96 protein-coding genes, 6 tRNA genes, 1 pseudogene and 1 riboswitch (1 of these 104 only partly in view) are annotated in these 112,969 nt (G+C 71.4%); of the genes and pseudogenes, 62 read left to right on the forward strand and 41 right to left on the reverse strand.

What is annotated here, in order from left to right:
* Nucleotides 1–999 (forward strand): inositol monophosphatase family protein (locus ABD331_RS02675; protein ID WP_344470567.1); only part of this gene is annotated, 999 nt, incomplete at its 5' end.
* Here ABD331_RS02675 and ABD331_RS02680 read toward each other — a convergent pair.
* From ABD331_RS02680 to ABD331_RS02690, 3 genes are all read right to left on the reverse strand, one after another.
* Nucleotides 996–1,253, reverse strand: coding sequence for a hypothetical protein (locus tag ABD331_RS02680; RefSeq protein ID WP_344470568.1), 258 nt, complete (start codon nt 1,251–1,253; stop codon nt 996–998). The two genes, ABD331_RS02675 and ABD331_RS02680, sit on opposite strands and share 4 nt — an antisense overlap.
* An 8-nt stretch (nt 1,254–1,261) precedes the next feature.
* The gene (locus ABD331_RS02685) at nt 1,262–2,149 is read right to left on the reverse strand and encodes a TrbL/VirB6 family protein (protein WP_344470569.1); all 888 of its coding nucleotides are present in this window, start codon (nt 2,147–2,149) and stop codon (nt 1,262–1,264) included.
* Nucleotides 2,150–2,218: 69 nt separating this feature from the next.
* Entirely contained in the window at nt 2,219–3,211 is a 993-nt protein-coding gene (locus tag ABD331_RS02690) for a LacI family DNA-binding transcriptional regulator (protein WP_344470570.1), read from the reverse strand.
* An 11-nt stretch (nt 3,212–3,222) separates the two neighbouring features.
* On the opposite strand from ABD331_RS02690, the gene ABD331_RS02695 reads away from it, so the two are divergent.
* The 11 genes from ABD331_RS02695 to ABD331_RS02745 all read left to right on the forward strand — a co-directional run bounded on the left by ABD331_RS02695 (nt 3,223) and on the right by ABD331_RS02745 (nt 16,192).
* A complete protein-coding gene (locus ABD331_RS02695) occupies nt 3,223–4,380 on the forward strand; it encodes a trans-sulfuration enzyme family protein (protein ID WP_344470571.1) in 1,158 nt (385 codons plus the stop codon).
* A gap of 40 nt (nt 4,381–4,420) precedes the next feature.
* A complete protein-coding gene (locus ABD331_RS02700; RefSeq protein ID WP_344470572.1) occupies nt 4,421–5,683 on the forward strand; it encodes an ABC transporter substrate-binding protein in 1,263 nt (420 codons plus the stop codon).
* Entirely contained in the window at nt 5,680–6,564 is an 885-nt protein-coding gene (locus ABD331_RS02705; RefSeq protein ID WP_344470573.1) for a carbohydrate ABC transporter permease, read from the forward strand. The genes ABD331_RS02700 and ABD331_RS02705 overlap by 4 nt, the downstream gene beginning before the upstream one ends.
* Complete coding sequence (locus ABD331_RS02710) at nt 6,561–7,385, forward strand: carbohydrate ABC transporter permease (RefSeq protein WP_344470574.1); 825 nt, start codon at nt 6,561–6,563, stop codon at nt 7,383–7,385. The genes ABD331_RS02705 and ABD331_RS02710 overlap by 4 nt, the downstream gene beginning before the upstream one ends.
* Nucleotides 7,386–7,550: 165 nt before the next feature.
* Nucleotides 7,551–7,880: a DUF485 domain-containing protein gene (locus ABD331_RS02715; RefSeq protein WP_344470575.1), complete on the forward strand. Its 330-nt coding sequence runs from the start codon at nt 7,551–7,553 to the stop codon at nt 7,878–7,880.
* A 17-nt stretch (nt 7,881–7,897) separates the two neighbouring features.
* Nucleotides 7,898–9,496, forward strand: a complete 1,599-nt coding sequence (locus tag ABD331_RS02720; protein ID WP_344470745.1) for a solute symporter family protein — start codon at nt 7,898–7,900, stop codon at nt 9,494–9,496.
* 341 nt (nt 9,497–9,837) lie between these two features.
* The gene (locus tag ABD331_RS02725) at nt 9,838–11,229 is read left to right on the forward strand and encodes an ABC transporter substrate-binding protein (protein WP_344470576.1); all 1,392 of its coding nucleotides are present in this window, start codon (nt 9,838–9,840) and stop codon (nt 11,227–11,229) included.
* A gap of 28 nt (nt 11,230–11,257) precedes the next feature.
* Complete coding sequence (locus ABD331_RS02730) at nt 11,258–12,151, forward strand: carbohydrate ABC transporter permease (RefSeq protein ID WP_344470577.1); 894 nt, start codon at nt 11,258–11,260, stop codon at nt 12,149–12,151.
* Nucleotides 12,148–12,975 carry a carbohydrate ABC transporter permease gene (locus tag ABD331_RS02735; protein WP_344470579.1) on the forward strand — a complete coding sequence of 276 codons (828 nt, stop codon included), beginning with the start codon at nt 12,148–12,150 and terminating at the stop codon, nt 12,973–12,975. The genes ABD331_RS02730 and ABD331_RS02735 overlap by 4 nt, the downstream gene beginning before the upstream one ends.
* Entirely contained in the window at nt 12,972–14,693 is a 1,722-nt protein-coding gene (locus tag ABD331_RS02740; RefSeq protein ID WP_344470580.1) for an alpha-amylase family protein, read from the forward strand. The genes ABD331_RS02735 and ABD331_RS02740 overlap by 4 nt, the downstream gene beginning before the upstream one ends.
* The gene (locus tag ABD331_RS02745; protein ID WP_344470581.1) at nt 14,690–16,192 is read left to right on the forward strand and encodes an FAD-dependent oxidoreductase; all 1,503 of its coding nucleotides are present in this window, start codon (nt 14,690–14,692) and stop codon (nt 16,190–16,192) included. Before ABD331_RS02740 ends, ABD331_RS02745 begins: the two co-directional genes overlap by 4 nt.
* A gap of 157 nt (nt 16,193–16,349) precedes the next feature.
* Here ABD331_RS02745 and ABD331_RS02750 read toward each other — a convergent pair whose 3' ends face one another.
* On the reverse strand, nt 16,350–18,368 hold the full coding sequence (locus tag ABD331_RS02750; RefSeq protein WP_344470583.1) for a protein O-GlcNAcase: 2,019 nt from the start codon (nt 18,366–18,368) through the stop codon (nt 16,350–16,352).
* 38 nt (nt 18,369–18,406) lie between these two features.
* Here ABD331_RS02750 and ABD331_RS02755 point away from each other — a divergent pair, with 38 nt between their 5' ends.
* The 6 genes from ABD331_RS02755 to ABD331_RS02780 all read left to right on the forward strand — a co-directional run bounded on the left by ABD331_RS02755 (nt 18,407) and on the right by ABD331_RS02780 (nt 27,545).
* Nucleotides 18,407–20,248 (forward strand): MBL fold metallo-hydrolase, encoded by a 1,842-nt coding sequence (locus ABD331_RS02755; protein WP_344470746.1) that lies wholly within the window; start codon nt 18,407–18,409, stop codon nt 20,246–20,248.
* A gap of 56 nt (nt 20,249–20,304) precedes the next feature.
* The gene (locus ABD331_RS02760) at nt 20,305–21,288 is read left to right on the forward strand and encodes a LacI family DNA-binding transcriptional regulator (RefSeq protein WP_344470585.1); all 984 of its coding nucleotides are present in this window, start codon (nt 20,305–20,307) and stop codon (nt 21,286–21,288) included.
* A 107-nt stretch (nt 21,289–21,395) separates the two neighbouring features.
* Nucleotides 21,396–22,361: an ROK family protein gene (locus ABD331_RS02765; protein ID WP_344470587.1), complete on the forward strand. Its 966-nt coding sequence runs from the start codon at nt 21,396–21,398 to the stop codon at nt 22,359–22,361.
* A 62-nt stretch (nt 22,362–22,423) separates the two neighbouring features.
* The gene (locus tag ABD331_RS02770) at nt 22,424–23,017 is read left to right on the forward strand and encodes a D-sedoheptulose-7-phosphate isomerase (RefSeq protein ID WP_344470588.1); all 594 of its coding nucleotides are present in this window, start codon (nt 22,424–22,426) and stop codon (nt 23,015–23,017) included.
* Complete coding sequence (locus ABD331_RS02775) at nt 23,002–25,644, forward strand: alpha-mannosidase (protein WP_344470589.1); 2,643 nt, start codon at nt 23,002–23,004, stop codon at nt 25,642–25,644. Before ABD331_RS02770 ends, ABD331_RS02775 begins: the two co-directional genes overlap by 16 nt.
* On the forward strand, nt 25,641–27,545 hold the full coding sequence (locus ABD331_RS02780) for a hypothetical protein (RefSeq protein ID WP_344470590.1): 1,905 nt from the start codon (nt 25,641–25,643) through the stop codon (nt 27,543–27,545). Before ABD331_RS02775 ends, ABD331_RS02780 begins: the two co-directional genes overlap by 4 nt.
* On the opposite strand, the gene ABD331_RS02785 is transcribed toward ABD331_RS02780, so the two are convergent.
* A complete protein-coding gene (locus ABD331_RS02785) occupies nt 27,488–28,747 on the reverse strand; it encodes an erythromycin esterase family protein (protein WP_344470591.1) in 1,260 nt (419 codons plus the stop codon). The genes ABD331_RS02780 and ABD331_RS02785 overlap by 58 nt on opposite strands.
* 120 nt (nt 28,748–28,867) lie before the next feature.
* Between ABD331_RS02785 and ABD331_RS02790 the strand changes: the two genes are divergently transcribed.
* Together ABD331_RS02790 and ABD331_RS02795 are read left to right on the forward strand one after the other, a co-directional pair.
* Nucleotides 28,868–29,566: a TioE family transcriptional regulator gene (locus ABD331_RS02790; protein ID WP_344470747.1), complete on the forward strand. Its 699-nt coding sequence runs from the start codon at nt 28,868–28,870 to the stop codon at nt 29,564–29,566.
* A gap of 50 nt (nt 29,567–29,616) precedes the next feature.
* The gene (locus tag ABD331_RS02795) at nt 29,617–30,141 is read left to right on the forward strand and encodes a DUF4240 domain-containing protein (protein WP_344470592.1); all 525 of its coding nucleotides are present in this window, start codon (nt 29,617–29,619) and stop codon (nt 30,139–30,141) included.
* Here the strand turns inward: ABD331_RS02795 and ABD331_RS02800 are convergent.
* The gene (locus ABD331_RS02800) at nt 30,129–30,659 is read right to left on the reverse strand and encodes a 2'-5' RNA ligase family protein (protein WP_344470594.1); all 531 of its coding nucleotides are present in this window, start codon (nt 30,657–30,659) and stop codon (nt 30,129–30,131) included. The two genes, ABD331_RS02795 and ABD331_RS02800, sit on opposite strands and share 13 nt — an antisense overlap.
* A 130-nt stretch (nt 30,660–30,789) precedes the next feature.
* On the opposite strand from ABD331_RS02800, the gene ABD331_RS02805 reads away from it, so the two are divergent.
* On the forward strand, nt 30,790–31,338 hold the full coding sequence (locus ABD331_RS02805; RefSeq protein ID WP_344470595.1) for a histidine phosphatase family protein: 549 nt from the start codon (nt 30,790–30,792) through the stop codon (nt 31,336–31,338).
* Between the two features lie 40 nt (nt 31,339–31,378).
* Here the strand turns inward: ABD331_RS02805 and ABD331_RS02810 are convergent, their stop codons facing one another.
* From ABD331_RS02810 to ABD331_RS02825, 4 genes are read right to left on the reverse strand one after another with little or no spacing between them, the layout of a single operon-like run.
* The gene (locus ABD331_RS02810; protein WP_185102894.1) at nt 31,379–31,966 is read right to left on the reverse strand and encodes a GTP-binding protein; all 588 of its coding nucleotides are present in this window, start codon (nt 31,964–31,966) and stop codon (nt 31,379–31,381) included.
* Nucleotides 31,947–32,324: a DUF742 domain-containing protein gene (locus ABD331_RS02815; protein WP_148433919.1), complete on the reverse strand. Its 378-nt coding sequence runs from the start codon at nt 32,322–32,324 to the stop codon at nt 31,947–31,949. The genes ABD331_RS02810 and ABD331_RS02815 overlap by 20 nt, the downstream gene beginning before the upstream one ends.
* Nucleotides 32,321–32,740: a roadblock/LC7 domain-containing protein gene (locus ABD331_RS02820; protein ID WP_344470596.1), complete on the reverse strand. Its 420-nt coding sequence runs from the start codon at nt 32,738–32,740 to the stop codon at nt 32,321–32,323. Before ABD331_RS02820 ends, ABD331_RS02815 begins: the two co-directional genes overlap by 4 nt.
* Nucleotides 32,737–35,175 (reverse strand): sensor histidine kinase, encoded by a 2,439-nt coding sequence (locus ABD331_RS02825; protein WP_344470597.1) that lies wholly within the window; start codon nt 35,173–35,175, stop codon nt 32,737–32,739. Before ABD331_RS02825 ends, ABD331_RS02820 begins: the two co-directional genes overlap by 4 nt.
* Nucleotides 35,176–35,369: 194 nt before the next feature.
* Between ABD331_RS02825 and ABD331_RS02830 the strand changes: the two genes are divergently transcribed.
* Nucleotides 35,370–36,395, forward strand: a complete 1,026-nt coding sequence (locus ABD331_RS02830) for a terpene synthase family protein (protein WP_344470598.1) — start codon at nt 35,370–35,372, stop codon at nt 36,393–36,395.
* On the opposite strand, the gene ABD331_RS02835 is transcribed toward ABD331_RS02830, so the two are convergent.
* Together ABD331_RS02835 and ABD331_RS02840 are read right to left on the reverse strand one after the other, a co-directional pair.
* The gene (locus ABD331_RS02835; protein WP_344470599.1) at nt 36,392–37,930 is read right to left on the reverse strand and encodes a prenyltransferase/squalene oxidase repeat-containing protein; all 1,539 of its coding nucleotides are present in this window, start codon (nt 37,928–37,930) and stop codon (nt 36,392–36,394) included. The two genes, ABD331_RS02830 and ABD331_RS02835, sit on opposite strands and share 4 nt — an antisense overlap.
* Complete coding sequence (locus ABD331_RS02840) at nt 37,927–39,231, reverse strand: cytochrome P450 (protein WP_344470600.1); 1,305 nt, start codon at nt 39,229–39,231, stop codon at nt 37,927–37,929. Before ABD331_RS02840 ends, ABD331_RS02835 begins: the two co-directional genes overlap by 4 nt.
* Nucleotides 39,232–39,619: 388 nt before the next feature.
* Between ABD331_RS02840 and ABD331_RS02845 the strand changes: the two genes are divergently transcribed.
* Nucleotides 39,620–40,630 (forward strand): polyprenyl synthetase family protein, encoded by a 1,011-nt coding sequence (locus ABD331_RS02845; protein WP_344470601.1) that lies wholly within the window; start codon nt 39,620–39,622, stop codon nt 40,628–40,630.
* A gap of 6 nt (nt 40,631–40,636) precedes the next feature.
* Here the strand turns inward: ABD331_RS02845 and ABD331_RS02850 are convergent, their stop codons facing one another.
* The gene (locus tag ABD331_RS02850; RefSeq protein WP_344470602.1) at nt 40,637–41,593 is read right to left on the reverse strand and encodes an alpha/beta hydrolase; all 957 of its coding nucleotides are present in this window, start codon (nt 41,591–41,593) and stop codon (nt 40,637–40,639) included.
* Nucleotides 41,594–41,629: 36 nt separating this feature from the next.
* Between ABD331_RS02850 and ABD331_RS02855 the strand changes: the two genes are divergently transcribed.
* Nucleotides 41,630–42,559 (forward strand): aldo/keto reductase, encoded by a 930-nt coding sequence (locus ABD331_RS02855; protein ID WP_344470603.1) that lies wholly within the window; start codon nt 41,630–41,632, stop codon nt 42,557–42,559.
* A 153-nt stretch (nt 42,560–42,712) separates the two neighbouring features.
* On the opposite strand, the pseudogene ABD331_RS02860 reads toward ABD331_RS02855, so the two are convergent.
* Nucleotides 42,713–43,045: pseudogene (locus tag ABD331_RS02860) on the reverse strand (STAS domain-containing protein); the annotation flags it as partial.
* Nucleotides 43,046–43,191: 146 nt separating this feature from the next.
* Between ABD331_RS02860 and ABD331_RS02865 the strand changes: the two are divergent.
* Nucleotides 43,192–43,626 (forward strand): helix-turn-helix domain-containing protein, encoded by a 435-nt coding sequence (locus ABD331_RS02865; RefSeq protein WP_148433911.1) that lies wholly within the window; start codon nt 43,192–43,194, stop codon nt 43,624–43,626.
* 562 nt (nt 43,627–44,188) lie between these two features.
* Here ABD331_RS02865 and ABD331_RS02870 read toward each other — a convergent pair.
* A complete protein-coding gene (locus tag ABD331_RS02870; RefSeq protein WP_344470604.1) occupies nt 44,189–45,706 on the reverse strand; it encodes an MFS transporter in 1,518 nt (505 codons plus the stop codon).
* Complete coding sequence (locus tag ABD331_RS02875) at nt 45,703–46,434, reverse strand: TetR/AcrR family transcriptional regulator (protein WP_344470605.1); 732 nt, start codon at nt 46,432–46,434, stop codon at nt 45,703–45,705. Before ABD331_RS02875 ends, ABD331_RS02870 begins: the two co-directional genes overlap by 4 nt.
* 212 nt (nt 46,435–46,646) lie before the next feature.
* On the opposite strand from ABD331_RS02875, the gene ABD331_RS02880 reads away from it, so the two are divergent.
* The gene (locus tag ABD331_RS02880) at nt 46,647–47,195 is read left to right on the forward strand and encodes a TetR/AcrR family transcriptional regulator (RefSeq protein WP_344470606.1); all 549 of its coding nucleotides are present in this window, start codon (nt 46,647–46,649) and stop codon (nt 47,193–47,195) included.
* On the opposite strand, the gene ABD331_RS02885 is transcribed toward ABD331_RS02880, so the two are convergent.
* Nucleotides 47,133–48,845 carry a wax ester/triacylglycerol synthase domain-containing protein gene (locus tag ABD331_RS02885; protein WP_344470607.1) on the reverse strand — a complete coding sequence of 571 codons (1,713 nt, stop codon included), beginning with the start codon at nt 48,843–48,845 and terminating at the stop codon, nt 47,133–47,135. The genes ABD331_RS02880 and ABD331_RS02885 overlap by 63 nt on opposite strands.
* Nucleotides 48,846–48,987: 142 nt before the next feature.
* Nucleotides 48,988–50,034: a sulfite oxidase gene (locus tag ABD331_RS02890; RefSeq protein WP_344470608.1), complete on the reverse strand. Its 1,047-nt coding sequence runs from the start codon at nt 50,032–50,034 to the stop codon at nt 48,988–48,990.
* A gap of 281 nt (nt 50,035–50,315) precedes the next feature.
* On the opposite strand from ABD331_RS02890, the gene ABD331_RS02895 reads away from it, so the two are divergent.
* Nucleotides 50,316–50,639: a hypothetical protein gene (locus ABD331_RS02895; protein ID WP_344470609.1), complete on the forward strand. Its 324-nt coding sequence runs from the start codon at nt 50,316–50,318 to the stop codon at nt 50,637–50,639.
* On the opposite strand, the gene polX is transcribed toward ABD331_RS02895, so the two are convergent.
* Together polX and ABD331_RS02905 are read right to left on the reverse strand one after the other, a co-directional pair.
* Nucleotides 50,640–52,319 carry a DNA polymerase/3'-5' exonuclease PolX gene (gene polX / locus ABD331_RS02900; RefSeq protein WP_344470610.1) on the reverse strand — a complete coding sequence of 560 codons (1,680 nt, stop codon included), beginning with the start codon at nt 52,317–52,319 and terminating at the stop codon, nt 50,640–50,642.
* A gap of 66 nt (nt 52,320–52,385) precedes the next feature.
* On the reverse strand, nt 52,386–53,354 hold the full coding sequence (locus tag ABD331_RS02905; protein ID WP_344470611.1) for an aldo/keto reductase: 969 nt from the start codon (nt 53,352–53,354) through the stop codon (nt 52,386–52,388).
* Nucleotides 53,355–53,531: 177 nt separating this feature from the next.
* On the opposite strand from ABD331_RS02905, the gene ABD331_RS02910 reads away from it, so the two are divergent.
* The 6 genes from ABD331_RS02910 (at nt 53,532) to ABD331_RS02935 (ending at nt 63,028) form a co-directional block, all read left to right on the forward strand.
* Nucleotides 53,532–54,743 (forward strand): sensor histidine kinase, encoded by a 1,212-nt coding sequence (locus ABD331_RS02910; protein WP_344470612.1) that lies wholly within the window; start codon nt 53,532–53,534, stop codon nt 54,741–54,743.
* A 128-nt stretch (nt 54,744–54,871) separates the two neighbouring features.
* Complete coding sequence (gene lanKC, locus ABD331_RS02915; protein ID WP_344470614.1) at nt 54,872–57,436, forward strand: class III lanthionine synthetase LanKC; 2,565 nt, start codon at nt 54,872–54,874, stop codon at nt 57,434–57,436.
* Complete coding sequence (locus ABD331_RS02920; protein ID WP_148433900.1) at nt 57,408–57,539, forward strand: SapB/AmfS family lanthipeptide; 132 nt, start codon at nt 57,408–57,410, stop codon at nt 57,537–57,539. The genes lanKC and ABD331_RS02920 overlap by 29 nt, the downstream gene beginning before the upstream one ends.
* Nucleotides 57,540–57,606: 67 nt before the next feature.
* Nucleotides 57,607–59,358: an ABC transporter ATP-binding protein gene (locus ABD331_RS02925; RefSeq protein ID WP_344470615.1), complete on the forward strand. Its 1,752-nt coding sequence runs from the start codon at nt 57,607–57,609 to the stop codon at nt 59,356–59,358.
* Nucleotides 59,355–61,046, forward strand: coding sequence for an ATP-binding cassette domain-containing protein (locus ABD331_RS02930; protein ID WP_344470617.1), 1,692 nt, complete (start codon nt 59,355–59,357; stop codon nt 61,044–61,046). Before ABD331_RS02925 ends, ABD331_RS02930 begins: the two co-directional genes overlap by 4 nt.
* Nucleotides 61,043–63,028: a prolyl oligopeptidase family serine peptidase gene (locus ABD331_RS02935; protein WP_344470618.1), complete on the forward strand. Its 1,986-nt coding sequence runs from the start codon at nt 61,043–61,045 to the stop codon at nt 63,026–63,028. The genes ABD331_RS02930 and ABD331_RS02935 overlap by 4 nt, the downstream gene beginning before the upstream one ends.
* Nucleotides 63,029–63,065: 37 nt before the next feature.
* Here the strand turns inward: ABD331_RS02935 and ABD331_RS02940 are convergent, their stop codons facing one another.
* Complete coding sequence (locus tag ABD331_RS02940; RefSeq protein ID WP_344470619.1) at nt 63,066–63,674, reverse strand: response regulator transcription factor; 609 nt, start codon at nt 63,672–63,674, stop codon at nt 63,066–63,068.
* A gap of 171 nt (nt 63,675–63,845) precedes the next feature.
* On the opposite strand from ABD331_RS02940, the gene ABD331_RS02945 reads away from it, so the two are divergent.
* Nucleotides 63,846–64,334 carry a carboxymuconolactone decarboxylase family protein gene (locus tag ABD331_RS02945; protein ID WP_344470620.1) on the forward strand — a complete coding sequence of 163 codons (489 nt, stop codon included), beginning with the start codon at nt 63,846–63,848 and terminating at the stop codon, nt 64,332–64,334.
* Here the strand turns inward: ABD331_RS02945 and ABD331_RS02950 are convergent, their stop codons facing one another.
* Together ABD331_RS02950 and ABD331_RS02955 are read right to left on the reverse strand one after the other, a co-directional pair.
* Entirely contained in the window at nt 64,335–65,363 is a 1,029-nt protein-coding gene (locus tag ABD331_RS02950) for a zinc-dependent alcohol dehydrogenase family protein (protein WP_344470621.1), read from the reverse strand.
* Between the two features lies 1 nt (nt 65,364).
* Complete coding sequence (locus tag ABD331_RS02955; protein WP_344470622.1) at nt 65,365–66,195, reverse strand: helix-turn-helix transcriptional regulator; 831 nt, start codon at nt 66,193–66,195, stop codon at nt 65,365–65,367.
* Between the two features lie 103 nt (nt 66,196–66,298).
* Between ABD331_RS02955 and ABD331_RS02960 the strand changes: the two genes are divergently transcribed.
* The 3 genes from ABD331_RS02960 to ABD331_RS02970 all read left to right on the forward strand — a co-directional run bounded on the left by ABD331_RS02960 (nt 66,299) and on the right by ABD331_RS02970 (nt 69,536).
* Entirely contained in the window at nt 66,299–67,009 is a 711-nt protein-coding gene (locus tag ABD331_RS02960) for an SDR family oxidoreductase (protein WP_344470623.1), read from the forward strand.
* Nucleotides 67,010–67,045: 36 nt separating this feature from the next.
* Entirely contained in the window at nt 67,046–68,443 is a 1,398-nt protein-coding gene (locus ABD331_RS02965; protein WP_344470624.1) for a glutamate-cysteine ligase family protein, read from the forward strand.
* Between the two features lie 79 nt (nt 68,444–68,522).
* Entirely contained in the window at nt 68,523–69,536 is a 1,014-nt protein-coding gene (locus ABD331_RS02970; protein WP_344470625.1) for a hypothetical protein, read from the forward strand.
* Here the strand turns inward: ABD331_RS02970 and ABD331_RS02975 are convergent.
* The gene (locus tag ABD331_RS02975) at nt 69,526–70,248 is read right to left on the reverse strand and encodes a PaaX family transcriptional regulator C-terminal domain-containing protein (protein WP_344470626.1); all 723 of its coding nucleotides are present in this window, start codon (nt 70,246–70,248) and stop codon (nt 69,526–69,528) included. The two genes, ABD331_RS02970 and ABD331_RS02975, sit on opposite strands and share 11 nt — an antisense overlap.
* A gap of 31 nt (nt 70,249–70,279) precedes the next feature.
* On the opposite strand from ABD331_RS02975, the gene ABD331_RS02980 reads away from it, so the two are divergent.
* Nucleotides 70,280–71,944, forward strand: a complete 1,665-nt coding sequence (locus tag ABD331_RS02980; protein WP_344470627.1) for an acyl-CoA dehydrogenase family protein — start codon at nt 70,280–70,282, stop codon at nt 71,942–71,944.
* Here the strand turns inward: ABD331_RS02980 and ABD331_RS02985 are convergent.
* From ABD331_RS02985 to ABD331_RS02995, 3 genes are all read right to left on the reverse strand, one after another.
* A complete protein-coding gene (locus tag ABD331_RS02985; protein ID WP_344470628.1) occupies nt 71,925–74,243 on the reverse strand; it encodes a DUF4132 domain-containing protein in 2,319 nt (772 codons plus the stop codon). The genes ABD331_RS02980 and ABD331_RS02985 overlap by 20 nt on opposite strands.
* 102 nt (nt 74,244–74,345) lie before the next feature.
* The gene (locus ABD331_RS02990; RefSeq protein ID WP_344470629.1) at nt 74,346–74,567 is read right to left on the reverse strand and encodes a DUF397 domain-containing protein; all 222 of its coding nucleotides are present in this window, start codon (nt 74,565–74,567) and stop codon (nt 74,346–74,348) included.
* Nucleotides 74,558–75,379: a helix-turn-helix domain-containing protein gene (locus ABD331_RS02995; protein WP_344470630.1), complete on the reverse strand. Its 822-nt coding sequence runs from the start codon at nt 75,377–75,379 to the stop codon at nt 74,558–74,560. The genes ABD331_RS02990 and ABD331_RS02995 overlap by 10 nt, the downstream gene beginning before the upstream one ends.
* Before the next feature lie 241 nt (nt 75,380–75,620).
* Here ABD331_RS02995 and ABD331_RS60875 point away from each other — a divergent pair, with 241 nt between their 5' ends.
* The 5 genes from ABD331_RS60875 (at nt 75,621) to ABD331_RS03015 (ending at nt 79,132) form a co-directional block, all read left to right on the forward strand.
* Nucleotides 75,621–76,040, forward strand: a complete 420-nt coding sequence (locus ABD331_RS60875) for an ATP-binding protein (protein WP_425565931.1) — start codon at nt 75,621–75,623, stop codon at nt 76,038–76,040.
* A gap of 418 nt (nt 76,041–76,458) precedes the next feature.
* A complete protein-coding gene (locus ABD331_RS03000; protein ID WP_344470631.1) occupies nt 76,459–77,211 on the forward strand; it encodes a crotonase/enoyl-CoA hydratase family protein in 753 nt (250 codons plus the stop codon).
* 46 nt (nt 77,212–77,257) lie between these two features.
* Entirely contained in the window at nt 77,258–78,454 is a 1,197-nt protein-coding gene (gene ligD / locus ABD331_RS03005) for a non-homologous end-joining DNA ligase (protein ID WP_344470632.1), read from the forward strand.
* A 121-nt stretch (nt 78,455–78,575) separates the two neighbouring features.
* Complete coding sequence (locus ABD331_RS03010; protein ID WP_344470633.1) at nt 78,576–78,800, forward strand: hypothetical protein; 225 nt, start codon at nt 78,576–78,578, stop codon at nt 78,798–78,800.
* Nucleotides 78,797–79,132, forward strand: a complete 336-nt coding sequence (locus ABD331_RS03015; RefSeq protein ID WP_344470635.1) for a hypothetical protein — start codon at nt 78,797–78,799, stop codon at nt 79,130–79,132. The genes ABD331_RS03010 and ABD331_RS03015 overlap by 4 nt, the downstream gene beginning before the upstream one ends.
* Before the next feature lie 13 nt (nt 79,133–79,145).
* Here the strand turns inward: ABD331_RS03015 and ABD331_RS03020 are convergent, their stop codons facing one another.
* Complete coding sequence (locus ABD331_RS03020) at nt 79,146–80,561, reverse strand: NAD(P)/FAD-dependent oxidoreductase (RefSeq protein WP_344470636.1); 1,416 nt, start codon at nt 80,559–80,561, stop codon at nt 79,146–79,148.
* A gap of 71 nt (nt 80,562–80,632) precedes the next feature.
* Nucleotides 80,633–81,526, reverse strand: a complete 894-nt coding sequence (locus ABD331_RS03025; protein ID WP_344470638.1) for an SDR family oxidoreductase — start codon at nt 81,524–81,526, stop codon at nt 80,633–80,635.
* An 88-nt stretch (nt 81,527–81,614) separates the two neighbouring features.
* On the opposite strand from ABD331_RS03025, the gene ABD331_RS03030 reads away from it, so the two are divergent.
* Complete coding sequence (locus ABD331_RS03030) at nt 81,615–83,381, forward strand: thiamine pyrophosphate-dependent enzyme (RefSeq protein WP_344470639.1); 1,767 nt, start codon at nt 81,615–81,617, stop codon at nt 83,379–83,381.
* Here the strand turns inward: ABD331_RS03030 and ABD331_RS03035 are convergent.
* The gene (locus tag ABD331_RS03035) at nt 83,378–84,127 is read right to left on the reverse strand and encodes an IclR family transcriptional regulator (RefSeq protein WP_344470641.1); all 750 of its coding nucleotides are present in this window, start codon (nt 84,125–84,127) and stop codon (nt 83,378–83,380) included. The genes ABD331_RS03030 and ABD331_RS03035 overlap by 4 nt on opposite strands.
* Nucleotides 84,128–84,206: 79 nt before the next feature.
* Between ABD331_RS03035 and pobA the strand changes: the two genes are divergently transcribed.
* Together pobA and ABD331_RS03045 are read left to right on the forward strand one after the other, a co-directional pair.
* Nucleotides 84,207–85,376 carry a 4-hydroxybenzoate 3-monooxygenase gene (gene pobA, locus ABD331_RS03040; RefSeq protein WP_344470643.1) on the forward strand — a complete coding sequence of 390 codons (1,170 nt, stop codon included), beginning with the start codon at nt 84,207–84,209 and terminating at the stop codon, nt 85,374–85,376.
* A 27-nt stretch (nt 85,377–85,403) separates the two neighbouring features.
* Nucleotides 85,404–85,715, forward strand: coding sequence for a DUF6401 family natural product biosynthesis protein (locus ABD331_RS03045; protein WP_344470645.1), 312 nt, complete (start codon nt 85,404–85,406; stop codon nt 85,713–85,715).
* A 147-nt stretch (nt 85,716–85,862) separates the two neighbouring features.
* Here ABD331_RS03045 and ABD331_RS03050 read toward each other — a convergent pair whose 3' ends face one another.
* A complete protein-coding gene (locus ABD331_RS03050) occupies nt 85,863–86,654 on the reverse strand; it encodes a mechanosensitive ion channel family protein (protein ID WP_344470647.1) in 792 nt (263 codons plus the stop codon).
* Between the two features lie 197 nt (nt 86,655–86,851).
* On the opposite strand from ABD331_RS03050, the gene ABD331_RS03055 reads away from it, so the two are divergent.
* From ABD331_RS03055 to ABD331_RS03065, 3 genes are read left to right on the forward strand one after another with little or no spacing between them, the layout of a single operon-like run.
* A complete protein-coding gene (locus ABD331_RS03055) occupies nt 86,852–87,079 on the forward strand; it encodes a DUF6229 family protein (protein WP_344470649.1) in 228 nt (75 codons plus the stop codon).
* A 6-nt stretch (nt 87,080–87,085) separates the two neighbouring features.
* Entirely contained in the window at nt 87,086–89,998 is a 2,913-nt protein-coding gene (locus tag ABD331_RS03060) for a type 2 lanthipeptide synthetase LanM family protein (protein ID WP_344470651.1), read from the forward strand.
* 19 nt (nt 89,999–90,017) lie between these two features.
* Nucleotides 90,018–90,401: a VOC family protein gene (locus ABD331_RS03065; protein WP_344470653.1), complete on the forward strand. Its 384-nt coding sequence runs from the start codon at nt 90,018–90,020 to the stop codon at nt 90,399–90,401.
* Here the strand turns inward: ABD331_RS03065 and ABD331_RS03070 are convergent.
* Together ABD331_RS03070 and ABD331_RS03075 are read right to left on the reverse strand one after the other, a co-directional pair.
* Nucleotides 90,329–92,632 carry an ATP-binding protein gene (locus ABD331_RS03070; RefSeq protein ID WP_344470655.1) on the reverse strand — a complete coding sequence of 768 codons (2,304 nt, stop codon included), beginning with the start codon at nt 92,630–92,632 and terminating at the stop codon, nt 90,329–90,331. The two genes, ABD331_RS03065 and ABD331_RS03070, sit on opposite strands and share 73 nt — an antisense overlap.
* A gap of 125 nt (nt 92,633–92,757) precedes the next feature.
* Nucleotides 92,758–93,918, reverse strand: coding sequence for a serine hydrolase domain-containing protein (locus ABD331_RS03075; protein WP_344470657.1), 1,161 nt, complete (start codon nt 93,916–93,918; stop codon nt 92,758–92,760).
* A gap of 194 nt (nt 93,919–94,112) precedes the next feature.
* On the opposite strand from ABD331_RS03075, the gene ABD331_RS03080 reads away from it, so the two are divergent.
* Together ABD331_RS03080 and ABD331_RS03085 are read left to right on the forward strand one after the other, a co-directional pair.
* Nucleotides 94,113–94,862: a GbsR/MarR family transcriptional regulator gene (locus ABD331_RS03080; protein WP_344470659.1), complete on the forward strand. Its 750-nt coding sequence runs from the start codon at nt 94,113–94,115 to the stop codon at nt 94,860–94,862.
* Between the two features lie 119 nt (nt 94,863–94,981).
* A complete protein-coding gene (locus ABD331_RS03085) occupies nt 94,982–95,635 on the forward strand; it encodes a GNAT family N-acetyltransferase (RefSeq protein WP_344470661.1) in 654 nt (217 codons plus the stop codon).
* Nucleotides 95,636–95,846: 211 nt separating this feature from the next.
* Here the strand turns inward: ABD331_RS03085 and ABD331_RS03090 are convergent.
* The 6 genes from ABD331_RS03090 to ABD331_RS03115 form a co-directional block, all read right to left on the reverse strand.
* A tRNA-Val gene (locus ABD331_RS03090) sits at nt 95,847–95,918 on the reverse strand.
* A 21-nt stretch (nt 95,919–95,939) separates the two neighbouring features.
* Nucleotides 95,940–96,011, reverse strand: a tRNA-Gly gene (locus tag ABD331_RS03095).
* A gap of 49 nt (nt 96,012–96,060) precedes the next feature.
* Nucleotides 96,061–96,131: transfer RNA gene (locus ABD331_RS03100), tRNA-Cys, on the reverse strand.
* Nucleotides 96,132–96,146: 15 nt separating this feature from the next.
* Nucleotides 96,147–96,218 (reverse strand) — tRNA-Gly (locus ABD331_RS03105).
* A 91-nt stretch (nt 96,219–96,309) separates the two neighbouring features.
* Nucleotides 96,310–98,940 (reverse strand): N-acetylmuramoyl-L-alanine amidase, encoded by a 2,631-nt coding sequence (locus tag ABD331_RS03110; RefSeq protein ID WP_344470663.1) that lies wholly within the window; start codon nt 98,938–98,940, stop codon nt 96,310–96,312.
* A gap of 65 nt (nt 98,941–99,005) precedes the next feature.
* Nucleotides 99,006–99,617 (reverse strand): TetR/AcrR family transcriptional regulator, encoded by a 612-nt coding sequence (locus tag ABD331_RS03115; protein ID WP_344470665.1) that lies wholly within the window; start codon nt 99,615–99,617, stop codon nt 99,006–99,008.
* 52 nt (nt 99,618–99,669) lie between these two features.
* On the opposite strand from ABD331_RS03115, the gene ABD331_RS03120 reads away from it, so the two are divergent.
* From ABD331_RS03120 to ABD331_RS03170, 11 genes are all read left to right on the forward strand, one after another.
* Nucleotides 99,670–100,488 carry an ABC transporter ATP-binding protein gene (locus ABD331_RS03120; RefSeq protein WP_344470669.1) on the forward strand — a complete coding sequence of 273 codons (819 nt, stop codon included), beginning with the start codon at nt 99,670–99,672 and terminating at the stop codon, nt 100,486–100,488.
* Nucleotides 100,472–101,290 carry an ABC transporter permease gene (locus ABD331_RS03125; RefSeq protein ID WP_344470671.1) on the forward strand — a complete coding sequence of 273 codons (819 nt, stop codon included), beginning with the start codon at nt 100,472–100,474 and terminating at the stop codon, nt 101,288–101,290. Before ABD331_RS03120 ends, ABD331_RS03125 begins: the two co-directional genes overlap by 17 nt.
* A 148-nt stretch (nt 101,291–101,438) precedes the next feature.
* Nucleotides 101,439–101,714, forward strand: coding sequence for a hypothetical protein (locus tag ABD331_RS03130; RefSeq protein ID WP_148433875.1), 276 nt, complete (start codon nt 101,439–101,441; stop codon nt 101,712–101,714).
* 12 nt (nt 101,715–101,726) lie between these two features.
* A complete protein-coding gene (glmS, locus tag ABD331_RS03135) occupies nt 101,727–103,547 on the forward strand; it encodes a glutamine--fructose-6-phosphate transaminase (isomerizing) (RefSeq protein ID WP_344470672.1) in 1,821 nt (606 codons plus the stop codon).
* A 70-nt stretch (nt 103,548–103,617) separates the two neighbouring features.
* Complete coding sequence (locus ABD331_RS03140; RefSeq protein ID WP_344470673.1) at nt 103,618–104,388, forward strand: SAM-dependent methyltransferase; 771 nt, start codon at nt 103,618–103,620, stop codon at nt 104,386–104,388.
* A gap of 88 nt (nt 104,389–104,476) precedes the next feature.
* Nucleotides 104,477–105,508: a Bug family tripartite tricarboxylate transporter substrate binding protein gene (locus tag ABD331_RS03145; protein ID WP_344470674.1), complete on the forward strand. Its 1,032-nt coding sequence runs from the start codon at nt 104,477–104,479 to the stop codon at nt 105,506–105,508.
* 4 nt (nt 105,509–105,512) lie between these two features.
* Nucleotides 105,513–105,708, forward strand: a riboswitch (cobalamin riboswitch).
* Between the two features lie 104 nt (nt 105,709–105,812).
* Nucleotides 105,813–107,963, forward strand: coding sequence for a ribonucleoside-diphosphate reductase subunit alpha (locus ABD331_RS03150; RefSeq protein WP_344470675.1), 2,151 nt, complete (start codon nt 105,813–105,815; stop codon nt 107,961–107,963).
* Between the two features lie 14 nt (nt 107,964–107,977).
* Nucleotides 107,978–108,973 (forward strand): ribonucleotide-diphosphate reductase subunit beta, encoded by a 996-nt coding sequence (locus tag ABD331_RS03155; RefSeq protein WP_344470676.1) that lies wholly within the window; start codon nt 107,978–107,980, stop codon nt 108,971–108,973.
* A gap of 20 nt (nt 108,974–108,993) precedes the next feature.
* Nucleotides 108,994–110,055, forward strand: coding sequence for a mechanosensitive ion channel family protein (locus ABD331_RS03160; RefSeq protein ID WP_344470677.1), 1,062 nt, complete (start codon nt 108,994–108,996; stop codon nt 110,053–110,055).
* 209 nt (nt 110,056–110,264) lie between these two features.
* Nucleotides 110,265–110,340 (forward strand) — tRNA-Pro (locus tag ABD331_RS03165).
* 117 nt (nt 110,341–110,457) lie between these two features.
* Nucleotides 110,458–110,531 (forward strand) — tRNA-Leu (locus ABD331_RS03170).
* A gap of 216 nt (nt 110,532–110,747) precedes the next feature.
* Here ABD331_RS03170 and ABD331_RS03175 read toward each other — a convergent pair.
* Both ABD331_RS03175 and ABD331_RS03180 read right to left on the reverse strand, forming a co-directional pair.
* Nucleotides 110,748–111,776, reverse strand: coding sequence for an LLM class flavin-dependent oxidoreductase (locus tag ABD331_RS03175; RefSeq protein ID WP_344470678.1), 1,029 nt, complete (start codon nt 111,774–111,776; stop codon nt 110,748–110,750).
* Nucleotides 111,773–112,969: the 3' portion of a condensation domain-containing protein gene (locus ABD331_RS03180; RefSeq protein WP_344470679.1), read on the reverse strand. It continues 249 nt past the right edge of the window; only the last 1,197 of its 1,446 coding nucleotides appear in the window; its start codon lies off the right edge, out of view; the stop codon is at nt 111,773–111,775. Before ABD331_RS03180 ends, ABD331_RS03175 begins: the two co-directional genes overlap by 4 nt.

A 112,969-nucleotide genomic window follows, 5' to 3' on the forward strand; every position in this document is an offset into this window, starting at 1 on the left:
GCGGCGCAGGGTCCTGGCGCGGTGGCGCGGGGCCGTGGGGTGGTGGCGTCGGAAGGACGGGAGCCACCGGCGGCGGCGCGGGGCCGTGGGGTGGTGGCGTCAGAAGGGCGCGAGCCGTCGGCGGCGGTGCAGGCGCGTAGGGTGGGCGGGGTCAGCGAGCCGGGTGGGCGTGGGTGGGGGGTCGGGGTGCCCGTGGAGGCGCATCGCGCGCTGGCCGCCGCAGCCTCCGCCGCCCTGGACGCCTACACCACCGCTACCACCGAGCACGACCGCGCCACCCTGGCCGCCGTCGTGGCGGACGGCGCGGACGGCACCCCCACCATGCGCATCGACGTCCTGGTCGAGGACGCCATCCTCACCGCCCTGTCCCGGCACCCCGTCAACATCCTCACCGAGGAGACCGGCTGGGTGGACAACGGCTCGGCGCTCACCCTCGTCATGGACCCGGTGGACGGCTCGGCCAACGCCGCCGCCGGCGTCCCCCTGTCGGCCTTCTCCGCGGCCGTCGCCGAGGACGGCGTCTTCACCGAGGCGCTGACCGTGTGGCTGGACACCGGGCGGAGCTGGTGGGCGCGGGCGGGCGTGCCGTCCCCGCTGCGCACGACCGGCCGCCGCGCGCTGGCGGGCGCCGCCGTCTCGCTCCTGCGCCCGCACCCGGCCAACGCCGCCGCCAGTGCCGCCTGGTGGGAGGTGGTGCGGCGGGCGGCGCGCGTGCGCATCCTCAGCACGAGCTGCCTGGAGGGCGCGCTCGTGGCGCAGGGGGCGACGGACGCCTTCGCCGACGCCGCCACGGACACGCACCGGCTGGTGGACATCGCCGCCTCCGTGGTGCTGGCCGAGGCGGCGGGCGGGGCGGTCAGGGACGTGTTCGGGCGGGCGGTGGAGCTGGACACCGACCTGACCAGGCGGTGGAGCGGGGTGGTGGGGGCCAGCCCGGAGCTGGCGGACGAACTGGCCTCGGTCCTGCGCACCGCCTACGAGGCCGGACGGGACGGTTAGGGAGACGACGGGTCCTGTGTGGGGTCGGTGAGTGCGGCTGCCACGCGGAAGTCGATGCGGATGTCGCGGTAGGTGACGTTCGGCTCCACCTGGTCGGGCAGGTTCGTACGGTCGCTGCCCCACGCGCACTCGCCGCCGGGCTCCGCCTCCGCGTGCACCGTCACCTCCGGTCGCGCGTGGAAGCGGAGCTCCCTGGCGGTGGCGGAGGCGCTGATCTCGACGTCAGGGTCGGTGGGGTGCTCTGGTTTCGGCATGGTGCTGCTCACTCGTGGTCCTGGCGGCGCTTGAAACGGTAGTGGTGGTGCTGCCGCCGGGGTGGGTTTCCGCCGGCGCCGGTACGTGCGGCTTTTGGGGCGGCTGGGCTCACGGGTTTGTCGGCGGCCAGGCTCGCGGGTTTGTCGGCGGCCGGGCCCGCTTGGGTGTCGGCGGCTGGGGCGACGTCCCGCACGAGACCCGTGGTGTCCTGCACCGCGCCGCCGGTGGCGGCCCCGACGTCACGGACGGTCTCCCCGGCCCCGGCGCCCACGTCACGAACCGCCCCGCCGACGTCCTGAACGGCTTCCCCGGCTCCCGTCCCGACATCACGGACGGCTCCACCGGTGGCGGCTCCGACGTCACGGACGGCTCCACCGGCCCCGGCGCCGACGTCGCGGACGGCCGCACCGGCCCCCGTCCCCACGTCACGGACAGCGCCACCGGCTCCCGCCCCGACGTCGCGGACGGCCTCCCCGGCCCCCGCACCGACATCGCGCACCGCATACCCGGCCCCGGCCCCCACGTCCCGGACGGCGTACCCCGCGCCGCTCCCGATGTCCCGCACGGCCGTGCCGAGCCCGCGTGTCAGGTTCTCCAGGATCTGCGGGTTGTCGTCGATGGTCTGCAGCACCCGGTCGATGATCCGCGCCACGTTGTCCAGCCGCACCTTCAGCAGCGCCTGCGCCTCGACGCCTTTGATGGTGAGGTTGACGGACCCGAGGAACACGTCCGCGCCGACGCTCAGCTTGAGCAGGTCGAGCACCTCGGCCTGGAGCGACACCTTGGCCCGTAGGTCCTGCACGTCCAGGGTGATCTCCTCCACCTGGACCACGGGCACGTCGAGGTAGACGTCCGGGTCGATGGCCTCGGTGGATTCCTCCGCGTCCTCGGGCATGGCCGATCCGTACCCAGGCCGGGGGACGGTCAGGCGCGGGCATGGGGAGACGTGACCACGTTTTGGGGGTCAGGCGGGCGGGAGTTCGCCGGAGCCGCGCGGCACCAGCTCGACGGGCACCTTGATGCGGCGCGCGGCGGGTGACGGGTCGAGCAGGAGGTCCACGGCGGCGCGGGCCAGGCGGGCGGTGTCGTAGCGGACGACGGTCACGCCCGGGTTGAAGACGTCGGCCAGCGCGAAGTCGTCGAACCCCACGTACGCGGGCCGTTCCGGCCGCTCGCGCAGCGCCTGGAGGATGCCGATGGCGGCCCGGTTGTTGGTGGCGAAGAACGCGGTGGGCGGCGAGGCAAGGTCGAGCAGCCGGGCGACCTCGCCGGACACCCGGCCGGGGTCGTACACCTCGCGGACGACCAGCTCCTCGTCGGCGGGCACGCCCGCGTCGGCGAGGGCGGCGCGGTAGCCGGTGGCGCGGTCGTGCACGGAGCTGATGGCGTCGTCGTCGGAGATCAGCGCGATGCGGCGGTGGCCGTGGGAGAGCAGGTGCCGGGTCGCGGTTCGGCCGCCCCACACGTCGTCGAGCAGGACGACGTCGGCCCCGTCGAGGCCGAGCGGCACCCGGTCGACGAACACGGTGGTGAGGCTGGCGTGCTCGGCCAGCCAGGAGTGGTCGGCCGCGGAGGGGACGACGATGAGGGAGTCGACGCCTCTGGCGTACATGGACTCGATGAGCATGCGTTCCTTGTCGGCGCTCTCCTCGTACGAGCCGAACACGACCAGCGCCTCGTGGCCGGCGGCGGCGGCCTCGACGGCGGCGGCCAGCCGCGAGTAGAACTCGTTGGAGATGTTCTCCATCACCAGCCCGAGCGTCAGCATGGTGGCGCCCCTGGCCAGCCGGGCGGCGGCCTCGTTGCGGCGGTAGCCGAGGGCGCTGATCGCGGCCTGCACGCGTTGCTGCAGCGACGCCCGGACGTGGGGCTCCTGGTTGACCACGCGGGAGACGGTCTTGAGGCTCACACCCGCCTGCCGGGCGACGTCCGCCATGGTCGGCTTGCGTGCTGTCATAGTGTGCCCCCATGGATGATGAATGGATCTGTGGCCGGTTGGGTGAGGACGAGCCTTGGATGCTGGGCGCGGTCAACCCGCCGGTGTTCGAGAACTCGGTGTTCACGTTCGCGACGGCGGAGGAGCTCGGCGAGGCCGTCAGGAACGAGGACGAGCGCTACGTCTACTGGCGGGGGACCAACCCGACGGTGGATCTCGCCCAGCGTAAGCTTGCCGCGCTGGAGCGGGGAGAGCGGGCGAAGTGTTTCGCCTCGGGGATGGGCGCGATCTCGGCGACGATCTCGTCGCTCGTGTCGGCCGGTGATCACGTGCTGGTGCTCGGCGCGGTCTACGGGCCGACGACCCAGTTCCTGCGTTACCTGGAGAAGTTCGGGGTGACGCATACGCATGTCAGGGACCTCGGGGAAGGTGACAGCGCTATCACGGCGAGCACCCGCCTACTGTACTTCGAGTCCCCGTCCTACATGGCGTACGCGGTGGTGGACATCGCGGAGGTGACGGGGTGGGCGCGGGAGCGCGGGCTGGTGACGGTGATGGACAACACGTGGTCCACGCCGCTGTTCCAGAAGCCGCTGACGATGGGGGTGGACCTGGTGGTGCACTCGCTGTCGAAGTACGTCGGCGGGCACAGCGACCTGGTGGGCGGAGTGGTGATCGGGCCGGAGCGGCTGATCAGGCCGCTGGCGCTGACGGAGTACCAGCTCTACGGGGCCGCCATGTCGCCGCACGACGCGGCCAAGGTGATCAAGGGGCTGCGGACGCTGCCGGTGCGGATGGCCGCGCACCAGGAGCGCGGGCTGGCGGTGGCGGCGTTCCTCCAGGATCATCCGGCCGTGCGGTCGGTGAACCATCCGGGGTTGCCGTCGCATCCGGGCCACGCGATCGCGCTGCGGCAGATGTCCGGCTTCTCCAGCCTGTTCAGTCTGGAGCTGGACACGGAGTCGCGGCCGGAGGTCGGGGCCTTCCTCGCCAGGTTGCGACATTTCCGGATCGGGGTGTCGTGGGGTGGGTTCGAGAGCCTGGTGAACGCGCCCGCGCTGTCCACCGAGGAGAGCGTACGGGCCACCATGGGGATCCCGGTGGGCCTGGTGCGGCTCTCGGTCGGCCTGGAGCCCGCGGAGATCTTGATCAAGGATCTCGGTCTGGCCCTGGAGGGAATGTCCGCCTAACGTGATTGACAGCGCTGTCTGACCTCGCGGGAGGCTCGTCATGAGAAACCCCGTCCTGGTGGCCACGGCCGCCGTCGTCACGCTGACACTCACGGGCTGCGGCTCGGGCTCCTCCGGCGCACCGGGGGAGATCCGGCTGAGAATGATCGAAAGCCTGACCGGCCCCGAGCGCACGAAGCTCATCAAGACCCTCATCGCCGACTTCGAGCAGGCCAACCCGGGCGTCACCGTCGAGCTCATCTCCCCGCCGCTCGACAGCGCCGACCAGAAGATCACCCAGATCCTGCAGACCAAGAAGGGCTTGGACGTGCTGGAGGTGCGCGACCACACGGCCAAGTCCTTCTCCAACAACGGCTGGCTGGCCGAGCTGCCCACCACGGACTGGCCCGGCTGGGCGGACCTGACCGAGCTGGCCCGGAAGAAGGCGGTGGAGGTCGGGGGCAAGGCGTACCTGATCCCGTACGGGTTCTACCAGCGCACGCTGTTCTACCGTACGGACTTCGGCATGACGCAACCCCCGGCCACCTGGCAGGAGCTGTACGAGGCCGGCAAGCGGATGACCACCGGCGACCGGTACGGCTACTCCTTCAGGGGCGGCAAGGGCGGCGCCGACTACGCGGTGATGATGATCAGCGCCTACAACGGCGACGCACTAAATCCGGAAAAATCCTTCTACCTGAAGGACAAGCGGACGATCTTCTCCACTCCGGAGGCCGCGCAGGCCCTCGACCTCTTCGTCAAGATCTTCAAGGAGGCGTCGCCGCCCGACTCCGTCTCCTGGGGCTACCCCGAGATGGTCCAGGGCTTCACCTCGGGCGTCACCGGCATGCTCATCCAGGACCCCGAGGTGATCAAGACGGTCGAGGAGAGCGGCGTCACGGCCTGGTCCACCGCCCCCATCCCCAAAGGCCCCACCGGGTACGCCTACCAGCCCGTCGGCTACGCCGGCTGGGGCGTCACCTCCTTCAGCGAGCACGCGAAGGAGGCGGTGAAGCTGGTGCAGTTCCTGTCGGAGTCCGAGCAGAGCATCGCCTTCGCCAAGGGCAACTCGCTCATCCCGATCTCCCGGCAGGCCCAGAACGACCCGCAGTTCTCGCAGGGCGCGTGGAAGGCCTACCTTCAAGCCCAGCAGGACCCCAAGCAGGTGATCACGATCAGGCCGGTCGACTACCCGGGCTGGAGCCAGTTCCTGGTGGACTCCGACCGCGACATCCAGTCCCTGATCACGGGCAGGACGAGCACGGCCGAGGTGCTCAAGGCGTGGGACGCCTTCTGGGTGGACCAGGCCAAGAAGGTCTCATGAGGACGTTCACCGTCCGCAGGGCCCGTTTCATCGCGCTGTGCCTGCTGCCCGGCGTGGTGTTCGTGGCGCTGTTCACGTACTACCCGATGATCCGCGGCGCGGTGATCGCCTTCCAGCGTTACAACCTGTTCGACCTCACCTCCACCCCGTTCACGGGGCTGGAGAACTTCCGCGCCGTGCTGGCCGAGGACCGCTTCTGGACGGCGCTGCGCAACACCGGCACGTGGGTGGCGGTTTCGCTGTTCTTCCAGTTCTTCCTCGGCTTCGGGCTGGCGCTGCTGCTGCGCGGGCAGTTCAGGGGCCGGGGGCTCTATCAGGCCTGGGTGTTCTTCCCCTGGGCCATGTCGGGGTTCCTGATCGGGCTGCTGTGGCGGTGGATGTTCAACGGGCAGTTCGGCGTGGTCAACGACCTGCTGCTGAAGGCGGGCCTGATCGAGGAGCGGATCGGCTTCCTGGCCACGCCGGGCTGGGCGATGACCTCGGTGATCGTGGCCAACATCTGGTACGGCGTCACGTTCTTCGCCATCATGATCATGGCCGCGCTGCAGTCGGTGCCCGGTGAGCTGTACGAGGCGGCGGCCGTGGACGGGGCGTCCAGGGCACGCCGGTTCTGGCACGTGACGCTGCCGCACATCCGGCCGACCCTGGCCCTGATCGTGCTGCTGCGGATCATCTGGATCCTGAACTTCCCCGACCTCATCTACGCGATGACCGGCGGCGGCCCGGCCGGCAGCACCGACATCGTCACCACGTTCCTCATCCAGCAGGTCATCGGCGGCGACTACGGCCGGGCGGGCGCGGTCGGCCTGCTCGTCCTGGCGCTCCTGCTCGCGTTCAGCGTCTTCTACCTGAACGCCACCCGATTCGAGCGGGCCCGATGAGGCGGCTGGCGGGCGCCGCCAAGGCCGTCGTGCTGGCCGGCTGGCTGCTGATCACCCTGTTCCCGCTGTACTGGATCGTCGTCACCTCGCTCAAGCCCAAGCCCGAGATCTTCTCGGTGCCGCTGCGCTACTGGCCGGCGAACGTCACCTTCGAGCACTACGCCGAGCTGTTCGAGTTCGCCGACTTCGGCGCGTACCTGCTGAACTCACTGCTCGTCTCGCTGGTGGCCGCGGCGGCGGTCACGGCGATCGGCGTGCTGGGCGGCTACACGCTGGCCCGCTTCGCCTTCCCCGGCAGGGCCGCGCTGATGCTGGCCTTCCTGGTCACCCAGATGATCCCGCTGTTCATCGCGCTCGGCCCGCTCTACCTGCTGATGTCCGACCTCGACCTGCTCAACAGGCTGGCGGGGCTGATGCTGGTGTACGTGGCGATGCTGGTGCCGTTCTCGACGATCATCATGCGCGGCTTCTACGAGCGGGTGCCGGTGGCGCTGGAGGAGGCGGCGCAGGTGGACGGGGCCTCGCGGCTGGTGGCCATGGTGCGGGTGGTGATCCCGGTCATGCTGCCGGGCATCGCGGCCACGTTCATCTTCGCGTTCGTGCAGTGCTGGAACGAGCTGTTCCTGGCGATCACGTTCATCGACAGCGAGGACGCCAAGACCGTCCCGGTGGCGATGAACTCCTTCATCACCCAGTACGACATCGACTGGGGCTCGATGGCGGCGGCCACGGTCGTCTCGGTGGTGCCCACGCTCATCCTGTTCGCCGCCATCCGCCGCTGGATCGTGGAGGGTCTGACGGCGGGAGCCGTAAAGGGGTGAAAGGGATGGCCGACCGCTCATCGCGCTAGAAGGACCTTTCACCGCACGCCATCCCCAACTAATCGCCGGACGGCACCGCCTCACCGAACAACCCTCCTGGAGATCTCCACGGCGGGTAGGTTGCCCTCTTACGTTGGGCGTGATCCGCATCACAGTGGAGGTCTCGTGACGACTAGAGAACATGACGCGTCGGTCTATGAACAAGTGCAGGAGAGCAGTGAGTTCCAGGAGCTGAAAAGGGCGTTCCGGCGCTGGACGTTCCCCATGACCGTGGCGTTCCTCGCGTGGTACCTGCTCTACGTGGTGCTGTCCGGATGGGCGCGCGACTTCATGGCGGCCAAGATCGTCGGTGAGATCAACGTCGGTCTGGTCCTCGGCTTGCTGCAGTTCGTGTCCACCTTCCTCATCGCGTGGGCGTACGCCAGGCACGCGGAGCGCAAGCTCGACCCGATCGCCGACAAGCTGCGCCACGAGGTGGAGGAGAAGACTCAGTGAGCTCCACGACCCTGGGGATGATCCTCTTCCTCGCCTTCGTGGCCGCCACCCTGGCGATCACCTTCTGGGCGAGCCGTCAGACCAAGACGGCCGCCGACTACTACGCGGGCGGCCGGTCGTTCAGCGGCGTGCAGAACGGCCTGGCGATCGGCGGCGACTACATGTCGGCCGCCTCCTTCCTCGGCATCGCCGGCATCATCGCGCTGTCCGGCTACGACGGGTTCCTGTACTCGATCGGCTTCCTGGTCGCCTGGCTGGTGGCGCTGCTGCTGGTGGCCGAGCTGATGCGGAACTCCGGCAAGTTCACCATGGCCGACGTGCTGGCGTTCAGGATGAGCCCGCGCCCGGTCCGCACGGCGGCGGGCGTGTCCACGATCGTCGTCAGCATCTTCTACCTGCTGGCGCAGATGGTGGGCGCGGGCGCGCTGGTCGGCCTGCTGCTCGGCATCACCAGCGACGCGGGCAAGGCGTGGACGATCGTCGGCGTGGGCGCGCTGATGATCATCTACGTGGTGTTCGGCGGCATGAAGGGCACCACCTGGGTGCAGATCGTCAAGGCCGTGCTGCTGATGAGCGGCGCCGCGCTGGTGACGGTGCTGGTGCTGGCCAAGTTCGGCTTCAACCTGTCGAGCCTGCTCGGCCAGGCCGCCGTCAAGAGCGGCCCCCCGGCCAACCCGGAGAGCTTCCTCAGCCCCGGCCTGAAGTACGGCACCGAGGCGCAGGGCCTGGCCGGCAAGATCGACCTGATCAGCCTGGGCCTGGCGCTGGTGCTGGGCACGGCGGGCCTGCCGCACATCCTCATCCGCTTCTACACCGTCCCCACCGCCAAGGACGCCCGCAAGTCGGTCCTGTGGGGCATCGGCATCATCGGCGCCTTCTACCTGCTGACCCTGGTCCTCGGCTTCGGCGCGGCGGCCCTGGTCGGCAAGACGGCGATCGTCGCGGGTGACAAGGCGGGCAACACGGCCGCGCCACTGCTGGCCCAGCAGATCGGCGCGGACATCTTCGGCCCGGTCGGCGGCACGATCCTGCTGGCGCTGATCGGCGCGGTGGCCTTCGCCACGATCCTGGCCGTGGTCGCGGGCCTGACCCTCGCCTCCTCCTCCAGCTTCTCGCACGACCTGTACGCGCACGTCTTCAAGCGCGGCCAGGCCAGCGAGCGCCAGGAGGTCGTGGTGGCCCGCATCTCCGCCCTGGTCATCGGCGCCGTCGCGATCGGCCTGGGCATCCTGGCCCAGGGGCAGAACGTGGCGTTCCTGGTGGCCCTGGCGTTCGCCGTGGCGGCCTCGGGCAACCTGCCCGCGATCCTCTACAGCCTGTTCTGGAAGAGGTTCAACACCACCGGCGCGGTCGCGGCCATCTACGGCGGCCTGGTCTCCGCCCTGGTGCTGGTGGTCTTCTCGCCGGTCGTGTCCGGCGGCGAGACGGCGCTGTTCAAGACGGCCGACTTCGTGCTGTTCCCGCTGAGCAACCCCGGCATCGTCTCGATCCCGATCGGCTTCCTGTGCGGCTGGCTCGGCACGATCCTCAGCAAGGAGTACAACGCGGGCAAGTGGGCCGAGATGGAGGTCCGCTCGCTCACCGGCGTGGGGGCCGAGAAGGCCTCGGAGCACTGACCAACTCGGGACAGCACTGACGCTGCCCACCGCACACAAGGCGCCCGACCCCCTGCCCCGGGGCGCCTTGTCCCCTGAGGGCCCGGCCGCCGACAACGGCCGGGCCCTCTCGCGTGTACGGCATCCCCGGCGGGGCAGGAGGTGCGGGCGTCCCAGTGGGGCGTCCCACACCGCTGGAGTTGTTAACAGGACAGAAACGCAGTGAAGTGAGTGGTTGACGGGATTTCAGCGGTATGGGTACGTTCTCAGATGTGTGAACGTTGCCACACTGGCCTGGCGCCACGTGGCCGTCATCAGCATGCCTGATGCCCCGCTTGTTCAGTGTGGAGGCGAAACCCCCAATGAGATCCCCGCTCGTCCGCTGGTCCGTCCTTTCCGTGTCGCTCGCGCTGGCACTCACCTCGTGTGCCAAGGGCACCGGTGGCGCCGCGGCCCCGGCACCGTCGGCGAGTCAGTTCAACCCCGGCGCCTCCTACCAGGGCACCATCTCGGTCATGGGCTTCGGCGCCACCGACGAGATCGGCGAGACCCGTGTCGAGCTGGCCAAGAAGTCGCTCAAGGGCGCGGACGTGAAGCTCATCGAAGGCGACCTGGACATCCAGCAGTTCCTCTCCGCGGTGGCCGCCGGCGACCCGCCGGACCTCATCTACGCCAACCGCGACCAGATCGGCACCTTCGCCTCGCGCGGCGCGATCATCCCCTTGACGTCGTGCGTCCAGGGCGAGCAGATCGACACCTCCATGTACAACAAGAACGCGCTCGGCCAGGTGACGTTCGGCGACGAGGTGTACGCGATCCCCGAGTTCAACCAGGTCCAGATCACCATGGCCAACGCCGGCCTGCTCAAGCAGGCCGGCCTGACGATCGAGGACGTCAACGGCTCCGACTGGGACAAGGTCACCGCCGCGACCAAGAAGCTGGTGAAGGCGCCCGGCGGCAAGCTCCAGGTGATCGGCTTCGACAGCAAGCTGCCGGAGTTCCTGCCGCTGTGGGCCAAGTCCCTCGGCGCCGACCTGCTCTCGGCCGACGGGAAGACCGCCCGGCTCAACACCCCCGAGGTGGTCAAGGCGCTGCAGTTCGCCGTCGCGATCTACGACGCGCAGGGCGGCTTCGCCAAGGTCAAGGCCGTGCGCGACTCCGCCGACTTCTTCGGCAAGGGCAACCAGTACGCCGAGAACGCCCTCGGCGCGATGCCGATGGAGCAGTGGTACGTCAACGTGCTCAACGACGTCTCGCCCAAGGCCCCCATGGCCTTCGACACCTTCCGCACCCCCGAGGGCAAGGCGCTGGCCTACTCCTCCGGCTCGTCGTGGGCCATCCCCAAGGGCGCCAAGAATCCAGGCGCCGCCTGCCGCTTCGCCAAGACGATGACGCTGGTGGAGTCGTGGAAGGCCGCCGCCCAGGCCCGCGTGGACAAGCGCAAGGCCGACGGCAAGCCCTTCACCGGCATCCTCACCGGCAACGTCAAGGCCGACGAGGAGATCCAGAAGATGCTCACCTCCGGCGGCGAGCCCTGGGACTCCGGCGTCAAGGCCGTCTACGAGGCCAACCAGAACACCTTCAGCCTGCCGGCCAACCCGGCCGACAAGGAGTTCAAGGACGCCTGGCAGGGCGCGGTGAACCGGGTGCTCAACGGCCAGGAGGAGCCGCAGGCCGCCCTCGACAAGGCACAGAAGGACGCCCAGACGGCGCTCGACAAGGCATGGGCCGACTGGACGAAGCGTACGAACTGAGATGTCCCGCACACCGCGCATGAGGTCCATGCGCTTCATCGAGACCAGGGCCGCGCTCCTGTTCATCTGTCCCTGGATCATCGGTTTCCTGATCTTCACCGCCTGGCCCGTGATCAACAGCGCCTACCTGTCGCTGACCGACTACGACGTCATCAACGACCCGTCGTTCATCGGCTTCGACAACTACGTGACCCTCTTCGAGGACCCGAAGGTCGGCCTGGCGCTGCGCAACACGTTCCTGTTCACCGTGATGTCGGTGCCGACGCAGCTCGTCGTCTCCCTCGGGCTGGCGCTGCTGCTCAACACCGCGACCAGGGCCAGCGGCTTCTTCCGCACGGCCTTCTTCCTGCCCAAGATGACGCCGCCCGTCGCGATCGGCATCCTGCTGCTGATGCTGTTCAACGGCCAGAACGGCCTGATCAACAGCTTCCTCGGCGTCTTCGGCATCGACGGCCCCGCCTGGACCACCGATCCCGTCTGGGTCAAGCCCGGCCTGGTGCTGATGAGCCTGTGGACCGTCGGCGCGTCGGTGGTCATCATCCTGGCGGCGCTGCGCGGCGTCCCCCAGGAGCTGTACGACTCCGCGCTCGTGGACGGGGCCGGCTGGTGGAAGCGCACGCTGCGGATCACCGTGCCGATGATCAGCCCCACCCTGTTCTTCCTGTTCATCGTGGACAGCATCAACGCCCTGCAGTCCTTCACCGAGGCGTACACCGCCTTCTTCGGCGCGGGCAACACCACCTACAGCAACGACGCCGCGCTGTTCTACGCGATCTACCTGTTCCAGCAGGCCTTCGAGTTCCTGCACATGGGGTACGCCTCCGCGCTGGCCTGGCTGCTGTTCATCGTGATCATGGTGATCACCGGCGTGCAGTTCCTGGTGACCAGGCGGTTCGTGCACTACGAAGGAGGAAACCCGTGAGGCGGCTGCGGCGGATCCTGACGTGGACCGCGCTGAGCGCGTTCGCCGTCGCGTTCATCTACCCGTTCATCTGGCTGCTCAGCGCCTCGTTCAAGCCGCGCAGCGAGGTGTTCGACCACCGGATCCTGCCCGAGACGTTCACCTTCGACAACTACATCCAGGTGTGGCAGGAGGCGCCGCTGGCGCTGTGGATGGCCAACACGCTGCTGGTGACGGTGCTGGCCGCGGCGACCGTGACCATCACCAGCGCGATGGTGGCGTGGGGCTTCGCCTACTTCCGCTTCCCCGGCAGGAACGCGCTGTTCGGCGTGCTGCTGGCCACCATGATGCTGCCGGGCGCGGTCACCATGGTCCCGGTGTTCCTCATCTGGAACTCCCTCGGCATGGTCGGCACGCTGACCCCGCTGTGGGCGCAGAACCTGTTCGGCAGCGCGTTCTACATCTTCCTGCTGCGGCAGTTCTTCATGGGCCTGCCGCGCGAGCCGTTCGAGGCGGCGAAGATCGACGGGGCGAACAACTGGACGATCTTCACCAGGATGGCGCTGCCGCTGTGCAAGCCGGCGGTCGTCGTGACGCTGCTGTTCGAGTTCCAGGCGGCGTGGACGGACCTCATGCGGCCGCTCATCTACCTGCGTGACTCCAGCACGTTCACCGTGCCGCGCGGGCTGAAGGCGCTGCTCGACCAGTTCGGGTTCGGCGGCGAGTGGCACTGGGAGATCGTGATGACCGCCAGCGTGATCACCACGATCCCGATGATCATCCTGTTCTTCCTCGGCCAGAAGCACTTCATCAAGGGCATCGCCACGACCGGAAGCAAGGGATGAGCCAGGTGCGGATCACCACCACGGACACGGCCTACCACCTGGACAGCGGCCACTACCACCTGACCGTCTCCCGCACCGACCCGAGCGCCGAGCTGGTGGGCTGGATGACGCTCAACCTGCTCGCCTCCGTCAACACCAGGGGCGGGCGCGACGAGACGTACGAGACGCTGCCGCCCGTGCTGGTCGAGCGCGGGAACGTGGCCGTCTTCGACTTCCCGCAGCGCACCACCGAGTGGGACGCCAAGACGGTCCGGCTCACCTGCACCCCCGAGACGATCGCGCTGGAGGTGCGGGTCGAGGGTCACGGCGTGCTCGGCGACGTGACGCTGATGGGCGGCAGGGCCGTGCTCAACACCCGCGCCGCCGGCACGTTCCGCTCGGGGGTGCACGCGCGCGGCGTCTTCAGCCCCACGCCCGCGCACCCCGTGCGGGCGGTGCGGCCGGTCTCCGCGCCGGTCGCGCTGACCGTCATCGGCGACGCCTCGCCCGGCCGGCTGCACGCCGTCTTCTCCCCGCCGCCGCTGGTGCTGGCCTTCTGCAAGGACGAGCCGGCCGGCGCCACCGACATCCCGGACGGCGCCTGGCTGGCCGCCTCCGTGCGCGCCGGGATCGCCGATCTGACCTTCACCGAGCTGACCTACGAGCCGCTGGACGGCGGCGCGCTGCTGCGCTTCGACTACGAGTGCCACACCGAGGTGCGCGGCTCGTGGACCTCGCCCGCCGTGGTGTTCCGCGCCGCGTCCTCGCCCTGGGAGGCCATCACCCAGCACCGCGCCGATTTGATCGAGCACGGCCTGGCCCCGTCCGCCGTCCCCGAGCGGGCCGGGTGGTGGAGCCGGCCGATCTTCTGCGGCTGGGGCGCCCAGTGCGCCAGGGCCGCCGGGTCGGTCTCCCCGGTGGAGCTGTCGCGGCGCGACCTGTACGACGAGTGGCTGGACAGGCTCGCCGGGCACGGCATCGTGCCCGGCACCATCGTCATCGACGACCGGTGGCAGCTCACGTACGGCGACTGCGAGCCCGACGAGGCCAAGTGGCCCGCGCTGCGCGAGTGGATCGCCGACCGGCACGCGCGCGGCCAGCGCGTGCTGCTGTGGTGGCGCGCCTGGTCGGCCGACGGGCTGCCGCCCGAGGAGTGCGTGACGGACGCCGGCGGACGCCCCGTGGCCGCCGACCCGTCGAACCCCGCCTACCGCCTGCGCGTCCGGGCCATCATGGAACGCCTCCTGGGCGACCTCGGCGCCGACGGCTTCAAGATCGACTTCACCCAGTGGTTCCCCAGCGGCGCACACCTGAAGACGCACGGCGCCACCTGGGGCATCGCCCTCCTGCACGAGCTGCTCGCCACCATGTACGACGCCGCCAAGCAGGTCAAACCCGACGCCCTCATTATCACCCACACCCCGCACCCGGCCTTCGCCGACGTCAGCGACATGATCAGGCTCAACGACGTGCTGGAGTACGACGCCCGCGGCGACCTCGTGCCCGCCGTGGACCAGCTCCGCTACCGGCACGCCGTCGCCACGCACGCCATGCCGCACCACCTCATCGACACCGACCAGTGGCCGATGCCGAGCAAGGCCGACTGGCTCGCCTACGCGCGGGCCCAGCCCGAGCTGGGCGTGCCCGCCCTGTACTACGTCGAGTCCGTCGACAACACCGGCGAGCCGATCACCGGCGCGGACCTCGACCAGGTCGCCACCTGGTGGGGACTGCGGTGAGACAGGCCGAGGCGGTCGTGTACGGCGCGACCTCGGCGGGCGTGTGCGCCGCCGTCGCCGCCGCCAGGCGCGGCCTGGACACCGTGCTGCTCGAACCAGGCCAGCACGTCGGCGGCATGACCTCCGGCGGGCTCGGCTACACCGACGTCGGCGACGCCCGCGTGCTCGGCGGGATGGCCGCCGAGTTCCGCCAGGCCGTCGCCGACGCGTACGGGGTCGCGCCAGGCCACTACGCGGGCCCCGAGCCGCACGTCGCCGAGGAGATCTTCCTGTCCTGGCTGGAACGCGCCGGGGTGGAGGTGGTGTCCGGCGCGCCGCTGGGCGAAGTCGTCACCGCCGGGGACCGGATCGTCTCGGCGGGGGACTTCGCGGCGGGCGTCTTCGTGGACGCGAGCTACGAGGGCGACCTGATGGCCGCCGCCGGAGTGTCGTACCGGGTCGGCAGGGAGGACCGCGCCCTGCACGGGGAGCGCTTCGCCGGGCGGCGCGAGGTGGTGCCCGGCATGCACAACTTCCCGCCGTGGATCTCCCCGTTCCGCGCCGACGGCACCCTCCTGCCGCAGGTCGCCGACGGGCCGATGGCCGACGTGGGCGCCGGTGACGGCGGCGTCATGTCGTACGGCTACCGCGTCTGCATGACCACCGCGCCCGACCGGATCCCGTTCGAACGGCGGCCCGGCTACGACGAGGAGCACTGGGAGCTGGGGCGGCGGCTCTTCCACCACTGGCGCGCACACGGCGTCGAACCCCGCGCCGGGCGGCTGGTCGGGCTGGAGCCCAACCTGCCCGGCGGCAAGTGCGACGGCAACTCCCTCGGCCCGTTCTCGCTCAGCGTGCTCGACCGCTCCGCCTGGGCCTACCCCGACGCCGACGCCGACGGACGCGAACGCATCCGCCTGCACCACCTCCACCACGCCCAGGACCTGCTGTACTTCCTCTCCCACGACCCCGAGGTGCCCGCCGCCGTGCGGGCCGAGCTGTCGCGGTGGGGGCTGCCCGCCGACGAGTTCGCCGACACCGGGCACCTGCCGCACCAGCTCTACGTGCGCGAGGCGCGGCGCATGCTGGGCGAGACGCACCTCACCGAGCACGACCTCGTCCAGGGGCGGGCGTGGCCCGACGTGATCGCGATGGGCTCCTACCACCTGGACATCCGGGAGGTGCAGCGGACCTGGCGGGAGGTGTACGAGCATCCCGACCCGGTGCCCATGGTGGTGACCGAGGGGTACCTGTCGGTGGCCGTCCCGCCGTACCGGATCCCGTACGGGGCGATCGTGCCGCGGCGGTCGGAGTGCGCGAACCTGCTGGTGCCCGTGTGCGTGTCGGCCTCGCACGTGGCGTTCTCCTCCATCCGGATGGAGGTGCAGTACCAGATGCTCGGGCACGCCGCGGGGCTGGCCGCCGCGCAGGCCGCGGGGAGCGGGAAGGCGGTGCAGGACGTGGACGTCACGGCGCTGCAGGAAGAACTGCGGGCGGCCGGTCAGGTGCTCTCCCTCTGACCGGCCGCCCGCGTTCCGGGCGCGCGGCGAGTGCCCGCGCTCAGGCGAGTGCCCGCGCTCAGGCGAGTGCCCGCGCTCAGGGGGGCGCCCCCGCTCAGGCGGGCGCCCCCGCTCAGGCGAGTGCCCGCGCTCAGGCGGGCGCTCGCGTGGCGGGCTCTCAGGTGGTGACGCGTTCGATGACCTGGCGGGCGAACGGCGGGATCACCTTGCGCAGCACGTTCGCCTCGTGCGACTCGGCGCGCGCCAGCGCCTCCTCGGCCGCCGCCAGGGTGCCCGCCCCCGTCAGCAGGTCGATCGCGGCGAGCCCCGCCGCGCCCGTGTCCCTGGCCGCGGCCACCCACGGGGCCAGCTCCCTGGCGATCGGCCCGGCCACCCCGGTGGGCAGCTCGGCCAGCCGGGTCAGCTCGGCCCGCAGCACCTCGTACGGCCCGCCCTCCAGCGCCGCCGCGCACAGGGCGGTCAGCGCCGGGCTCGGGTCGTCGCCGGGCGGCCACGCCGAGCACGCCTCCACCAGCGGCAGCAGCTCCGCGGCCCCGGGCAGCAGCCGGATCGCCCGCTCGTGCGAGCGCGCCGGGTCGTAGGCCGCCAGGTGCCAGGCGTAGTCGGCCACCGTCGTCAGCGCGATCCGGGACGCCGCCGCCTCCACCATCGGGTTGGCGGTGATGCCCTCCAGCGGCACGTCATCGAGGTCGGTGGCCCGTCCGACCAGCGGGCCGAGGAAGACGCGGGAGAAGTCGAAGTCGTTGACGGGGAAGTTGTCCCACAACGCCACCCGGTGCCCGTAGGAGGCGGCGGCGGCCGTCACGTCGTAGCTGGAGATCGCGCCCACCACCACGTCGGAGCCGGTCCACCAGACCAGCACCTCGGCGGGCAGCTCGGCCGCGAGCCGGTCGCGGTAGGCCGTGCGGGCGGTGCCCGCGTAGTCGGTGGGCACCATGGTCAGCGGCCGGTCCGCGCCGTGCGGGGCCAGGAAGTGCTCGGCGAAGTCGCGGCACACCGCCGCGTGGGCGCTCGCGCTCGCCCCCTCCGCCGTGCCGTACGCCTCCCGGTCGGGCAGGTGGCGCAGCTCGGGCGGGATGTCGTCGAAGAGCAGCGCGAACTCCCTGACGCCCGCCCGCCACACCTGCTCCGCCTTGGCCCGCAGCGCCGCCCGCTCGGCCGGGTCGCTGTAGACCATGGACAGGCCGGGGCTGAGCGCGAACACGAACCGCACGTGCCGCGCCGCCGCCTCGTCCACCAGCTCGGCCAGCCGCGCCAGCTCCTCCGGCGGGTACGGCTCCCGCCACCGCTCCCGGTGGTACGGGTCGTCCTTCGGGGCGTAGACGTAGGCGTTGAGCTTGTGCCTGGCGGAGAAGCGCAGGTGGTCCATGCGGTCGGCGTGGGTCCACGGGGTGCCGTAGAAGCCCTCGATGGTGCCGCGCAGTGGCAGGTCGGGCCAGTCGCGGATGTCGCACTCCGGCACGCACACCCGGTGCTCGGGGCAGGGGGCGGCGGTCATCGCGAGGAGGGTCTGCACGCCGTAGAACGCGCCGGCGGGGTCGGCTCCCACGATCGTCACCCGGCCGTCGCCGGCCGTCAGCGTGTACCCCTCCGGCGGCAGCCCGGCCCCGTCGTCCACCCGCACCTCGACGACCACCTCGGCGCGAACTCCGGCACGCACCTCAGCACCAATCCCGGCACGCGCCTCAACGCCGATCCCGGCACGCGCCCCGGTGCCGATCACCGCACGCGTCTCAGCACCGCCCTCGGCACGCGTCTCAGCGCCGCTCCGGGCACGCACGTCAGCGTCGCTCCGGGCGCTCGTCTCAGAGTCGCCCTCGGCGCGGATCCCAGCGCCGACCTCAGCGTGCGTCTCAGCGTGCGTCTCAGCGTGCGTCTCAGCGTGCGTCTCAGCGTGCGTCTCAGCGTGCGTCTCAGCGTGCGTCTCAGCGTGCGTCTCAGCGTGCGTCTCAGCGCCGACTCCGGCGCGAACGTCGGCGGGCGCCGGGGCGTCGGGGGATGCGGTGATCGCGTGGCCCGGCTCGGCGGTGGCGGCTGCGGTGAGTGCGTGGCGCAGCTCGGCCACGGCACTCCCGGCAGCGGCGTCGCCCTGGACTCCAGCGTCACACAGCTCGACGTGCGAAATACCGAAAGTAGCCTTTTTCGGACAGGGAATAATCCACTCCTGGACCTCCATTGTGGGAACGATACCGGATAGGATCGGGCCTCGTGGGAATGCCAGTCACCGAAGTCGCCCCCGGGGTTCTCCGCGTAGAGGACACCTGCCACGTCTACGTCATCAAGGCTCCCGCCGCGCCGGGCGAGGAGCGCACCGGGATCACCGTCGACTTCGGCTCGGGCCGGGTGCTCGATCTGCTCGACGAGCTGGGCCTCGACCGCATCACGGACGTCCTGGTCACCCACCATCACCGCGACCAGGTGCAGGGCCTGCACAGGGCGGCGGGGGCGGGCGTGGCGATCCACGTGCCGCCCGTCGAGCGCGACCTGTTCGAGAAGGTCGACGAGATGTGGATCGGGCGTCAGATACTCAACGACTACGACCTGCGTGACGACCGCTTCTCGCTGCTGGAGCCGGTCGAGGTCACGGGCGTAGTGCCGGAGTATAGGACCGCCCGATACGGCGGGGTGGAGGTGCGGGTCCTGCCCACACCGGGTCACACGCCCGGCTCCGTCACGTACGTCGTGGGCGGGGCCGCCTTCACCGGCGACCTGATCTACGCCCCCGGCAAGGTGTGGTCCCTGGCCGCCACCCAGTGGTCGTACACCGAGAACGAGGGCCCCGCCATGGTCGTCCTCAGCGCCGAGCTGCTCCAGCGGGAGCCGCTGGACGTGCTGCTGCCCTCGCACGGCGACCCGATGAACGACCCGAAGGACGCGCTGGCCCGCCTGTCGTCCGCCATGCAGCGGTACGTGGACTTCCGCCGCCCCCACCCGTGGGACGTGCGCGGCCTGCTCAACAACCCGTTCGTGCAGGTCACGCCGCATCTGCTGATGAACAGGAGCAGCCAGTCCTACAGCTACGTGCTGCTGTCGGAGTCGGGCGCGGCCATGGTGTTCGACTTCGGCTACGACATGAGCACCGGCCTGGTGAAGAGCACCGCGCGCGAGGCGCGCCGCCCCTGGCTGGCCTCGCTGCCCGCGCTGCGCGAGCACTACGGCGTCACCGCCGTCGAGGTCGCGCTGCCCACCCACTACCACGACGACCACGTGGCGGGCATGCCGCTGCTGCGCGACGTCGAGGGCACGGCGATCTGGGCACCTTCCCACATCGCGCCCATCCTGGCCACGCCGCTCCACCACGACCTGCCGTGCCAGTGGTTCGATCCGATCCCCGCCGACCGCGTGCTCGGGCTGGGGGAGACGGTGCGCTGGCGGGAGTACGACATCACGGTGCACGACCTGCCGGGGCACACGCTGTTCGCGGCGGCGTACGAGTTCGAGGTGGACGGGCACCGGGTGCTGGTGACGGGCGACCAGCAGGACGGGATGGGCATTCCTGATGAACGCCAGGAAATCCTGAACTATCAGTACAAGAATAGGTTCCAGATCGAGGACTACCGCAAGAGCGCCGCGCTCTATCGGCGGCTGCGCCCCGATCTCATGGTCAGCGGCCACTGGCGACCCCGCTGGGTGGACGACGACTACCTGCACCTGCTGACCGAACAAGGCGAGGAGCTGGTCGCGTTGCACCACGACCTGCTCCCGCTGGACCGGCTCGACCTCGGGGCGGACGGCGTGCTGTGCCGCCTGACGCCGTACTATACGAGCGTCCCCGCGGGCGGCGAGGTCGTGCTGACCGCCACCGTGCGCAACCCGTGGCCGGACAAGGTCGTGGCCACCGTCGAGCCGGTGGTGCCGCCCGGCTGGCGGCGCGAGCAGGGGTCCCTGACGCTAAGGCTGCCCGGAGGGGGTATGGAGCAGGTGCATCTCCGTCTCGGCGCCGACGCCGTGCCGCGACGCCGCGTTCGTCTCGCAGTCGACTTGACCATCGGCGATCTGCGTCTCGGGCAGCACGCCGAGGCACTGGTCGACGTGGTCGCGGAAGGGATTCGATGACCATAGAGCGGCGCAGCGCCCCCCTCAGCCGTTCCAGGCGTCCCACCATCAAGGACGTGGCCGAGGCAGCCGGCGTCTCACGCTCCACCGTCTCCCGCGCGCTCACCGGGCGCGGCTACGCCGCCAGCGACGTGCGCGAGCGGGTCCTGCGCGCCGCGGCCGAGCTGGGCTACGTGCCCGACGTCATGGCCCGTACGCTCAAGCAGCAGGTCAGCCGGTCGGTCGGGGTCCTGGTGAGCGACCTGCGCAACCCGTTCTACGCGGAGCTGGCCGCCGGCGCGAGCCGGGAGGCCCGCGAGCGCGGCTACACCATGGTGCTGGCCGACACGAGCCTGTCGGCGCAGGCCGAGGGCGAGGCCGCCGAGGCGCTGGTCGCGCTGCGGGTGGCCGGGGTGGTCGTGACGCCCAACTCCTCGCAGGTGTCCACCTACCTGTCCTCCCACGGCATCCCCGTGGTGGAGGTCGACCGGCAGTTCGCGGCGGGCTCGACCGACGGCGTCGTCGTCGGCAACCGCGTCGGCGCCCGCACCGCCACCGCCCACCTCGTCGGGCTGGGCCACCGCAGGATCGCGCTGTTCATCGACGAGACCGACTGGACCACCGGCTACGAGCGCTACCAGGGCTACCTGGAGGCGCTGAACGCCGGTGACATCAAGGTCGATCCCGGCCTGGTCGTCTCCTCCGGCTGGGACGTCGCCGACTCCCGCCGCCGGGCGCTCGACATGCTGCGCGGCCCCGACCGTCCCACAGCCGTGTTCGCCGCCAACAACGTGCTCGCGGAAGGCGTCTGGCGGGCGATCGGCGAGCTGGGGCTGAGCGTGCCGGGCGACATCAGCCTCGTCGCCTTCGACGACGCGCCCTGGATGAGCATGGTCTCGCCCATGGTCAGCGCCGTCTCGCAGGACACCTTCAACCTGGGCGCGACCGCCGTACGCAGGCTCGACGAGCGCATCGAGCGGCCCGAGTCCGACTCCGTGACGACCGTGCTCAACGTCCGGCTCGTCGAGCGCGAGTCGACCGCGCCGCCGCCCGCCGTCTGACATTTCCTCCATCCGGTGCGTTGACCCACGGGGAAAGGTCGCCCTAGGATCCCGTGTGGGAACGATGTCACAGCCTCAACGCGGCAGTCGTTCCCGTCGGAGGCCCCATGGAGCACGATCTTCCCGCTGTCTTGTCCCTCGACATAGGCGGCACGAAACTCGCCGCGGGCGTGGTCACAGGCGATGGCCTGATCCACGGCTGGCAGGTCACCCCCACCCTCCGGCAGGAGGGGCCGCGGCCCGTTCTGACCAGGCTTTTCGACCTGGGCAGGAAGGCGATCGCGGAGGCCGGCGTGCCCGAGGTGGCCGCCGTCGGCATCTCCTGCGGCGGCCCGCTGGACGCCGCGGCCGGCGTCCTGCAGTGCCCGCCGCACCTGCCCGGCTGGATCGACGTGCCGATCGGCGCGCTGGCCACGGAGGCGTTCGGCGTCCCGTCCGCCCTTGAGAACGATGCCACGGCCGCCGCGCTGGGCGAATTCCGGTACGGCGCGGGCCGCGGCACCAGCACGATGCTCTACCTCACGATCTCCACCGGCGTCGGCGGCGGCACCGTCATCGGCGGCCGGCTGCACCGCGGCGCGGCAGGCAACGGCGGCGAACTCGGGCACGTCATGGTGCGTCCCGGCGGGCGGAAGTGCTCGTGCGGGCGTCGTGGCTGCCTGGAGGCGTACGCGTCCGGCACCTCCATCGCCGAGCGCGCCCGCGAGGCCCTCGCCGCCGGCCGCCCCTCGTCGCTGTCCGCCCTCGCCGAGCCCAGGGCCGAGGACGTGTCCCGCGCCGCCGAGGCGGGCGACCCGCTCGCCGTCGAAGTGTGGGACGAGACCACATGGGCTCTGGGAACGGCGCTCACCGACCTGGTGAACGCCTTCGAGCCCGACCTCGTCGTCCTCGGCGGCGGCGTCACCCGATCGGGCGCCCGGCTCCTCGACCCCGTCGCCGCGGCGGTCGCCAGGGACGCCATGCCGCCCGCCGCCCGCGCCGCGCGCTTCGAGCTGGCCAAGCTCGGCGACGGCGTCTGCGTGGTCGGCGCCGGCGCCGTCGCCCACGACCTCATCACCGGAGCCAAGGGCTGATTCACGCCCACCGGACCCTGGCCCCGGCGCATACCCCCTGAACTCGCCTCAGGAAAGACCCCATGCCTGATCTTCCCCCGATGCCCCCGATCCCCGACGTCCTCGCCGAGCACGTGGCGGGCCACCTGGCCGCCGCCCGCGGCATGACGGCGCTCCTGCCCGCCGTGGAAGCCGCCGCCGACCTGCTCATCGAGACCTTCACCCGCGGCGGCACCCTCTACACGATGGGCAACGGCGGCAGCGCGGCCGACGCCCAGCACCTCACCGGCGAGCTGATCGGCCACTACAAGCGCGACCGCCGCCCGCTCCCCACGGTCACGCTCACCACGGATGCGACCGTTATGACGTGCATAGCCAACGACTACGCCTATGATGACGTCTTCGCCCGTCAGGTCCGGGCGCTTGCCCGTCCGGGCGACGTCGTGGCGGCGTTCACCACCAGCGGCAACTCGCCCAACGTGGTCAGCGCGCTCGAGGCCGCACAGTCCAACGGCGCGGTGACGTTGCTGTTCGGGGGTGGCGACGGCGGCGCCGCGACCAAGTACGCCGATCACCTCCTCCTCGCCCCCAGTTCAGAGACACCGCGCATCCAGGAGATCCACACACTGATGCTGCACATGATCAGCGAGAAGGTCGACGCATGGGCGGCCGCGTGACCCGGCGGGTGGCGCCGATGTCGAACGCCCCCTCCGGCAGCCAGCCGCGCGGCCTGCCCCGGGCGCCCCGGCCGGCGGCCTCCCCCGGCCGCACCCTGCACATGATCGGGAACGCGCACCTCGACCCGGTGTGGCTGTGGCCGTGGCAGGAGGGCTACCAGGAGGCGCGGGCCACGTTCTGGTCGGCGATCCACCGCATGGACGAGTACCCCGACTTCGTCTTCACCTGCGACCAGGTCGTGCTGCTGTCGTGGGTGGAGGAGTCGGACCCGGAGCTGTTCGCCAGGATCCAGGAGAAGGTGGCCGAGGGCCGCTGGGTCATGACGGGCGGCTGGTGGGTGGAGCCCGACTGCAACATGCCGTCGGGCGAGTCGTTCGTCCGCCAGGGCCTGTACGGGCAGCGCTACCTCAAGGAGAAGTTCGGCGTCACGGCGTCGGTCGGGATGAACGTGGACCCGTTCGGCCACAACGCGATGCTGCCCGCCATCCTGCGCGGCCAGGGCATGGACTCCTACTGCTTCCTGCGCCCCGGCCCGCACGAGAGCGACCTGCCCGGCACCATGTTCTGGTGGGAGTCGCCGGACGGCAGCCGGGTGCTGGCCTACCGGATCCCGTTCGAGTACTGCAGCCCGCCCGGCGAGGTCGCCGGGCAGACGGAGAAGGCGCTCGGCCAGCTCGACCGCTCGCTCGGCGACCTGATGATCTTCTACGGGGTGGGCAACCACGGCGGCGGCCCCACCAAGGCCAACATCGAGTCCATCCACCGCTACGACCGGATGGGCACGTTCGGGGAGCTGACGATGTCGTCCCCGCGCCGCTACTTCGACGAGATGGCCAAGCGGCTGGGCGAGCAGGGCCTCGCGGAGCTGCCCGTCTGGCGCGACGACCTGCAGCACCACGCGGCCGGCTGCTACTCCGCGCACTCCGGCATCAAGGCCTGGCAGCGCAGGGCGCAGGCGGCGGTGCTGTCGGCCGAGCGGTGGGCCGCCGTCGCCGGTCACGACGCCCGCGCCGACCTGGAGCGGGCCTGGAAGCAGGTGCTGTTCAACCAGTTCCACGACGTGCTGCCGGGCTCGGCCATCGAGCCCGCCTACGACGACGCCCGCGACCAGCTCGGCGAGGCCGTCGCGATCTCCAAGCGGATCATCACCAGGGCGCACAACGTGATCGCCCGCGACATCGCGGTGCCCGAGGAGAGCGGCACGCAGCCGGTCGTGGTGTTCAACCCGCACCCGTGGCCGGTCACGACCCGGGTCGAGATGCAGTACGGCCTGGCTCCCAACGGGGTGCACGTCGTGGACGCCGACGGCGCCGACGTGCCCTGCCAGCGCACCCAGTCGGTCGCCACCACCGACGACAAGGGGCGCGGCGCCACCGTGTTCCAGGCGGAGCTGCCCGCGCTCGGCTACCGCCTCTATCGGCTGCGGCAGGGGCCGGGCGCGCACCCGGGCGGCACCCTCCTCGCGTCCGGGCACCACCTGAAGAACTCCGGGCACCACCTGGAGAACTCCGGGCAGCGGCTGGAGACCTCCGAGCACCACCTGGAGAACGACGTCCTGCGGCTGGAGCTCGACCCCGTCACCGGCTGGCTGTCCAGCCTGGTCGACAAGCGCACCGGCGTCGACCTGCTGGCCGGCGCGTCCGGCCCGCACACCCAGGTCTGCGAGGACCCGACCGACACCTGGGGCCACCGGGTCGTCTCCTACGACTGGCCGGGCGAGGAGATGGTCACCACCGGCATCGTGCTGCGCGAGCACGGCCCGCTGAGGGCCCGCCTGCGCGTCGAGCGCGAGTGGGGCCGCTCCACGATGGCCGAGGAGTTCATCCTGGGCGCGGGCGGCGACGACGCCGTCGAGGTGCGGGTCACGCTCGACTGGCGGGAGGAGGCGCATCTGATGAAGCTGCGCTTCCCCGTCGGCCTGGAGAGCCCGGCGGCCACGTACGAGATCCCGTTCGGCCACCTGAACAGGCCCATCGACGGAGCAGAGGAGCCCGCCCAGTCGTGGGTGGACCTGTCGGGCTCCGTGGGCGGCGCCCGCGCCGGCCTGGCCGTGGTGAACAACGCCAAGCACGGCTACGACGTCTCCCCGCCGAGCCCGGGGCGCAGCCACAGCATCGGCATCACCGCCGTGCGCAGCCCGGTCTACTCCTGGCACGACCCCCGGCTGCTCGACCCCGACGGCTACTACTCCTTCCAGGACCAGGGGACGCAGCGGTTCTCGTACCTGCTGGTGCCGCACGCCGGCGACTGGCGGGCGGCCGGGCTCACCCGGCGGGCGGCGCTGCTCGGCTCGCCGGTGCGCGCGATGCTGGAGAGCTTCCACGACGGCGCGCTGCCCAGCGCGCGCGGCTACCTGGACGACGGCGGCGCGCAGGTCATGGTCACGGCGGTCAAGCTGCACGAGGACGCGCCGCGCGACCTCGTCGTGCGGGCGGTGGAGACGACCGGGCGGGCCGGGGCGGCGGTGCTGAACATTCCGATGGCCGGGGTCAGGGTGATGGCCGACTTCGGGCCGAGCCAGATCCGCACGTTCAGGATCCCGCTGGACGACCCGCTCTCCGCGGTCGAGACGGACCTCGTGGAGCTGGGGGTGCGCAGGGGCGCCTTCACCGTGGAGGCCTGGTGAGCGCCGTCGTCGTCCCCGATCCCGACGGCGGCGAGGTGCTCATCGAGCCGCTGGACGCGGCGGGACCGTTCAGCGTCGGGTGGGCGTGGGGCGAGCGGCGCCCCACGGGCCGCCGCGAGCTGACCCTCACCCTCCGGTACGACGGCGCCGCCCCGGCCCCCGCCACCGTCCGCGTGAGCAGGTCGGTGGCGGCCGTCGCCGGCCCGTGGTGGCTCATCCCCGGCCTCTTCTACGGCGAGAACCGCCCCGAGGACTGCCAGCGCGTCTTCCCCCGCTTCGAGCCGGGCGCCGACCGCCCCGAGGAGATGGTCTCGGCCCGCTGGGGCTTCCGCGCCGACCGCGCCGCCACCCCCGCCGTCCTGGTCTGGGGCGACGCCGGCGGCGCCGCGCTGATCGCGGACGAGCACTCGCCGCTCGGGCCGACCGGCCTGGCCATCGAGCACGAGGCGGGACGGGCGACGGTCGCGCTGCTGTTCCCGTACCGCGAGTTCCCCGTCACCTACTACGGCTCCGCGCTGGCGCTGCCCGCCGGCGCCGCCACGCACGTGTGGCAGCCGGGCGAGACGCACGTCCTCACGCTCGCGACCAGCGCGCTGCCCGCGGACCGGCACGCGTACGCGCCGCTCCTGCGCGAGGACCGCGACCTGCGCCTGCCCGCCGCCCCCGTCGAGCCGTGGGAGGACGTGGCGCAGGCCGCCGACATCGCGGCCGAGGGCCTGTACCGCTGGCACTACGACCCCGACCCCGGCGTGCTGCTGGAGACGGTCGGGTTCGACAGGGAGGTGAGCGGGACCGACGGCGAGCGGGTGGACCGGCAGGCCATGCACGTCGGCTGGGTGAGCGGGATCCCGTGGGCGGCGGCGCTCCTGGAGCACGGGCTGCGGAGGGGACGGCCCGAGCACGTCGCCGCCGCCGAACGGGTCATCGGCTTCATCTGCGCCAACCTGTCGCCGTCGGGGACGTTCTGGGGCACCTGGTACCGGAAGTCGGGCTGGTCGCAGAGCTGGAGCCACGTCAAGGACGCCCTGCACGCGCGCACGCTCGGGGAGGCCACCCTCTTCCTGCTGCGCGCGCTGCGCCTGCGCCACGACCCGGCCTGGGAGGCGGCCGCCCGCTCCAACCTGCGGGTCATGGCCGCCCGACAGCGCGCCGACGGCAACCTCGGCACGCTGCACCACGCGGCCACCGGCGAGGTCCTGTCCTGGTCCGGCGCGTCCGGCCTGACCTGGGTGGCCGCGCTCGCCGAGTCAGGCGACCCTGACCACCTGCGGGCGGCCGAGCGGGCGGGGGAGTACTACGCCTCGTTCGTGGATGACGAGTTCATCTACGGCGCGCCCGAGGACGTGGACCTGGCCCCCACCTCGGAGGACGGGTACGCGGCCGTGATGGCGTACATGGCGCTGCACCGCCGCACGGGCGCGGCCCGCTGGCTCGACCTGGCCCGCCGCGCCGCCGACTGGACGCTCACCTTCCGCTACACCTACAACGTGCGCTTCGGCCCCCGCACCCCGCTCGGCCGCTACGGCTTCGCCACCCGGGGCGCCGACCAGGCCTCGCCGTCGAACCAGCACCTGCACGCGTACGGGCTGGTGTGCACGGCCGAGCTGGTGGAGCTGTCGGAGGCGCTGGGCGACCCGTACTACGCGGAACGGGCGTACGAGACGCTGGACTGCTTCCGCCAGCTCCTTCCGGCGGCCGACGGCGACCTCAACGCCTACCGGGGCATGATCACCGAGCGGTACTACCAGACGGACTGCTTCCAGCCGAAGGGCATGTACCTGACGCTGTCGCACGCCTGGAGCGCGGGGGTGCTGCTGCTGGCGTGCGAGCAGGTGCTCAAGGGTCAGGGTTCTCCTGCCACGTCTTTGACGAAGATGATCCCGTCGGTCGCGCTGAGCTGATCCGGATCGAGCGGGAAATATCCGTGGTTGTCCGCCGTTTCCGTCCGCTGGGTGAGCTTGGCCCCCTCCAGGGCCGACGCCAGCATCCGCGAGTCGACCAGGTACCGCTGCCCGGGGAGGGCGGCCAGCACCCCTTCCACCGTCCCGGGGTCCGGGTCCCCGAGCCCCTGGTGGCGGACGGCGCCGAGCCCTGAGGCCAGGAAGGCGTACCCGGTGCCCAGACGCGCGGCGGTGATGGCTCCCGCGCTCCACCACTCCAGGTCCAGGTCCGCGAGCCGCCACCGGCTGACCTCCCGCTGCAGGTGCCGGTTGTGGGCGAAGACCAGCGCGGGCCCGTGCTGGGCGACGGCCTCCAGGTTGTCGGCCATCATCGCGTCTCGCAGGCCCAGCAGACGCGCGACGCGCTGCGGTGACGGGTCGGCCATGCCCGCGTGGTAGCGCAGCAGCCCTGTGGCGGTCCGCGCGTACAGGTGCGCCCGCTCCCACTCAGCCCGCTCCCACTCAGCCCGCTCCCGGTCCGTGCCTGAGGTCGCGGGGATCAGGTGCGGCGCGTGCGTGGTGAGCAGCGGAACGAGGTCGTCGGCGAGCAGCCGCAGCTCGGGGACGTCGGGGGAGTTCCCCACCGACCGGGACGGGTCCATGGCGGCGGCCTCGTCCGTCCACCGCTCGTCGGGCCCGAGCAGGCGCTCCAGGGTGTCGCGGGAGCAGGGGAGGGGGACGCCGGCCGCCGACAGGTAGTCGTGCAGCCCGACGAGCGTGTGACGAGGGCTGGCCGCGCTCATCATCTCCAGGGGCGCGTCGAAGCCGAAGAAACGCAGCCGCTCCCCCTCGGGACGGCCCTCGTTGTACGCGCGCATCCACCGCAGGAGGTCGCGGGTCGCCTCCCGGTCCCAGAAGCCGTGGCTGAACCCGGCCCGCATGACCTCGTCCAGCGAGCCCTCGCCCGTCCGGACGTACTCGTCCACGAGCAGGCCCGCCACGCAGTCGCTCTCGATGGCGAACGCGCGGAAACCCTCCCGCTCGACCAGCTCCCTGAAGATCTCGTTGCGCAGCTCGTGAATCGGCCGCTCGTCGTGCATCGCCTCGCCCAGCCCCAGCAGCCGGGGACGGGCGGGCAGCGAACGGACGAACCGGGTGACGGCGGCGACGCCCTCGACGTCGAGATCCCGGGCGGCGTCGGCGACCGACGGGGCAGCATGCATGACACGGTCCTATTCTGTCGGGAACGTACCTTCCACGGTATCGTTGAAGTTCCTGTTGAGACTTTGACCGTGGATCCGTCGCACCACCCCCGCCGGACCCTCAACCTGGTGAGGTACGTCATGCCCCGAGGGCGGCTGCGACCGGTGGACCTGGCGCGCGAGCACGGCCTGTCCACCCAGGCGGTCCGCAACTACGAGGACGCCGGCATCCTCCCGGCCGCCGCGCGCACCGAGCACGGCTACCGCACCTACACGGGCCGCCACGCCCAGGCGCTGCGCGCGTTCCTCGCCCTGGTGCCGGGGCACGGGCACGCGACGGCGACGTCCATCATGCGGGCCGCGAACGAGGGCGCCACCGAGGAGGCGCTGCGGCTCATCGACGAGAGCCACGCGCAGCTCCTCGACGACCGCGGCACCCTCCAGGCGGTCGAGCAGGCGCTGCGCACCCTGGTGCCGCTGCGCTCGCCGGAGCCCGGCGGCACCTTCATCGGCCCGCTGGCCAGGAAGCTGGGGATCCGCCCCGCGACGTTGCGCAAGTGGGAGCAGGCCGGGCTGGTCGAGCCGCGCCGCGACCCGGCCACCGGCTACCGCGTCTACAGCGCCGCCGACGTCCGCGACGCGCAGCTCGCCCACCAGCTCCGGCGGGGCGGCTACCTGCTGGAGCAGATCGCGCCGCTGATCCGGCAGGTGCGCACGGCGGGCGGCCTGGCGCCGCTGGAGAGCGCGCTGCGCGACTGGCAGGCCCGGCTGTCGGCCAGGGGGCGGGCGATGCTGCGGGGCGCGGCGGCGCTGGACGCCTACCTGGACTGGACGGACTGAGCCCCGGCCCTGCCGTGCTTTGTCGGACCCGGCTGGCATGCTCAGCGGCCATGGACACCACACGCTACTGGCAGCTCGTCGAGCAGGCCCGCGCGGGAGCCGGAGACGCGTGGCAGGTCGCCGCCCGCCTCACCGACCTGCTGTCGGCCCTCCCGCCCGCCGAGATCATCGCCGCCCAGCAGGCCTTCTGGGCCCTCATGGCCGCCTCCTACCGGGCCCCGCTCTGGGGCGCCGCCTACCTCGCCAACGGCGGCTGCTCCGACGACGGCTTCGAGTACTTCAGGGGGTGGCTGATCGCGCAGGGCCGCGAGGCGTTCGATCGGGCCCTGGCCGACCCCGACACGCTCGCCGACCTCCCGGCCGTCCAGGAGACGGCCGACCGGGCTGACCTGGACTGCGAGGAGATGCTGGCGACCGCCCACGACGCCTACCGCAGGGCGACCGGCGAGGAGCTGCCTCCCGGCTCGTACACGATCTCCTACCCCGGCCTCGACCCGGACTGGAGCTTCGACTTCGACGAGGGCGACGAGCTGGACCGCCGCCTGCCCCGCCTGGCCGCCCGCTACGCCCGCTGAGCCGCGAGCGGGAACACGTCGACCGGCCGCCACCACCCGGCGCCGTCACGCACCAGCAGCGTCACGGCCGCGACCCGCGCCGCCAGCGGCAGCGCTCCGGCCACCCGCGCCTCGTCCACGGCCCCCTCCACGCCCAGCGTCAGGTGCGGCACGACGTCGTCGTACAGCCCGCCGTACGGCGGAGTCTGCGGCCACCGCCCGGCCACCGCCTCGATGAGCCGCACGAACGCCCGCACGGGCTCCGGCGCGAGATACACCACCCCGGGGAAGCGCCGGATCTCGCGGAAGCTCACGTCGATGGCCGGATGCCGCCCGAACAGCGCCCGCAGCTCGCCGCGGACCCCGTCGTCGATCAGGCTCGCGTGCAGGAACGGCGTCAGCACGGTCACGTGCGCGGACACGCCGACCTCCCGTGCCCGCCACGGCCGTACCAGCGGCTCGGCCTCCGGCACGTCGAGCACGAGCGCGGTCTGCCCCGCCTTGTACGGCACCTCTCCGGGCGGCGCTGAAGCACTCATGCCCCCACCTTCCCCCGGACCCCGCCTGGCGTCGATCCCTGTCCTGCCGGGCGTCCGGCGGTCAGTATGGAGATCAGCCGGGCGGCCGTCGCCCCCCGCCGTGCAGGACCGAGCCACAGGGAGGCCCGCCATGGCCGTGGAGCTCATCTACGAGACGCACGCCACCACCACCGACAACGAGGACGGCATCTCCACCGGCTGGCTGCCCGGAGAGCTGTCGGCCGCCGGCCACCGTCAGGCGCTCGAGCTCGGCGAGCGCCGCCGGGCCGACGGGCTGGCGGCGGTGTTCGTGTCCGACCTGCACCGCGCCGTGCGGACGGCCAGGATCGCCTTCCCCGACGGCTACCCGCCGATCCTCCAGGACCGGCGGCTGCGCGAGTGCGACTACGGCGACCTCAACGGCAGCCCGGCCGCGCTGATCGCCGAGCGGCGCGCCAGGCACATCGACGAGCCGTTTCCCGGCGGGCAGAGCTACAGCCAGGTGGTGGCGGCCACGCGGGCGTTCCTGCACGACCTGGTGAAGGGCTGGGACGGCGCCCGGGTGCTGGTGATCGCCCACTCCGCGAACCGGTGGGCGCTGGACTGCCTGCTCGACGGGGCCTCACTGGAGGCGCTGCTGGGGGAGGGGAGGTCCGCCTGGCAGCCGGGGTGGCGTTACACGGTGCCGGACGGGTTCTGATCAGCGCGAGAGGGCCGGGCGGGCCTCTCGCTCAGCAGTGTCAGCTACCGACCGGTTCGGCGCGCAGCCGGGCCGAGTGCTTGACGAGCGTGATCAGCACCTCCCGGCTGGAGTCGCGCTTGCGCGCGTCGCACAGGATGATCGGGATCGACGGGTTGAGCTGCAGCGCCAGCCGCACCTCGTCCAGCTCGAACGTGGGCGCGCCCTCGAAGCAGTTGACCGCCACCACGAACGGGGTGCCCCGCCGCTCGAAGTAGTCGACCGAGGGGAAGCAGTCGGCCAGGCGCCGCGTGTCGGCGAGGATGACGGCGCCCAGGGAGCCCTCCGCCAGCTCGTCCCACACGAACCAGAACCGCTCCTGCCCCGGCGTGCCGAACAGGTACAGGACGTAGTCGTTGCCGAGGGTGATGCGGCCGAAGTCCATCGCCACGGTGGTGGTGCGCTTGGCCTCGACGGAGGTGAGGTCGTCGACGCCGATGCCGCGGTCGGTGAGCACCTCCTCGGTGCGCAGCGGCCGGGTCTCGGACACGGCGCCCACCATCGTCGTCTTGCCCGCGCCGAACCCGCCGGCGACCAGGATCTTGATCGCGGTCGGCAGGCGCGGACGCTCAGAGCGAGCGAAGACCATCGAGCACCGCCCTGTAGAGCTTCATGTCGTGCATGTCCACCTCGGATGTTGGTTCCTGGGCAGAGACGAGTTCGCGGTCGAACAGGTCGCCGAGCAGCACGCGGATGGTGCCGGCCGGAAGGTCCAGGTATGCGGCTATCTCGGCTACGGACTTGGGTTCGCGGCAGAGCTGGAGTATGCGCAGGTGCTCCGGGTCCAGCCCGGCGTCCGGCCCTGGCGGCGGGCCGATCGCCAGCGCCATGGAGATCAGGTCGAACCTGCCGTGGGCAGGCTGGGTACGGCCACGGGTCACGACATAGGGCCGGATGATCTCCGGATCCACCCAGTGTTCGTCCGTGGGCTCGTCCGCGCCTCTCACCGGTCGCTCCCGGCGGCGGCCTGGGCGCCGCGCGCGCCGGACGTGAGGTACTGGCCGACCCGCGCCACCATCATCGCCATCTCGTACGCGACCAGCCCGATGTCGGCGTTCTGCGCGCACAGCACGGCCAGGCAGGCCCGCTCGCCCGCCGCGGTGACGATGAGGAACTGATTCTTCCACTCCACGACCGTCTGCCGCACCGCACCACCGGCGATGTGGTCGGAGACGCCCTTGGCCAGGCTCTGCAGCCCGGAGGCCACGGCGGACAGGTGCTCGCCGTCGGTGCGCTGCAGCGCGGCGGACGAGGCCATGAGCAGCCCGTCGGAGGACAGCACGATCGCGTGCTCGGCCTCCTTGACCCTGTTGACCAGGTCGTCCATCAGCCAGTTGAGGTCGGTGCCCGAGGTGGGGGTCATGCGTCACCTCCTTGCTGGTCGTCCAGCATCTTGGCCGCCTGGGAGCGGCCGCGACGGGTGCCTGACTGCAGAGATCCCATCATCGCGCGGATCTCCTCCGGCGAGCGCTCGTCATCGTCCTCCTCAAAGTCGGGCTGCGTGGGCGTGTCGTCCCGCAGCGCTGGCGCCAGGTTGGCCTGGGGCACCCGAAGGGGAAGCCCCCCTGGTGTGAACTCGGTCACAGACTCCTGCTCCGGTTCGGCTGGCGTTTCGGCTTGTGGTTCCGGGGCGGGCACGGGTTCCGGCCGGAGGGGCCGGGGCGCGGCCTCCGGCTGCGCCGGGCGGCCGGGGCCGGGCGCGGCCTCTGGCCGGGGCGATCGGGCGGGCCCCGGTGCGGCTTCCGGCCGGGGCGATCGGGTGGGCAGGGGGTCGGAGGCGGGCGTGGGGGCCGGGACGGCGGGGCGCGACGGCAGCGTGCGCACGTTCTCCGCCGTGGCGGGCCGGCTTGCCGTGGCGACGGCGGGCTGCCTGCGCGGCAGCCGCTCCCGCTCGCCGGTGCCACGCGGCTCGGGCGTCGGGTCGAGCTGGACGAGCTCCTGCGGCAGCAGCACCACGACCGTCGTGCCGCCGTACGGGGACGCCTTGAGCACCACCTGGATCTCGTGGCGCTTGGCGAGCTGGCTGACCACGTAGAGGCCCAGCCGCGCGGTGCCGGTGATGCGGAACTCGGGCGGGTCCGCGATGCGCTCGTTGGCCGAGTCCAGGTCCTCGGGCTTCATGCCGAGGCCGCGGTCCTCGATCTCGATCACGTACCCGTTGGCCACGAGCTGGCCGCTGACCTGCACGTTGGTGTACGGCGGCGAGAACGACACGGCGTTCTCGATCAGCTCGGCGAGCAGGTGGATCACGTCACCGACGGCCCGGCCGACGAGCACCACGTCGCCCATCGGCATGAGCGAGACGCGGGTGTAGTCCTCGACCTCGGCCAGCGCGCCGCGGACCACGTCCACCATCGGCACCGAACGCCGCCACGTACGGGCGGGCGAGGAGCCGGACAGGACGATCAGGTTCTCCGCGTTGCGGCGCATGCGGATGGCGAGGTGGTCGAGGCGGAAGAGCTCCTTCAGCTCCTCGGGGTCGGTCTCGCGGCGCTCCATCACGTCGAGGACGGTGAGCTGGCGGTGCACCAGGCCCTGCGTCCTGCGCGCCAGGCTGAGCAGGATGTCGCGGATGCTGCGGCGCAGCTCGGCCTGCTCGGCGGCGACGGCGATGGCGGTTCGCTGCACGGTGTTGAACGCCTGGCCCACCTGGCCGATCTCGTCGTCGCCGAAGTCGAGCGCGGGGGCCTCCTTGGCGACGTCCACCTCCTCGCCGTGGCCGATGCGGTCGACGATGCCGGGCAGGCGCTCGTCGGAAAGCTCGTGGGCGGCGTCGCGCAGCTTCTGGAGCTGGGCGAGCAACTGCCTGGCGGTGGTGATGGACAGGATGATCGAGGCGATGACCGCGAGGAGGCCGAGACCGCCGGCCAGGACCAGCCGGACGATGACGTTGACGGCGACCGGGATGGTGCGGTCGACCACACTGTCGCCCGCGTCGAGCACCATCTTGTTGAAGTCGGCGAGGAAGCGCTCGGTGGCCGCCTTCCACTCCGTGGCGGTGAACGGCAGGTCCAGCGCGGACTGGTCGTGCTCCATGACCTGTCGTTCCAGGTTCTGGAGCCGCACGGACGCCTGGCTCTTGATCAGCTCGTCGTAGGAGGCCCTGTCGCTGTCGGGCAGGTCGGTCGCGGCCTGTTCGGCGGTGATCCGCCAGGAGCCCACGATCCGGGTGAACTCGGCCACCGTCGAGGGCTCCAGCCGCCCCTCGCCGAGCGCGTTGGCCAGCAGGGCGTCTTCCCTGGTGAGAAGCTCGCGGGCGCGGCTGAGGGCGAGCAGGGAGCGGACGTCCTTGGCGAGGTCCTTGTCGTCGAGCGTCGCCAGCGAGCCGTAGACGTCGTAGATGGGGTCGATGACGCCGTCGTAGGCGCCGGAGGTCTGGCCCCGGTCGAACCGGCCCGCGTCGATGTTCTTGCGGATCTCCTTGAGCGACTCCAGCCGGGTGAGCATCCCGGCGAGGCGCTCCTCGCCCTGGTCGTCCAGGGCCCAGCCGACGACCGTGGTGTCCGCCGCCTCGCGGAAGGCGGCGTGCAGGCGGTCGGTCTCCTTCCGCTGGGTCTCGAGGTCTTTGCGGGTCTGGACCGTCTTCTCGCTCAGCCTGACCATGGAGAGCCTGCGCTCTCTCTGCAGGGCGAAGAGCAAGGGGTCGCTGGGGGCCGACACGGAGGCGTCGAGCTGGGAGACCCACAGGAGGTTGACACCCTCGCGGAGGGTGACCCACGCGGCGAAGACCCACAACGCTGCCAGGGAGAGCAGCATGGCGGTGATCTTGGTCCGCAGCCGCGTCTTGCGGAAGCGCATTGTACCCACCCTGTGAAAGTTCACATGTTGTGTTCCGGCCACCTGGCGTACGGTGACGCGGGACATCATATCGATCAAGGAACCCTAGCGCAGGGCAAAGCACCTCTCAAGCAACGAGAATCACAGAAGTCAGGGACTTGACCCAATTTAGTCAAATTTGCGACAAAATGGGTCAAATTCGGTATTATTGGTAAGTGATCGATCCCGAGTCCGCGTATTTCGGCATCCGTAATGACCTCGCCGACCAGCTCCTGGAGCAGTCACATCAACTCGCAGGCGTGCCCGAACAGGACCGGGGTGACGTGCTGAAAGCCGCGCTCGACGCAGTGCCGGAGGTGGAGGGACTTCTCCGTCCGTACACCTCGCTGTTCGCCGACGGTAACAGTGCCGCGAGCCGGCTGGCCTTCAGTTGCCTGTCCGCCGCGGCCACGTTCCCGCACGCGCGGCGGGAACAGATCGCCGATCTCGGAGCGCTCAGCACGATCCTGTTCGGCGTGGACGACATCACCGACAACATCGCGGGAAACTGGACCGACCGCGACATCGTGGCGCTGTTCCGCGACCTGGCCGCCGTCCTGTCCGGCGCTTCGCCCGCCCCGGCCACCGGGACGCGGCCCGTGGACGAGGCGCTGCGGGCCTGGCAGGCCTGGTGCGCCCGCTTCCACCGGTACGGCGGCGCCGGCACGTACCTGCCGGACCTGGTGGCGCAGCTCGGACGCACCGGCGAGGCGATGGCCCGCGAACGGGTCTGGGCCACGGGCGGCGAGCCGTGGCCGGCGTACGAGGAGTACCTGCCCCACGCCGCCGTCACCTTCCTCTACCACACGTGGTGGCTGGCGGCCCTGGCGATCTGCGGCCCCGCCCCCGCCGACTGGAGGTCCATCGAGCGGGTCACCGACCTCGGCGCGGCGTGCCTGCGGCTGGCCAACGACGTCAGGACCTTCCAGCGGGAACGCGACGAGGGCAAGCCGAACGCCGTCCTGATCTACGAACGCGACGGCCTGAGCACCGGGGAGGCGGTCGAGCGGGTCTCGGCGCACATCCGCGCGCTCAACGCGGACTTCGCCGAGGCCGTCGCCGGCCTGCCCGCCGGCCTCGCGTGGGTCGCGGACGGGCAGTACAGGTGCGTGACCTTCAGTGGCGGCTGGTACATGGCCAGGGACACGCACGCGTACACCGTCCGGGACCTCGCGGCGGATGCGGACGCCCATCGCGGCTAGCCCACCCCCGCCCGCGCGCGCCGGATGAGGTGCGACGACGCGATCACCGCGGCGCGGGCCACGGCCTGGGGGACGTACAGGTCCTTGTCGTGCCAGAGCGGCGGGTGGTCGCCGCCGCCCGAGCCGGCCAGATGCGCCTCGCCGCGCTCCGCCGCGCGCAGGCGACGCGGATCCTCGTGCCCGCTGGTCAGCAGCAGGATCTGGATCGCGTACGCGCTCTCCTCCGCCGTGCCCTCCCACCGGCCCCACGAGCCGTCAGGCCGCTGCGTGTCCAGCACCCACTCGGCCGCCGCGCGCACCGCCTCCCGCGAGGCGTCGCCGCCGAAGGCGTCGAGCGCCAGCGCGCAGCTCGCCGTGGCGTAGTACGGCGAGGCGTGCCACCGGTCCGTCCAGCTCCCGTCCGGCAGCCGGCGATCGCGGATCCAGGCGGCCAGCTCGGCGATCGTCTGCTCGTACCGCGGCGCGGCGGCGGGCCTGCGGCGGACGTACTCGCCGAAGGCGTCCAGCACGTGCGCGTTGACGCTGACCGACATGCCCTGCTCGCCGGGCCAGGTGGAGAAGTGGGTGCCGGTCCGGAACGCCCACAGGCTGTCCGGCTCGAAGGGCGCGCCGAGCAGCGCCAGCGCGTACAGCGCCACGGACGTCGTGTCGCAGTCGGCGGGCAGCCCCGGCCCCGCGGGCGTCCCGGCGGGGCCGATGGCCGCCCTGATGTCGGCCACCATCTCCGGCGGCACCTCCACGGCCACGCCCGCGCGCAGCAGCCAGCTCAGCACCCAGCCGCGCTCGAACACGGTGATGGGCAGCCCGACGGGCACCGGGCCGCCGAATAACCTGACCACCGCCTCCAGATGGCCGCGGGCCGGGTCGTGCGCGTCGTGGTCGCCGCGCTCGCCCAGCCAGGCGGCGGTCGCGGCGGGCGAGGCGCCGACGCTCCCGATGGATGTGGGACGGATGCCGGGCGCTCCGGCCGCCGCCTCGGCCGCGATCTCCAGGGCGTGCAGCAGCTTCTCCGGCACCTCCTCGCCGGACCGGACCCGCGACCTGACCACGTGCAGCATGTCGTAGCTCATGCTCGTGGGAAGCGGCACGGGCGAGCGGCCGGGCAGCCCTTCGACGTGCCGGTTGATGCGGTCGACCAGGGAGGGGACGATGTGCTCTATCGCCGGCATGTCGGGCAGCTCCAGCGGGCCGCCCAGCCAGGCGGCCAGCACCCGCAGCCCCCGGTCGGCCGCCGCGGCGAGCCGGTCGCCACCGCCGTCCAGGTCCCCGCGCCGCCACGCGGCGAGCAGCCCCTCCGTGGCGCTCAGGGTCGGCACCACGCCGTACCCGTCGGGCGCGCCCCAGCCGCCGTCCTGCCCCTGGGTGCGGACGAGGTAGTCGATGCGGTCCCGATGGCCGGTCAGCCAGGGGGCGAGCGAGACCAGCCGCCCGGTCTCGTAGACAGAGGGCGAGACCTGCCCCCACGGGCGGAGCATGAGGCTGGTGACCAGTTCGTCCGCTTCCGCGATGGTGTCCACCGCTTCGCCGATGCTCATGCCGCGCGGTTCCGTTCGATCGGCCGGAGGTGGAGGAAGAGCTTCTGCTTGGGACGCAGCGTGGCCCCGCCTGGGACCGGCCGCAGCTTCTGCGGGTTGGCCAGGACCGGCCGGTACCTGCTCATCAGGTTGGCGATCACCAGGGACGCCTCGACGTAGAACAGGTGCTGGCCGAGGCAGACGTGCGGGCCCAGGCCGAACGGGATGAACGCGTAGCGGTGCCGGCGCTCGGTCTTCTCGTTGGCCCAGCGCTCAGGGTCGTACTCCAGCGGCCTGGGCCAGAACTCCTCCAGCCGGTGCGTGGTGTACGGGCTGATCAGCACCTGCGAGCCGGCCTCGATCCGGACGCCGCCGATCTCCGTGTCCGCCACCGTCTGGCGCGGCACGACCCAGGCGTTCGGATAGACCCGCAGCAGCTCCTGCAGCACCATGCGCAGGTAGGGCAGCTCGGCGACGTGCGAGGGCCGCACCGGGCCGTCGCCCACCACGCGGTCGATCTCCTCCCGCAGCCGGGCGTTGACGTCCGGGTGGTCGTGCAGCACCTGCCACAGCCAGATCAGCGACATCGCCGTGGTCTCCGAGGCCGCGCCGTAGATGTTGACCAGGTCGTCGCGCACCTGGTGCAGGTCGGCCCTGCCCTCCTTCTCCAGCCTGGCCGTGAGCAGCGCGGAGACGACCTCCTTGCCGTTGTTGTTCTCGCGCTGGGCCTGCTGGATGAGCGGGTAGACGATCTCGTCGATCTTCTTCGCCGACTTCAGGAAGGCGCGGTCGCCCGGCACCCGGATCGAGTACGGCGCGAACGGGAAGAGCATCCGGAAGCCGATCGAGGTCGCGCAGGTGGCGAACTCGGGAGCCAGTCGCTCGGCGGTCTCCCGGGTGATCCGGCCGCCGAACAGCACCTTGATGACCGCCTGGTTGACGATGGAGGTCATCTGGTGCTCCACGTCGATCGGCTCCCCGGTGCGCGCGAAGCCGTCCAGCTCGTCGATGCGCTCGGCGATGATGTCGGCCATGTCCTCGGCCAGCGACGCCGTGTAGCGCGCGGTGAAGAGCGGCTGGAGGATCTTCCTCGCCGACGCCCAGGCCTCGCCCTCGCCGAGGATGCTCTGGCCGATCAGGCGCTGCAACGGCCGCCAGAACACGCCCTCGCGGACGAAGTTGGTCCAGTCGGACTTGAGCACCTGCTGGACGTGGTCGGGGTGGGAGACGAGGTAGGGGCGGAAGGGGCCGAGGTGGAGCCGGACGACCTGGCCGGACGCGTCGGTGCCCATCCTGGCCAGCTCGGTGACCGGGTCGCTCACGAGCCTGGGTATGGCCCGGTGGGTTGGGACGATGTGCGGACTGGTCGTCAAGGCTCCCTTGACGTGCGGCATGGCAAACGATCCCCGATCCGGATACATGGTGCGACTGAGAGTGACGGCGTGACCCATCGGCTCACGCGGTGAGTGAGGGTGTTCGGCGGGCGTCCTAGAGTGGCGGAGCGGCGCGGCCCTGCTGTGGACGTGCGGGGGCAGTGGGGGCGAATGCAGTGGATGCGACCGCGAGTGTCACGATTGCCACTGGTGATCCCTTCATCGCACAGGGTGCACGTCTCACATCACGGACATTCCCTGACAAAAGTCAACCGATGGGTGGAGTATCACATGCTTGTGCATGTAGATTCAAGATCGTACCGGGGTAGGAGCACCATTGAATCTGAGCCATCCGCACAGCAGCGGCACGATCGCCCGCTGCCGGCGCCTGCTCGAACCCGCTCTGCGTGAGTCGGTCGCAGGGCTGCACCCCTGGGGCGCCAGGATGGTGGCGTTCGCGATGGGCTGGGCGGATCTCGACGGCAGGGAGCTGGACGCGGACGGCGGCAAGGGCCTGCGGCCCGCCCTCGCCCTGCTCAGCGCAGAAGCCGTCGGCGGCGCCGCCCAGGACGCGCTCCCCGCGGCCGTGGCGGTCGAGCTGGTGCACGCGTTCTCACTGGCGCACGACGACATCATCGACCGCGACGAGCTGCGCAGGCACCGCGCCGCCCTCTGGAAGGCGTACGGCGTCGGCCCCGCGCTGCTCACCGGCGACGCGCTCCTGGCCCTGGCCGTCGGCCAGCTCGCCGGGCGGCCCGAGGCGATGCCGTACCTGTCGGCGGCCCTGATCGAGCTCGTCCAGGGCCAGACCGCCGACATGGCCTTCGAGAACCGCCCCTGGAGCGGCCCCGACGTCGTCACCCTCGACGAGTACGCCGAGATGGCCGCGGGCAAGACCGGCGGCCTGCTGGGGGCCGCCGCGGCGGCGGGCGTGGCCCTGGGCGGGGCGCCCGGGCTGGCCGACCGCATGTGGGGGATGGGGCGCGACCTCGGGGTGGCCTTCCAGATCGTGGACGACATGCTCGGCATCTGGGGCGACCCGCGGCTGACCGGCAAACCCGTCTACAACGACCTGCGGCGCGACAAGAAGACCCTGCCCGTCCTCGCCGCCCTCGCCACCGGCGGGCCGGCCGCGCGCGAGCTGGCCGCCGTCCTCGCCACCGGGGCGACGGACGAGGAGTCCGTACGGCAGGCCGCCCACCTCGTGGAGGAGGCCGGCGGGAGGGAGCGGGCGCGGGTGCTGGCCGACCGGTACATGGGCTCGGCGCTGGGCGTGCTGGACGAGTGCCTGCCGGACGCGGCGGAACTGCGCGCCCTGTGCCACTCCCTGGTGGACCGCGTCAACTGACGGCGTTCATGCGGGTCGTGCGCCGATGGCGGACATCAGCATCGGGTAGGCGCGGTGCAGCTCCCGCTGCCAGGACGTGTGGTTGTGCCCGCCCTGATGGAAGTGCGTACGCACCGGGATGCCCAGCTCCTCCAGCCGCCCCGTGAACGCCCTGGCCGCCCGGTTCGCCAGATCCTCCACCAGATCACCCTGCCCGGCGCCCACGTACAGCCGCACGCCCTTCAGCTCGCCGGCCAGATCGTAGGGGTTGTGCGCCCGCCACACCTCCCGCTGCTCCTCAGGATCCCCCCACACCCGCTTCCAGTCGGTGCCGAAACACCCGATCGACGTGCCCGCCATCACCGCCTGCGGCACGCCGGGCCCCAGGATGTGCAGGGCCCCGCTGAACGAGGCCGCCGCCTCGAAGCGCCCCTTGGCCGCGTACAGCATGGCGCCCTGCCCGCCCATCGAGTACCCGGCGACGGCCTGCCGCGCGCCCGCCCGGTAACGCGCTTCGAGCAGCGGCAGCAGCTCCTTCAGGTGGTAGGTCTCCCAGCGCGGCGGGCCGCCCTCGCCGCCGTTCCACCAGTCGGAGTAGCTGCCGCACCTGCCGCCGTCCGGCATCACGACGAGCACGCCGGTGTCGCGGGTGAGCGCCTCGACGTCGGTCTTCGCGGTCCACGAGGTGTAGTCGTCCAGGCCGCCGTGCAGCAGCCACAGCACCGGCCAGCCCGTGCGGGACTCCCAGCCGCGCGGGAGCAGCAGGCGCACCTTCGTGGTCGCGTCGAGCGCCCGCGACCTGATCGTCAGCTCCATCCTGCGCTCGTCCAGGCGGCGTTCCGAGACGATCTCGGTACGGGCCGGAGAGGGCCGCGGGCCGGGCTGCTCGTCCCCGCCGGGCCGCAGCGCCACCACGAGGGCCGCCGTGCACAAACCGGCCGCCACCACCGCGCCGACCAGGCATCCTCGTAACCGGGGCCGCATCGCAGTCTCCTTTTTGGATGTGCGGATAATAGCGGGATGAGATCAATAGGCACCACGGACCTGTCCGTGTTCCCGATATCGCTCGGCACCAACGTCTTCGGCTGGACGGCCGACAAGGAGACGTCGTTCGCGATCCTCGACGCCTACGTCGAAGGCGGCGGCAACTTCCTCGACACGGCCGACGTGTACCCGTACTGGGCGACGGGGGAGTCCACGTCCGAGATGATCATCGGCGAGTGGCTGGCCGCGCGCCGCAACCGCGACTCGATCGTGCTGGCCACCAAGGTCGGCATGCTGGAGGGGGTGGCGGGGCTCGCGCCTGCGACGATCAAAACTGCGGTCGAGGACTCGCTGCGGAGGCTGCGCACCGACTACATCGACCTCTACTGGGCGCACGTGGACGACCACGACACGCCGCTGGTGGAGTCGCTCGCCGCCTTCGACGCGCTGGTGCGGGAGGGCAAGGTGCGCCACGTCGGCGCGTCCAACTACTCGGCGCCGCGGCTGGCGGAGGCGCTCAAGCTCTCCGACGCGGAGGGGCTGGCCCGGTATGTCGCGTTGCAGCAGCCGTACAACCTGGTCGAGCGCGGGTACGAGGGGGAGTTGCGGGAGGTCGTGGCCCGGGAGGGGTTGTCCAGCGTGCCGTACTTCGGGCTGGCGCGCGGGTTCCTGACCGGCAAGTACGCGCCCGGCGTGGACGTGGACAGCCCGCGGGCCGGCAAGGCCGCCGAGTACCTGGAGACCGCCCACGGCCCCAGGACCGTGGCGGCCCTGAACAGCCTGGCGCAGGAGCGGGGGGTCGCGCCGGCCTCGGTGGCGCTGGCCTGGGTGGCCGCCCAGCCCACCGTCACGGCGCCGATCGCCAGCGCGCGCGACCTGGAGCAGCTCCGGCCGTTGATGGAGGCGGCGGCGCTGACGCTGAGCGAGGAGGAGCTCGCCGTCCTCGACGAGGCCTCCCAGGTCTGAGACCTGGCATGCCCTTCGTCGCCGTCACGGACGGACGGTGGCGAAGGGCTCTCGAAGGTCGGACTAAGGGTGGGTCAGCCCGTTCCGCGCGCACCACTCCGCGACGCCGCCCGCCTCGCTCTCGACGGCCTGCGTCCAGTGCGGGTCGGCCGCGATCGCCTCCTGAGTGGACGCGTACGACTTGAACACGGCGGTCAGCCCGGTGATCTTGAAGATCCGCGAGATGCGGTCGGTGGTCATGACGAGCGCGAGCGACCCGTCCTGCGTCCGCAGCCTCTTGAGCCCGCCGACGAGCACGCCCAGCCCGGTCGAGTCGAGGAACTGCACGGAGCCCAGATCGGCGATGACGTGCACGGTGCCCTTGGCGGCCAGGTCGATGATCTGCTCGCGTAGCTTGGGGGCGGTGAACACGTCGACCTCGCCGGCGACCTTGAGCACGGCGCAATCGCCGACCGGTCCGACCACCTCAATGACGATGTCCTGCATTTCGCGCCTCACCATCGCTCGTGTCATCGACTACATTGACGGGGAACTCTGTGCATTTACACGGTACTGCGGCGGCTGACACGCTGTCAATGGCCACCTGTCGGTGTCATAGTGCAGAATGACAACCGGTGCGAAGGGGTGATGGCATGCGGGTAGAAGAGGCCATCGGGCGGCAGATCGCCCGGCTGCGCGCAGAGCGCCGGATGTCGCTGACGGAGCTGGGCGAAGGGCTGGGGCGCTACCTGGACCGGCCATGGAGCCGCCAGGCCGTCCACCAGGCGGAGCGGGGGCAGCGCGCCTTCACGGCGGCCGAGCTGACCGCGCTCGCGCTGGTGCTCGACACCTCCGTGCCCGTGTTGTTCCGGGTGGAGAACGATCGCATCGAGCTGCCTGGTGGGGCGGTGTCTCCCGAGGACTATCGGGGGGTGCTGCTGAGCAGGGAGCCTGACATGCCGCTCGATGGGGTGGAGGAGTTGATCGTCGCCCTGCATGACATCGGGGAGGTGCTGGCGCGGCCGGCGCTGGCGCGGCTCGCGCGGATCGGACGCGTGGCCGAACAGGTCGCCGGCCCCGACCGCTAACCCGCCCACCCGCCGCGCCCTCGCCGCGCCTCGCCCCGCGCCTCACCCCGCGCCTGGCCTTGCGCCCCGCCCTCGCAGCGCCTTGCCCCACGCGCCCCGCGCCTCGCCTCGCGCCTCACCCTGCCTCACGCCGGCACCGCGCCGCGCCCCCCTTGCCCCGCCTCGCGCCCCGTACAGCGCCTCGCCCCTCACCTCGCACCGCGCCGCGTCCCACACGCCGCCGCGCCCCGCGCCTCGCCCCACGCCGCGCTGCGCCCCACGCCGCGCTGCGCCCCACGCCGCGCTGCGCCCCACGCCGCGCTGCGCCCCGCGCCTCGCCTCGCGCTGCGTCCCCCTGCGCTGCGTCCCCCTGCGCTGCGTCCCCCTGCGCTGCGTCCCCCTGCGCTGCGTCCCCCTGCGCTGCGTCCCCCTGCGCCGCGCCGCGCCTCGCGCCCCGCGCTCGTACAGCGCCTCGCCTCGCCTCTCGCCCCTCGCCTCGCCCGTGCCGCACCGCGCCGCGTCCCACAGCGCCAGGTCGCGTAATGCCGTGCTGCGGCCAAGCCCTCCACGCCCGTAGAGCGCCTCAGTGGTGGTCGGCTGATGACACGTCGAGGTCGCGCGGCGTGAGCCACCACACCGCCACCGTCCCCAACGCCAGCACCAGAGCCGCCACCCCGCTGGTCAGCACGAGGGAGTCGGTGAACGCCGCCGTGGCCTGCTCGGCGAGCCGCCCGCCCGCCGTTCCCAGCTCCCGGGCCACGTCGAGCGCCCCGCCCAGCGACTCCCGCACGGCATCCGCCCCGGGCCCCGCATACGCCACCTCGCCCCGATACGCGGCGGCCGCGACGCTACCGAGGACGGCTACGCCGAGCGCCCCGCCCAGCTCGTAGCTGGTCTCCTCGATGGCGGCAGCGCTGCCCGACTTGGCCGCCGGCGAGCCGGACATGATGGCGGCCGAGGCGATGGCGAGCGAGCCGTTCCCGAGGCCGATGAGCGTCAGCGCGACAGCGACCGGCCAGTACCCCAGCGGGCTCGGCGCCACGCACAGCAGCAGGAACGCCAGCCCCGTCAGCGCCAGCCCGCCGGCCAGCACCGTACGGGCTCCGACGCGCGCGGCCAGCGACGGGGCGAGCGGCGAGGCGACGACGGCGGCCAGCGCGGCGGGCAGCAGCCGGATGCCCGTCTCCAGCGGCCCGTACCCCTGGACGAGTTGCATCCACTGCGCGAGCAGCAGCAACACGGCGGCCATCGCGATGGACGTGACGAGCGCCGTCATGACCCCGGCAGAGAAGGGCGGGCTGCGGAACAGCCTCAACTCCAGCAGCGGATCGGGCCTGCGCAGGCACCGCACCGCGAACCAGCCCAGCGCCACCACCGCCACCACGGCCGCCACCAGGGCGCCGGGGGAGGTGAGGCCGTACTTGCCGAAGTTCTTGATCGCGTAGACCAGGGTGACCATGCCCGCCATCGACAGCAGTGTGGCGAGGGCGTCCCAGCGGCCCGGCGCCGGGTTCCTGGTCTCGGGCAGCAGGAACAGGCCGAAGGCGATCGCCAGGACCATGACGGGCACGTTCACCAGGAACGCGGCGTGCCAGCTGAAGTGCTCCAGCAGCACGCCCGCCACGACGGGCCCGAGCGCGGCGCCGACGGCGGCCATCGCCGACCACACGCCGAGGGCCTTGGCGCGCTCGCGGGGGTCGGTGAACAGGTTCCGGATCATCGACAGCGTGGACGGCATGATCATCGCACCGCCGACGCCGAGCAGCGCCCGTACCGCGATCACCTCCAGCGGGCTGCCGGCGGCCAGCACGGCCAGCGACGCCGCCCCGAACACCGCGAACCCCGTCATCAGCATCCGCTTCCGGCCCCACCGATCGCCCAGCGCGCTCACCGTGACCAGCAGCCCGGACAGGACCAGCGCGTACGCGTCCACCATCCACAGCAGCTCGATCGACTCGGGACGCAGGTCCGCCGAGATGGCGGGGAGGGCGACGTTCAGCACGGTCATGTCCATGACGACCAGCAGCACGCTGGCCGACAGCACCGCGAGCCCCGCCCACCGCCTCCTCGACGAGACCGGCGGCGGCGTGGTGATCGTCATCCTTCCTCCCCCCGCACCTGCTGCCGAGACTGCACCTGCTGCGGAGGCTGCGCCTGCTGCTGGGGCCACGCCTGGTGCTCAGGCCGTGCCTCCTGGGGAGCCTGTGCCTGGTGCTGAGGCCGCGCCTGCTGCTGAGGCCGTGCCTGCTGCGGAGGCTGCGTTTGGTGCTGGGGTGCGGCGCCGTCCAGGAACGTGCCGATCAGCAGTCGCGGCACGTCGCGGCGCGCGACGTCGCCGTTGCGCAGGCTTTCTCGGACGGCCACGAGCAGGCCGTAGACGACGTTGCTGATCCAGCGGGCCGGCAGGTCGGCCCGGAGCAGGCCGGCGCACTGGGCGGCGGCGTAGAACGCGACCTCGCGCTCCTCCAGCTCGTCGCCTCGCCGTCTCAGCTCGGGATGGGTCGCCAGCCGGTCGTCGGTCAGCCCGAACCCGTAGGCGTCCGCCACCTCGATCAGCCCCGTGAGCAGCGCGTCCATCGCCTGCTCCAGCTCCTCGCGACCGGCGGACGCGGTCGCCGCCACCATGCCGCTGCTGACCTGGACGTCCCCCCACTGGTCGTAGGCGCGGTGGGCGAGGGCCAGCATCAGGTCGTCGCGGCTGCTGAAGTGGCGGTGCAGGGTGGCCCTGCTGACCCCCGCGGCCTCCGCGAGCTGCGCCATGGAGGCGGCGGGGCTCTCGTTCAGATGCTGGATCGCCAACTTCATGATGTGGTCACGGGTCGCTGCCATCTACACACCTGCGTATCGTTTGAGACATTTATGTCTCACATGCTACATCTGTGACTCGGCAGTTGAGGTGTGCGGTGTGGAGAGTTCACCCGATTCGTCCGGCATCGGAAGGAGTGGGAAGAGAGACTGGGCGTGACCGAGCAGGGCTCGGCAGACGCCTCTCGCTTCGCCGCGATGGCGATGGACTCGCAGGTGGGACTATGGTTCGAGCTGTGGTGATCGGTGACGCGCGCACGCGCATCCTGGACGCGGCCGAGGAGCTCTTCGCGGGTGGCGGATATGAGGCCACTCCCACTGCGGTCATCGCGAAGTTCGCGAAAGTGCCCAAGGAGCTGATTTTCGACTACTTCCCCCGCAAGATCGACGTACTGGTCGCTCTGGTGAACGAGCGCACCCACGTCGAGGAGGACGATCGGGAGGTCGACGCGGTGCCGGGCGATCCGGCGGGCACACTGTCCCGGCTGGGGCGCGTCCTGCCGCTGCGCGCCTCACCGGCCATGCGGCGCATCCTGTTCCGTGAGGCCGACACGCACGGCTCCGTCAAGGAACGGCTCGGCCGCCTCAACGGCGAGCTCGTCAGACGCGCCCGGTTCGCCCTCGGCCTGGCCCTGCCCGGCGCGCGCGGCGACGCGGCCCGGCTGGAGGTCGCGGCGGCCACGTTCGCCGCCATCCTGATCTACCAGGAGAACCTCTGCCAGCTAACGGGCCACCAGATCGACCCCGACGCCGTCGCGGAACTCATCGCCCACTCGCTCGTCTAGCAGCTCGTCGAGCGCCGTACGCAGGTGCTCCAGCAGACCCCACACGTCGTCCACCCGCTCGGGACAGGCCACGATGCCGAAGTCGAGCATGCCGTCGTAGGAGAAGCAGGTGATGTTCAGCCCGCCGCTCATGTCGGTCAGAACGGACATCGGATAGTACGACAGGACGCGTCCCCCGCACATGTACAGCGGGAACTGCGGGCCGGGCACGTTGCTGACGATGAGGTTGACCGGCGGGCACGCCATGCCCGCCAGCCGGAAGATCGCCGGAGTGGCGAGGCTCGTCACGGGCGCGGGCAGGAGCGAGCACAACTCCTGCAACCACGTCGCCGGCGCCAGCGCGAAACGCCGCTTCGCCCTCCCCATCGCGGTGCCCACGGCCTGGAGGCGTTCCACCGGGTCGGGGAGGTTCGTGGGCATGGGGGCGACCATGGCCGAGATCTGGTTCCCGACGAGGTCCTTCGCCTTCGCCCTGCGCACCGCCACCGGGACGGCCACCACCAGCGGGGCCTCGGGCAGCGCGTCCCGCTCACGCAGCCACGAGCGCATCGCCGAGGTGCACAGGGACATGACGACGTCGTTCACGCTCATGCCGTTGGCCTTGGCGACGTTCTTCACGTCCTTGAGCGAGAGCGAGCCGAAGGAGAGGTGGCGGCGGGCGCTGATGGGGCCGTTGAGCGGGGTGCGGGGGACGACGAGGGCCGGAAGGTCGGGGCGGTGGTGCTGGTCGCGGGTCACCATGCGGGCTGCCTTCGCCACCAGCTTCGCGCCGGGGAGGGCTCCTACGACGGGGATGGCGTCCAGGTCGCCTGCGGCTCTCACGGCTGATTGGACGGCGCGGACGGGGTGAGTGGCGGTCCGCAGCGCGGCCCCGGTCAGCATGTCGAGGAGGGTGGGGGTGTTGTCGCGCGGGCGGGCGGGGTCGGAGTTGGGGGCGCTGATTGCGGCTGGTGTCGAGGCCGAGTCCGAGTTCGGGCCTGCGGTCGTGCTCGGCGCAGGGGCCGGAGCTGGGTCCGAAACCAGGACTGTGGTCAGGGCTGGGGTCGAGGCTGACGCCGGAGCCGGAGCCGGAGCCGGAGCCGGAGCTGTGGCCTTGGCTCGGTCCGGGACCCCCGCCGAGGCCGCCGGTGGAGCCGCCTTTGCCCGGCGCCGTGCCGACGACGTCAAATGCCCGTCCGGCGTCAGATCGAGCAGCGTGGCGAGGGTCTCCGCGCCCGAGACCCCGTCGATCGCCGCGTGATGCACCTTCGTGTAGACGGCCACCTTCCCCTCACCCAGCCCATTGATCAGATGCATCTCCCACAACGGATGCGCCCGATCGAGCCGCCGCGCGTGGATCTGGGCGACGGCGTCGGCGAGCTGCCAGTGGTCGCCCGGCAGGGGAAGGGTCATCTCGAAGAGGTGGTTGTCGATGTCGAAGTCGGGGTCGGCGGCCCAGTAGGGGTGGTCGAGGCCGAGCGGGACCTCGGCCAGGCGCAGGCTGAGTGCGGGGGAGAGGTGGACACGGTCGAGGAGGAGCTGTGCCAGCGCGCTCCTGGTGACCGCGCCGTCCGCCGAGTCGAGTATCGCCAGCCCCGCCACATGCGCGGCGGTGGTCGGCGTTTCGACATTGAGGAACTGGGCGTCGAGTGCGGTCAGCTGGCGCAGCATCAGCTCTCCTTTTCCCTGGTGCGGACAGCCTCACACGAGGGGATTTCCGGAAGGTTTCTGCGCGAGTCTTTCAGATGAATTCCAGTGCGTCGTACGGACGATAAAGGAAATCGCCAGCTCAGCCCGGATCGGTGACAATTTCCTATCCATTGACGACGTGAACGGGGTGTTGCACGACCGCGTCGAAGTGGTATCCGAAGGGGTGGCGCGGGGTGGTGAGCGGTTGCGTGGTGCCGGTCTCGTCGGTGGCGCGCGCCATGAGCAGGCGGGTGCCCGTACGCTGCGGAGCCCACGCGACGTGCCACGGCAGCCAGGCTCTGGCCAGGTGTTTCCCGTGGTGTTCCGCTGGGCGCCAGCTCAGCCCGCCGTCGAAGCTGACCTCCACGCGGACGATCCTGCCCTGCCCCGACCACGACCGCCCGCGCAGGATGTGCGGGCCGCCGACGGGCAGGCGGGCATACCAGGGGAGCTCGAAAGCGCTCTTGATCGGCTGCGTGGTGACGTCGGCGTAAAAGACCGTGTTCCACGGCGTGAAGAGCTGCGTCGTTGAAACTTCTAGGTCGCCGAGCCATTTGATCGACGCTATTCCCACCCAACCCGGCACCACCAGCCGTGCCGGAAATCCATGGTCGGGCGGCAGCGGAACGCCGTTCATTTCATAGGCGACGAGCACGTCGTCCAGAGCCTTGCCGACGGGCAGCGGCCGGCGTACGTGACCATGGTCATCGAAGGGGGCGTCGAGGCCGGTGGGGAGCACGTCCACCGCCTCGGGGCGCACTCCGGCCTGGGCGAGGAGGTGCTTGAGCGGCACCCCGCGCCACCGCGCCACCCCGATCGCGCCCAGCGCCCACTGGGTGCCGGGAGCGCCGTCGTGCTGCTGCGTCCGGTAGAAGCGCCGTCCGTTGCCCGCGCACTCGATCGCCACGTCGTACGTGCGGGACGGCATGGCGCGCAGCTCCTCGTAGCTGAACTCGCGCGGACATCGCACCCCGTCGCCGTGGACGGCCAGCCGCCAGGTGGTGACGTCGATGAGGGGGGTGAAGGTGTGGTTGCGGACGAAGAAGCGGTCGTTCGGGGTGTGGTAGCCGAGACCCGCCATGGCTTCCCAGCGCATCTCGGCGCTGTTGCCGTGCACCCGGAACAGGTGGTCGGGCAGCGGCTTCACGATCGCCGCGGTGGCTTGCTTCATGGAGCGTCACCTCCTAGTACCAATTTCCTACCTGGAAACCATTTAATCGCCTCACGCCTCCTGCGCGCCTCCCCATTGCCCCAAAATCTAGCGTGGCGTCACGGGAACGTTCCACACATCTCGCCCATAGCCCTACCCGGCCCCGCCCCCACCCCAACGCCCAGCCGGGGCGTCGGCGGGGGGAAGGGCAGGGAGGAGCAGGCGTCAAAGGCAGGTCAAGGGTGTCTCAAGATGTGCATGCATATGGCGTCAAGGTCGTACCGGAGAGCAGGGGGACGCTCATGAGAGCCGCAACCCACCTCCTAGCGGGCGCCGCACTCGCCATCACCCCCGTGACCCCGGCCACCGCGACCGCCCAGCCCCGACTCCAGTCCCAGTCTCCGACGTGCCACTACGTCAACCAGACGGCCGATGCGGCCCCCATCAGGCTCGGCCCCGGCAAGAAGCACCGTAGAACGGCTGAGCTGCCCCCCACGGAGAGCCCGGTCAAGACCACGTGCGCCGCAAGAGGGCGTGGGGCCGAGCACTGGGTGCGGATCAAGACCGGGGACCACAAGGGCGACTGGATCTGGCGCAACCGGCTCCAGCCCTGGTCGGGGCAGTGATCAGCGTCCCAGGAAGGCCAGCAGTCGCTCCAGCGGCCAGGTGTTGATCACGTCGTCGGTGGTCAGCCAGGCCCGCTGGGCGATGCCCACTCCGAACCGCTGGTTGGCCAGGTGCGGGATGGCGTGCGAGTCGCTGTCGATCGAGAACTTGACGCCGTGGTGCTTGGCCAGCCGCACCAGGTCGGACGGGAGGTCGGAGCGGTCGGGGAAGGAGTCGATCTCCATGGCGGTGCCGGTGCGGGCGGCGGCGCGGAAGACGGCGTCCCAGTCGGCGTCCACGGGTTCCCGCTTGCCGATCTTGCGGGTCGTGGGGTGGCCGATGATGTCGACGTACGGGTTCTCGCAGGCGGTGATGAAGCGGCGGGTCATCTCGTCGCGGGACATGCCGAAGTGCGAGTGCACCGAGGCCACGCACACGTCGAACTCGCGCAGCACCTCGCCGGGCCAGTCGACGGAGCCGTCGGGGGCGATGTTGAGCTCGGAGCCGTGCAGCAGCCGCATGTCGGGATATTTCGCTTGCAGCTCGGCGACCCGGCTCCGCTGTTCGAGGGCCTTGTCGAGGGTCATGCGCTGCATCGCCAGGTCGGGCGCGTGGTCGGTGACCGCGTAGTAGGCGTAGCCGCGGGCGTGACCGGCCGCCACCATGTCCTCCAGCGAGGCGATGCCGTCGGTCAGGTCGGTGTGGGTGTGCAGGTCGCCCTTGAGGTCGGCCAGCTCGACCAGCACGGGCAGCTCGCCGGCGAGCGCGGCCTTGACCTCGCCGCCGTCCTCGCGCATCGGCGGCGGCACGAACTGCATGCCGAGGGCGTCGTAGATGTCCTCCTCGGACTCGGCGGCGATCACCCGCTCGCCCTCGAAGAGCCCGTACTCCGACAGCTTCCAGCCCTTCTTGACCGCCATCTCCCTGATGGCGACGTTGTGCTCCTTGGAGCCGGTGAAGTACTGCATGGCCGCGCCCCACGAGGCGGCCGGCACCACGCGCAGGTCGACCTGGAGGCCGGACGTGGTGCGGATCGAGGTCTTCTTGTCGCCCGCCGCGATGACGTCGGCGACGTACGGCTGCGCGCGGAAGTCCTCCATGATGGACTCGGGCGCCACCGCGAGGATGTCGATGTCGCCGATCAGGTCCTTCATCCTCCGCAGCGACCCGGCGTACGCGATGCGCTCGGCCTTCAGCGAGCCCATCACCTGCTCGGCCAGGGACATGGCGACGCCGATGTGCACCCGGCGGCCCGACTGCTCAAGCTGCTCGATGCCCTTGAGCAGGTTGGCCAGGGTCTTCGGGCCGAGGCCCTTGACGCCGTCGAGCCGGCCCGAGGTGATCGCCTCGCTCAGCGCGGTGGTGGAGTCGATGCCGTAGTCCTCGAACAGCATGATGGCCGTCTTGGGGCCGAGCGTGGGCACCCTGGTCAGCCGCCGCACGCCGTCGGGGACGCGGCCCCGCAGGTCGTCGAGCTGCCGGAAGCTGCCGCGCTGCAGGAACTCCTCCATCTTCTTGGCGATGGCCTCGCCCACCCCGGGCACGGAGCGCACGTCGACGACCGAGATGTCCTCGGGGAAACCGGCGATCGCCTTGGCCGCCTTCTGGTAGCTCCGCACCCGGAACGCGTCACCGCCGCAGAGCGCGAACAGCTCCGCGTACTCCTGCAGCGCCGCCGCCGCTTCCTCGTTAGCCCGCATGCCCCATACCTTAGAGGGCCGCTCCGACAAAGCCGCCAGGACGAAGCAGGTACGACGATCCGACGGTCAGAAGCGGACCTCGCGCGGCCGGTAAGGCTCCTGGAGGAACGCCACCTCCTCCTCCGACAGCCGCACGGACACGGCGGCCACCGCGTCATCCACGTGCCGCTCCTTGGTGGCCCCCACGATCGGCGCCGTGATCTCGGCCCGATGCAGCACCCAGGCCAGCGCGACCTGCGCCGCCGGCAGCCCGCGATCGGCCGCCACCCGCGCCACCCTGTCGATGATCAGCTTGTCGTTCTCGGGGTCGTACAGGAAGTCGATGCGCTCGTCGGAGCCCGTCCTGGTGGTCGTGGCGGTGGACCCGGCCCTGGCCAGCACCCCGCGCGCCAGCGGGCTCCAGGGGATCACGCCCACGCCCTGGTCGGCGCAGAGCGGCAGCATCTCGCGCTCCTCCTCGCGGTAGAGGAGGTTGTAGTGGTTCTGCATGGAGACGAACTTCGTCCACCCGCCGGCCTCGGCGGCGTGCTGCGCCTTGGCGAACTGCCAGGCCCACATGCTGGACGCGCCGAGGTAGCGGACCTTGCCCGCCCTGACCACGTCGTGCAGCGCCTCCATGGTCTCCTCGATGGGCGTGTGGTCGTCCCATCGGTGGATCTGGTAGAGGTCCACGTAGTCGGTGCCGAGCCGGGTGAGCGAGGCGTCGATGGCGTCGAGGATGTGCTTGCGCGACAGGCCGCGGTCGTTGCGCCCCTTGCCCATCGGGAAGTACACCTTCGTCGCCAGCACGTAGTCCTCCCGCCGGGGGAAGATCGCGCGCAGCGCGCCGCCGGTCACGACCTCGCTCGCGCCGTCGCTGTAGACGTCGGCGGTGTCGAAGAACGTCACTCCGGCGTCGGCGGCCCTGCGGACGAGGGGCTCCGCCTCGTCCTGCGCGAGCGCCCACTGCTGCTTGGCGGGGTCGCCGTAGCTCATCATGCCCAGGCACAGGCGGGAGACCTTCAAACCTGAGTTACCCAGTCGCGTGTACTCCATGACGCTCACCATATGACCAGATATGTCGCCATTAACCAGCGGGTGTACGGGAAGTCAGACTTGTCCAAAAGCGGAAACGACCTTTACACGGATGACGATGATCAGGTCGATTGGAGGAACGTTGCAAAACCGTGGACGTGCCTGATCCGGAAGACCTGAACGCACACCGGGGGTGAGGTGAAGGACACACACCGCGGACTCGTCACCCGGGGGCTGGCCAAGCTGCGCGACCTGCGTGCCAGGCGGCGAAGACGCCTGCGTGCCGAGCGGAGGGCCGCCGGGCGCAAGGGGCTGCGCGCCGCGTTGCGCGACTTCTCCTCCCCCTCCTGGGTGGGCGGCCTCGGCCTGACGGCGGTGATCGCGGGGGTGTCGGCGCCGGTCATCACAGGGCTGGCCGGGGCGGGCGCGCTGGCGCAGGGCCTGGTGGCGCTGCTCGTGCTGGTGGCGCTGCACGTCAAGTTCGTCACCGAGACCCCGGTACGCCGTGCGGGCGCCTGGTGGATCGTGGCCGTGCAGGCATGGCTGACCTACCTGCCGCTGACCGTGTTCGGCGCGGCGTGGATCCCGGTGTGCGGGCTGCTGACGGGCGCGCTGCTGGTGATGGCGGGCCGGATCCGCTCGACCGTGCTGGTGCTGCTGGCCCTGGCGTGCGGGCCGGTGGTGCTGGCCTCCCCCGACCGGTCGATGATCGACCCGCTCTGGGCGCTGGTCTCCCCGATGGTCGGCGTGGCCGAGTACGCCATGATCACCCTGGCCAAGCAGGCCGAGCGGCTCGGCGAGGCGCGTACCGACGTCATGCGCAGAGCGGTCGCCCTGGAGCGCCGCCGCTTCACCCGCGACCTGCACGACCTGGTCGGACACCGGCTGACGGTGCTGGTGCTGAAGGTGCAGCTCCTGGAGCGGCTGGTCGCAGAGGGGGACGTGAAGGCGCAGACCGAGGTGAGCGAGACACTGGAGCTGCTGCGCAACCTGTCGACCGACGTCAGGGCCGTGGCGCACGGCCTGCGCAGCTCCTCGCTGGCGGCCGAGCTGGGCTCGGCGCGCTCGCTGCTGGAGTCGGCGCGGGTGCGCTGCCAGATCAGGGTGTCCTGCCGCGACCTGCCCGGCGACGTGGAGGAGGCGCTCACGCACGCCCTGCGCGAGGGCGTCACGAACGTGCTGCGCCACGCGGAGGCCCGCCAGTGCTCGGTGCATCTTCTGGAACGTGACCACATGGTGCGGCTGACGATCAGGAACGACGGGGTACGCCCGCCGCGCCGCCCCGGCGACGCCGGACAGGGCCTGCTGAACCTGGCCGACCGCGTCTCCATCCTCGGCGGCTGGCTGGAGGCCACCTCCTCCAGGACCGGCCAATTCACTTTCAGCGTGTACGTCCCACGAAAGAAATAACGGTCAATGATGTGGATTTAACAAATGCCCCTCACAGAGCCACGTATGGGTGCTGTGAAATGTGACTAGCCGGACCACCCCCGGCGGCGGGAAGCTACTTGACACACCGCCCTGGAGGTTCCGGCCAAATGGACAAGTACGAGCTCTATTGCCTGGTTGACCAGTGTTTCTATGACACCCTTGAGCACAGCACGGCAGTGGACGCCGACTTTTCCATGCTGCACAGATCAGTGCCCGCCGGCTGGTCCTCGGCACGCACCGACACCTGGTGCTATTTCGCCCCGGACAACGAGCCGCCGCTGCCCTCGCAGGGCTGGAAGATTCACGTTTCCGCCCGCGTCGAGGACGCCGAGAAAGCCATTGAAGCCGTTTGGGACTATTGTTTGCCGCGCGGTATCGCGTTCAAGTTCCTGCGCGGCATGCCCGTGCACGTCATGGTGAACTCGAAGGCGGCCTCCCGCGCCTCCAGCGGCAAGCTCATCACCGTCTACCCGCGTGACGAGGCGCAACTGGAGCTGATCCTCAAGGAGCTCGACGAGTTACTGCGCGACGTGCGCGGCCCGTACATCCTCAGCGACCTGCGCTACAACGACGGCCCGCTGTTCGTCAGGTACGGCGGCTTCGCCGAGCGCCACTGCCTGTCGCCGTCGGGCGAGCGCGTGCTCGCCGTCGAGGACGAGGACGGCGCGCTCGTGCCCGACGTGCGGGGCGCCACCTTCTCGGTGCCGCCGTGGACGACGCTCCCCTCGTTCCTGGAGCCGCAGCTCGCCGCGCGCAACTCCGTGACGACGACTGATCTGCCGTACACCATCGAGAGTGTCCTGCACTTCTCCAACGGCGGCGGCGTCTACCTGGGCCGCGACAAGCGGACCGGCGAGCGCGTGGTGCTCAAGGAGGCCAGGCCGCACGCCGGGCTCGACACCGCCGGCCGCGACGCGGTCGCCAGGATCGAGCACGAGCGCGACATCCTCGAACGCCTCGCAGGGCTGCCCGCCGCCCCCGCGCTGCTCGGCTACTTCACGCTCGGCGAGCACCACTTCCTCGTCCAGGAGTTCGTGGACGGCACGCCGCTCCAGCGCAGGCTCGTGCACCGCTACCCGCTCACCCGCGCCACCTGCACCGAGCAGGACCTGGCCGAGTACACCGAGTGGGCGGTCGAGACGCTGGAGGAGGTGGCCCGCGCGGTCGGCTCGCTGCACGAGCGCGGGGTCGTCTTCGGCGACCTGCACCCCGACAACATCCTGCTGACCGACGACGGCCGGGTGGCGCTGATCGACTACGAGGTCGCCACGCTCGCCGAGGACAGGGCGCGCGCCGCGCTCGCCCACCCCGCCTTCGCCGCGCCGCCCGACCGGCAGGGCGTGGACGTGGACCGGTACGCGCTGGCCTGCCTGCGCCTGGGGCTGTTCGCGCCGCAGTGCACGATCATGCTGCCGCTGCACCGGCCGAAGGTGGCCCACCTCGGGCAGCTCGTCAAGGAGACGTTCCCCGTACCCCACGGGATGATCGACGCGGCCGTCGCCACCATCGCCGGCGCAGGCGCCGAGCACGACCCCGCCGCGTACCTGCCGGACCTCACAGACTGGCCCGACCTGCGGGAACGGCTGGCCAAGGCCATCACGGCCAGCGCCACTCCCGGCCGCGACGACCGGCTCTTCCCCGGCGACGTGGCCCAGTTCCAGCCAGGCGGCGGGCTCAACCTCGCGCACGGCGCCGCCGGCGTGCTGTTCGCCCTGCACAGCACGGGCCTCGGGCCCTTCCCCGAGTACGAGCGCTGGCTGCGCGACCGGGCCCGCCGCCCCGTCCAGGGCTCAGGGCTCGGCCTGTACGACGGGTTACACGGCATCGCGTACGTGCTCGACGTGCTCGGACACCGGGAAGACGCGCACGACCTCGTCGAGGTCTGCCTGCGCGAGAAATGGGACCGCCTGGAATCGGCGCTCATCTCCGGCCTGTCCGGCATCGGGCTGAACCTCCTCCACTTCGGGCACACCGACCTGGCCCTGCGCGCGGCAGACATCTGCGCCGAGCGGCTCGGCACCCCCGTGCCCGAGATCAGCGGCGGCACCAACCCGCGCGCCGGGCTCATGCACGGCTCGTCAGGGCCCGCCCTGCTGTTCGTGCACGCCTACGAGCGCACCGGCGATTCGGCGCTGCTCGACCTGGCGGCCACCGCGCTCCAGCAGGACCTGCGGCGCTGCCGCCACTCGGAGGACGGCTCGCTCCAGGTCAACCAGGGGTGGCGGCTGCTGCCGTACCTCGATGAAGGGTCCGCGGGGATCGCGCTCGTGCTGGAGCGCTACCTGCGGCACCGGCACGACGAGGCGTTCGAGACAGCGCTGGCCGAGCTGCGGCTCGCCGGACGCGCGCGCTTCTTCGTGCAGGCCGGGCTGTTCACCGGCCGCGCCGGGCTCATCGTGGCCGGCGCGGGGAACGTGCCCGAACTGGTGAAGGGGCTGCGGTGGCACGCGCTGCCGCACGCCGGAGGCCTGGCCTTCCCCGGCGACCAGCTCCTGCGCCTGTCCATGGATTTCGCGACCGGAACGGCCGGCGTGCTCTTCGCCCTCGGTGTGGTGATGGGCGAAAGACCCTGCCAGTTGCCGTTCCTCGAGGCCGCGCCCGAGCGGCCTCACCCCCACTACACCACGGAAGGAGGTGTACGACATGGTACTTCTCGACCTGCAGGGTCTTGAGGCTCCCGCGGCCAGCGACGTGGCCAGCGGCGGCAGCACGCTGACCGTTCTCTCCTGCCACTCTGGCGCGCCCAGCAACCTCAGTGTCGCTCTCTGCCACTGATATCGAGCACAAACGTCCCCGCGCCGGTCGCCACGGCGCGGGGACATTGATTCGAAGGAGGCGCCGCGTGCGGGCAGGAGACCGGCTGGTGATCGGCGCGGTACGGCGCAGCGGCCCATGGCCCGCCGTGCTGGCCGGCACGGCAGTCGTGGGAGCGGCCGGAGAGCTGGCCATCCCGTACCTGATCGGCCGCACCGTGGACGCCACCGTGGAAGCCTTCTCGACGCGCCAGCCGGCAGGCACCCACTGGCTGGCGTTCTGCGCCGGCGCCGTCGCCGCCGTCATGCTCTGCGAGAGCATCGGCGTGTGGGCGCGCGGCGCCAGCGGCGCCCACGCCGCCGCGATCCTGCGGACCGGCGTGCTGCGGCACGTACTCGGCACCGGCTCGGCGGCCACCCGCCGCTTCCCGGAAGGCGAGCTCGTCACCCGGGCCGGCCTGAACGCCGAGGAGGTCGGCAGGGCGCCGGAAACGGTGACCAGCGCGCTCGCCCTGCTCGTGCCCACGGCGGGCGCGCTGGTCGCGCTCACCCTCATCGCTCCCGTCCTGACGCTGACGCTCGGGGCGGGCATCGTGCTGATCCTCCTCGTCCTGCGTGCCTTCCTCCGCAGGACGACCACGCTCGCGGGCGGCTACCAGGAGGTGCAGGGCGAGATCGCCGCCCGCCTCGTGGAGGCGCTCGGCGGCGCCCGCACCATCGCCGCCGCCGGGACGGCCGAACGCGAGGCGCGCCGCGTCCTCGCGCCGCTGCCCCGGCTGCGCGATCACGGGATGGCGCTGTGGCGGGCCAACGCCTCGGCCACCGTCCGGTCCGGGCTGGTCATGCCGCTGCTGGAGGTCACCGTCCTCGCCGTCGGCGGGCTCATGCTCGCCGCGGGCGACCTCACCGTCGGAGAGCTCTACGCCGCCGCGCGTTACGCCGTGCTCGGAGCCTCGCTCAGCACGGCGCTGGGCCACATCGGCGGCCTGGCCAGGGCGCGCGCAGCCGCCGGACGGGTGGCCGAGATCCTCGAACTCCCACCCGTCCGGTACGGCTCCCGCACCCTGCCCGCCGGCCCCGGCGCGGTCGAGTTCCGCGACGTGGCCGCGAACGGGCTGACCGTCGGCGACCTCACGCTTCCCGGCGGCTCCGTGACCGCCGTGGTCGGGCGCTCCGGGGCGGGCAAGTCGCTGCTGGCGGCGCTGGCCGGGCGGCTGGTCGAGCCCGAGCGCGGGGCGGTGCTGCTCGACGGCGTGCCGCTGCCGGAGCTGGCGGAGGAGGAGCTGCGGCGGGCCATCGGCTACGCCTTCGAACGGCCGGTGCTGGTCGGCGAGACGATCGGCGACGCCATCAAACCCGAACCGCCGCTCGCTCCCGCCCGCGCGCCCATCCGGCCCGAGCCGCCGCTCGCTCAGGAAGAGCCGCTCGCGGACGCCGCCCGGGCCGCGTGCGCGGACGCGTTCATCCGCAGGCTCCCGCTCGGCTACGCCACCCCGCTCGCCGACGCCCCCATGTCCGGCGGCGAACGGCAGCGCATCGGCCTGGCCAGGGCGTTCGCCCAGGGGGAGCGGCTGCTGGTGCTCGACGACGCCACCTCCAGCCTCGACACCGTGACGGAACGCCAGGTCGGCCAGGCCCTCACCACCGACGACCGCGGCCGCACCCGCCTCATCGCGGCTCACCGCCTCGCCACCGCCGCCCGCGCCGACCAGGTGGTCTGGCTCGACGGCGGTACGGTCCGCGCCCGCGGCCCGCACCACGTCCTGTGGCAGGACCCGGCCTACCGCGAGGTCTTCCAGGGAGCCGAGCGGGCCGGTGAAGCCGAGGGAGCCGCGCCATGAACCCGTTCGTCCGCGCCCTGCGCCGGGAGCCGAAGCAGCTCGTCAGGCTGGGGCTCTGGTCGGTGGTCGAGGCGGCGCCCGCGTTCCTGATCGGGCACGCCGTCGCCCGCGCCATCGAGGACGGCTTCGCCCAGGCCCAGCCGCTGACCGGCCTCATCTGGCTGGCGGCGCTCGGGCTGGCGTGGCTGGCAGGGGCCGTGGCCGCGCGGCAGGTCGTGCTGGCGGTGGCCGCGGTGGCGGAGCCGTTCAGGGACGACCTGCTGACCCGGGTCGTCGAGGGCGCGATCAGGACGGGCACCGGCCGTGACAGCGCCGCCGTGGCCAGGGCGGGGCTCCAGGTCGAGCTGGCCAGGGACGCCTTCGCCGCCGTGGTCACGACCGTGCGCGGCTTCGTGTTCACCGTGGTCAGCGTGGTGCTGGGGCTGCTGACCCTGGCCCCGGAGACGCTCGTGCTGGTCATGCCGCCCTTCCTGGCCGGGCTCGCGCTCTTCCTGGCCTCGCTGCCCGCGCTCGCCAGGCGGCAGCGCGCCTACCTCGTGGCCGACGAGCGGCTGGCCGAGGCGATGGCCGGCATGGCGGGCGGGCTGCGCGACATCGAGGCGTGCGGGCTGCGCGAGGACGTCACGGGACGGCTCGGCCGCCGGGTCGGCGCGCAGGCCGCCGCCGCGCGCACGCTGGCCCGGGTGAGCGCCGTCCGCACCGCGGCCCTGGCCGCCGGCGGCTGGCTGCCGGTCGTGCTGGTCCTGGCGGGAACGCCGTGGCTGCTGGAGCGCGGGGTGGGAGCCGGGGTGGTCGTCGGCACGCTCGCCTACGTGACGCAGTCGCTGGCTCCCGCGCTGGGCGGGCTCGTGCAGGGGCTCGGTGTGGCCGGGGTGCGGCTCGCCGTGTCGCTGGGCCGCATCCTCACCATGGCTCCGGCCCCCGCTCCCGCACTGCCCGCGATCCGCCCGTCCGGTGGAGAGGTCAGGCTCGGCGCGGTCACCTTCGCCTACGGCCCGCACTCCGCGCCCGTGCTGGAGAGCCTGGACCTGACGATTCCCGAGGGCGACCATCTGGCGGTCGTGGGGCCGAGCGGCGCGGGCAAGTCCACACTCGCTTCCCTGATCAGCGGCGTGCTGCGGCCAGGCGAAGGCGAGGTGCTGGTGGGGGGCGTGCCCGCCGACCGGCTCGATCCCGCCGTCCGCGTGCTGATCCCGCAGGAGGCGTACGTCTTCAGGGGCACGCTCAGGGAGAACCTGCTCTACTACCTGCGAACGGGCAGCGGGCCGGCGGACGTCGAAGCGGCGGACGCCGGGCTGGCGGAGGCGGTCGACGCTGTCGGCCTGGCAGACTTCGTGGAGGAGCTGGGCGGCTATGACGCGCAGGTCGAGCCGGGCGCGCTCTCGGCGGGCCAGCGCCAGCTCATCGCCCTGACCCGCGCCTACCTGGCCCCCGCGTCCCTGATCATCCTGGACGAGGCCACCTGCCACCTCGACCCCGTCACCGAGGCGAGAGCCGAGGCCGCGTTCGCCCGCAGGGGCGGCACGCTCGTCGTGGTCGCCCACCGCCTCACCTCAGCCCTGCGCGCGCGCCGCATCCTGCTCATGGACGGCACCCGGATCACGATCGGCACCCACGAGGAGCTGATCAGGACCTCACCCCTGTACGCCGACCTGGCCGGCCACTGGCACCCGGAGCCCGTGTCATGAGATTTCCAGACGACTTCCCGCCCGCCGAACGCCTCCCCCTCACCGAACGCCGCCACGGCCACGAGATCGCGGACCCGTACCGGTGGCTGGAGGACCCCGTCGACCCGCGCACCCAGGACTGGCTCGCCGCCCAGGACCGGCTCTGGCGCGACAGCGCCAAGAGCATGCCGTGGCGGGAGCGGTTCCTGGCGCGGCTGACCGAGCTGAGGGACACGGGCCTGGTCACGCCGCCCGTGTGGCGCGGCGTCAGGCGCTTCCACCTGCGCCAGTCGCCGTCGCAGGAGCACCCGGTGCTCTGCTGCGACGACCGCGTGGTGCTGGACCCCATGGAGCTGGACCCCAGCGGGCTGACGACGCTGGACGACTGGCAGCCCGACCTGGAGGGCCGCCGCCTGGCGTACCAGATCTCGCGCAGCGGCGACGAGAAGGCCTGCCTGTACGTGCGGGACCTGGCCACCGGCGAGGTCGTCGACGGCCCGATCGGCGGCTGCCGCTACTCGGCGGTCGCCTGGCTGCCCGGCGGCGAGTCCTTCTACTACGTACGCTTCCAGCAGGGCGTGTTCCTGCACACGATCGGCTCGGCCGACGCTGACGTGCCCGTGTTCACCAGGGGCGCGATCTCGTACGGCGTGCAGATCAGCCCCGACGGCCGCTGGCTGACGATCTCGGCGGGCACCGGGTCGGGCAACTCGCTCTGGCTGGCCGACCTGGCGGGCGAGGATCCGGCGCCGCGCCCCGTACAGGAGAGCCCGAACGCCCGCACGGCCGGCGCGGTGGCCTGCGACGGCCGCCTCTACCTGCTCACCGACCGCGACGCCCCCCGCCGCAGGCTCTGCGTGGCCGACCCAGCCTCGCCGGCGGTCTGGCGGGAGCTGATCCCGGAGGACGAGGAGGCCGTGCTGGGGGCGTTCACGCTGCTGGACGGCGACCGGCTGCTCGTGTCGAGGACGCGGCACGCGATCGGTGAGATCGGCGTGCACGACGCCCGCACGGGGGAGCGGCTGGGGACGGTGCCGCTGCCCGGCAACGGCTCGATCGCCTCGCTCACCTCGCGCCCCGGCGGCGGCCCCGAGGCGTGGTTCGCCTACACCGACGCCGTCACGCCCGCCGAGATCTGGCGCTACGACGCCCGCACGGACACCACCACCCGCTGGTCGTCCCCGCCCGGTCAGGTCGGGCTGCCGGAGGTGCGCAGCCACCACATCGAGTACGTCTCCGCCGACGGCACCCCCGTCCGCATGGTCGTCGTCGCGCGCCCCTCCCAGGGCGGCCCGCGCCCGACGATTCTCAGCGGGTACGGCGGCTTCGGCATCCCCCTCATGCCCGGCTACGCCGCCGACTCGCTGGCCTGGGTCGAGGCGGGCGGCGTGCTGGCCATCGCGAACCTGCGCGGCGGCGGCGAGGAGGGCGAGGCCTGGCACCGCGACGGCATGCTGGAGCGCAAGCAGAACGTGTTCGACGACTTCGTGGCCGCCGCCGAGAAGCTGATCGCCGACGGCTGGACGACCCCGGGGCAGCTCGGCATCTGGGGCGAGTCGAACGGCGGCCTGCTCGTCGGCGCCGCCCTCACCCAGCGGCCCGGCCTGTTCGCCGCCGTGGTCTGCTCGGCGGGGCTGCTCGACATGGTCCGCTACCACCTCAGCGGCCTCGGCCCGTCCTGGACCGGCGAGTACGGCGACCCGGACGACCCCGAGCACCTCGGCTGGCTGCTCGACTACTCGCCCTACCACCACGTGCGCGAGGGCACCGACTATCCGGCGACGCTGTTCACGGTGGCGGCGGCCGACACGCGGGTGGACCCGATGCACGCCCGCAAGATGTGCGCGGCGCTGCAGTGGGCGAGCGGCGGGGGGCGGCCGGTCCTGCTGCGTTACGAGCCGGACGTGGGCCACGGGGCGCGGGCGGTCAGCCGCTCCGTCGGGCTGGCCGCCGACGTCCTGGCCTTCCTGGCGGCGCAACTGGGCTGCTCGGATCCGGCCTGAACCCCCGGCGGCCGGATCCGGCCGGAATATCCGGCGGTCAGATCCAGCCCGACTCCCTGGCGATGCGGATGGCGTCGATCCGGCTGCGCGCCCCGAGCTTGGCCGTGGTCCTGGACAGGTAGTTGCGGACCGTTCCCTCGGACAGGTACAGCGAGGCCGCGATCTCCCCGACCGACGCCCCGTCCGCCGCGGCGCCGATCACGTCCATCTCGCGCTGCGTCAGCGGCGCCTCCGCCGGCCGCATGGCCGCGATCGCCAGCTCGGAGTCGATGACCCGCTCGCCGTCGGCGACCCTGCGGATGCCGTCCGCCAGCCGCCCGGGGGGCGCGTCCTTGGCCATGAAGCCGCGTACGTGCGCGTCGAGCGCCCTTTTGAGCAGGCCGGGTGTGCCGACGCCGGTCAGGATGAGCACCCCGCACTCGGGTAACTTCTCGTGCAGCACGCTCGCGGCGGCGACCCCGTCCATGCCGGGTAAGGCGTAGTCGAGCACCGCGACGTCGGGGCGGGAGGCGCGGGCGGCGGCCAGGATGCGGTCGCCGCGATCGACCTCGGCCACGACTTCGATGTCCTCTTCATAGGCCAGCAGCGCCACAAGCGCGCCTCGTACCAGGTTCATGTCCTCAGCGAGCAACGTTCGAATCACCATGCGTCCTTGCGGTCGACCAGGCTTGCAACGTCTGCGGGCCCCTTAATCCTGCCGTATTGACCCAATCATGAAAAGTACTTGTATTTGGTCGTCAAGCCGTTCTTTCGCGGACGGCTCGTACCCTGAGGGAGGCCTACCAAGCGTCTGGCCGATTGGGAGATGCTGACGAACATGAAACCCCGTGTACGTCCACTACCGCCCGAGGAATGGGACGACTTCACCAAGGGCCACCCGTACAACGTGTTCGCCACCCTGGCCCGCCACCCCCGGCTGTACCAGGGCTGGCGGGGCTTCCATGGCACGCTCCAGGACGGCACGCTGCCCGCCAGGGACCGCGAGCTGGCCGTCCTGCGCACCGCGCACCACTGCGACAGCGCCTACGAGTGGGCCAGGCACGCCCGGCTCGCCCGCGAGGCGGGCCTCACCGAGCAGGAGGTCGAGCTGGTGCGCAGGCCGGACGCGCTGTGGTCGGTGGAGGACCAGCTCGTGCTCCAGGTGGCCGACGACCTGTACTACGCGGGTGACCTGACGGACGCGACGTGGGCGGCGCTGTGCGACCGCTACGACGAGGCGGGCCGGATCGAGCTGGTCATGCTGGTGGCCCACCACGGCATGCTGGCCCTGGTGCTCAGGACGCTGCGGGTGCGGCCGGACGACTGATCAGCGGGGGGTGATCATCGTGACGCCCGGCACCGAGCCGATCGAGGCCAGCGCCTTGCCGGCGTCCGCGAGCCCGATCGTGCGCGTGACGAGCTGGTCGGGGTGCAGGATCCCGGCCCTGATCATCTCCAGCATGGGCGGGTACGCGTGCGCGGCCATGCCGTGGCTGCCCAGCAGCCGCAGCTCGTACCCGATGACCCGGTCCATCGGCACCGGCGTCGCCCCGCCGGGCAGCAGCCCGACCTGCACGTGCCGGCCCCTGCGGCGCAGGCTCTCGACGGAGGCGGCGCACGTCGCGTGGCTGCCCAGCGCGTCGATCGACACGTGCGCGCCGCCCCTGGTCAGCTCCCTGACCTGGGCCGCCGCGTCACCGGCCGAGCCGTTGACGAAGTGCGTGGCCCCCGCCAGCTCGGCCAGGTGCAGGGCGTCGCTGCTGATGTCCACCGCGACGACCCGGGCGCCCGCCGCCGTCGCGATCATCACGGCCGACAGGCCCACGCCGCCGCAGCCGTGCACGGCCACCCACTCGCCGGGGCGTACCTCGCCGACCTGGACCACGGCGCGGAAGGCGGTGGCGAAGCGGCAGCCGAGGCCGGCCGCCGTGACGTAGGCCATGTCCTCGGGGACGGGGATGAGGTTGACGTCGGCGTGGTCGACGGCGACGTACTCGGCGAACGAGCCCCAGTGCGTGAAGCCCGGCTGCGTCTGCCGCTCGCAGACCTGCTGCTCGCCGGTGGCGCACGCGGCGCAGGAGCCGCACGCGCAGATGAACGGCACGGTCACCCGCGCTCCCGGCAGCCAGCCGCGCACGTCGGAGCCCACCGCCTCCACCACGCCAGCCAGTTCGTGGCCCGGCACGTGCGGCAGGACCTTGATGTCGGCGTCGTGACCCTGCCAGCCGTGCCAGTCGGACCGGCACAGCCCCGTCGCCTCGACTCTGATCACCGCTCCGTGCGGGGATGGGGCGGGATCGGGCAGCTCGCGCACGTCGAGCTCCCCACCGAAGATGTCAAAGGCAACCGCTCGCATCTCATGAGCTTAGAGTCAATTCCCGCAGCTCGCGCAAGGCCCGGTGCGACGACGAGCCGGGTTCGGTGGTGTAGAGCACCAGGCGGAGATCGTCGCGCTCGGGCACCGGCATGACCTGGCAGATGGTGTCGATCGTGCCGACGACCGGATGGTGGATGCGCTTGCGCTGCTCCCTGCGGATGCGCACCTCGTGCCTGGACCACAGCTCGGCGAACTCGGGGCTGAGCGCGAGCAGCTCCGCCACCAGCGCCTTGATGCGCCGGTCGCCGGGGTAGCGGCCGGCGGCGGCGCGCAGGTCGGCGACCGAGGCGCGGGCGAAGGCGCCCTTCTCCTCGTCGTCGAAGTGCTCGCCGATGTCGGGCGACATGAACACCCAGCGCAGCACGTTGCGCTGGTCGGGGTCCAGGCGGTCCAGGTTGCCCATGAGGGTGCTGGCCATGGGGTTCCAGGCGCGCAGGTCGTAGCGGGCGTCGAGCACGTACGCGGGCACCTCGTCCAGGAACGCGATCAGGTGCAGCATGCTCTGCGGGACGTCCTCCCTGATCCGCGGCGGGTCCAGCGGCTGGCCCGCCAGGTGGAACAGGTGGGTGCGCTCGTCGTGGCCGAGCATGAGGGCCCTGGCCAGCGCGTTCAGCACCTGCCTGGACGGGTGCGGGCCGCGGCCCTGCTCCAGCCGGATGTAGTAGTCGATCGACATGCCCGCGAGCTGCGCGACCTCCTGGCGGCGCAGGCCGGGGGTGCGGCGGTTGCCGCCGCCCGGCAGGCCCACGTCCGCGGGGGTGACGCGGGCGCGCCTGACGCGGAGGAATTCGGCGAGTTCGTCGCGGTTCATGCCTCCATCCTGTGCGAGGAACGCGCCTGCGTGGGTGGTACCGCTGATCCCAGCCTCTGCGGGTCTCTCCCGCGACCGCCCTGAGCCGGTCGAACGTGGAGGCATGGAGAAGATCGCACTCATCACGGGTGCCAACAAGGGCATCGGCTTCGAGATCGCCAAGCTGCTGGCCGGGCAGGGCGTCACCACGATCGTGGGGGCGCGCGACGAGGAGCGCGGCAGGGCCGCCGCCGAGCGGCTCGGGCAGCCGTACGTCCGGCTCGACGTCACCGACGAGCAGAGCGTGGCCGCCGCCGCGAAGTGGATCGACGGCGAGTACGGCCGGCTCGACATCCTGGTCAACAACGCCGGCGTCACCGGCGACCCGGCGGGCTTCCTGCCCAGCGCGGCCACGGCCGCGCACCTGCGGGAGGTCTACGAGACGAACGTGTTCGGCGTCGTCACGGTGACGAACGCGATGCTGCCGCTGCTGCGCAGGTCGCCGGCCGGGCGGATCGTGAACATGTCGAGCGAGCTGGGCTCGCTGGCGATGGCGGCGGACCCCGCCAGCCCGTTCGCCGAGGTCAACATCGTCGGGTACAACTCCTCCAAGAGCGCGCTCAACATGATCACCGTCGGCTACGCCAAGGAGCTGAAGGACACCCCGATCAAGGTGAACGCCGCCAACCCCGGCTACTGCGCCACCGACCTCAACCAGCACCAGGGGTTCCGCACGGCCGAGCAGGGCGCGGCCATCGCCGTCAAGCTGGCGACCCTGGACGAGAACGGTCCCACCGCCGCCTTCATGGAGGATGCGGGAGATGTCCCCTGGTGAAGGTGTCAAGGCCGACATTTGGGACAGTTTGGGGTGATGGGAAGAGATCTGGATAAGGAGCGATTTACCGAGGCGGAGTATGCCCGCTTCGGGGAGCGCATCCGGGAGCAGCTCGGTGTGCTGCGCGAGTTGCTCGACACCCCCGGCTTCGGTCAGGGCCCGGTCACGATCGGGGCCGAGCTGGAGTTGTTCCTGATCGACGACGAGGGGCGCCCCCTGCCCCGCAACGACCAGGTACGGGAGGCCCTGGGCGACCAGCGCGTGGTGCTGGAGCTGGGCCGCTACAACATCGAGGTGAACCTGACCCCGCTGCCCCTGGCGGGCAGGCCCTTCGAGCAGCTCGGCGCCGAGGTGCAGGAGACGATCACCAAGGTGGACGCGGCCGTGGAGGGCGGCGGCGCGCTGCCCATCGGCATCCTGCCCACGCTCGACACCGAGGACTTCACCCTCGGCGCGATGAGCGACCAGAACCGGTACCGGGCGATGAGCAGGGGGCTCAGGAGGCTGCGGCTGGAGCCGTTCCTCGTGAAGATCGACGATCTGGAGCTCTCCGTCGAGGACGTCATCCTGGAGAGCGCCAACACCTCGTGGCAGGTGCACGTCCGCACGCCGCCGGAGCAGTTCGCCCGGCTGTTCAACGCCGCCCAGCTCGCCATCGGGCCGGTGCTGGCGGTGTGCGGCAACTCGCCGTTCTTCCTGGGGCGCGAGCTGTGGGAGGAGACCCGCATCGCGCTGATGGAGGAGGCCGCCGACGACCGGGACGTGCAGCGGCGCGAGCGCAAGGACGGGCGGGTCACGTTCGGCTCCGACTGGGTGCGCGAGGGCGCGCACGAGCTGTTCGAGCGGTACGTGCAGGACTACGACCCGATCGTGCCCGACCTCACCGAGGACGCCGAGCGGCACGAGGTGCCGGAGCTGCGGCTGCACCAGGGCACGATCTGGCAGTGGAACCGCCCCGTCTACGACCCCGCCGACGGCGGTCACCTGCGCATCGAGATGCGGGCGCTGCCCGCCGGGCCCTCCTGCGCGGACATGGCGGCCAACACGGCCTTCCTGCTCGGGCTGACGCTCTCGCAGGCCGAACGCGATCTGACCGGGTACCGGTTCGCGACGGCGTACCAGAACTTCTACCGGGCGGCCATGCACGGGCTGGACGCCAAGCTCTCCTGGCCGGGCATGGAGGGCGAGCACGACGCCGCGGAGCTGGTCCTCTACCTGCTGCCCGAGGCCAGGAAGGGGCTGCTGGGAGCCGGGGTGGCGCCGAATGACGCGGACCGGGCACTGGACGTGATCGCGCAGCGCGCCAGGCTGCGCCGCACCGGCGCGGTGTGGCAGCGGGAGACGCTGGCGCGCCTCGGCGGCGACCGGCGCGAGCTGGTGCGCCGCTACCGCGAGCTGGCACTGTCGGGGACGCCCGTGCATTTGTGGAAGTGATCCGCCAACCTGAACCATCCCCGTTCCGTCAAACTGGTCAAGAGACGGAAAAGGTGAGGCGGATATGGCGGGTACGGGGATGGTTCCAACCGATAAGGCGGCTTTTGCCCTGAGTCGGGAGACGGGCGACCTGGCGGAGGGGGCGGCCAAGCTGGCGAGCGAGATCGGCGCCACCTCCGTCGAGGCGGTGCTGGCGCAGGCCAACAGGACCGGGCGACGCAAGGGCGCCGCAACGGCCATGGGCTCGATGCGGCCCAGGCCCGCGGAGTGGTACGCCTTCGACGACAGGGACCAGGACACCGCCGACTGGTACCCGCAGGGCCTGACCGGCAGCGAGGACTCCGGCAACATCGGGATCCCCGCGTTCCTGGTGAGCTGGTACTTCAAGCCGGAGGCGGGCGAGCGGGGCATCAGGGTGTCGTTCCTCAGCCCCAAGTCGCTGAAGTACCAGCACGCGCTGCTGGTGCAGGCCAAGCCGGACGGCTCGTACGGGCCGATCAACATCCACGCCGGCGGCATCGCCTGCTACGGCGACCTGCTCTACGTCGCCGACACCACGCGCGGGCTGCGCGTCTTCGACCTGAACAACCTGCTCGACCTGCGCACCGCCCAGAACGACCTGGGCGACGGCAAGCGCGTCGGCCGGCACGGCGGCAGGCTGCACGCCTTCGGCTACCGCTACATCGTGCCGCAGACCGACGCCTGGACGGTGGCGCAGGAAGGGCCGCGGTTCTCGTTCGTGTCGATCGACCGCAGCGGCGACACGCCGCGGCTCATCACCGGGCAGTACGAGGAGACGCGCCCCGACGGGTGGGTGGGGCGCTGGAACCTCGACCTGGAGGGCGGGGAGCCCGTGGACGCGTTCGTCATGGGGCACCCCAAGATCCAGGGCGCGACGTCGTACCGCGACGCCTGGTACCTGAGCCAGTCGGCCGGCGCGAGCGCCAACGGCAAGCTGCTGGTCCACAAGGGCGAGGAGCCGGAGGTCAGGCCGTTCCCGATCGGCCCCGAGGACCTGACCGTGCAGGACGGCAAGCTGTGGAGCGTCACCGAGTTCAGGAACAAGCGGACGATCTTCGCCGTCAGCCTCTGAGATGCTCCTGGAGCACCTCCCGGTAACGGTGGTCGAAGGCGTCGTGGCGGGCTCGTAGCCCGGCGCCCGGCCAGCCGTCCGGCAGCAATTCGTCGGGCAGCAGCGGGTCGGCCAGCAGGTGGCGCAGCACGGCGGCCAGCACCAGGAAGCCCTCGGCCAGCCCTTCCGTGTTGCCGAGGGCCCGTTCCAGGCGGCGTGCCTCGGCCGCCCAGCCGTCCAGGTCCCACAGCAGCGGCGTGGGGTCGCCGTGCGGGCGGCCGTCGATCAGCGTGCACTGCGCCGTGACGATCTCCGGCCAGGCCCGCACCAGGTTCGCCGGGCGCAGCCAGGTGCCCTCGCGCAGCTCGGCCAGGCGCAGCGCGCTCATCGTGTGCCGGAACGCGGCCCGGTCGGCGGGCGCGCGCCGCTCGGCCGTCACCACGGCCACCTCCCACGTGCCGTCCCATGGCTTCGTGTGCGGGTGGAGGCTCTCGTCCTGCCTGGCCTGGCGCTCCACGAGCCGCTGCGACAGCGTGTACTGCCCGTCGGCCTGCAGCAGGTCGCCGGCCGCGACCATGCGCGACAGCGCCACCCTGACCGTGCCCTCCGCGATGCCGAACAACGCGCCGATGCGCACCAGGTGGCGGGCGGGCAGCCGGGGCGGGTGGCTGCCCAGCAGCGCGCTCAGCACCGCCGACCGCGCGCTCAGAGTCTTACCATTACGCTCTTCCATCGCGTGTCGATTATATGTAACACTCGCCGGTATGGGCCGGTATCTCATCGAACCGTTCGACCGCAGCGACCGCTACGCCACCGAGGCCTACCAAGGCGCGGCAGGGCGCAACTGGTGGCGCTGCGACCCCACGCTCCGCCTGCTCATGCGGCGGCACCTGGGTGACGGCTTCGCCTGGGCGCAGCCGCACCTCGACCGGCTGGGCGGGCTCATGGGCGGCCTCGTCGCCGAGTGCGCCGAGGAGACCGATCGCCACCCGCCACGGCTGGAGAAGTACGACAAGTGGGGCAGAGACGTCAGTCAGGTCGTCATGCCGCCGTCGTTCCACACCGCCCGCCAGGCGCTCATGGCCGACAACTTCACCTCCCCCTCCTTCGCCGGACAGGCCCGCGCTAGCGGGGCAGACCCCGCCGCGCTGGGCGCCGCCTGGACGTACCTGCTCGACCAGGCCGACATCGGGATGGGCTGCGCGCTCGGCACAGGCGGCGACATGGTGGTCTCCCTCGCCGAGAAGCACGCGCCTCCGGACGTACGCGATCGGGTGCGGGAGATCTTCGCCGACGGCTACTACTCGGGCGAGGCCGCGCAGCTCTTCACCGAGCGCACCGGCGGCTCCGACCTGGCCGCCCTGGAGACCGAGGCGGTGCCCGCGGGCGACGCGTGGCTGCTCACCGGCTACAAGTGGTTCGCCTCCAACGCCAACGGCTCCGCCTTCGTCGTGCTGGCCAGGCTGCCGGACGGGGCCGTGGCGCCGTTCCTGGTGCTGTGGGAGCGGCGCGACGGCAGCCGCAACGGGGTGCGCATCCGCAGGCTCAAGGACAAGCTCGGCACCAGGTCCGTCGCCTCCGCCGAGGTCGAGCTGACCGGCGCGGAGGCGTTCCTGCTGGCCGGGCAGGGCTCCGGCTCGGGCCTCGGCACCATGATGAAGCTCACCAACGCCTCCCGGCTCGGCGTCGCCATGATGGGCGTCGGCGTGGCCAGGCGCGCGCTCGTCGAAGCCCTCTGCTACGCCCGCGCCCGCGAGGCGTTCGGTCGGCCCCTCGCCGAACAGCCGCTCATGCGGCGCAAGCTCAGCGAGCTGATCGTCGAGGTCGAGGCCGCGCAGGCGATGGTGTTCGACGGACACGTCGGCCCCCGGCTGCGCCTGGCGCCCGCCCTGATCAAACTGCGCGCCGCCCGGCTCGGCGTGACCGCCGCCGGCGACGCCGTCGAGGTGCACGGCGGCAACGGCTACATCGAGCAGTGGCCGGTGGCCCGGCTGCTGCGCGACGCGCAGGTCAACCCGATCTGGGAGGGCGGCGACAACATCCTCTGCCTGGACGTGCGGCGCGCCATGCTCAAGGAACGCGCCCACCTCCCCTTCCTCGACCACCTGCGCGCCCTGGCCACCTCCGACCTGGTGCGGGCCCGCGTCGACGACCTCACCAAGGCCATCGAGGCGTGGTCCGCCCTGGACCACCCGACGGCCGAGGCGCGGCTCTACCCGCTGGCCCAGTTCATGGCCGACGTCTACGCCGCCGCGCTGCTGGAGAACCAGGCCACGTGGGGGCTCGACGACGGCCGCAAGGCGCTCGTGGCCCGCCTGTACGCCGAGGCGCACCTGGTGGACCAGGGCCCGCTGCGCGGCATCGACCGCCCCGCCGACGACCCCTTCGACGAGCTGGTAGCGGGCGCCTTCAGCGAATCTGACGGGTGATCGACGGGTCCGTGATCTCGGTGTCGGCGGCCAGCAGGAACGCCTTCGACAGGATGAGCGACAGCATGCCGCCGTCCTCCTCGAACGGCAGGAACACCTGGTCGCCGCCACCGCCAGGGACGATGCACAGATAGGCGTCGTTGGGCTCCATCAGGATGTTGCCCGACCCCAGATGGATCTTGTACGTCCGCAGCTCGCCCTTGACGTGCAGGAACCGGCCGTCCAGCGTGCACCGGCCGGCGATGGACAGGCGGGGCAGCAGCCGGGACAGCGCGTCGCGGCGCACCTCGGCCGACTCGCTGAGGTCGCCGAAGCCGTACGACTCCCAGTACTCGCCGTGCCCCTCCGGATCCAGCCCCGTGGAGGTGACGCCCACGGCCAGGTCGGCGTCGCGCAGCACCTCCGACAGCGTCAGCGGCGGCACCTCGGCCAGCGGCACGACGCGCCCCTCCGAGCGGAAGCGGAGGTCGCCGCTGACGCAGATCGACGCCGTGCCACCGCCGTCACGGTCGAAGGAGTCCTCGTCCAGGTGGAAATCCCAGTGGGCGGTCAGCCCGCCGGGCAGCTCCTTGGTGGCCTCCGCCTCGTGGGAGCCGTACTCCCAGCCCCAGTGGCCCAGCGACATGCCGGTCCAGCCGCGGCCGGTCAGCAGCGCCTTGGCCTGGCCGTAGCGCAGCAGGTGGCGGGCGAAGCGGCGCGAGTGGTCGCGCGTCCGCTCCTCGGCCGGGGTGAGCAGGTAGACCTCGCGGAAGGCCTGCTTGAACGGCTGACGCAGGTCGTTGGCGATGAGGTGGTCACGCCAGCCCCGCACCTCCTCGACGGTGTGCGCGATGGGATGCCACAGCAGGACGGGCGTGTCGGGGGACGGCTGGATGCGGCGGCCCGCCGGATCGGTCAGCGCCCATCCCTGGCCCCCCTCGATCGGCAGCCCGGCGGGGCCCTGGAGGATCTCCCAGATCAGGCCGCGGGCAAGCGCGCCGGTGACCGGGTGGTCGAGGAAGTGCTCGCACACGTCCCGCCAGCGCCAGATCCGCTCGGTCGCGAGCGCCCGCTCCACCCGGAACCGCTCCGCCGGCACAACCTGCTTCAGCTCCTTGGCGGTGGCCCTGAACTCCGCCAGCAACTCCTTGTCCACCGTCTTGGGGATGGTCTTGCGGCCCTCGAAGGTGATCCGTCCGTCCAGCGACAGGCACAGCCCCTGCTCGGTACGGGTGCCGCCGGGGCCGAGCCCGAACGTGGGCACCGTGCGGTCCAGCAGTTGCTCGGGGGAGAGCCCCGCCTGCCCGGCCACCTCGTTCAGCGTGCGATCCACCGCGGCCAGGATCGTCTTCTTGCGGACCTTCGCCTGCACGCGGGCGAGCTGCGCCACCACCTCCAGGCCGCCGCGCCTGGACAGCACCCCGATCGCGGCGTTGGCCAGCAGCTCGCTGCGCGCGTTCGCGCCCGAGCCGCCGATGCCCGTGCCCGTGGTGACGGCCACGTCGCCGAGCAGCGGCGTCACCCACGGCTCGTCGATCAGCTCGCAGGTCCAGATCAGGCCGCGTAACGTCGTGGCGGTGCGCTCCCGCAGGAAGACCGTCTCCGTGCGCTCGCCCCGCGAGTACGGGGCGGGCAGCGTCGCCTCCCGATGGGCCTCCAGAGCTTGCAGCACGTCGGGGATCAGATCGAGGGCGGCGTCCCCGAGCAGGGCCGCGGCCTTGGCCAGCCACCTGGCGCTGGGCCTGGCGGTGGTGGCCGTGGCCCAGTGGCGCAGCAGCGGCAGCACGTCCGGGCTGCCGAGCCGCGTCGCGAACTCGCCGGCCATCAGGGCCGAGAATCGGTCCTCCTCCCACACCACGTTGCGGACCGCCTCGGCGGGGCCGGCCGTCTCCGGCTCGGTGAGCAGCGCCGTCACCTGATCGCCGATGACCTCCCACAACCGCTCGTGATAGCGGCGCAACGGATCGGGCGCCCACCAGCGCAGGGCGAGCCGCCGCTCGGCGTAGGGGAGCGAGGCGGCGGCGGCCAGCGGCACCCGGTAGAACGCGGCCTCGTCCGCGTGCCCCGAATGCCGCGTGTAAGCCGACACCCGCCACAGACCGGTGACCGTGATCCTGTCCCACTCCTGCTCGTCCGAGGCCGCCTGCTCCACCAGCGCCCGCCGCCGCTCATCGGCCGGCTCCGCGCAGAACCTGACGTGCGCCCACGTCCCGAACTCCGCACCGCCCTCGTCGATCAGCTCCTCACCGGCCTCGAAGGCCGCGTCGAGCCGCGCGAACTCCCGCTCGTCGTCCTCGCTGAGTCGAGCCCAAGCGTCCATCGGCCACCCTGTCCCGTTGTCGTGTCGGACGATGGCGCTCATCTATAGCAAGGGAGGGCGACAGAATCGGGACCAGAAGACGGACGCTGAGTCGTCCCCGACCTAGAAGTCGAAGATGCCGCCTTTCGCGCCCGCTACGAACCTGTCCCAGACGGCCCGGCGGATCACCCACGGCTCGGCATCTGGTTGCTCGGTATCGCGCAACGCGATACGGCCGTCGGACAGATGCTTGGCTTCCAGGCATTCGCCGCCCTGACCGCTTGACGCGGTGACCCATCCGCTGGAATCCGCGATTTCCCTTCTCAGGCTTTCACTTAACTCCATGTCGCCGCTCTCGCCTTGATTCGCTGAACTGACAGGTACTCGGGAAGCGCCGCCGTACGCACGCATTCGAGTCGGCTCACGAGCCGCTTGATCTCGTCAGGCCTGTCGATGACGCGGCCGTGGAGGGCGGATTCGACGTACGCGGCGATGGGCACGCCGTTCTCCCGGGCGAGCACTACCGGACCCACCAGCACCGCTGTGCACAAGGCCTCGTAGGGAAGGAGTTGGACGCTGAACCAGTTGTGCTCGGCCATGGCGATCAGGTGTTCCAGTTGACGGCGGGTCACTGAATCATCCCCAATGGGACGATACAGGATGCCTTCATCCATGACGGCAAGGTACTGAGGTGGTGAAGGCCGGTTGAAGATGGTCTGCCGCTCCAGCCGGGCTTGGACGGCCTCTTCTATCTGGTGCGGCGTGGCGTCCGGCTCCCCGGCGAACATTGCGCGGGCATATTCCTCGGTCTGTGCCAGCCCCGGCACGATCAGCGGGGCGACGCTGATGATGTGATCGGCCCTCCGCTCGATCGGTGGCCACGGGCGGTACCACTCGGGTATGCGATCGCCGCTTATGGCGGGCCACTGGGCCAGCAGGACGCCATCCAGGCCCAGAGCCTTCTCACAGAGTCCGATCAGTTCGCGAGTGGGGTTCTCGTCTCCGCGTTCCACGTTCCCGATACGGCTCTTGCTGTAGCCGATGCGTGCGGCGAGCTGCGCTTGGGTCAACTTGGCGGCATATCGATATTTGCGTAGGTCTGCACCGAAACGTGCTGCTGGACCTGCAGTCGGATCGAGTTCCTTGGGTGCTGGCATCGCTGCTCCCGGTAGCCACGCTATTCCAGCTTGGCTGGCTTGGTGCCAGCGAAAGTCTGGGACTGCTCTGGGATCGATTCACCACACAACGTAGCCCGTTATGGCCACCCTTTGTAGTGAAAACCGACGGGTCCGAGGCGTCGTGATTCCTATGCCAGGGCCAGGCATGACCAGCGGTGATACGCGGCGAGCTGAGAAGAGAGGCGTGATAGTGGGAAATGTCGCGACAATCGGGACCGATATGCGGTGTGTCGGCGAAAGGCGTTTTCCCGGACGCCCGGAGAATGTCCGAGATGTGAGAAGCTTCGCTGCTCACCTGCTCGCGAAGGAGTTGCCTGGAGCCGCTGCGGATGGCGCTCTGCTGTACGATGTGCGGCTCCTGGTCTCGGAACTTTCCGCCAACGCGATCGAACACACTTTTTCGGGCCGTCGGAGACGCGGATCTTTTCACGTTCGCGTCTGGCTCGGCGAGGACCGCATCCGATGCGAGGTCAGAGATCAAGGATGGTGGTCGGGTCCACAGCTCCGCCATGAGCCACGGCAAGCCAGTGGAAGAGGACTGCAGCTTGTGGCGGCCATGGCGAGGTGGGGAGTGAGGAGGCACTGGTTCGGCCGGATCGTCTGGTTCGAGATGCCCCTTGCGAAGGGCTGCCTGGCATGAGCGAGATTCCGGACTTCCACGGCCCCCACGTTGACCCACCTCGGCCAGATCACGTAAAGCTGACCTGGTATGCGCTCACTCGCCGGGCGCCGCGCGTACGGGTCGTCTCGCATACCTGTGAGTGCCGGGAAACGACGTATGAGCTGTGTGCCGCCGCCGGTCTGGGCTTCGTTCGCCGTACCGATCGCACTGTGGGAACCGTCCGAGAGACCGCGTGGACGTCGCCCGCCGCCGCTGGATGCCTCTTCGAGCAGATCATGCAGGGCGAAGTTCGATGATCGAGGCGGCCGACCGGCGCGTAAGTTCGATCTTCCCAGGTGAGTGACCGCATGGCTGTCGCTGGCCCGTACTCCCGCATCGACGTACGCTCTGCACGTCCCCGAGGCGAATCGCCGCATGTTCCCCCGAGGAGGGTCGCATGACCGTACGCGTGGAGCGCCAGGGCCCGGTCACCACCGTGGTGATCAGCAGGCCGGAGGCGCGCAACGCCGTCGACCGCAAGACCGCCGACGCGCTGACGGAGGCGTTCCGTGACTTCGAGTGCTCCGACGCCGCCGTGGCGGTGCTGTGGGGCGAGGGCGGCACGTTCTGCGCCGGCGCCGACCTCAAGACGCTCGACAACCACGTCGGCGAGGAGGGCGACGGGCCGATGGGGCCGACCCGGCTGCGCCTGACCAAGCCCGTCATCGCCGCCGTCTCCGGGCACGCCGTCGCGGGCGGGCTGGAGCTGGCGCTCTGGTGCGACCTGCGGGTGGCTGAGGAGGACGCGGTGTTCGGGGTGTTCTGCCGGCGGTGGGGGGTGCCGCTCATCGACGGCGGCACCGTACGGCTGCCGCGGCTCATCGGCGCCTCCAGGGCCATGGACATGATCCTCACGGGCCGGCCCGTCGAGGCGCCGGAGGCGTACGCGTGGGGGCTGGCCAACCGGCTCGTGCCCGGCGGTACCGCGCGGCGGCACGCGGAGGCGCTGGCGGGGGAGCTGGCGAGGTTCCCGCAGGAGTGCCTGCGCGGGGACCGCATGTCGGCGCTGGAGCAGGACGGGCTGGAGGAGGGCGAGGCGATGCGGAACGAGCTGCGCCACGGGCTCGTGTCGCTGCCGGACGCGTCGGAGGGGGCGGCCCGCTTCGCGGCGGGCGCCGGCCGCCACGGCTCCTTCTCCGAAGAAGGCTGATCATCCTTCCCTGGGGTTGTCGGTCGGCCCGCGTATCGTGACCTTCATGCCTGACATCGAGGTCGCCGGGCGCGAGGTCCGCATCACCAGCCCTGAGAAGGTCGTCTTCCCGCAGACCGGTCACACCAAGCTCGACCTGATCCGGTTCTACCAGGCCGTCGGCGAGGCCGCGCTGCGCGGCGTGCACGGGCGGCCGATGGTGCTCAAGCGGTTCGTGCACGGCATCGAGCAGGAGGCGTTCTTCCAGAAGCGGGCCCCGGCCAAGCGGCCCGACTGGATCGAGGTGGCCGAGCTGAAGTACCGGTCGGGGCTGAGCGCCGAGGAGGTGGTCTGCACCGACCTGGCGCAGCTCCTGTGGGTGGTCAACCTCGGCTGCGTCGACCTCAACCCGCACCCGGTGCGCTCCGACGACCTGTCCAGGCCCGACGAGCTGCGCATCGACCTCGATCCGGTGCCGGGCGTCGAGTGGGCCGACGTGCTGCGCACGGCGGAGGTGGCCAGGGAGGTGCTGGCCGATCACGGGCTGGTGGCCTGGCCGAAGACGTCCGGTTCGCGCGGCTTCCACGTCTACGCCCGCATCGAGCGGCGCTGGCCGTTCGCCAAGGTGCGCAAGGCGGCCGAGACGGTGGCCCGCGAGGTGGAGCGGCGCGCCCCCGACCTGGCCACCAGCCGGTGGTGGAAGGAGGAGCGGCACGGCGTGTTCGTGGACTTCAACCAGAACGCCTACGACCGCACGGTGGCCTCCGCCTACTCCGTCCGCGCGGTGCCCGACGCCCGCGTGTCCACCCCGCTGACCTGGGACGAGGTGCCGGGCTGCCGTCCCGAGACGTTCACCGTCGAGACCGTGCCGCGGCGGCTGGCCGAGCGCGGCGACCCGTGGGAGGACATGGACCTGCACCCGGGCTCGCTCGACGGGCTGCTTGAGCTGGCCGAGGAGCTGGGCCCGGCGCCGAAGCCGCCGAAGGGGAGCGGGCGCAGGCAGCAGACGATGCCGGTGATCGAGATCGCCAGGGCGGAGCACAAGGACGAGGCGATGGCGGGGTTCGAGCGGTGGAAGGCCCGCCATCCCGAGGTGGCCGCCCGGCTGGAGGCGGCCGATGTGCTGGTCGACGGCATGCGGGGGCGGAGCAGCGTGTGGTACCGCATCCGGGTGAACCTGCAGCACGTCCCGGAGGGGGAGCGGCCGGCCCAGGAGCCGCTGGAGGTCGACTACGACCCCTGGGGGCGCGGCGAACGTCCGTGACGTGACGCCGACTATTGCAATTCGTGAGCAACTTGTTACGTTCTGTGAAAGCCTTATCGACAGCGGTCTCATCGGGGGCAAGGCCGGTCCATAGACTCAAGCTGTCGATAGGCGGGGCAACGTGGTAAGACCGCGGCATCCGATCAAAGAGCTGGAAGAAGTACTGGCGGCGGCCGAAAGGAAGGGCTGGAGCGTCAGCAAGGGTAAGAAGTACTACAGCATGAAATGCCCTTGCGGCTCGCATATGAAGACCGTGAAATGTACTCCGTCGGGCAACAACTACCGGCGCAACCTGCTTGCGCAACTGGGCAGAGTCACCTGCTGGAACGACGAGGAGACGCCATGAAGTACCTGACGATCCAGCAGATCCAGTACGGCGGCGATCTCGAGCGTTTCGACGAGCGCCTGGACGAGCTGATGACCGCCCTGCTCGACCTGGAGGACACGGATCCCGCGATCGAGGATCCCGATCTCGCCGCCACGCTGGCCACAGGAATCGTGGACGTCCAGATGGTCGCGGAAGCCGACGACCCGGCTGACGCGATGGTCAGAGCTCTGTGCTTCCTCCGTTCCGCCCTTCACACGATCGGCGATGCGACCCCAGGCTGGGAGACCCAGCGCGCGGTGATGCACGTCGCCCCCGCCGACGCCGCCGATCGCCTGACGCCGAGCGTGTGAGGTGGCGAGGGGTTCAGCGTCCTGAGATCAGGTTCGCCAGCCGGGCGTAGGCCGACGTCGTGGCGATCCGCTCGTTCTCGTGCCGGTCGGCGGCCCGGAACAGCGCGTAGATGAGCTGCACCCCCGCCCACCGCAGCGGCTCGGGCTCCCACTGCCGCACCTGCCGCCCCACCCACGGCAGCCCGGTCAGCTCGCTCTCGCGCCGCAGCACCAGGTCGCGCAGGGTGCGGCCGGCCAGGTTGGTGGTGGTGACGCCGCTGCCGACGTAGCCGCCGGCCCAGCCGAGGCCGCTGGCGTGGTCGAGGTGCACGGTGGAGCACCAGTCGCGCGGCACGGCCAGCACCCCGCACCACGCGTGCTGGACGCGGACGTCGGCGGCGGCGGGGAAGAGCTTGACGAGCATGCGCCACAGCAGGGCGACGGTCCGCGCCTGGGTGGCGCCGCGCCGGTCGGTGCGGGAGCCGAAGCGGTAGGGGACGCCGCGCCCGCCGATGGCGATGCGGTCGTCGGCGGTGCGCTGGATGTAGACGTAGGCGTGGGCCTCGTCCTCCAGCAGTTCGTTGCCCTGCCAGCCGATGTGCTTCCACACGTCGGCGGGCAGCGGCTCGGTGACGATCATGGAGCTGTTCATGGGCAGCCACTGCCGGTGCTGGCCGGCGAGGCTGGCGGTGAAGCCTTCGGTGGCGCGGATGACGTAGTCGGCGGTGACGACGCCGCGCGTGGTGAGCGCCGACGCCTTGCCCTGCTGGCGGGGCCGGATCTCGGTGACGGTGGTGTTCTCGAAGATGTCCACGCCGAGCCGTTCCACGGCGGCGGCCAGCCCGACGGCCAGTTTGGCGGGCTGGATGCGGGCGCAGTGGGGTGAGTAGGACGCCTCCAGGGCTCCGGCGACCTGCACGCGTTCGCGCTGTTCGTCGCGGCCGAGCAGCCGCACGTCGTCCTCGCCGTAGCCCCAGGCGCGCAGGTCGGCGACGCCGTCGCGCAGGCGGCGGCGCTGGGCCGGGTTGGTGGCGACGTGGATGAGGCCGCCCTTGTGCACGTCGGCGTCGATGCCTTCGGCCTGGGTGACCTCGATGACCTCGTCCACGGCTCGGAACATCGCCCGCTGCAGGTCGATCATGGCCTGCCTGCCGCGCGCCTTGGCGTGCCGCTTGCGTGACCCGGCGAACTCGGCCGAGAGCCACCCGCCGTTGCGTCCCGACGCGCCGAACCCGGCGAACTCCTTCTCCAGGATCGCGATCCGCAGGCCGGGGTCGGCCTGCTTGAGGTAGTACGCGGTCCACAGGCCGGTGTAGCCGCCGCCGACGATGGCGACGTCGTACTCGCGCGGCCCTGGCAGCGCGGGCCGCCGCAAGGGCAGGCCGATCTGCCGGTACCAGAAGGAGACCCCGCCGTTGGCGAAGTCCTCGGTCAGCGGGATGCCTCTCATCACCGGACACATCTTCTAATAACAGACAGAAAGCAACAAGTCGGCGAAGTGTAATAAAACTGGGCGTACGGCTAGCTTCGTGTCGGGCGTTCGTACCCTTCGTCGCCCCCGTATACGCGCAGGTCAGGGTCCTGCTCCGGCTGCGTGGCCGGGCTCGTGGGAGAGGCGGTGTGCTCGGAGGCGAAATCGTCCGACAGGACGGGCGCCGGTGGCACCAGGTAGTCGTGCCAGGAGATCTCGCCCTTCGGGGCCGCGTCCGTGGTGAGGAGGCCCGCGCGCTGCGCCCCGTACAGGCGGCCCGGATAGCGCACGGACAGGCAGGGGCGGCGCAGGCCGCGCGCCCGCAGCCAGGTCCTGACCAGGTCCTCGGTGTTCAGGATCTGCGGCCCGCCGTACTCGATCGCCCGGTTCGCGGGACCCGCGCTGAGCAGGGCCGCCGCGCGCGTGGCCACCTCGCCCGTGTGCACCGGCTGCCACGGCAGCGACCGGTCCACGGCCAGCGCGGGCAGTGACGCGTAGTCGCTCAGCCGCCGGTTCAGCCACTGGTGGAACGGGGTGGCGCGGAGGATCGTCCAGCCGAGCCCGCTCTCCGCGACCATCCGCTCGGCCTGCAGCTTGTGACGCAGATGCCCGTAAGGGGCGCGGTCGGCGCCTGCCATCGAGGTGAACAGCACGTGCGGCACGCCCGCCGCGCGCGCCAGGATCAGCAGCGTCCTGGTGCCGGGCACGTCCACCGCGCCGCGCCCCTTGCGGCCGCTGGTGGCCAGGTGCGCGATCGCGTCCACCCCGCCGAGCGCCTCCCTGACGCCGTTGCCGGAGATGAGGTCGCCCCACACCCACTCCACGTTGCCGCGGTCGTCCCGTTTGGTACGGCTCAGCGCCCGCACCTCGTGACCCGCCTTGAGCAGCGCGGGCACCAGTGCCCCGCCCAGCGTGCCGGTGGCTCCCGTGACCAGAATGCGCATGCGGGGTCCCCTACCCGCCACATTCGAGAAATGTCAATGAATTCCGCTCCCGCGTCTGCGTACGGCGGAGCGGGGTAGGGCCGCACACATGGCTCGAATCGCATCCGAATCCCTGATCGAACGGCTCGCGGCATGGGGCGTGGACACCGTCTTCGGTCTGCCGGGCGACGGCATCAACGGCATCATGGAAGGGCTGCGGCGCCATCGCGACCGGGTGCGGTTCGTCCTCGTCCACCACGAGGAGGCCGCCGCGTTCATGGCCACCGGATACGCCAAGGCCACCGGGCGCATCGGCGTGTGCCTGGCCACCTCGGGCCCCGGCGGCATCCACCTGCTGAACGGCCTGTACGACGCCAAGCTCGACCACGTGCCCGTGCTGGCGATCACCGGCATGCAGGAGACGTCCGTGCTGGGCACCGGCTACCAGCAGGAGGTCCACCTGGACAAGCTGTTCGCCGACGTGGCCGAGTACAACATGATGGTGACGAACCCGGCGCAGCTTCCCTCGCTGGTGGACCTGGCGATCCGCACGTCGTACGCGCGGCGCGGCGTCTCCCATCTCACGCTGCCCAACGACATCCAGGTGGCGGAGGCGGGCGCGGACCCGTACAAGAGCGTGGCCCCCGTGCGCGCGCCGCAGACGGCGCCCGTCTACCTGCAGCCGTCCGGCACCCCCCGGCAGGAGGACGTCGAGTGGGCGGCCGAGGTGCTCAACCGGGCCGAACGGCCCGCCATGCTGGTCGGGCAGGGCGCGCTGCACGCCAGGGAAGAGGTGCTGGCCGTGGCCCAGGCGCTCGGGGCGCCCGTGGTCAAGACGCTGCCCGGCAAGGCGGTCATCCCCGACGACTCGCCGTACACGACGGGCGGGCTCGGGCTGCTCGGCACCCGGCCGAGCGAGGAGCTGATGGACGAGGCGGACGTGCTGTTCATGGTGGGCACGAACTTCCCCTACTCCAAGTTCCTGCCGGAGGTGCGTGACACGCGGGTCGTGCAGTTCGAGGCGGACCCGACGCGGGCGGGCGCGCGCATCGCGACGGACGTGCCGGTCGTGTGCGACGCCAAGGAGGGCCTGCGGGCGCTGCTGCCGCTGCTGCACCCCCGGGAGGACAACAGCCATCTGACGAAATATCAGAAGATGATGGCCAAGTGGCGCTCCGACATGGAGTCCCTGGAGAACCCCGACCGCGACCCCATCGCCCCGCAGTACGTCATGTCCATCCTGGACGACCTGGCCACCGACGACGCCATCATGACCTGCGACAGCGGCACCATCGCCACCTGGGCCGCCCGGCACTGGACGATCCGCGGCGGGCGCGAGTTCTACCTCTCCGGCACGCTGGCCACGATGGCGCCCGGCCTGCCGTACGCCATCGCCATGCAGCACGCCTTCCCCGGGCGGCAGGTCATCGCCTACGTCGGGGACGGCGGCTTCTCCATGCTGATGGCCGAGTTCCTCACCGCGGTGCAGCACCGGCTGCCGGTCAAGGTGGTCATCAACAACAACAACTCGCTCGGGCAGATCCTCTGGGAGCAGATGGTGCTCGGCTACCCGGAGCACGGCGTTCGGTACCCCCAGCCCGAGGCCGACTTCTCGGCCTGGGCGCGGTCGTGCGGCGGGTTCGGGGCCAAGGTGACCAAGTCGGAGGACGTGGCGCACGCGATCGGGCAGGCGCTCGCCCACGACGGGCCCGCTCTGGTGGACGTGGACGTCAACCCGAACGAGCCGCCCATGCCGGGGAAGGTCTCCTACGACCAGGCCAAGAGCTTCGCCCAGGCGTTCCTCAAGGGGCAGCCGCACAAGGCGGCCATCGCGACCACCCTCTTCAAGGACCGCATCCAGAAACTGGGCGACTAGCCACCGTATGAGGCGGCGATGCCTCTGGCGGCGGCGCGCAGCGGCTCCACCAGGCGGGGCAGCTCGCGGGCCCGCCGCGAGGACAGCACGATGCCCAGGGCCGCCACCGGCCGCCCGTCCACCAGGACCGGGGCGGCGGCCGAGCACGAGCCGGGCGTCATCTCCTCGTACGTCAGCGCGTACCCCTGCGCCCGCACCGCCGCTAGCTCCCTGGCCAGCCGGCCCGGCTCGACGATGGTGTGCGTCGTGGGCCGTTCGAGCTTGCGCGCCAGGTAGGACTTGACGAACCAGTCCGGCTCGTACGCCAGCAGCGCCTTGCCCACGCCCGTCGGATGCATCGGCAGCCGCCCGCCGATCCTGGACACGATGGGCACGGCCCGCCTGCCGTACACCTTGTCCACGTACAGCACCTCAAGGCCGTCCCTGACCGCGAGGTGCACGTTCTCACCCGTGGACCCGAAAAGCTCCTGCAGCCACGGATGCGCCAGCTCCTGCAGCCGGTTCGGCGCGAGCTGGCCCAGCTCCCACAGCCGCGGCCCCACCCGCAGCCGCCCGTCGGGGGAGCGGCTGAGCGCCCGCCACTCCTCCAGCTCGCCGACCAGCCGGTGCGCCGTGCTCAGCGGCACGCCGCTGCGCGCCGCCAGCTCGGTGAGCGTGAGCTGCGGGCGCGCCGCGTCGAACGCGCCGAGGATGGCCAGCACCTTGGACGTCACCGAGCGCCCCGGCTCGCGGGCTCCACCGGACATGTCGCCATCCTGTAGGGATTTTCCACTCAGCGGAAGGGGCCTCTCGGCTAAAACCTGGTCAAGGCTGGATGCTTCCTTCATGCGAACTCAGGTCGGGATCATCGGGGCGGGCCCCGCTGGTCTGCTTCTGTCACACCTGCTCCACCTGCGCGGCATCTCCTCGGTGGTGCTGGAGAAGCGCAGCCGCGACTACGTCGAGCGCCGCGTCCGCGCCGGGGTGCTGGAGCAGGGCACGGTGGACACGCTGGTCGAGGCCGGCGTGGGCGAGCGCATGCTGCGCGAGGGGCTGCCGCACCACGGCATCGAGCTGAGGTACGGCGGCGCGGGGCACCGCATCCCGTTCGAGAAGCTGGTGCCGGGGCGGGCGATCACCGTGTACGGGCAGCAGGAAGTGGTCAAGGATCTGATCGCGGCCAGGCTGGCGGCGGGCGGCGACGTCCGCTTCGAGGTCGAGGACGTGGCGCTGCACGACCTGGAGTCGCAGCCGTACGTGACGTTCGGCGGCGAGCGGCTCGACTGCGACGTCATCGCGGGCTGCGACGGCTTCCACGGGGTGTCCAGGCCGGCCATCCCCGACGGCGTTCTGAGCGTGTTCGAGCGGGATTATCCGTTCGCCTGGCTCGGCATCCTCGCGCGCGTGGCGCCGTCCTCGGAAGAGCTCATCTACGCCAGGACCGAGCGCGGCTTCGCCCTGCACAGCATGCGCTCACCCACCGTCAGCCGCTTCTACCTGCAAGTTCCCGCCGACGCCCGGCTGGAGGACTGGCCGGACGAGCGCATCTGGGCCGAGCTGCGCACCCGGCTGGAGACCGTGCCCGGCTTCACGCTCGCCACCGGCGAGATCATGGAGCGGGGCATCACGCCGATGCGCGGCTTCGTGGCCGAGCCCATGCAGTACGGGCGGCTCTACCTGGCGGGGGACGCCGCCCACATCGTCCCGCCCACCGGGGCCAAGGGGCTCAACCTGGCCGTCGCCGACGTGCGCGTGCTGACCACGGCGCTGGCCGCGTACTTCGAGAACGGCTCCACCGAGTTGCTCGACGGCTACTCCGGCGCTTGCCTGAAGCGGGTGTGGCGGGCGCAGCACTTCTCGTGGTGGATGACGACGCTGCTGCACACGTTCGAGGAGGACGACCCGTACGCGCGGCGGCTGCAACTCTCCTACCTCGACTACGTCACCTCGTCGGAGGCGGCGGCCACGACGCTGGCGGAGAACTACGTCGGCCTGCCGTTCGACCCGGGCCGTTGACCTTGGGACATGCTTTAACCTTGGCGCGTGGTCTTCGAGGAGGGATGGGCGGCTTCGCCCCTGCGCTGGCTCATGCACGCCCTGGGCGACGCCCAGCTCGCCAGGATGGACGGTGACCCGGGGCTGGTGGCCGCGGTCGACCAGCACGCGGCGGTGCTGCGTGACGCCATCCCGCTCGACCGGGAGACGCTGGGCGACTACCTGCTCGGGTTCCTGGACGAGCTGCGGCATCGGGGGTGGGCGTTCACCGGCGAGGCGGACGCGGCGTCGTTGCGGCTGACGGCGGTGTGCTGGCTCACCCGCGAGCTCGACCTCCTCGCCGACGGCCACCCAGCCTGACCCCGCCGCCGACCCCCGCCCGGCCTTACACGCGGCCGGGCCACTCACGCTCTGCCTGTGGCGCGCCCTGTCTCCGGCACCGCACGCTCTGCCTGTGGCGCCGGACGCCCAGGCGCGGGTGTCGCGCCTGGGCGGCCGTGGGGCGCGTCAGCCCGGAGGCATGTCGGAGCGGTGCGCCCCGCCGGCCGCCGGCGACGTCCTGATCGGCGCCGTCTCGTCCGTCATGGCGCGGGCGTCCTCACGCCCCCGCTGGTACGCCTCCGCGTGCGCCCTGGCCTGCGGGGCCTCCTGCTCGATCCGCCCCAGCCAGCGCTCCCACCGCTGCTGCATGGGCCGCACGAGCCCGCCCCCGATGCCGATCGCCGCGATGGCCCCGATGGTGGCGAGCACCGTGACCAGCACCGGCGTCGTCACGGTGGTGGCCACGCCGATCTGGTTGAGCGCCGCGATGATGCCCAGCGCCCAGATGAACACCGCCGCGGCGGTCGCCAGCCAGTGGCCGTACGACAGCCCGCCGAGCATCCCGGCCACGATGTCCTTGACGGCCTTGGCCACCGCCCCGGCCACCACGATGATCACGATGGCCACGAGGGCCTTGGGCAGCCAGCCGACCACGCCTGCCAGGAGCGCCGAGACCGGGTTGGGTCCGAAGACGTTGAACGCTATCTGCAGGGTGACCAGCAGGATCGCATAGAAGACGATCTTCGCGAGCAGGCTGCTCGCGTCGTACTTGCTCCGCTCCAGCCAGCGGCGCACGCCGCTGCGCTCCACCGCGCGGTCGAAGCCGACCCGTTCGAGCACCTTGTCGACGATCTTCTCTAGTGCCTTGGCCACGATCCACCCGATGAGCAGGATCACCAGGAACGCGATCAGCTTCGGGACGAACGTCGCTATTTGCCGCCAGGCGTCTGAGAGGCCCTGGCCGATGTTGATATCCACGGTTTCCTCCTCCGAGGAGCCAATGCCTCGGCGCTACCCGCTCCGCATCGGTCTATACACGCTCCGAAACCAAAACTTCGCACAAGGCGACATATCGCTCACCGCAACGGATGCGCAACGCCGCCTGGCAACATCCGGAAACGACCGGCCCGCCCGGAGAAGGGCCGGAGCGCAGAAGGGAAGAAGACATGGCCCCAATGACCGCTGAACTGGCCGAGCGGATCGTGGCAGGCTGGCGCGGAGACACCCGTCCCGTCGAGGGCTGGGACAGCCCCGCGGGGCCGCTCTTCGCCGGCGGCGACTACGCCGAGTCCGACATCACGATGGAGGCGATCCTCGGCTCCACCGAGGCCGGGGCGCAGCCCGCCGCGGTCACCGTCTGCGGCACCGTGTGCACCGACTCCCGCCCGCGGATCTGCTGCTGAGCCGACATGCACAAGGACGCGATAAGCGCCGCCGTGCTGGGCTGCCTGCTCGAACCGGCTCTGGCCGGGCTCGCGGCCCAGCTCGGCCGGATCGGCGGCCTGTCGGAGGCGGAACGCGAGATCGTCCGGGCCGCCGCCGAGACGTCCGCGCTGGAGACGGTGCGGCTCAAGACCAACCGGGTCCTGCTCCTGGAGCTCAACGCCGCCAGGATCACCGGCCGGCTCACCGGGCGGGACCCGCGGGCCCGCTGGCGCGAGTGGGAGGAGCGGGCGTCGAAGCGGGCGTACTGGGAGTCGCTCGCCGAGCACTACCCGACGCTGCTGCCGCGCCTGGAACGGGTGATCGCGGGCAGGTGCGCGGCGGCCCTCACCCTGGCCACCCGCTTCGCCGCCGACCGCCCCGCCCTCGCCCCGCTCACATCCACCGCTACGGGCGAGTTGATCGCGCTCTCGTTCGGCGCCGGTGACAGCCACCGAGGCGGTCAGACCGTCGCCATGCTGGCCTGCACCTCAGGCGTCCTCGTCTACAAGCCGCGCTCCGTGGCCGTGGACATCGCCCTCGCCCGCCTGCTCGCGTCCGTCCTGAAGGACGAGCCCGCCAGGATCACCGTCCCCGACGTCGTGTCCCGCGACGGCTACGGCTGGGCCAGGCACGTCCAGCACCGCCACTGCGACGGCGAGCGGGAACTGCGCGTCTTCTACCGCAACCTCGGCCACTGGCTGGCCGTCATGCGCCTGCTCGGCGGCAGCGACCTGCACGCCGAGAACCTCGTCGCCGCCGGCCCCGTGCCCACCGTGGTCGACTGCGAGACCCTGTTCACCCCGCGCTCCCCGTTCGAGCCCACCGGATACGGCCTCGCGCTCGACCGGGCCGCGCTGCTGGTCGGCGGGTCGGTGCTGGGCACGGGCCTGCTGCCGGGACGCGGCCTCGCGCTCGGCTGGCGCGGCGTCGACACGTCGGCCATCGGCTCGCTGCCCGGCCAGCAACCCGCTCCCAAGGTGCCCGTCATCGTGGACGCCGGCACCGACGCGGCCAGGATCGAGCACGCCGAGGTGCCGATCCCGGCCGCGGTCAACCATCCCAGCCCCGAACCGGTGCTGGGCGCGTACTGGGACGAGGTCGTCGCCGGGTTCGGCGGGCTGTCGGAGCGGCTGCGGCGGATGGACCGGGCGGGGGAGCTGGAGCCGCTGCTGGCGCAGTTCGCCGACCTGCCGATCCGCGTCGTGCCGCGCTCCACCGAGACGTACGCGGAGCTGGGCCGCATGCTGTGGCATCCGCGCGCGCTGCACGACGAGCCCGCCGCCCGCCGCCGCGCCGCCTCCCTGCTCGCCCGGCAGGCGGCCAACCTGCCCGGCCGCCCGGACGATCCCGCCGTCATCGCGGCTGAGATCGAGGAGCTGCTGGACGGGGACGTGCCGTTCTTCGCCACCACGCCGCGCAAGGGCCGCCTCACCGGGCCACGCGGCACCACCTGGGGCCCCCAGCAGGACCTCGTCGAGGCGGCCCTGCACCGCTGGCGCACCGCCGACCTGGCGCTGGACCGGCAGGTCATCCAGTGCGCGCTGGTCAGCGCCTATCTGAACGAGGGCTGGCTGCCCGACGAACGCCGCCTGCTGCCGTCCAAACCGGACAAACACGACCTGGACGGCCGCCGGCGTCGGCTCGCGTCCGGCATCATGCGCAGGCTGGCCGCCTCAGCGGTGCGGGCCGAGGACGGCACCGCCACCTGGATCGCGCCCGTGCTCAACCGGACCGGCTGGGCGGTGCTGCCGCTCGGCCTCGACCTGTACGGCGGGATCAGCGGCGTGGCGGTGCTCCTGGCCGCCTACCAGCACGAGACCGAACGCGGCAGAGCCGACCCTGTGCCGGGGCTCCGGTCCCTGCTGACGGACGTGTTGCGGACGCTGCGCAAGGTCGAGGACCGGGCGGCCGAGCAGGCGTCGGAGCGGGTGGGGGCGCGGCGGCCCGACCCGGTGGGTGGCTACCTGGGGCTGGGGTCGCGGATCTGGGGGTGGCTGCTGCTGCACAGGCTCGGAGCCGTCGGCCGGTACGAGGCGTGCGCTCGCGCGGCGAGCCTCGTCCCGCAGATCGCCGCCGCCCTGACGACCTCCTCCCCGGCCGACGACGACCTGCGGCTCGACATGGTCGCCGGGACGGCCGGAGCGGTGGTCCCGCTGCTCCGGCTGGCCGAGCACTACGGCGGGCCCGGGGCGGCCGAACATCGCGGTGGGCATGAGGCGGCCGAACTGGCCGTCGCCATCGGCCACCACCTGGTCGCCCGAGCACGGACGGGCGACGGCACCGCCTGGTGGCCGAACCCCGGCTTCCCCGACGGTCTCGGCGGCCTGGCGCACGGCGTCACCGGCATCGGCTGGGCGTTGTCCCGTCTCGCCCAGACCACCGGCGACCCCACGTTCGCCGCCACGGCCGAGGCCGCCTTCGCCCACGAGGAGACCCTGTACGCGCCCGGCAAGCACGGCTGGCTCGACATCCGCCAGGAGAACGACACCGCCGCCGCCTGGTGCCACGGCGCCGCCGGCATCGGCATCGCCGCAACCGACCTCCTCGGCACGGACCCGCGCTGGGCCGACGTCGTGCGGCGCGCGGCCCGCGCCTGCTGGTCGGACGGCCTGGGCTGGAACCACACGCTCTGCCACGGCGACCTCGGCGCCTGGGAACTCCTCGACCACGCGATCACGCGCGGCCTGTCCGAACCCGGCCTCGACCGGGGCCGCCTCGACGCGCACGTCCTCTCCAGCCTGGAGGAGTACGGGCCGATCAGCGGCTTCGCCAGGGACGCCTTCCCGCCCACCCTCCTGCCCGGCCTCGGCGGCGTGGTGTACCAGCTTCTCCGCATGCACCCGGACAGCACCCTCCCGTCCGTCCTGCTCCCGGACCCCTGCGTTGACCGGTCCTGAGCCCGTTAGTGTGATCTTCATGCACCGCAGCCGCGTCTTCGCCCTCCTCATCGACACCCCCGCCTCCGAAGCCGGCGCCGCGGCGACCTTCTGGTCCGCCGCCCTGGGCGCCACGGCCCGCCCGCTGCCCGCGGAGGAGCAGTTCACCTCGCTCCACGGCGCGGTGCCGGGCCTGGCCGTGGCCGTGCAGGCCATCGAGGACGGCGAACCCCGCTTCCACCTCGACATCGAGAGCGACGACGTGGAGGCGGAGACGCGGCGGCTCATCGGCCTCGGGGCCGTGGAGGTGTCGCGGTGGCTGGAGTGCCGCGTCCTGCGTGCGCCTGGCGGTCACCTGATGTGCGTGCTGCCCTTGGAGAGCGACCCCGCCGTGTTCGAGGCGGAGGCCAAGACCTGGCCCTGAGGCCCGTCGCCCCTGGCGCAGCGCTCGTAGACGGCTCGGGTGGGGGCGGGGGTCGTGGCGTGGAGGACGTCGCGGGTCAGGGTGTCCGCGAACTCGTACCTGCTGCCCCGTACCACCAGCGTCCCCCTCGCCAGAGCCCGCTCGCACAGCCCGGCCACCTCCTGCGGCGGCATCCCGAGCACCTCGCCGAGCACCACCGGGTCGAACGGCCCTTGGATCACGCTGGCCGCCCGCAACACCCGCATCACCGGCTCGCCCAGCCCCCGCAACCGTCCGAGCACGACCGCCCGCACCGCCTCAGAAACCAGCCCACCCACCGCCTCCGACCCGCCCGCGGCTATCGGTCCGCCCACCGTCTCCAGCCCGCCCGCGGCTGTCGGTGCACCCACCGTCTCCGGTCCGCTCACCGTCTCCGGTCCGCTCACCGTCTCCGGTCCGCTCACCGTCTCCGGCCCGCCCACCGTCTCCGGCCCGCGCGCCGCTGTCGGTGCACCCGTCGTCGCTGGTGTGCCGGTCGCCTCCGGCCCGCCCGCCTCCACCCGCCGTTCGCCTTCGCCCCCCTGCGCGTCGGCCAGCAGGGCGGCCACGAGCTGCGGCTGCCCTCCCGTACGGCGATACACCTCCTCCGCCAGCTCCACCTCCCCCGCCAGCTCCCTCACCGCCGCCACCGACAGCAGCCCCGGACGCACCACCTCCACCACCCCGCGCAAGGCCTCACCCACGCCGCACTCCCCGACGAGCGCCGTCGCCACGACCAGCAGCCGCACCCCCGACACCCGCCTGGCCAGGTAGTGCAGCAGCTCCACGGTGGCAGGCCCGGCGGCGTGCAGATCCTCCAGGACCAGCAGCACCGGCTCACGACCGGCCAGCGCCCGCAGGAACGCGGCCACCGCCTCGAACGCGTACCGTCGCTCCATCGTCCGGCCTTGCACGAGCGACTCCAGCGCCGACGCCCAGTCGCCCGCCAGCCCGCGCAGCACGTCCCCGGCCAGGTGGGCGACGCGGGGCCGCAGCGCGTCCACGAACGGCTGCAGGAACAGCGCCCGCTCGATCTCATGACAGCGGGCCCGCAACACGACCCCGCCTGTCGCGCCCGCCATCCGCTCGGCCTCGGCGGCCAGCCGCGACTTGCCGATCCCCGCCTCCCCGACGATCAGCATCACCCCGGTGCGGCCCGACACCGCCCGCGCCCAGGTCCCGGAGATCGCCGCCAGCTCCTCCTCCCGCCCGGCGAGCCCACCCCGCCCTGGGATCCCGGCCCCTCCCTGTCCTCGGCTTTCGCCTTGTACCGAACCCCCGAGGCGCCTCGCGACCCCAGCCAGCCCCGCAGCTTCGCCTCGACCCGCGACCTCAGCCCGCCCCGTAACCCTGCGCTGCCCCGCGGCCCCGCCCTGCTCCGGCACGGCTCGCCCGACACTGACGTCCCCTTGTGGCCCACCCCACGCCCACACTCCGCTCCATCCCTCTTCCCCAGGTTCCTCCCGCAGGATGGCAAGGTGCACGGCCCGCGTCTCGACCGCCGGATCCGTCCCGAGCTCAGCCGCCAACCGCCCCCGCAGCCGCTCGTAAGCCAGCAACCCCTTGGCCGGTTCCCCCGCCGCCGCATGCGCCCGCATCAGCAGCCGATACGCCACTTCATCGAACGGATCCGCCCGTACGGCCTCCTCGGCAGCCCGCCGCGCTCGGCCTGGGTCGGCGGCCCGCAGCCCCGAGCGGGCGGCGGCGTGACGGGCGCGCCGGACCAGCCCGCCAGCTTCGTCCCTGGCCGCCGCCACCCACCGCGCGTCCGGCTCGCCGGCCAGCACCAGGCCGTCGTGCAGCAGCTCCACCGCCCGCCCCGCGGCGGCCCCGGCCAGCGCGGGCTCCCCGGCCTCCAGGCAGCCTTCCGCCTCGGCGACCAGATCGGCGGCCAGGTCGAGGTCGACCCGCACGCCGGGCGCGCCGCCCAGCCGGTAACCGGTCCTGCCGCCGACCACGATCCCGGCCCCCAGTGCCCCGCGCAGCCGGCTGACCAGCGTGGCCACGTTCTGCACCGGCTGTTTGGGCCCGCCGCCCGGCCACAGCTGCTCGGCGAGACGTTCGGCCGCCAGCACCGCGCCCCGTTCGGCGGCGAGCAGCTTCAGCAGCGCCCGCGCCTTGCCGCCGACGGCCCCGCGAGGGTACGGCACCCCGTTCCGCTCGACCGCGAAGGAGCCGGCCAGCCTGATCAACACCCCATGCGCCTCGGTCATCTCACTCCCGGCGTTCAGGCCCCCTGCCCCTGGGGCGTGACACGCCTGTGCCACCGCCGTGCCACGAGCCGGGGAACCCAGGGGCCGGCGGCACGGAACTCACTGCCAAGCTCTTCAGGGCACTCCTAGGACGCGGCTGGGCAGAACTCGGCGGTGAGCGCGTCGGTGAAGACGCTGAGCGGGGCCCAGTCGCCGTTGGCCTGGATGGTGAGGCGGTGTTTGCCGTCGCGGGTGCCCATGCTGTAGCTCCAGGAGCCGTAGGTGGCGCCGGCGTTGCCCCAGACGCTGGTCCCGCAGGACAGTTTCTGCTCGAAGACGCCCAGGCCGTAGCGGGTGCCGGGGATCCAGCCTGCCCCGTCGGTGGAGACGGTGGTGAGCATCTCGCGTAGCTGCGTGGCCGGCAGGACGTGTCCGCCGAACAGGGCGGCGAAGAACCGGTTGAGGTCGGTGGTGGTGGAGATGAGGCCGCCGGCGGACCAGGCGAAGGACTGGTTCATCTTCGTGGTGTCGTGGATGGTGGGCTGGGGGTCGCTGGAGAACAGGGTGGAGTAGTGCACCGGGTGCGGGCCGTGGATCGCGGGGTCGGTGCCGGGCAGGGAGGTGCCGGTCAGGCGCAGGGGGCGGATGACGGTCCGGTTGAGCTCCTGTTCGAACGTCTTGCCTGTCGCCTTCTCGACGATCATCGCGGCGAGGATGAAGTTGGTGTTGGAGTACTTGAAGCGCTGGCCCGGCTTGCCGGTAGGCGGGTGGGCCAGGGCGATCTGCACCAGTTGGCGGGGTGTGTAGGTGTCGTAGCGGTGCTTGAACCATTCGGCGCCGACGCCGTTGGCGAAGAACTTCTCGTCGTCGGTGTAGGCGTAGATGCCGCTGGTCTGGTTGAGCAGCTGCCTGATGGTGATCTTGCCGGGTTCGTACGCGCTGCCGTCGAACAGGTCAGGCAGGTAGCGGTCCAGGGTGTCGTCCAGCTTCAGCTTGCCTTCGGCGGCGAGCTTGAGCACCACGGTGGCGGTGAAGGCCTTGGAGGCGCTGCCGATGCGGAACCGCTCGTTCTGCCGGCGCTTGCGTCCGGTCTCGGTGTCGGAGACGCCCGCGGAGCCGAACCAGGAGCGGCGGCCGTCGCGGACGTCGGCGACCATGCCGGGGGCGAGCTTGGCGGCCACCGTCCGGTCGAGCAGGTCCTGCACCTTGGGGTGCGCGGGGGCGGCGGATGCGGTGGCGGGCAGGGCCATGACGGCCAGGGCCGCGGCGGCGAGGAGCGCCGCCTTGGCGGACTGCGATGCGAGCACGTCGGTACCTTTCAACGGGTCGTTTTGCGATGCGTGAAAGCTAACTTGCATTCGCGAATTCGTCAATTCAAACTTCGTATATGCGCAGCTTCTTGCAATGAGATGATGATAAAGCAAGTAGGCAACTTGCAATGATGTGGGTGCGAATGCAAGACTGCACCCGTCCATGCGCGCAGAGCAGGAAGGTGCCGCCGATGCCCGGAGGCAGGCTGACCCACCACGACCGCCGGCAGATCGCCGAGGGGTTGGCCGAAGGGCTCACCCAGACCGAGATCGCCGCCCGCCTGCACCGGCCGCTGTCCACAGTCACGCGAGAGGTGGCCCGCAACGGCGGCCCCGACGGCTACCAGGCCGACCTGGCGCACCAGGCCACCCAGGACCGCGCCCGCAGACGTCCGTCCGCGACCTCTCGCGAAGACGACCGCCGGGCGGTCACCGACCTGGAGGAGCAGTTCACCGCAGTCATGATCGACACCGGGTTGTCACGGATGACCGCCCGCGTCCTGGCCAGCCTCTACCTCACCGACAGCGGCAGCCTCACCGCCGCCGAGCTGACCCGCAAGCTGCAGGTCAGCCCCGCCTCCATCTCCAAGGCCATCGGCGAGCTCGAACGGCAGGAGCTGGTTCGCCGCGAACGCGACCCGCGCCGGCGGCGCGACCGCTACGTCATCGACGCCGACGCCTGGTTCCGCGGCTGGATGGCCAGCGCCCGCCAGAACACGGTGCTGGCCGACGTCGCCCGCCAAGGAGCGGCAACGCTCGGAGCCACCTCACCGGCGGGGATCCGGCTGCGGGACATCGGCGACTTCTTCGACCACGTCAGCCACGCCATGCTGCAGGCGGCCGAGCAGTGGCGCCAGGCGTACGCCGCCAAGCGAACACCCAGCCGGATGGATCACCGGCCTGGTGGTGGCGCAGACGCTTCCGCGACGTACGAGCGATGAGTCGGCGACGACCACCGCTCGGCTCTCACCGGGGCACCCGCCAGTAACCGCCGTTGGCGTAACTCCGTTGACGCTCGCACCGGGCCCCGGCAAGGATGCTCATCCTTGGGGGTGCATCGATGACATTCACGTTGAAGGGTCCCGTGCTCGAAGGCAGGCGCGTCCGCCTTGAGCCGCTGGGCCACCACCACGCCGGCGACCTCGCCGTGGCCGTCGAGGAGGATCGCGGCGCGTACCGGTTCACCTGGGTGCCGAGGGCGCACGAGGTCGGCGGCTACATCGACGACCTGCTCGCGCGGCAGGCGGAGGGCAGGCTCCTCCCGTACGCGCAGGTGGACACGGCGTCGGGCCGCGCGGTCGGCGCCACCGCCTACTGGGACCCGCGCCTGTGGCCGAAGTCGGAGCACCGGCTGCGCGCGGTCGAGGTCGGTTTCACCTGGCTGGGCGGGTCGGCGCAGGGCAGCGGGATGAACACCGAGGCGAAGTTCCTGATGTTCGGCCATGCCTTCGAGAGCTGGGGTGTCGCCAGGGTGGATCTGAAGACGGACGCCCGCAACGGGCGGTCGCGGGCGGCGCTGGAGAAGGTGGGTGCGCGTTTCGAGGGGGTGCTGCGTCAGTGGTCGCAGTCGTGGGCGCCGGGGGAGGACGGCCTGCTGCGTGACTCCGCGATGTTCTCGATCATCGCCGAGGAGTGGCCGCAGTGCCGGGAGCGGCTGCTCCGGCTCCTGGACAGGCGTGACTCTGGGACACCTGCGCCCCCTGCAGCACGTTGATCACGCTGTGCGTGTCACGGCCAGGACAGCCTCACGAGCTTGATCGAGGTGCGGAGACGGCACTGACCGCATCCCGCGTCAGCACCGCACCCCGCGTGAGCACCGCGTCACGGGTCAGCACGGCATCCCGGGTCAGCGCCGCGTGCTGACCGCCGGCCCGAAATGACAATGAGCCCCGAACTCCTGCGAGTTTGGGGCTCATGCCATTCGGTGGACGATACTGGGATTGAACCAGTGACCTCTTCCGTGTCAGGGAAGCGCTCTCCCGCTGAGCTAATCGTCCATGTTGAGTTGTGAAACTCAGAGCGGAAGACGGGATTCGAACCCGCGACCCTCACCTTGGCAAGGTGATGCTCTACCACTGAGCCACTTCCGCATGGTGCTGCACTTACTTTAGCGGATCCCGAAGGGTCCGCAGATCACCGAGGTGGAGACGGGATTTGAACCCGTGTAGACGGCTTTGCAGGCCGCTGCCTCGCCTCTCGGCCACTCCACCAGGAGTCTTGCTCCGAGCGGAAGACGGGATTCGAACCCGCGACCCTCACCTTGGCAAGGTGATGCTCTACCACTGAGCCACTTCCGCGTGAATCTCCGGCGACCGGCGCCGGGCCACGGGAAAACCATATCGTCTCCGGAGAGTGCCCGTGCGCACCGCGTGGCCCGTGGAACGAAATTCAGCCGATCAAACGCACGTCCTTGGCCATCACGAACATCACCCGGTGCCCGAGCTGAATCTGGTGATAGCGGGTCTTGCCCGTGGTGGTCACGTGCCGCGCGGGCGAGTAGGCGTTGGCGGCGTAGTAGGAGCCGGTGATCGTGTCACCCACCGTGTACGTCTGCCCGGGCCCGATCTTGTACTTGAGCGGTGTCAGCGGCTGGTAGGCGGCGCTCTTGTAGGCGGACTTCTCCGGGTACGCCCGCCCGTACACCTTCACCTCACCCGACAGCGGCGTCACCAGCGGGCCCTTGGCCGGGATGGCGGTCGGGTTCGAGGCCGGGTTGTGGAACCACGCCTTCTGGCCCAGGTACCAGATGGCCGTCCAGTCACCCTGCCGGGCCGCGACAGCGTAGCGCTGGCCGGTGGAGGCGCGGGCGCTGTGGTCGTACACGCTGTACGTGCTCGGCTTGCCCGGATGCTTGCCCAGGTCCGTGACCAGGGGAGCGGTGTGGCTGGGCGACTTGTGCAGCCACACGGTGGACGCGCCGTGCGCGGGGCACGCCTGCGCGGCCTTGGTGGTCACGCAGCCGGTGAAGCGCGGGCGGTTGGACGCGTACGAGGGGCGGATGATGATGGAGTCGCCGTCCTTGACCGCTTTGAGGGGCTTGTTCATCAGCTCGAAGTAGTGCTCCCAGTCCCAGTACGGGCCCGGGTCCTCGTGCATGCCGGCGACCGTCTGCGGGGTCGTGCCGGGGACGTTGTCGTGGCCGAGTATGTGGGCGCGGTTGAGCGGGATGTCGTGCTTGGCGGCCAGGTACTTGACCAGCCTGGCCGACGCCCGGTACATCGCCTCCGTGTACCAGGCGCCGCCCTTGGCCAGGTAGCCCTCGTGCTCGATGCCGATCGAGCGGGTGTTGACGTCCCAGTTGCCCGCGTGCCAGGCGATGTCATTCGTCGGCACATGTTGGGCGACATGTCCGTCCCTGGAGCGGATCGTGTAGTGCCAGCTCACGTACTTCGGGTTGCGGATCAGGCTGGGGATGCCCTGGTAGGTGCCCTCCGTGTCGTGGATGACGATGTAGTCGACGGCGCGGGCGCGGGCCAGGTGGTCGTGGTTGCCGTAGTCGCGGTTCTTCTTCTTGCCGAAGCGTTTGTAGGCGGCGGGCATCCATTCGCAGGTCAGGGAGGGTGGGCATTCGGCCTGGGTGGCGGGCTGGCCCTTGGGGTCGCTCGACCACAGGGCCTCGGTGTCGGCACCGGCCAGCAGACCCGACTCCCCGTCCGGCCAGCCGTCGTCGGCGCTGGGGGAGGGGATGGTGCGGGTGCTGGGTGATGTGCCGGTCGCGGTGTTGGATGCGGGGCTGGTCGGGGTGTCGGACGAGGCGTCCGCCGAGGCCTCCGCCGGGGTGTCGGACGGAGCCCCGCCCGGAGTGGCAGGTGAGGCGCCGTCCGGGGCGTCGGGCTGCTCGCCACGAGGCAAGACGGGTGACGAGGCAGGTGGCGAGGCGGCTTGCGAGGCGGGCGTGGAGGCGGGCGGCGAGGAGGCGAGCGGCGGGGCGACCAGTGACGCGGGCGGCGAGGAGGCGAGCGGTGGGGTGGCCGGTGACGCGGGCGGCGAGGCGGGCGGGGAGGTGGCGGCGCTGCGTTGTGAGGCCGCCGTCCCCGGTTCCGCGCCTGGGGCGGGGACACTGGTTACGGGTTCGAGCCGCACCAAATGCCCATCATCCGTGAGGCGCTGCGCCCCCTCCCGCATCACCGAGAACACCTCGTCCGCGAACGCCCGCGCCGCCACCGGATCATCCGTCCCCGCATACCGGGCGACGGCCCCGTGCCAGTCGGCCGGCTCGGCGCTGGGACGTTCCTGGTAGGAGGCGAGCAGGGCGGCGCCGGCGCGGATGTTCGCGGCCGGGTCCGTCCGCAGTCGCGCGGGGTCCACACCGATCAGCCGCCCGGCCTCGGGCAGGGTCGTACGGGGCGGCTCCGCCGACGTGCGCAGCGCCGAGCGGGACAGGGCTTCGGTGAGTGCGGCCGACATCGGCCGGGCGTCGTCTCCCCGGGGATCACCGAGAGCGTCCCCCATGACGGGCTCTCCGTGCGCGGAAGTGTGACCGTGGGTGCGTACGTCGGAGGGGAACGCGTCCACCAGGTGCATCGGCCCGTAACCACCCGCCGTGCTGGGCCGCCCACCGTTCGCGTCCCACCGGGACTCCAGGTACGCCACCGCGAGCAGCACGCTCTCCGGCACCCCGTACTCACGCGCGGCCGCCGCGAAATCGGCCTGCCGACCGGTGGCGGCCGTGGCGAGATCGCCCTGCTGGCCCGTGGCGCGCACGGCTTGCCTGCCCGAGGCGAGTACGGCCGAATCGGCCCGCCCGCCCGGGAGGACGGCGGCCAGTTCCGCCTGCCCGCCAGAAGACCCGAAGGCCAGTTGCGCCTGCCTGCCCGTGTCGCGCGCCGCCAAGTCGGCTCCCCGCCAAACGGCGGTCAGATCCGTCCGCCCGGCTGTGTCGGCCGCCGCCAAGTCGACCCGCCATCCCACGGCGGCGAGGCCGGTCGGCCCGCCCGAGGCGGAGGCGGTGAGCGGCGGGACGTCGGCGGGTGCGGTGAGAACGCCGGCGGCCACGGCGACGGCGAGCCAGAGTTGCATGAACATCTCCCCAGGAACGTCACGATATGACTACTCACCGTAACCATGCCCAGGAAAGGGATGTGTCAGACGGGTCGGATGATACGCATGAGATCAGCCAGATCCGCAGCGAACTCGGCATCCCAGTCATCAACCATCAGATGCTCCGCCAGAACCCGATGCGCCGGCGCGTCCGGCCCTCCGCGCCGCGTCCGCGACTCGTTCGACGCCCCGGAGAAGCGCCCGTTCACCTCGGACACCGCGAACCCGAGCACGAACGTGCTCACCAGCCGCTCGATCCGTGGCACCTCCGGCTCGGGCACCCCCGCCTCCAGCAGCGCCTGGTAGATCGCGTCCACCACCCGGACCCCGTCCGGCGTGACGGAGGCGCGGAAGAGCAGCAGCGGGAAGACGGCGGGGTGTTCCTTGGCCACCCGGCGCGTCGCCCACGCGACGGAGGCCAGCCGATCCTGCCACGAGCCGCCGGGCTCGGCCGGAGCGAGCTGGGTGAGCAGGCGTCCGACCAGGCCGTCGAGCAGTTCGTCCTTGTTGCGGAAGTAGCCGTAGAGGGCCATGGGGGTCACGCCGATCCGCTCCGCGACGGCCCGCATGGACAGGGCGTCGAGCCCGCGCTCGTCGGCGATCGCGAGGGCGGCGTCGAGGATTTCCGGCTGCCGGGAGGTCTTGAGCTTCCGCACGGGCCGAGTCTACAGTGTAGAGCAGTCTACGTCGTAGACTGAGGAGGATGCGATGGTCATGCTGAGGGCCGAAGGGCTGGTCAAGCGGTACGGGGAGGTGGCCGCGCTCGACGGGTTCGAGTTGCGGGTGGCGTCCGGGGAGATCGCGGGGCTGGTCGGGCACAACGGGGCGGGCAAGACGACGTTCTTCGAGATCGCCGCCGGGCTGATCGCGCCGGACGCCGGGCGCGTGCGGGTCGAGGGGGAGGTCGGGATGGCGCCGCAGCAACTCGCGCTCTACCCCACGGTCACCGTACGGGAGACGCTGCGGCTCTTCGGCGGCCTGGCCGGGATGCGCGGACAGGCCCTGGTGCGCGCCGTCGAGGGCACGGCCGAGGAACTGGCGCTCACCGACGTGCTCGACCGCCGGGTGGGCGTGCTCTCCGGCGGCCAGCAACGCAGGACGCAGGCCGCCACCGCCCTGCTGGCCGACCCCGGCGTGCTGCTCCTCGACGAGCCCACGGCGGGCGCCGACCCGGAGACGCGCGAGGCGCTGCTGGCGGCCGTGCGGCGGCGGGCGGAACGCGGCGCGGCCGTCGTCTACTGCACCCACTACCTGCCGGAGCTGACCGAGCTGGCCGCCACCGTCGCCGTCGCCGCGAACGGCCGGGTGATCGCCCGGGGTGCGGGCGCCGACCTGCTGAAGGATCTGCCGGGGGAGGTGCGGGTGAGCGTGGAGGGCGGCCGGGACATCACCGTCGCCACCACCGACCCGACCGCGACGCTGGCCGCCCTGCTGCGCGACCTCGATCGTCCGGTACGCGAGATCGACATCCGACGGCCTTCGCTCGACGACCTGTATCGGGAGCTGTCCCATGACCGTGTCGCATGAATTCGGTGAGAGCAAGCGCCCGTCCAACGACCGCCCGCCCAACGAGCGCCCGCCCAAAGGCCGCCTGCTCTCGGTGCGCAGGATCGCCGTGTTGACCAGCCACAACGTGCTGCTCCGCCGCCGGGACCCCGCCCACTTCGTCAGCTACCTCATCATGCCCATGGTGCTCATGCTGATCTTCAAGAGCATGCTCGGCGAGCCCGCCCAGGCGGTGACGGGCCTGCTGGTGATGTTCTCGGTGTTGTCGATGGCCGACGTCGCCACCGCCACCCTCACCGAACGCACCTGGCACACCTGGGACCGCCTGCGCACAACCCGCGCCACGATCCCCGAAGTCATGATCGGCAAGGCCGTGCCGGTCTTCGCCGTGCTCGTCGTCCAGCAGGCGGTGCTGCTGGTCTACGGCGTGCTGGCGGTCGGCATGCGTCTGTCGGGGCCGGTCTGGCCGCTCGCGCTGGCCGTGACGGTGTGGAGCTTCGCCCTGCTCTGCATGGGTACGGCCATCGCCGGCGTGGTGCGCAGCCAGGGTGAGCTCAGCACGTTGTGCAACATCGCCGCCCTGTCGGTCAGCGCGCTGGGCGGGGCGCTGGTGCCGTACGCGCTGATGCCCGCCTGGGCGCAGGCCGTCGCGCCCGTCTCGCCCGGCTACTGGGCGACGACGATGCTGCAGTCGGCGGTCCGCGGCGACCTGGCCGGGACGGCGGGCCCGGCGGGGGTGCTCACGTGCCTGGGCCTCGCCGCCGGAGCCTTCGCCTGCTGGCGCCTGAGCAAGTCGGGCGGCCGGGCAAGAGGTGGCGTCTGAACGAAGGGTCGGCGTCTGAGTGAGAGCCGGCGTCTGAGCGAGAGCCGGGATCCAAGTAAGCCGCGCAGCCGTCCCCTAGAAGCATTTCCTGCCCGATATCGGGCAGGATGTTGGCGTGTCTCGTTCCAGCGCCGTAGTGTCCTCGTCTGTGTCCACGGCACGGCATCCGTACGAAGATCTCATCGCGCACCTCACCAGGACGAGCCCGCTCGGCCCCGGCGAGGCCGCCCGCGTGGTGGCCGACGTGCTGTCGTACTTCTCGGAGTCCACCGAGGAGTACGTCCGCCGCCGCCACGGCGAGCTGAAGTCCAAGGGCTTCACCAATGACGAGACCTTTCCCCGGATCGCGGCCGAATTACGGAGCCGGCGGGTAGCGGCTCCAGAGCTGTCCCTGCGGCAGCTACGCAGGATCGTTTACGGATAAGAGGAGACCTCGATGTGCGGAATCGTGGCCTATGTGGGCCCCAAGGACGCCGCGCCCATCCTTCTGGAGGGCCTGCAGCGGCTGGAGTACCGGGGCTATGACTCGGCCGGGGTCGTGGTGTCGAACAAGGGACTGAAGGTTCGCAAGGTCAAGGGCCGGGTGGCCGATCTGGCCAAGGTGGTGCCGGTCAGGTTCAAGGGCAGCCTCGGCATCGGGCACACCCGGTGGGCGACGCACGGCGTGCCGAGCGACGTCAACGCGCACCCGCACCTGTCCGCCGACGAGCGCATCGCGGTCGTGCACAACGGCATCATCGAGAACGCCGCCGAGCTGCGCGCCAAGCTGGAGGCCGACGGCGTGGCGTTCGCGTCCGAGACCGACACCGAGGTGCTGGCGCACCTGATCGCCGCCGCGGTCGACGAGAACGACTCGCTGGAGGAGGCCGTCAGGAAGACGCTCAAGAGCATCGTGGGCACGTACGGCATCGCGGTGATCGACTCCGAGCGGCCCGGCGAGGTGGTCGTGGCGCGCAACGGCAGCCCGATCGTGCTGGGCATCGGCGAGAAGGAGATGTTCGCCGCCTCGGACGTGGCCGCGCTGGTCCGCTACACCCGCCAGGTGGTGCACCTGGAGGACGGCGAGCTGGCCGTGCTCAAGGCCGACGGCTTCCACACCTTCGCCAGCGACGCCCGCGAGACGGCCAAGGAGCCGCTGACCGTCGACTGGGACGCCGGCCACTACGACACCGGCGGCTACGAGCACTATCTGCTCAAGGAGATCTCCGAGCAGCCTGAGACGATCACCCGCACCATGAGCGGCCGCCTCGACGAGCGTTTCCACGTGGCCCACCTCGGCGGCCTGAACATGGACGCCCGCGAGACCCGTGGTTTCCGCCGGGTGAAGATCATCGGCTGCGGGTCGGCGTACTACTCGGGCCAGATCGGCGCGCAGCTCATCGAGGAGCTGGCGCGCATCCCGGCCGACGCCGAGCCGGCCAGCGAGTTTCGCTACCGCAACCCCGTCGTGGACCCCGACACCCTCTACGTCGCGATCAGCCAGTCGGGCGAGACCTACGACACCCTCGCCGCCGTGCAGGAGCTCAAGCGCAAGGGCGGCCGGGTCATCGGCATCGTCAACGCCGTGGGCAGCGCCATCGCCCGCGAGGTGGACGGCGGCATCTACCTGCACGCGGGGCCGGAGGTCTCGGTCGCCTCGACCAAGGCGTTCACCTCGACGTCGATGGCGTTCGCGCTGCTCGCGCTGCACCTGGGGCGCGTGCGCGACCTGTCGCCCGCCGACGGGCGGCGCGTCGTGGAGGGCCTGCGCAGGCTGCCCGGCCAGATCGAGCAGATCCTGCAGCAGGGCGACAAGATCGCTGAGCTGGCCAAGAAGTACGCCCACCACCCGAGCATGATGTTCGTCGGGCGGGTGCGCGGCTACCCGGTGGCCCGCGAGGGCGCGCAGAAGCTCAAGGAGATCTCGTACGTGCACGCCGAGGCGTACCCGGCCAGCGAGCTCAAGCACGGCCCGCTCGCGCTGATCGGCCCCGACATGCCGACGGTGGCGATCGTGCCCGACGACGAGCTGCTCGACAAGAACCTCACCACCCTCGGCGAGATCCGCGCCCGCGGCGGCCAGGTGCTCATGGTGGGGCACCGCGAGCCGGACGCCAAGCTGGCCGACGACGTGATCGTGATCCCCAGGAACGAGATCGAGCTGGACCCGATCCTGCTGACGATCCCGCTCCAGCTCCTGGCGTACCACGCGGCCGTGGCGCTGGGCCGCGATGTGGACAAGCCGCGCAATCTAGCCAAGAGCGTTACGGTCGAATAGCCGACATTAATTCAGCCACAATCTTCCCAAGGTAGTGTTATCTGGCTGGATACGACATAAATTCGATACTGTGCGGCAGTTCGACCACCAGAGGCCTCATCCCGCACGCATGTACGACTACATGCTCGGCGGGAAGGACAACTTCGCGGTCGACCGCCAGGCCATCGACCAGCTCGCCGAGCTGATCCCGGAGGCGGTCCCGCTGGCCCGCGCGAACCGGGCCTTCCTTCAGCGTGCCGTACGGTACGTCGCCCGCGCCGGGGTCGACCAGTTCCTCGACCTCGGCAGCGGGCTGCCCACCCAAGGCAGCGCGCACGAGGTGGCGCCCGAGGCCAAGGTCGTCTACGTCGACCACGACCCCGTCGTCGCCGCGCACGCCACGGCCCTGCTCCGGCACTCGCCGGGCAGGGCCGGTTTCGTCCAGGCGGACCTGCTCGATCCCGGGGACGTGCTGGCCGGGGCGGCGGAGTACCTCGACCTCGACCGGCCGATCGCGGTGCTGCTGGTCTCGATCCTGCACTTCCTGCCCGACTCGGCCGACCCCCAACGGGCGGTGGCCGTGCTGCGCGAGCGGGCCGCGCCCGGCAGCCACCTGGTGATCACGCACGCCACGACCATGGCGAACCTGGAGGACGAGGAGCGGGCCAGGTTCCGCGGCTCGTCCGGCCGGGGCGGGACCGACCGGTCGCCGGGGCAGATCCGCGCGTTCTTCGGGGACTGGCCGCTGGAGCCGCCCGGGCTCGTGCAGGCCACGGACTGGCGGCCTGACCGGCCCAAGCTGGTGGGGGACTGGTCGCTGCCGTCGTCGCTGATGGCGGGCGTGGGGAAGAAAGTCCGATAAAGCACCAAAAATCGCAAACAATAGCGATTCGGGTTGATGACCATGACCCCGGTGTAAGCTTCTTGTATTGGGTTAATAACCTAGAGTAATGGGGGATTCGGGAGAGAAGTACATGCGCCGGCGGCGGTTCCTCGCCTGCGGGTTCGGCGCCTTCGCCTGCGCTGCCGGTTGCGGCACGGAACGGGCGGCGAACGTACTGCGTACCGGATTCTCGATCAACGCGGCCGGGCAGCGCTGGTCACGCGTCGGGCGGGCGTTCGCCGACGCGGCCCGCGCGGCGGGCTTCGCGGCGGCCCTCGGCCACGCGATCACCGGCAGCCCGTCCTCAGGCGCGGGGCCGGCGGGAGGCGGTCTGGCGGCCGGAGGCGGGGCCGCGATCACCGTCAGCGGCCTGCCCGCCCTCGCCGCCGCCGAGCTGAACAACGGCCAGAGCCTGCTCGACACCGGCACCCCGCTCGCCAGGCTGAGCGGCCAGATCGAGGTAGTGGTCGTGCCCGACCGCTCCCCGCTGCGCGACTTCGACGACTTCGCCGCCCGCCTCCTTGCCAGCCCCGGCCAGGCCCTGCTGGCCGGCGGGCCGCAGGGCGAGCCCGACCACCTGCTGTTCGGCCTGATCGCCAGGGCGATCGGCGCGGACGGCAGGCGGGTCGACTACACCGGCTACCCCAGGCTGGGCGAGGCCGCCTCCGCGCTCCTGTCCGGCAAGGCGGTGGCCGCCGCGGGCCCGCTGGCCGACTGGCGCACCGCCATCGGGCGCGGCCGGGTCAGGGCGCTCGCCGTCTCCTCCGCCAGGCGGGTGCCCGACCTCGAGGTGCCGACACTGCTGGAGTGCGGCGTCCGGGTGGACTTCGCCGACTGGACGGCCGCGTTCGGCCCCGAGGACATGCCGGACGAGAGCCGCGAGTCGGCCGTGCGCATGTGCGAGGCGGTGATCGCCTCCAGCGAGTGGGAGGCGGCCTGCCTGGCCGCCGGCTGGCTGCCGATCCCGCTGTCCGGCGACGACTTCGCCCGCTGGCTGGACACCGAGATCGCCCGCACCCGCGCCGTGCTGCGGGATCTCGGCCTGCTCGACACGACCAAAGCCACAACATGCTGGGGTAGTTGCGGGAACGGCCACTAGATGTAGGATCCTGCTCGTCGCTGGTTCGCCTCTCAGGAGGCGGAGCAAAAGGGAACCCGGTGCGATTCCGGGGCTGCCCCGCAGCGGTGAGCGGGAACGACCGCCGTCATACGCACTGGAGAGATCCGGGAAGCGACGGCCAGTAGGTGCCATCGAGCGTGCCCGCGAGCCCGAAGACCTGCCAGCGGTATGCCGGGTGCTGCCCGGCGTGCAGTGTTCAGGGTCTCGAGGGCAGGCCGGAGCGCGCCGCGGCTTCGTGCTGCCGTGCTCTCGCATGCCCTCACAGGGGATGAGGAGAGCGAACGTGACTCAGATCGTCGAGATCGACCGCCGCCTGGCCATCGAGGAGGCCGCCGCGCGGGTGATCGCCGACCCGGCCAACTCCCGGGTCGCCGCGCGGCTGCTGGCCGAGGAGATCGCCGACGAGGCCGCCGGGCACGGCGTGCGGTCGTTCTCCGAGTCGATCGCGGCCACCCACGCGGCCGGGCTGATCCAGGACGAGCTCGCCGCGTTCGTCGCCGCGCACGCCGCCGAGCTGGACGCGCTCGTCTCGGAGCAGGCCGACGACCGGTTCGAGTACTTCGGGCTGCGCACCGTCCACGACCGCTACCTGCTGCGCCACCCCGAGACCCGCAAGGTGCTGGAGCGCCCGCAGCACTTCTTCCTGCGCGTCGCCTGCGGGCTGTCGCGGAGCGTGGCCGAGGCCGCCGAGCTGTACACGCTCATGTCCACGCTGTCGTACCTGCCCAGCTCGCCCACGCTGTTCAACTCCGGGGCGCGCCGCCCGCAGCTCTCGTCGTGCTTCCTGCTCGACTCGCCGCGCGACGAGCTCGAAGGGATCTACGACAGGTACGGGCAGGTGGCCCGGCTGTCCAAGTACGCCGGCGGCATCGGCATCTCCTGGACCCGGGTGCGCTCGCGCGGCTCCCTGATCAGGGGCACGAACGGCCACTCCAACGGCATCGTGCCCTGGCTGCGCACCCTCGACTCGTCCGTGGCCGCCGTCAACCAGGGCGGCCGGCGCAAGGGCGCGGCCTGCGTCTACCTGGAGACCTGGCACGCCGACATCGAGGAGTTCCTGGAGCTGCGGGACAACACCGGCGAGGACGCCCGCCGCACCCACAACCTCAACCTGGCCAACTGGGTGCCCGACGAGTTCATGCGCCGGGTCGAGGCCGACGAGATGTGGTCGCTGTTCGACCCGAAGGAGACGCCCGACCTCACCGACCTGTACGGCGAGGCTTTCACCGCGAGATATCGCGAATACGAGGACGCCGGGCGACAGGTCAGGCAGATCCCGGCGCGCACCCTGTACGGCCGCATGATGCGCACCCTCGCCCAGACCGGCAACGGCTGGATGACCTTCAAGGACGCCGCCAACCGCACCTCCAACCAGACCGCCCGCCCCGAGAACGTCATTCACCTGTCGAACCTCTGCACCGAGATCCTGGAGGTCACCAGCGACGCCGAGACCGCCGTCTGCAACCTCGGCTCGATCAACCTGGCCGCCCACCTGGCGGAGGGGGAGGTCGACTGGGAGCGGCTCCGGCGGACCGTGCGCACCGCCGTACGCTTCCTCGACCGCACCATCGACCTCGGCTTCTACCCGACGCCCGAGGCCGAGGCGGCCAACAAGCGCTGGCGGCCCATCGGGCTCGGGCTGATGGGGCTGGCCGACGTGTTCTTCGCGCTGCGGCTGCCGTTCGACTCGCCGCGGGCGCTGGAGCTGTCCACCAGGATCTCCGAGGAGATCGCGCTGGCGGCGTACGACACCTCGGCCGACCTGGCGGCCGAGCGCGGCCGGCACCCCTCCTACGCCGACACCCGCGCGGCCGGCGGCGTCCTGCACCCCGACCACTACACCGCCTCGACCCCCCGCTGGGACGCGCTGCGCGAGAAGATCGCCCGCACCGGCCTGCGCAACTCCCTCATGATCGCCATCGCGCCCACCGCCACGATCGCCTCCATCGCCGGCTGCTACGAGTGCATCGAGCCGCAGGTGTCCAACGTGTTCAAGCGCGAAACTTTGTCAGGCGAGTTCTTGCAGGTCAACCGCTACCTGGTAGCCGACCTGCAAGCCCGCGGGCTGTGGACGCAGCAGCTTCGCGACGACCTCAAGCGCGCCGACGGCTCGGTGCAGACGGTGCCCGGCATCCCCGACGACCTCAAGCTGCTCTACCGCACGGCCTGGGAGCTGCCGCAGAAGGCGCTCATCGACCTGGCCGCCGCGCGCCAGCCGTACATCGACCAGGCGCAGTCACTCAACCTCTTCATGGCCAGCCCCACCATCGGCAAGCTCTCCTCGATGTACGCCTACGCCTGGAAGCAGGGCCTGAAGACCACGTACTACCTGCGCTCCCGCCCCGCCACCCGCATCGCCCAGACCACGGTCGCCGCCGTCGAAGCGGTCGCCTGCTCACTCGAGAACCCGGAAACCTGCGAAGCCTGCCAGTAAGGAGCCCCTCCCTCATGCTGCTCGACCCCGGAATGGACCTCACCCTCCGGCCCATGCGCTACCCCGACTTCTACGAGCGCTACCGCGCCGCGATCCGCAACACGTGGACCGTCGAGGAGGTGGACCTGCACAACGACCTCGCCGACCTGGCCAGGATGACGCCGCAGGAGCGGCACCTGATCAACCGGCTGGTCGCCTTCTTCGCCACCGGCGACTCCATCGTCGCCAACAACCTCGTGCTCAACCTCTACCAGCACGTCAACGCCCCCGAAGCGCGCCTGTACCTGAGCAGGCAGCTCTTCGAGGAGGCCGTGCACGTGCAGTTCTACCTGACGCTGCTCGACACGTACCTGCCCGACCCGGACGAGCGGGTCAAGGCGTTCGCCGCGATCGAGCACATCCCGTCGATCCGCGACAAGGCCGAGTTCTGCTTCAAGTGGATCGACTCCATCGAGAGCCTGCGGCGGCTGGAGACCGCCGCCGAGCGGCGCCAGTTCCTGCTCAACCTGATCTGCTTCGCCGCCTGCATCGAGGGACTGTTCTTCTACGGCGCCTTCGCCTACGTGTACTGGTTCCGCTCCCGCGGCCTGCTCGGCGGCCTGGCCACCGGCACGAACTGGGTGTTCCGCGACGAGTCCATGCACATGGAGTTCGCGTTCAGCGTGGTCGACACCGTGCGGGCCGAGGAGCCGTCCCTCTTCGACGACGAGCTGAGCAAGCAGGTGACGCTGATGCTGGAGGAGGCGGTGGCCGCCGAGCTGGCTTTCGCCGAAGATCTTTGCGGTGACGGGATGCGGGGCATGAGCGTCGCCCAGATGCGCCAGTACCTCGAGTACGTCGCCGACCAACGCCTGGTCAGGCTGGGGTTGCCGCGGCGTTACGGCTCCGCGAACCCGTTCGCGTTCATGGAGTTGCAGGACGTGCAGGAGCTGGCCAATTTCTTCGAACGGCGTGTCTCCGCGTATCAAGTGGCAGTTGAGGGAAATGTGACCTTTGACGAGACGTTCTAACACACTTGGGGGGCAAGCGCGTGCAGTCTCCGGCTGACTGGCCGATCCTCGTCATCTCGGTGGTGGGAGCCATCCTCCTGGTGGAGGTGAGCAGGCGAATACTCACCAAGGTGGGCCGGAAATGGGCTCTGGCCCGGCATCTGGTGGAACACTGCACGTGGCCGGCCTTCTCGGTGGCCGCCGTGCTGGCGTTCAACCTCGTGTTCGGGCCGGGCATGTTCGGCGACTCCGCGAGCGAGAAAGCCACGGCCGGCACCGTCGAACGGGTGCTCGGCCTGGCCAGCATCGCCGCGGTCACCTGGCTGATCGTGCAGGCGGCGTACGCGCTGACGGACGTCATCCTCGACCGGCTGGTGCTGGTCGAGGGCGAACGCAACCGGCGGGCGCGGCGGATCATGACGCAGATCGCGCTCGTCCGCCGCGTCGCCGCCGCGATCATCATCGTGATCGCGGTCGGCGCCATGCTCTTCTCCTTCCCGCAGGTCCGCGCCCTCGGCGCCGGACTGCTCGCCTCGGCCGGCATCGCCGGCGCCATCGTCGGCATCGCCGCCCAGCCCACCATCGGCAACATGCTCGCCGGCCTGCAACTCGCCTTCAGCGACGCGCTGCGCCTGGACGACGTGGTCGTCGTGGAGAACGAATGGGGCCGAATCGAGGAGCTCACCCTCACGTACGTGGTCGTGCGCCTCTGGGACGAACGCCGCCTCGTACTCCCCGTCTCCTACTTCACCCAGAACCCGTTCGAGAACTGGACCCGCCACGGCAGCCGCGTCCTGGCCGTCTGCCTGCTGCGCGTCGACTGGTCCGTCCCCGTCCCGAAACTCCGCGACGCCCTGTACGAGTTCCTCCAGAACAACCCGCTGTGGGACCAGAAGGACTGGACCCTCCAGGTCACCGACGTCCTGCCGAACGGTCTCGTGGAACTGCGCGCCCTGATGAGCGCCGCCGACTCGCCGTCGTCCTGGGACCTCAAGTGCGACGTACGCGAATTCCTGGTCAATTTCGTCCGCGACAACTACCCTGACTCGCTGCCCCGCTTCCGCGTCGAAACCCCGGAGAGCCGCGTCGGGGCCGGTGATTAATTGAGTGGCACGCGGCCCGATCATCGGTTTACCGTGGACATCGTCCAGCGAGTACCTTCCGAAAGGCGGCGAAGTGCTCACCCTAGTTCTGCCGCCCGCCTCTTCCGCCTTGCCTGAGCTGCGGCGAAGGCTTTCCGGTTAACCCGCTTCAGGGTTCACCGGAAAGCCGTCTCGAATTCGCGTCGAGGCGGCTTTCTTCTTTCTTGAAACCGAGTGTGGGGCAGTTTGGTCAGCCCGCCTGCCTTGGGAGCAGGAGCACCGCAGGTTCGAATCCTGCCACTCGGACGACGGCCCTGAAAGGAAAGGGCCGCGGGCTACGGCCTGGCCGGCGGGAATGGCGCCCCCCGGCCGGACCCCGCCCCCGCCCCGGGCCGGCCCACGCCAGCCAAGCCCGGGGCCCAAGCCGCTCTGGCCCAACTGGCAGAGGCGCCGTCTTCAGGAGGCGGAGGTTCAGGGTTCGAATCCCTGGAGCGGCACATAACTGGACGAACCCTGGCTTTTCGCGGGTGTCTCCTGCCCGCGACCAACGGCATCAGGGTCGGCAGGCTCCTCTGGCTCGGCGTCGCCACGTTCGCCGGCCCGTCGGTACCAGTCACGGGCCCGGCGCGCCGCCAGACGGACATGGCCTTCGCCGTACCATGAGCGGCTCGGGCTGGGCCCCTGTCCGGGAATCGAGGCTGACCGCGAGCAAGTCACAGGCCCGCCAGCGTTTTCGCGGTGAGCGCCGCCGCCAGCATCGCCTTGCGCCGGGCGGCACCGCCGCCGAAGGGGGAGACCGTGAGGGTGGTGACGCCCGCTGCCGCGAACTCCTTCATCCGCGCGGCAACGCGTGGCACCGGCCCCAGCAGGGACGTGGCGTCGATGAACTCGACGGGGACCGCGGCGGCGGCGCCCGACAGGTCGCCGGCCAGGTATCGCCGCTGCACCTCGGAAGCCGTCGTGAAACCCATCCGGCACGCCAGCTGGTTGTAGTAATTGCTGTCCGCCCCGCCCATCCCGCCCAAGTACACGGTGGCGTACCAGCGGACGGCGTCCGCGCAGGCCGCCACATCGTCACCCACGACGAGCGGCGTCATCGACACCACATCGAAGCTGTCCGGAGCCGGGTCCGCCCCGCCATCCGTCATGGCGGGGCGGCGCGCGCGGCCGGCCTCGATATCACCGAACAGGATGCCGGCGTGCTCGGGGGAGAAGAACGAGGCCAGCCAGCCGTCAGCGATCTCCCCTGCCAGCGCCAGGCTGCGCGGCCCGATGGCCGCGAGATACACCGGGATGCGCTGCTGGACGGGACTGAGGCTGAGGCGCAGCGGCTCGCCGTTGCAGGGAAGCGGCTCCTGCCGCAGCGCCGTGCGCACGACGGACACGTAGTCACGGGCGCGTTCCAGCGGCTTCGCCCAGGGCACGCCGTGCCACCCCTCGCTGACCCGCGGCCCCGATACGCCGAGGCCGAGCCGGAACCGGCCGCCGGACAGGGTGTCCAGAGTGACAGCAGTCATCGCGGTCATGGCGGGGGTCCGGCCCGGTATCTGGAAGACCGAGGACCCGATGCCGATCTGTTCAGTGTGCGCCGCCACCCAGGCCAGCACGGTCGCGGCATCGGACCCGTGGGACTCGGCGGCCCAGCATACGTCGTAGCCGAGCCGGTCGGCCTCCCGCGCCAGCTCCAGGCCGTTGGCGGCGAAGCCCGCCCCGAGGTAGCCGAGGCCAAGGCCAAGTTTCATTCGGCTGGCCCTGACGTCACGGGAGCGGAGGATGAGGCGGCAGCCGCCGCCAGGATGCGGGTCATGCGCTTCAGCAGGAGGGCGATCCCGTCCATGCGCAGCAGATTCGTCTCAAGTCTCAGGATCGGGCTCCCCGCGCCCTCCAACGACCCCGCGCCGACGAACGGCCCGACGCCGAGAGCGAGCACGGCCACCGGATTGTGCGCGTCCTCCGGTGGGATCTCAGTGATCGCGGGCTCGCCGGGACTTGCCGGCCCCACGGTAGCTCCTTGTACGGCGGGTTCAGCGGGACCAGGCGCGGCGACGAACGGGCGCACGTCGTTGAACTGGACGAACGGCGCCTCCTGTGCAGCCACGCCGAGCCGGTCGAGGAACAGCCCGCCAGGGGAGTGAGCGTGGCGGTATGCAGTGAGCGAGCCTCTGAATACCTCACGCGTCGCTGCCCGGAAGTCAGGGCCGCCGCCGGAGTAGCCGTAGACGGTCATGCTCTTCAGTCGGGTGACCGAGTCCCGGCGTCCCGGATCGGACCTGTTGGCGCAGTGCAGGTAGCAGCCGAGGTGATCCAGCTGCAGGACCTGCGCGGTGGCCAGCAGGAAGGCGGTGAGGATCACTGCCGATGAGCTGGTCCCTGATGCCGGCGCGACCTGCTCGGCGGCGGTCAGGACGGGCTCAGCGGGAGTGATGACGGCACGCATGGCCCCGCCGTCCAGCACGGCGGGGCGGGGTAGTGCGGCAATGGCCGGCATCTGCTCCCGCCAGTACTCCAGCGCCCGTCGCTCGGCCCGGCGCCCGTCGGCGGAACCCTCCCACGAGACCTGGTCAAGCTGGTGGAAGACGGGTCCTGGCGGTGCGGTCGCGCCGCTCCTGATCCTCCCGAGAGCCGCGGCGAATTCCGAGACGACGTTGTCGCAGGCAGCCGCGTCCGCGACGATCAGCGATATGGCGAACGCCGCGTGGGTCACGATTTCAGCGTCGGCCACGAAGCCCACGCGGAACGGGAAACCGTTCACGATATCGAGCATGCCGGCGCCGGTCAGCCTCCGGAGCAGTGCGCTGCGGGGATCCTCCCCAGCGGGAGCCAGGCCAGGGGTGACCTGGCCGGCGTGAAACTGGTACCGGACGACATCCACCGAGCCGTGGCCGGCTACCTCCTGGCGCAGCGGGCCATCGCCGGTGCGGCGGAACCTGGTCCG

It is taken from the genome of Nonomuraea monospora, assembly GCF_039531895.1.
Taxonomy (GTDB): Bacteria; Actinomycetota; Actinomycetes; order Streptosporangiales; family Streptosporangiaceae; genus Nonomuraea; species Nonomuraea monospora.

What these genes read in the sequence shown, in the direction of transcription:
- ABD331_RS02680 (WP_344470568.1), bottom strand. Translation starts at nt 1,253, where the DNA reads ATGCCGAAACCAGAGCACCCCACCGACCCTGACGTCGAGATCAGCGCC.
- ABD331_RS02685 (WP_344470569.1), bottom strand. Translation starts at nt 2,149, where the DNA reads ATGCCCGAGGACGCGGAGGAATCCACCGAGGCCATCGACCCGGACGTC.
- ABD331_RS02690 (WP_344470570.1), bottom strand. Translation starts at nt 3,211, where the DNA reads ATGACAGCACGCAAGCCGACCATGGCGGACGTCGCCCGGCAGGCGGGT.
- ABD331_RS02695 (WP_344470571.1), top strand. Translation starts at nt 3,223, where the DNA reads ATGGATGATGAATGGATCTGTGGCCGGTTGGGTGAGGACGAGCCTTGG.
- ABD331_RS02700 (WP_344470572.1), top strand. Translation starts at nt 4,421, where the DNA reads ATGAGAAACCCCGTCCTGGTGGCCACGGCCGCCGTCGTCACGCTGACA.
- ABD331_RS02705 (WP_344470573.1), top strand. Translation starts at nt 5,680, where the DNA reads ATGAGGACGTTCACCGTCCGCAGGGCCCGTTTCATCGCGCTGTGCCTG.
- ABD331_RS02710 (WP_344470574.1), top strand. Translation starts at nt 6,561, where the DNA reads ATGAGGCGGCTGGCGGGCGCCGCCAAGGCCGTCGTGCTGGCCGGCTGG.
- ABD331_RS02720 (WP_344470745.1), top strand. Translation starts at nt 7,898, where the DNA reads ATGATCCTCTTCCTCGCCTTCGTGGCCGCCACCCTGGCGATCACCTTC.
- ABD331_RS02725 (WP_344470576.1), top strand. Translation starts at nt 9,838, where the DNA reads ATGAGATCCCCGCTCGTCCGCTGGTCCGTCCTTTCCGTGTCGCTCGCG.
- ABD331_RS02730 (WP_344470577.1), top strand. Translation starts at nt 11,258, where the DNA reads ATGCGCTTCATCGAGACCAGGGCCGCGCTCCTGTTCATCTGTCCCTGG.
- ABD331_RS02740 (WP_344470580.1), top strand. Translation starts at nt 12,972, where the DNA reads ATGAGCCAGGTGCGGATCACCACCACGGACACGGCCTACCACCTGGAC.
- ABD331_RS02750 (WP_344470583.1), bottom strand. Translation starts at nt 18,368, where the DNA reads ATGGAGGTCCAGGAGTGGATTATTCCCTGTCCGAAAAAGGCTACTTTC.
- ABD331_RS02755 (WP_344470746.1), top strand. Translation starts at nt 18,407, where the DNA reads ATGCCAGTCACCGAAGTCGCCCCCGGGGTTCTCCGCGTAGAGGACACC.
- ABD331_RS02765 (WP_344470587.1), top strand. Translation starts at nt 21,396, where the DNA reads ATGGAGCACGATCTTCCCGCTGTCTTGTCCCTCGACATAGGCGGCACG.
- ABD331_RS02770 (WP_344470588.1), top strand. Translation starts at nt 22,424, where the DNA reads ATGCCTGATCTTCCCCCGATGCCCCCGATCCCCGACGTCCTCGCCGAG.
- ABD331_RS02775 (WP_344470589.1), top strand. Translation starts at nt 23,002, where the DNA reads ATGGGCGGCCGCGTGACCCGGCGGGTGGCGCCGATGTCGAACGCCCCC.
- ABD331_RS02785 (WP_344470591.1), bottom strand. Translation starts at nt 28,747, where the DNA reads ATGCATGCTGCCCCGTCGGTCGCCGACGCCGCCCGGGATCTCGACGTC.
- ABD331_RS02790 (WP_344470747.1), top strand. Translation starts at nt 28,868, where the DNA reads ATGCCCCGAGGGCGGCTGCGACCGGTGGACCTGGCGCGCGAGCACGGC.
- ABD331_RS02795 (WP_344470592.1), top strand. Translation starts at nt 29,617, where the DNA reads ATGGACACCACACGCTACTGGCAGCTCGTCGAGCAGGCCCGCGCGGGA.
- ABD331_RS02800 (WP_344470594.1), bottom strand. Translation starts at nt 30,659, where the DNA reads ATGAGTGCTTCAGCGCCGCCCGGAGAGGTGCCGTACAAGGCGGGGCAG.
- ABD331_RS02805 (WP_344470595.1), top strand. Translation starts at nt 30,790, where the DNA reads ATGGCCGTGGAGCTCATCTACGAGACGCACGCCACCACCACCGACAAC.
- ABD331_RS02810 (WP_185102894.1), bottom strand. Translation starts at nt 31,966, where the DNA reads ATGGTCTTCGCTCGCTCTGAGCGTCCGCGCCTGCCGACCGCGATCAAG.
- ABD331_RS02820 (WP_344470596.1), bottom strand. Translation starts at nt 32,740, where the DNA reads ATGACCCCCACCTCGGGCACCGACCTCAACTGGCTGATGGACGACCTG.
- ABD331_RS02825 (WP_344470597.1), bottom strand. Translation starts at nt 35,175, where the DNA reads ATGCGCTTCCGCAAGACGCGGCTGCGGACCAAGATCACCGCCATGCTG.
- ABD331_RS02835 (WP_344470599.1), bottom strand. Translation starts at nt 37,930, where the DNA reads ATGAGCATCGGCGAAGCGGTGGACACCATCGCGGAAGCGGACGAACTG.
- ABD331_RS02850 (WP_344470602.1), bottom strand. Translation starts at nt 41,593, where the DNA reads ATGCGGCCCCGGTTACGAGGATGCCTGGTCGGCGCGGTGGTGGCGGCC.
- ABD331_RS02855 (WP_344470603.1), top strand. Translation starts at nt 41,630, where the DNA reads ATGAGATCAATAGGCACCACGGACCTGTCCGTGTTCCCGATATCGCTC.
- ABD331_RS02865 (WP_148433911.1), top strand. Translation starts at nt 43,192, where the DNA reads ATGCGGGTAGAAGAGGCCATCGGGCGGCAGATCGCCCGGCTGCGCGCA.
- ABD331_RS02870 (WP_344470604.1), bottom strand. Translation starts at nt 45,706, where the DNA reads ATGACGATCACCACGCCGCCGCCGGTCTCGTCGAGGAGGCGGTGGGCG.
- ABD331_RS02875 (WP_344470605.1), bottom strand. Translation starts at nt 46,434, where the DNA reads ATGGCAGCGACCCGTGACCACATCATGAAGTTGGCGATCCAGCATCTG.
- ABD331_RS02885 (WP_344470607.1), bottom strand. Translation starts at nt 48,845, where the DNA reads ATGCTGCGCCAGCTGACCGCACTCGACGCCCAGTTCCTCAATGTCGAA.
- ABD331_RS02890 (WP_344470608.1), bottom strand. Translation starts at nt 50,034, where the DNA reads ATGAAGCAAGCCACCGCGGCGATCGTGAAGCCGCTGCCCGACCACCTG.
- ABD331_RS02895 (WP_344470609.1), top strand. Translation starts at nt 50,316, where the DNA reads ATGAGAGCCGCAACCCACCTCCTAGCGGGCGCCGCACTCGCCATCACC.
- polX (WP_344470610.1), bottom strand. Translation starts at nt 52,319, where the DNA reads ATGCGGGCTAACGAGGAAGCGGCGGCGGCGCTGCAGGAGTACGCGGAG.
- ABD331_RS02905 (WP_344470611.1), bottom strand. Translation starts at nt 53,354, where the DNA reads ATGGAGTACACGCGACTGGGTAACTCAGGTTTGAAGGTCTCCCGCCTG.
- lanKC (WP_344470614.1), top strand. Translation starts at nt 54,872, where the DNA reads ATGGACAAGTACGAGCTCTATTGCCTGGTTGACCAGTGTTTCTATGAC.
- ABD331_RS02920 (WP_148433900.1), top strand. Translation starts at nt 57,408, where the DNA reads ATGGTACTTCTCGACCTGCAGGGTCTTGAGGCTCCCGCGGCCAGCGAC.
- ABD331_RS02930 (WP_344470617.1), top strand. Translation starts at nt 59,355, where the DNA reads ATGAACCCGTTCGTCCGCGCCCTGCGCCGGGAGCCGAAGCAGCTCGTC.
- ABD331_RS02935 (WP_344470618.1), top strand. Translation starts at nt 61,043, where the DNA reads ATGAGATTTCCAGACGACTTCCCGCCCGCCGAACGCCTCCCCCTCACC.
- ABD331_RS02940 (WP_344470619.1), bottom strand. Translation starts at nt 63,674, where the DNA reads ATGGTGATTCGAACGTTGCTCGCTGAGGACATGAACCTGGTACGAGGC.
- ABD331_RS02945 (WP_344470620.1), top strand. Translation starts at nt 63,846, where the DNA reads ATGAAACCCCGTGTACGTCCACTACCGCCCGAGGAATGGGACGACTTC.
- ABD331_RS02950 (WP_344470621.1), bottom strand. Translation starts at nt 65,363, where the DNA reads ATGCGAGCGGTTGCCTTTGACATCTTCGGTGGGGAGCTCGACGTGCGC.
- ABD331_RS02955 (WP_344470622.1), bottom strand. Translation starts at nt 66,195, where the DNA reads ATGAACCGCGACGAACTCGCCGAATTCCTCCGCGTCAGGCGCGCCCGC.
- ABD331_RS02960 (WP_344470623.1), top strand. Translation starts at nt 66,299, where the DNA reads ATGGAGAAGATCGCACTCATCACGGGTGCCAACAAGGGCATCGGCTTC.
- ABD331_RS02965 (WP_344470624.1), top strand. Translation starts at nt 67,046, where the DNA reads ATGGGAAGAGATCTGGATAAGGAGCGATTTACCGAGGCGGAGTATGCC.
- ABD331_RS02970 (WP_344470625.1), top strand. Translation starts at nt 68,523, where the DNA reads ATGGTTCCAACCGATAAGGCGGCTTTTGCCCTGAGTCGGGAGACGGGC.
- ABD331_RS02975 (WP_344470626.1), bottom strand. Translation starts at nt 70,248, where the DNA reads ATGGAAGAGCGTAATGGTAAGACTCTGAGCGCGCGGTCGGCGGTGCTG.
- ABD331_RS02980 (WP_344470627.1), top strand. Translation starts at nt 70,280, where the DNA reads ATGGGCCGGTATCTCATCGAACCGTTCGACCGCAGCGACCGCTACGCC.
- ABD331_RS02985 (WP_344470628.1), bottom strand. Translation starts at nt 74,243, where the DNA reads ATGGACGCTTGGGCTCGACTCAGCGAGGACGACGAGCGGGAGTTCGCG.
- ABD331_RS02990 (WP_344470629.1), bottom strand. Translation starts at nt 74,567, where the DNA reads ATGGAGTTAAGTGAAAGCCTGAGAAGGGAAATCGCGGATTCCAGCGGA.
- ABD331_RS02995 (WP_344470630.1), bottom strand. Translation starts at nt 75,379, where the DNA reads ATGCCAGCACCCAAGGAACTCGATCCGACTGCAGGTCCAGCAGCACGT.
- ABD331_RS60875 (WP_425565931.1), top strand. Translation starts at nt 75,621, where the DNA reads ATGCGGTGTGTCGGCGAAAGGCGTTTTCCCGGACGCCCGGAGAATGTC.
- ABD331_RS03000 (WP_344470631.1), top strand. Translation starts at nt 76,459, where the DNA reads ATGACCGTACGCGTGGAGCGCCAGGGCCCGGTCACCACCGTGGTGATC.
- ligD (WP_344470632.1), top strand. Translation starts at nt 77,258, where the DNA reads ATGCCTGACATCGAGGTCGCCGGGCGCGAGGTCCGCATCACCAGCCCT.
- ABD331_RS03015 (WP_344470635.1), top strand. Translation starts at nt 78,797, where the DNA reads ATGAAGTACCTGACGATCCAGCAGATCCAGTACGGCGGCGATCTCGAG.
- ABD331_RS03020 (WP_344470636.1), bottom strand. Translation starts at nt 80,561, where the DNA reads ATGAGAGGCATCCCGCTGACCGAGGACTTCGCCAACGGCGGGGTCTCC.
- ABD331_RS03025 (WP_344470638.1), bottom strand. Translation starts at nt 81,526, where the DNA reads ATGCGCATTCTGGTCACGGGAGCCACCGGCACGCTGGGCGGGGCACTG.
- ABD331_RS03030 (WP_344470639.1), top strand. Translation starts at nt 81,615, where the DNA reads ATGGCTCGAATCGCATCCGAATCCCTGATCGAACGGCTCGCGGCATGG.
- ABD331_RS03035 (WP_344470641.1), bottom strand. Translation starts at nt 84,127, where the DNA reads ATGTCCGGTGGAGCCCGCGAGCCGGGGCGCTCGGTGACGTCCAAGGTG.
- pobA (WP_344470643.1), top strand. Translation starts at nt 84,207, where the DNA reads ATGCGAACTCAGGTCGGGATCATCGGGGCGGGCCCCGCTGGTCTGCTT.
- ABD331_RS03055 (WP_344470649.1), top strand. Translation starts at nt 86,852, where the DNA reads ATGACCGCTGAACTGGCCGAGCGGATCGTGGCAGGCTGGCGCGGAGAC.
- ABD331_RS03060 (WP_344470651.1), top strand. Translation starts at nt 87,086, where the DNA reads ATGCACAAGGACGCGATAAGCGCCGCCGTGCTGGGCTGCCTGCTCGAA.
- ABD331_RS03065 (WP_344470653.1), top strand. Translation starts at nt 90,018, where the DNA reads ATGCACCGCAGCCGCGTCTTCGCCCTCCTCATCGACACCCCCGCCTCC.
- ABD331_RS03070 (WP_344470655.1), bottom strand. Translation starts at nt 92,632, where the DNA reads ATGACCGAGGCGCATGGGGTGTTGATCAGGCTGGCCGGCTCCTTCGCG.
- ABD331_RS03080 (WP_344470659.1), top strand. Translation starts at nt 94,113, where the DNA reads ATGCCCGGAGGCAGGCTGACCCACCACGACCGCCGGCAGATCGCCGAG.
- ABD331_RS03085 (WP_344470661.1), top strand. Translation starts at nt 94,982, where the DNA reads ATGACATTCACGTTGAAGGGTCCCGTGCTCGAAGGCAGGCGCGTCCGC.
- ABD331_RS03110 (WP_344470663.1), bottom strand. Translation starts at nt 98,940, where the DNA reads ATGCAACTCTGGCTCGCCGTCGCCGTGGCCGCCGGCGTTCTCACCGCA.
- ABD331_RS03120 (WP_344470669.1), top strand. Translation starts at nt 99,670, where the DNA reads ATGGTCATGCTGAGGGCCGAAGGGCTGGTCAAGCGGTACGGGGAGGTG.
- ABD331_RS03125 (WP_344470671.1), top strand. Translation starts at nt 100,472, where the DNA reads ATGACCGTGTCGCATGAATTCGGTGAGAGCAAGCGCCCGTCCAACGAC.
- glmS (WP_344470672.1), top strand. Translation starts at nt 101,727, where the DNA reads ATGTGCGGAATCGTGGCCTATGTGGGCCCCAAGGACGCCGCGCCCATC.
- ABD331_RS03145 (WP_344470674.1), top strand. Translation starts at nt 104,477, where the DNA reads ATGGGGGATTCGGGAGAGAAGTACATGCGCCGGCGGCGGTTCCTCGCC.
- ABD331_RS03155 (WP_344470676.1), top strand. Translation starts at nt 107,978, where the DNA reads ATGCTGCTCGACCCCGGAATGGACCTCACCCTCCGGCCCATGCGCTAC.
- ABD331_RS03175 (WP_344470678.1), bottom strand. Translation starts at nt 111,776, where the DNA reads ATGAAACTTGGCCTTGGCCTCGGCTACCTCGGGGCGGGCTTCGCCGCC.